Genomic DNA, 96,951 nt, shown 5'->3' on the forward strand with positions numbered 1-96,951 from the left:
GCGGTCAAATCCTTCACCTTCTCAAGCATGGACCCTCCACCACCCGCTGATTTGGTCAACCACCCGGTGGAGGGTGAAGACGGTATTTTCCGACTTGGGGCATCTGACGCGGATCCAGAAGTTCAACAGCTCGTGGGACACTGCACCTTTGCCAGCCCGGACGCTGATCTTTTGATCTCTCTACTGCCTGATCTGATCTTTGTCCGCGGTGAGGGTCGGTTGGCTGCGCTTACAGGGCTTGTTCGCGACGAGGCTCGCGCAAACAGGCCGGCGCGAGATGTTATCGTCGAGAACCTATTGCAAGTCCTACTGATCGAAGCCTTCCGCTCTGGCGCGGACCCGGCCCCGACTGCTGGCCTTTTGCATGGATTGGCAGACGTGCGGGTTGGCCCCAGTTTGCGAGCCATGCACGCGGCTCCGGCTCACAGTTGGACCGTTCAAGCGCTTGCAACCGAAGCTGGGCTGTCTCGATCTGCATTCTTCACACGATTTGAAGGGGTTATGGGAATGCCCCCAATGAGCTATTTGCAGAACTGGCGGATGACATTGGCAAAGCATATGCTTCGGGCGGGCGATCTCAGCATTGCCGAAATCTCTGCCCAGACAGGTTATGGGTCGTCCAGTGCCTTCAGCACTGCATTTTCCCGCTATGTAGGATGCCCTCCCGCGCGTTATTCGAAGACAATCGCAACACAATAGTCTTTCGTGGTTCCATAGTGGAGGACAGCGTTTTGGGACACTACCCTGCGATTGAATTAGCTTACTCCTTAGCGCGATACTCTTCCGGCATCACAAACACCTCGTCTGCACGGCCGTATCCACCGTCTTCAACCTCTTCGATCAGGACCATCGTGGTCGGGCGCACCACCTCTCCAAAGAAGCCGACCATCAGTTCTGTCGTTTTATGGATCAGGTCCTCTTTTTGATCTGTTGTTAGCGAGGCCTGCGGAAGTTAGTAGTAGGCAAATGGCATTGCGATTTCCTTTCGTGAGAAGATTTAGACGATTCCGCCATTGGCACGCAGTGTTTGACCACTGATCCAGCGGCCATCAGGTCCGACCAGAAGCGAAACCGCGGCTGCAATGTCTTCGGGCGTTCCGAGTCGACCAAATGGGTTCGTTTCTTTGATACTCTCAATCACCCCTTCGGGCTTTCCTGTGATAAAAAGGTCGGTCCCAACCGGCCCAGGCGCTACGGCATTCACGGTGATGTCACGTGAGCCCAGTTCTTTGGCCAGCACATGGGTCATCACTTCCACCGCAGCTTTTGTCGCCGCATAGACCCCGTATGCCGGCTGATAGAGCCCAACTACACTGGAGGACAGGCTAATGATCGCACCGCCTTCATTCATGCGGTTGGCAGCCTCGCGCATGCCGCGAAAGACACCGCCAATGTTGATGGCGCAGTGAGCCTCAAAGTCAGCATCAGATGTAGATGCAACTGCACTCAGGCGCATAATACCCGCGTTGTTGACCAGAACATCGACGGAGCCAAATTCCTGATCAGCCGCATCGAACAATCGTGGCATGCAAGATGCGTCGGAGATGTCACCCTGAACTGCGATTACTTGGCCGCCAGCTTTTTTGATAGCGTCTACAATCTCGTTCGCTCCAACCTCATCACTCGCGTAATTGGCAATGATTGCATGGCCATCCTGAGCCAGGCGGAGTGCGATAGCTGCACCAATCCCTTTGCTGGCGCCGGTTACAATAGCCGTTCGTTGTTCGTGTACGAGTCTTTCTCGATTGGGTAATAGAAATATTCGAGAAGGCCGCGCCTTGATAACGTCTGTATCGGTGTCTCGGGTCGCATTGTCTAGAATGGAACCGACACAACTCGTCGGCGGTAGCGAAAACAGTTCGAGAGACGTTTTGAATATGCAAACACGCCGACACGCGTGCTGATCTTCGGAGTTGAACGTATGGATATAGTTCGGTTTTCCGAGCGTCTTATGGGGATGAAAGACGAGGTTTGGCTGCGTCATGCCAATCCATGGTCGGTCTGGACTCGTGTGTTGACGCCACTGCCGCTCTTGGCTGTGGCAATCTGGAGCCGCGCCTGGGTGGGCGGCTGGGCATGGGGAGCCATGGCTTTCGTTCTCGTCTGGATCTGGTTGAACCCGCGCGTGTTTCCACAACCCAAAAACTTTGACAGCTGGTCGGCGCAAGGCGTGCTAGGTGAACGCGTGTGGCTGCGGCACCGCGACACGGTTTCAGTGCATCACAAGAGAATTGCCAAAGCACTGGCTGTAGGAAGCGGGTTGGGTCTCGTACCCTTCGCTTATGGGCTGTGGAAGTTTGATATCGGGTTGACGTGTCTTGGCATTGTTATGATCTCAGGCGGCAAAATGTGGTTTGTGGATCGAATGGTCTGGGTCTGGCGCGATTTCCAACGGGGCGGTGGGTCGTTGAGTGATCTTGAAACTGCGCGCTGAAGAATTGACCCCCGGAATAATCTGTAGCTGCCTGTTCCGGTCTGGGTTATATCGCACCCATCTTGCGGCGTAGATGCTGTGCGAACGCTGCCACGCGTCGAGGTTGGGCTCGGCTGGGTGGGAACATCATTTGTAGCGGCTTGGGAGGTGGGAGGAAGTCACCTAACAGGGCTACCAGCTTTCCGGTTCTGACATCTTCGCCAACATCCAGTTCCGATTTCAGCACAATGCCATGGCCTGCCAGAGCCCAACTGCGGATAAGCGAGCCATCATTTACAATTCGGTTTCCCTTGACTGGGATAAGCTGACGCTCAGCGCCTGCGCCGAACTCCCAAACGTTATCGAGCGAACCACCAAAACGCATTACCAGGCAGTTATGATTTGCGAGATCTTCGGGCCGTTCCGGTGCTCCATACGACGCCAGATAGATGGGTGCTGCGCAGACGAACCGCTGGTAGCTCCCGAGGTTACGTATTCGGAGCGCGCTGTCGGTGATGTCCCCAAACCGAACAGCCAGGTCAAAACCCTGACCTACGAGGTCGACATAGCCATCGGATAGCGACAGTTCTATGGACACAGCCGGGTTCTCTTCGGTGAATTCGGCGATTACATCAGAAACGACTCCACGACCTAAATCGATTGGCGCACTGACGCGGATCAGGCCAGAAAGGGTTTCGGCACCGTGGCGAATGCGGGTGTCGAGGTCTGTGACTTCACTGAGAACGCTCTTGGCGCCATCGACCAGAACCCGACCCTCTTCGGTCAGGCTGATTGAGCGTGTCGTTCGGTTGAACAATACCACACCGTAGTGTGTTTCCAGCGCAGCGAGCCGTTCGGAGACAGTTGTGCTCGACATCCCTGTCTCTCGGGCTGCTGCTACAAGGCTGCCTTTCTCGGCGATGGTCAGGAAGAGGCGAAGGTTGTCAAGAAGCATTAAACGGAAATTCCGGATTATATGTCCGATCCTACCCCGTTTATCCCGAAAAGATTGCGGCGTAAATCCAGCACATCGCTGAAATACACAAGGGACCTATTTCAATGGCCAAGCTGACAATCGTCGCCAACATCAAAGCCAACCCCGACAAGATTGACCTCGTAAAGGCCGAGCTCATCAAGCTCATCGACATAACCCGTGCCGAAGAGGGTTGCATTAACTATGACCTGCACCAGGACAACGACAACCCGGCTCATTTTGTGTTCTACGAAAATTGGGAAAGCCGAGAGCTTTGGCAAAGCCACATGGGTGCTCAGCACCTTGCGGCTTACCTGGAAGCAACAGAGGGCGCCGTTGCAGAGTTCACGTTGAATGAGATGACAGTCATCGGTTGATACAGAACCGGACAAAGGAGCACGTTATGAAAGCCGTGGGATACCGTGAGACAGGGTCGATTGATCGGGCGGATGCCTTAATCGACTTCGATACCGACAGACCGACGCCGAAGGGGCACGACTTGTTGATCAAGGTGCAGGCCGTGTCAGTGAACCCAGTCGATACGAAAATTCGTCAAAAACGAGCTCCTGCAGGTGCAGCACCAGATATTCTGGGGTGGGACGCAGTAGGGATCGTCGAAGCAGTTGGCGAAACGGTTGAGACTTTCAGTCCGGGAGATACAGTTTGGTATGCCGGGGCGATAAACAGACCGGGAACCAATGCTGAGTTTCATCTGGTTGATGAACGTATTGTCGGAGCCGCGCCAAAATCCATACCTGCAAAAGCAGCTGCGGCGATGCCGCTAACGACGCTTACTGCCTTTGAGATGCTGTTCGACCGCTTGCGAGTCCATGATGCCGTTCCCGGCGGGACAAATACGTTGCTGGTTATAGGTGGCGCAGGCGGTGTCGGGTCAATCACCATTCAATTGGCCCGGGCTCTCACTGAATTGACAGTGATAGCGACGGCGTCCCGACCCGAGACACAAGACTGGGTTCAAGAGCTTGGCGCACACCATGTCATAAACCATGCGGAACCTTTTGGCGCACAACTCGGGGCTCTCGGTATCGAAAGCGTGGATTTCATCTATTCAACGAGCCATTCCCAGCTTTATGCGTCTCAAGCCGGAGAGGTGATGACACCTCAAGGTCGGTTTGGGTTGATCGATGATCCTGAGACCTTTGACATCGCGCCATTCAAACCCAAATCGATCTCATTGCATTGGGAGTTCATGTACACTCGGTCGCTTTTTGGGACTGGAGATATGAACCGTCAAAGCGAAATCCTGAATCAGGTTGCCGGGTTGATAGACGATGGAAAGATCAGATCCACAGCAACCGATACACTTGGTACAATCAATGCTGCAAACTTAATGAAAGCGCATGCTATCCTCGAAAGCGGCAAGGCCAAAGGTAAGCTTGTGCTTGAGGGTTTTTAGATGAGAATTGAGCGGCTAGATCATGTGAACATCGTAACAACTAAGTTGTCTGAAATGGCTACTTGGTATGAAGAGGTCTTGGGTTTGAAACCTGGGGCCCGCCCTGATTTTCCGTTTCCCGGGGCTTGGTTGTATGCGGGTGATCACGCCGTGGTTCACCTTGTGGGTCACGAAGGCACGCCAAATGTCGGCTCCGAAGTGAGGCTTAAGCTCGAGCATTTTGCGCTCTCAGCCACGGGGCTGAGCGCATTCGAAGAAAAACTGATCTCGAGTCAAATCCAGTACCGCAAAACTGACGTCCCAGGGGCTCGAATGGTCCAAATCCATGTGGCCGATCCTGATGGAAATCATATTCATATTGACTTCGAGGAAGGCGAGTGAGTTGCTAACCAGCGAAATAGATGGAACGCAAAATCAAGCTCGCAACTTCTTGTCGATTAGGGATTGAGATCCTTGCCGGGTTGCTTCCTAGAACTACGCGGGTCAACATTTTAGGGAGGTGCAAACGTCGACTTGGAGATCAGCATGCCGGACCTCGAAACAAACAAGAAAAACGTCATCGCTTTCTACGAAATGATGTTCAACGAGTGTCGACCTGCCGAGGCCATAGCGACCTTTGTTGGTGAATCCTATACGCAGCACAACCCGCATGTTGGCGATGGCAAGCAAGCCTTTGTCGAGTACTTCGAGCGCATGGCCGCCGAATTCCCGGGAAAGCGTGTGGACATCAAACGTGCCTTTGCTGAAGACGATCACGTTATTCTGCATTGCCACCAAATCTGGCCCGATGGTCTCGAGTACGCAGGGATCGATATTTTTCGCCTGGATGCTGATGGTAAGGTTGTCGAGCACTGGGATGTTCTTCAGGAAATTCCAGCAAACAGCGCGAATGACAATGGCATGTTTTAACTTAACCGTTCTGACTACGGTGCATGGAACTTTGAAGACTCCTTTCGGCTGAGCCACGATAGTCAAAGGGCGTAAGTCTGATCCAAGAATCCCGCCGAAGCGTATCTATCAAGAACCTTTTAGAAAGGAGATAAATATGCTCTCGAAGAGTATTCTTGCCGCGACCCTTGGATTGCTTGCAGCTACTTCGCTTCAAGCTGGTGTACAAATTCGCTTCATAGAAGGCGCACCCAAGGACCGTTTTGTTCTGACAAATGTCGGAGCGTGCGAAGTAGATGCCTCGACCCTCAAAATCGACTTGTCGCAATCTGCCGGACGATTGATTTTCGACGTTACCGAAAAAGGTGCGGGCGTAGAGGTATTCCAACCTCTCGAATTCGTAGAGGGTGCGGATGCTCTGCGGCAAATTCCAGCGGTCGTGGACGGGCAAGATTCAATTGAACTTGAGATCGCCTCCCTTCCAGCCGGGGACAAACTCGCCTTTACCATCGATGTAGACGACACCATCGGGCAACGCGAAATCACCGTAACAGGGTCGGAGATCGAAGGCGCCACGGTGTCATATTCCGATGCGGATAAGACCAGTATTGCAACCTTCTCATCCGAAGCGCTTGTCAACGTGACGACCACGGGTTGCTGAAAGCAGTCCCGCAATGTCGAATTTGTTGATCCGCGTAGCATTTCTTGCGCTCATGTTGGGAGGCGGCATCCTGATCGGGACACTGACCGCACCTGGCGATTGGTATGCTCAGCTTTCTAAACCGGCTTTCAATCCACCAAATTGGATATTTGGCCCGGTCTGGACGGTTCTTTATGTGTTGATCGCCATTGCGGGTTGGCGCCAGTTCGAAGCAGACCGAAGCTCGACTGCCATGAAGCTGTGGTGGGCGCAGATGGGTCTGAACTTTTTGTGGTCCCCAACCTTTTTCGTACTGCAACTGCCGTGGTTTGCTCTTGTGATCATTGTCGCGTTGTTGGCTGTAATCGTCATGTTCATCGCTCGGGTCAGGAATTCAGATCGGGTTTCCGCACTAGCTTTCCTGCCGTACTTTGCGTGGGTCGCATTTGCCACGGCCTTGAACTTTTCTATCGCGATACTGAACTGAGAAAGAACGATATGCGTGGAAACTTCGCTGGGCTTGTTTCAAGTCTTTTTATCATCGGATCTACAATGGCACTGGCTAGTGAAAATCTTGCAGAAGACTTCTCCGAGTCTCCGGAGACGCGTTGGGACTACGTTGCCGACACCGTCATGGGAGGAGTTTCCTCAGGGCGGGTGCAGTTTAGTTCGGAAGGTAATGATGCATTCGCGCGGTTGACCGGAACCGTCAGCACAGAAAACAACGGCGGCTTCATCCAGTTCCGACGCAAGTTGCCGGACAGGCCAGATGCAAGTGTATCGGGCATCAAGCTATTGGTGCGGGGCAACGGCGAACAGTACTTTGTTCACCTCAGGACGCGTGGCACGGTGCTTCCGTGGCAATACTATCAGGCCGAGTTCGCAACTTCTGACAAATGGACCGAAGTCTCTTTACCTTTGTCAGGCTTCAAGGCTTCAGGTGCCATGTTGCGCGCTATTCCCGTTGCTGACGAAATCACCTCAGTTGGAGTTGTAGCCTACGGGCGCGATCACGAGGCCCGTGTAGATGTCAGCGAGATTGGTTTCTACTGAAAGTCTACCAAGAGAGGGCTGTGTTCTTCATATAGGTCTGCAACGCCGGTATTTCTTCTTCCGTCAGTTCCTGAACGCTGATGTGCTGTTTCTTCTTTTTAGATGCTGAACCTGTCTTTTCTGAGCGAACATTCAGAGTAGGCTGCTTTCTGAAGAGACAACTCGTCTGGCAGTCTTAAGTTAAAAATACTTAATCAAAGCAAAGTACTTTCGGCAAAAAACAACTCCCACATGACGCTTATCAAAGGGAGTGAGTATCATGAAGAGGATTGCAGCTTTGGGCCTTGTTGCCCTGACCCTATCATTTGTTGGCACTGGTGCGTTTGCGGAGTGCTACTTTGGGAACGATGCGGTAACCGGGGCAGAGACGATTATCTGTGAGACAGAGAGTGGCTTTTCTAGCTGGGGCACGATGATCGCTGAAGCTTGAGCGTTTCGGGCACAACACCAAACTTTCTGTGAGTTTGTGTAAATCAGATCGAACTCTGCAATTGGTAACACCAAAGCCGAGGAACACTCAGCGCCGGGAGTGGTGACGCGACAGACTCTTTGATAGTTGTTGCGCGACGCGGAACCTCGGGTTTCGCTGCGATTCAAGAAGCTGCGCCAATTCTTCACCTTGGTTTGCATCGCTGGAAGTTTCAACTCACGCAACATTGCGCCGATTCTTGGCGTTCTCCGTCTCTCTGACCAGGCAATGTGATGGCCTCTGTTGTTAGGAGATCAATCGTTCTTTGTATTGACCCGTCACGTCACTGCCCCACCTTTCTAACTCAGTTTTGGGAGCATCCTGAGTGTTTGTGAGGACCACCGCCTTATTGATTTTTGCTGTGTCGACCCCGGCCACGGCTTTGCAGCTTCGCGAAACAGGGCGTTATGAACTCAATCAACCCGCAAGTCTTGACTACGATCCGACCTTTTGTGGGTTGTGGATTGCGAACGAAGGACCCGAGGCCGTTCTCGTTACATTGCAAGGTGATGAGTTGCGCCGCATATCCAGCGATCTCTTCCGTATCAAAGCAATTGCTATCGAAGGGGATCACTTGTTGGTAGGCGACGGTCTTGGCAGCCTCCAACGTGTCACGAAGGAAGGAGCCACTTTAGGAGCACCCTTTGAACTTGAAGGTGGATTTGCGGATACCGAAGGGATCGCGATCAATGCCAAGGGGCAGATCGTGACCGTAGAAGATGACCCGGAACGGTTGTCTTGGTTCACTTCAGAGGGTGCTTTAACGGCGAGGTTGGATACCATGGAGCTGTCTCCCCCCTTAAGCGAGGCACAGGGCATCGCGATTGACCCACGCACCGGTCACATGTTGATCGTTGATGACTGGGAAGGGTCAAACAGCCTGTATGAGTTCACGGCAGATGGCCAATTGCTCGCCCAGCAAAGCTTGTTGGAGTTCGGAACCGACCCGGAAGGCATCGCCATTAGGCCGGGGTCCAACCAACTGTTCGTTGCATTCGACGGTGGCGCGAAGATCGTGACATTTGACTACACACCCACCTTGCCTGAAGAATCGCCGCCGCTGCCTCCGGGCGCGGATTGTATGATCTTTTGAGAATTTGGCTGCTTGCTTGGGGCGACGCAGGTTTCGGCTAGTTGCGCTCTTTGTCTAGAGTTTCACGTATGAGAGTCAAATTGGGTAAAGACCTATTGAACGGTTCGGGCCCGAGTTCGGACAAAACTGGAGCCAGGGCTTCCGACATCCGCTCCATACAAGCTTTCAAAAACTCCACGCCTTGCGGCGTTGATCGGGCAATTTTCGAACGCTTGTCCTTGGGGTTGGTCTCAAGAGTGATCAAGTTATGATTTTCAAGGCTGGCGAGCATATGCGTCATCGATGTCTTGGGCACCTGGAACGCGTTCGAGAGTTGCAGTGGAGTCTCTCCCTCGGGGCGCCGAACCAGATGGCCCAATATTCCAAATTGTGTCGCTGTCATTCTACCGGGAAGGAACGCTTCTAGCTGGGTCGAGATCAACTGATTGATGATCCCGACCTCGGTGAAGAACCGGTAGACTTCGTTGGTCGCATCTTCAGGCTTCATTCAGAATTCGTGTCTCCAGCGGCCAGCGGGGGGTGGCAATTGGCTCGGGACCATACCCCAAACGCAGCAACATTTGCACCGTGTGGCCCGGTGACGCAAGAAGCTCATGCGCCAGAGCGTATTCGTTGGCCATCTCAGGATATTCCTGAAGTGCCTGACTGACCGGATGAACGCCCAGTCCCATTTCGGTTGTCTTTAGGTAGAAACGCATCAATTGACGTCCGGCATCGAGTTGATCGCTTCGCGTATTTGTGGCTGTCGTGAGGACTGCGTATTGCGGCGTCGCGTCTAGCATGGCGAAGTAGCCTCGCATGTGTGACTGAGTGCCTGGGTGATCAACATTCATCAGAGTCTCATTGTCCAATAGACCGGTAAGTCGCAGTGTTTCCAGCATGGGATCGCGTAATTCAATCCCGTCTGGGTTGGCGTTGATTTCTGCTTTCCCGATCCGCATCAGGTCGACGGATTCTTTCAGCGTCTGCGGCGTTCGCATTTCGATTTCAAAAGCGCGTTTCGTAAGGTCTCGAACACGTGCCACTATATCCTCATCGGAAATCAGAGTGGCATAGTTTTCAAGGACCGACGATTCCGCCTTGGACAGCCGCTGTTCAGTGTACGGTTCTTTGTTGGAATGCCGTTTGAGGATTTGATCTGATAGTGGATCGGGTGCTCCGCCAGGAACAAACACTGCTTCTGCAATAGGTCCGTCATCCCCATCTGGCAGTAACTTGACCTCGGTATCAAACCCGAGAGCACCTGCTGCCAGAATCATCGTCTCAACAAATGCGCCGAGGCCAATATAGAGCTGGCGGTGGTAAGGATCGGTTTCCGGAAGCTCGCGATCTGTATCGCGGTGGATGCGCACCTTGTCTTGTCCAACCAACTCGACCAGCCAAGGTTGCAAATTGTGTGGATTGGGGGCGAGAATTGCGTAGGACAAAGCGGCTTTGCGAGGGTCGTCATACGGTTTTGGCGTCCACGGAGCCAGCGCGTCATGCGGCGTGCGTGTAGCGAGGAACCCAACCGCACCCGTTGGCGCCAAAATCGTGCCTCCGCCTAGAACTTTTAGAAAACGTCTTCTGTTTGGCATTTTGACTCTCCAATAGTACGATATCAAACTAAATAATACGAAATCGTACTACTTCAACCCCAGTCGATGCGGTGATTGGATGAGTGACTTGAAAAAAAGTAAATCAGAGCAGCCGGACGCAACCGTGGACTGCCGTGGGAGACAAGTATTCGGAGCGCCTTTAATGCCGAAAATAGGCAGTTATTTTAGCCGATTAACGACCGGACACGAGAAGATCAGAGGCTGGTGAGCCGATGCTTTTCGAGTATCCCGCAAAGCATAGCCTGTGCTTGCAGCCTGTGTTCTCGATGACGTTCACGGGCGACATCCGGTCGACTTTCACTAATCGCTTGGAAAACAACCCGGTGATCTTCATTGGATTTGACGGGCAGGGGCCTGATGAACAACGTCGTTGCGCGCGCGCGACGTACCTGGTCGCTCATCATGGCGACAATCGCTTCGACTCGTTTGTTGCCGCCCAACCGAACGAGCTCCTGGTGAAACAACTCGTCGGCCTCGGCCCAGGCTTCAAGGTCTTCGGCCTCGATGGCTTGGTCCATCTTTGCAATTGATCCAGCAAGGACCGCCAGTTCATCTTCTGAATAACCCGCTTCGGCAGCGCGCTGTGCTGCGAGACTCTCGAGTTCCGTCAGGATGTCGTAGATTTCACGCATATCATCTGATGAAACAGGCAGTATCCGCACACCTTTGCGGGGCCGCATTTCCAGCAACCCCTTACTTTCCAACATCAGCGCAGCTTCCCGAATCGGGGTGCGGGACATGCCAAGGGTCTCGGCGAGTTCCGACTCCAGATGGTCAGTCCCGGCTGCAAGTTCGCCAGACAGGATCATCTGTCGCAAATCCCTAACAGCGCGTTGCGTATTGGAAAGAGTTTTTGCGTCCTGATCCTTCACGGCGTCTCCAGGTTGATCTTTCGTCCCTCCGCAGCCGAGAGATAGATGCTTTCTTCGATGCGGATCACGTCCAAATAGTCTCGAGCCGTGTTCTCCAACGGCGTGCCTCTTAGAAGGCCTGAAACGACGTGACTTTGCAAGGCGTGGACGCAGTCTCCTCCAAATCCATCATGATCGCTTGGAGGTAGAATCTGCTGTCGCTCCTGTTTTCCAAAAAAACGGAGTTCTACTGAACCGTCGCCGTTAAGAACCAGTGATCCTTCCGATCCTTCGATGAGCGCTTCGCCCATGGTCTGACGCAGGTTTTCGGCGCTGTGGTCAAGGCATCTGTTGCCATCGAACAGAGCTTTCAAACCGTTGGGGTGGTCAAACAGGATGTAACCTGCGTCCTCGCCCGCGATAACGGGGTTAACTTGGCGCAAGTCCGCATAAACTGCGCTGGGCGCATCGAATAGAAACCGGAACGTGTCTACCCAGTGAACCGCTGTTTCATGAACCAGAAAACGTGGCATGTCCTGAAAGTACGGCTGCCGGTCAAGGTAGGCTCGTGGTCCCTGTCCGTCGCCCGGTCGAAGCCGGAAAGTCGCTTGTAGAGGTGTTCCAATTCGACCCTCGGTCATCGCCACCTTGATCGCACGATACCAGGGCTGAAAGCGAAAATTTTCATGCACGACAATAGTTGCGCCTACCGCCTCAGCCTCGGAGACGATCTTCTCCGCTTCATCCAGAGACAGGCAAAATGGCTTTTGGCAGATCAACCACTTGATACCAAACCGCAGTGCCGTTCGGATGGCGTCGACCTGCGCCACAGGTGGAAGGATGATGTCCACGAGATCTGGTTCTTCCGCCTCCAACATTCTTGACAGATCATCGTAAGCGGCCAATCCTGTTTCTTTCGCCTTGCTGATATCACGGTTGCAGGATGCAATCGGAACCGCTCCGGGCATTCGGGACCAGCTTTCGTAGTGGAACCTGCTGAAGTACCCCGCACCCACACACGCGACTCTGACGGTTTGGTGAGTATTCATGCCAAAAGTGCTTCCAATACCGATGAGGCTGCGTCCTGCGTTCCGGCGGTGCCACCTAGGTCGCGCGTCAGGTTCTGTCCGTTCGCAGTCACCTCTTCCACGGCTTCACGCAATCGTTCACCGTCGTTGGACAGGCCTGTGTGATCATGGATCAACCCCAACCATTCAAGCATCATTGCTGCGGACAGGATCATCGCAAAAGGGTTAGCAATACCCCGTCCCGCAATGTCCGGAGCGGAACCATGGCAGGGTTGGAAAACAGCGTGGTTCAACCCGATATCCGCTGATGGCGCCAGTCCAAGACCGCCCATGAGACCCGCACCAAGGTCGGAGAGGATATCTCCGAACATGTTCTCAGTCACCAAAACATCGAATTCCCAAGGCTTTTGGACCATCCATAGAGCGGTGGCATCAACATAGGCATGGTCAGCTTTCAAATCGGGATGGCGTGCGGCCTCCACGTCAAAGATAGATCTGAAGAATGCAAAGGCCCTGAAAACATTGGCTTTGTCGACACATGTAACCCGTCCTTGGCCGCGACCGGATGCCTTGCGGTTCTTGGCGAGTTCAAACGCGAAACGGAACAGTTTTTCGGACACCTCACGAGTGATCAGCAGAGTTTCTCGTGCTTCGTGTTCGGTAACTTCGCCAGCGCCTTGGGTGAAGAACAGTCCTTCTGTGCTTTCGCGTATCAAGACAAAGTCGATCTCTTTTCCGGGGGGCAGCGCCAAGGGGGTCATTTGTCCGCTGCTTACCTTTACTGGTCGTACACCAGCGAAAAGTCCCAGTTTCTTTCGCAGATCGATCTGCGGTGAAATCTCGGTTCCGTCAGGGTAACGAACATCCGGCAAGCCCATTGCAGACAGCAGAATTGCGTCCGCATTGCGTGCGGTTTCGAGTGATCCAGCCGGAAACGATTCTCCAGTTTTGGCGTAGTGGCCTGCGCCTGCCGGCGCGTCTGTAAACGCCAGCTCGTAGCTGGGATTGTTGCCCGAGAGCTGGCGCAGGATTTCAAGCGTAGGGGTCATAATTTCCGGGCCGATCCCGTCCCCGTGGAACACCGCAACATCGTACATCTTATTCATCTTGGCCCGTTTCCTTCCCGTTTCGCATTCATAGCGCGATAGCAGCTTCCACTACAGTACGTTGACAATGCATTCTTTAATGTATACGCAAATAAATGCAATAATAATCGCGAAGTTGTTTTGGGAGGACTTGGAAATGAAACAAAATCTAGGGCGGTTGGCGGCCGCAGCCGTGATGGCGACCGGGATTACAGGGGCAGCTGCTGCGCAGGATTATCCCTATCGTGATATCACCACAGCTGTGGTCTGGGGGGCCGGTGGTGGCACGGACACGATCAACCGAATGATCATGGCCGAGATGGAAAAACACCTTCCGGTCTCGATCAATGTGATCAATCAAACAGGTGGTGTCGCAGGCTCCAACGGTATGGTTTACGTGATGAACCAACCAGACGATGGCTATACATTGGTTGGTCTGTCAGAGTCTAACGTCACCGCTGCTGTGCAGGGTGGTTGGGATAAGAAATTTGATTTTTGGTATCCGTTCATTGTTGGTGGATCACCTGATCTGATCTCGGTCCCGGCGGACAGCCCTTACAATACGCTGGAAGAACTGGTCGACGCTGCGAAAGCTGCTCCTGGCACAATTCCTGCGGCGGCTTCCGGCGCAGGTTCGATCCATCACTTGAATCTTCTAGCCATCGAAAAAGGGTCCGGTGCAGAGTTCAAGTTTGTTCCATACAAAGGCTCAGCGCCCGGGCAGGAAGCAGCGATAGCGGGTGAAGTTGCGTTGGTTGTGACGTCACTGGCTGAACAGGCTCCGTTGATTGAAGGCGGTCAACTTAAACCGCTCGCGATGTTGACGCCCGAAGATGCGCAGATTGCAGGGGCAACAGTACCTTCTGCCTTTGGCATCTATGACGGTCTCGATCAGTATTTGCCGCTCAAACAGGCCATCGGGTTTGCAGTCCACAGTTCAGCCGGGGACGATGTAAAGGCCGCGCTTGGTGATGCCTTCGAGCAAGCTATTGCCTCCGACACCGTCGCCGAATGGGCCGCGGCAAACAATTACGATGTCGGTGGTCAACACGGTGAAGAAGCTCAAGAACTGTTTGCGAACCTCGAGGCTACTTTTGCCTATACCTTGCAAGACCTTGGCGCTGCCACAGTGGATCCGGCCTCGCTGGGTATCGCGCAGCCCTAATCCGATCAATTTTGAAAGGGCGCGCTTGATCGCGCCCTTTCCCTCAGGAGGCAGGCAATGGACAAACCTGACGAAACACTGGTCATGCGATCGCGCGACTTTTGGGCAGCAATTGTTCTTATAACAGTGTCCGTCTTTTTTCTTTGGAAGACGTCGGACATTCCACTTTGGGGCGAAAACCGCGCAGGTGTAAGTGGATCGGATTGGTACAACTCGGCTGCAATTGTACCGCTGTTCATCTTCGGTGGATTGCTTAGCTTGTCTTTCGTTTTGCTGGCTATTTCAATCCGCTCAGGTGGTGCCCAAAACGCGCTCACTGCTTTGGGGATCGGATGGGATAAGTCGGAAGCCTATCGAGCTTCAACAATAGGCCTGATCCTTCTTGCATACGTCGTGGGGCTCGTTCCCAGAGTAGACTTCATTCTGTGTTCTGGGTTGCTGATTACAGCTCTGACTTATGGCTACTACGGCGGCCATGCGCGGCGTGCTTTGGTTGCTTGTATCGCAGTTGTCTCTGCTGGGCTTTTTGCGTTTGCTGTTTTTCCCGCGCAGGCGGACTGGAACGCGCACGGTGATGATTGGTTTACACTGGCTCTATGGGTCTCGCTCACACTTGTGGTGTTGACCAAAGCGTCCTCTGAGCCCGTTTTGAGGTTCGTGCCACTAATCGCGATATTGGCCCCGTTCATTCTGGTTTGCGCGATGGCCTTTGTTTTCCGCCAGAACGTGCCCGCGCGCGGGGGGCTGATCTTCAAGCAAATCGAATACCACTACTACGTGACGCTTCGTCCGCTATGGAAAGATTGACCGGATGGACTTTATCCTTTCGCAACTGGCTGGATTTGGGGCCGCATTCGTGGGCCTGGCAGTAGACCCGCTGACCTATCTGTATTTGATCGCATCCGTGTTCTTGGGCATCACGTTCGGCGCATTGCCCGGCCTGACCGCAACGCTGGCAGTGACGATCCTGACGGGTTTCTTCGGCAACAAGATCCCATTGGACTATTCGCTCATCGCTTTGCTCGGGGCCTATGTCGGCGCGATTTACGGTGGCTCTTATCCGTCAATCCTGCTGAACATTCCGGGCACGGCGGCCAGTGCGGCGACGGCTATGGATGGATACCCTCTGGCCAAAGCGGGTCGAGGGGGCGAAGCACTAGGGCTGACCACAACGGCCAGTTTCATTGGTACAGTTATCGGGACCATCACGCTTTTGATCTTTGTCTGGGCGTTGCTTTTGGTTTCAAAAAACATCGCAAGCCCGGAGAAAGCACTGCTGGCCCTGTTCGGCATTCTGCTTTCTGGCACTTTGATGAGCGAAGACCTGGTGATTAAGGGATGGATCGCCGGTCTGATCGGGCTTGCGATGTCCATGGTGGGACTCGACCCTCTGTTGTCTGAGCCGCGCTATACCTTCGGCTGGTCTTACCTGATGAGCGGATTTCAGGTCGTGCCGGTTTTGATGGGGGCCTTTGCGATCCCCCAAATCATCGAGGGTTTGAGGCATGTTGAGGCTGGAAAAATTCTGGCCCTGAAAGGCCGTATTCTTCCAAACCTTCGATCTATTCGACGCTACCTGCCAACCATCGGCCGGTCAGGAGTGATTGGGACAGGGGTAGGAGCACTTCCCGGAGTTGGCGAAGATGTCGCCGGTTGGGTTAGCTACGGTGTCGGCAAGACCGTATCTGCCGAGGGCGACAAGTTTGGAAAAGGGTCATTGGAAGGTCTGCTGTGCTCTGAAACAGCAAACAACGCCTGCATTGGGGGCGCGCTAATCCCGCTTTTGGTGTTGGGCATTCCCGGTTCACCACCCGCCGCGGCTTTGATGGGGGCTTTCAAGATCAACAACGTGATCCCGGGGCCCACGATAGACCCCGAGATCATTCTGCGCGTGGTTGCAATACTTGTGTTGGCCTCCCTGACAATGTTCTTGATGGGCCTGTTCACTGCTCGGGTTTTCATCAGAATACTCGCCATTCCGCAGACTATCTTCTTGCCGGTTGTAATGGTTCTAACAACAATTGGGTCTTTCAGCGTCGGTGGTGGCATCAATGATCTTTACCTGATGCTTGGCGTCGGCGCCGTTGCCTATTTCATGAACCTGATGAAATACCCAATCGCGCCATTGGTTATCGGGGTTATTCTGGGCAGCCTGTTTGACGAAACCTTCCGCCGGTCGCTGTTCTTGTCAGATGGGGATCTTTCGGTCTTCTTTTCGCGGCCCGGCGCGGCCATTCTGCTGGTGCTCAACATTGGCCTGATCCTCAGCCAACTGCCCGTTGCGAAGCGCGCTTTCTCACGTCTGAAAGGACTTTCCGTCTGATGTTTGTGGTTACTGTCACCTTCACTCTCAAGCCCGGTACGAGAGACACCTTTTTGCCGCTGATGGTCGAAAACGCTTCGACCTCTTTGTGTGAAGAACCCGGATGCCAGCAGTTTGACGTTTGCCTCGGCGGCAATCCCGAGACAGTTTTTCTCTATGAGGTTTATGATGATAGCGTGGCGTTCTCCGCCCACCTGGAAAGCGCGCATTTCAAATCCTTCGATGCGGCTGTGGCTGATATGATCGCCACGAAGACAGTTCACCAGTATTTCGAGGTCATCCGATGAACGATTGGGAGATTCACGCCGTCAAGTATGCGGATCGCAATGCCCGCACTCGACGCGACAGCTTCATCTTGGATGACAATCACGACGCACCTCACGCGATGGACTATTTCGTTTGGGTATTGAAGCGCGGCAACGAAGTCATTCTGGTCGATACCGGCTACGACTCCGATGAGGCCGCCGCCCGTGGTCGTCCTATTGCGATGGACCCACGCGAGGCTCTGCGCCCCTTGGATATCACGCCGGAAGCGGTGACAGACATCATCGTGACCCATCTTCATTATGACCACGCGGGGGGGCTGCATATGTTCCCGAACGCGAAGTTGCATATGCAATCGGCGGAGATGGCCTTCGCCACAGGCCCCTGCATGTGCCACGACCATTTGCGTGCACCTTTCACGGCGGGCCATATTTGCGAGGTCGTAAAGCGTCTCTATTCAGGGAAGGTCGTGTTCTACGATGGAGAAGCCGAGATTATAGATGGGGTCACGGTGCACTGCATTGGTGGGCATTCGCGAGGGTTGCAATGCGTTCGCGTAAGGACGGAAGCCGGGTGGATGGTGCTCGCCTCTGACGCCTCGCATTACTATGAGAATTTCATGGCGCGCAAAGCCTTTCCCATCGTCGTCGACCTGCAGGACATGATGGATGGATTTAAGACGCTCGAGAGGTTGGCCTCGCATCCTCGACTTATCGTGCCCGGCCATGATCCACTTGTGCGTGAGGTTTTTCCTGTCGGAGCGGCACCGCATATCCATAGGCTGGATCCCGGGCCAACCAGGGACATCAAATTATGAAGATCGGCGTCATAGCGGACGACTTTACCGGTGCGAGCGATATTGCGAACACTCTGGCAAAGGGCGTTGAACCGGAAGACGGATTACAAACGGCGCAGTTTCCGGGTACTCCGACTGCCCCAGCCGACAAAGAGATCGAAGCGGGTGTGATCTCACTTAAAAGCCGCACTGCACCTGTCGAAGAAGCTGTTGCGGACAGCTTGCGGGCCCTGCGGTGGCTTAAGGATCAAGGATGCCAGCAGTTCATTTTTAAATATTGCTCGACATTCGATTCCACTAAAGAAGGGAACATCGGCCCCGTTGCGGAAGCGTTGGCCAATGAACTGAGTGCGCAAAAGGTGGTTTTCTGTCCGGCCTTTCCCACCACGGGGCGTACGGTTTTTCAGGGCCATCTTTTTGTGCTCGGCAAGCTGTTGAACGAGTCTGGGATGGAAAACCACCCTCTTACTCCGATGACGGATGCCAACATCAGGCGATGGTTGCATTATCAGACTGAAGAAGCGGTTGGGTTGGTGCCAATTGACACTGTGAAGCAAGGTTCAGAGGCAATTGCTGCTGCTTTGCAGAAGGCCGACGAACGATTTGTAATTGGCGATGCGATTTCGGATGAAGATTTGTTGGCCTGGGGCGAGGCTCTTAAAGACGCCAAGCTCATAACCGGGGGTTCGGGGATAGCACTGGGGCTCCCCAGAAACTTCTTGAGAGGGACTTCACCCAAAAGTGCTGGCAGTGTGTTCACTGGTATCGCAGGGCCTGCCGCGATCCTTGCGGGCTCTTGTTCAGGTGCGACCCGCGGGCAGATCGATGTTCATGCGGAATCCCATCCGACTTTCGCCATTGATGTTCCGGGTGTCATGTCCGGGGATGTGACCACGCAAATGCTTCTGGAATTTTTTGAAGCGCATTCGGGTCAGGCTCCGCTCGTGTATTCATCGGGAAGCCCGGATGATGTTCGCGCGATCCAAAGTCAATTCGGTCAGGAAGTTGTGGCGGAAAAACTGGACAATCTCTTTGCAGATGTAGCACGAGAACTTGCCGAAACGGGGTACAAGCGCATTGTGGTGGCAGGAGGAGAGACGTCGGGAGCTGTCGCCAAGGCTGTCTCTGAGGCACTGGGGTCTCCTGCCATGTCAATTGGTCCAGAGATCGACCCGGGCGTACCTGTCCTGAGCGTTGGGAAATCTGAACCCATAGTGCTGGCTTTGAAATCTGGAAACTTTGGCGCTCCGGATTTTTTCGCGAAGGCCCTCAGAATGATGGAGGCTGGAAAATGAGTTCTGAAGAATTGGCTTTACGACAGCAGATGTCGGAACTGTGTGCATCGCTGTTTGTGCGTGGCTTTTCCGTTGGCACTGCGGGTAATGTCTCTGCCCGTCTGCATGACGGCATCCTTATGACACCCACCAACTCGACTTTGGGCAATGTTGACCCTGAGCGAATTGCCAAGATTGATTTGGATGGCAACCACGTCTCCGGAGACAAGCCGACCAAGGAGGTCTTTCTGCACCAAGCCTTCTATGAGACGCGGCCGGAAGCTGGTGCAGTGGTGCATCTGCATTCGACCTGGGCGACCGCACTGTCGTGTCTGGAAGACACCGATCCCAATGACTGTATTCCACCGCTGACGCCGTATGTGGTCATGCGCGTTGGCACGGTCAAACTGGTTCCATACGTAAAGCCGGGCGACCCGAAGTCCGGTGATTTGATCCGCGAACTGGGCGGCAAGTATAGTGCGGTTCTGTTGGCCAATCACGGCCCCGTCGTTTCGGGAAAGGACCTCTTCTCAGCGGTTTGCGCGGCAGAAGAGTTGGAAGAAACAGCCAAGCTACTAGTGGCTTTGCGCGGCCTGCCAACCCGCCTTTTGGATGCTGAAAAAGTCGCAGAACTCAAAGAGACTTACGGAAGGATTTAATCGGACACCGATAGGGGGAGTCTGCAAACTTTTGGGCAAATCGTGCAAAATTATGAGCAAATACCACGCAAAGTTATGGGCAAGAACATCTGAATTTAATGATTGAAATCAATAGCAAAAGCGCAGCTTTATGCGCGTCCCTACAGTATTTTGTAGGGAAGCGCATAGTCCTTCGCACACCCCATAGTTTTGCGTACTTCGCCCATAGTTTTGCGCGCTTGGTTGAAACGGGGGATTGCGTTCTCTCGAGTTAGACAACCCGCAAACACAGATTTTTTGTGCCAAAGTAGCGGGCCGTTTTGCGTTCAGCTCTGTTAGAATGTCCGATACGCGCAGTAACCGGACTTTGCAAACCCGCTTGACGTCGGGCTTAAACGTCCTTGGGCATTTTCATTTGGGCTGCTGCTGGCCAATCGGGCTGAACCCAATAAACAGTTACATCGAACCCAAAGCACGTAGTTTATCCCGCTCGCGATGCGTTAACACTGAACATCATACTCACAATTTTTTGCAAAGAAGGCGCTGTGGCCTGCCGAATGCAGTATAATCTGGTTGTTTGAAACTAAGATGCTTGCCGGTGGTTCACATGACCGAGAATGATATTGCGGTTAAGCGCAGGTAGCTATTCAATCGTGCCTCTCACTATCTTCCAGAAAAGAATTCAGTTCGAATGCCATACTAAAGAACCGTTGCCTGACTTCTTTAGCGTAGGGATTTGCGCTTTCAATCGCTTCAAAAACCTCAGGCGCGTCATGTTGTACCATCGAGATAGCTTCTGAGATAAGGTCAAAACTCTTGGTCGTCATGCGAGACGGTAAAGGCCCCATATTTAGCAACACTTTAGCAATCAAATGGGTAATGCCTTGAACAGTAGCCGCATCCCTGTCGTGCTGGTCTGGTGTCGTCACAATGACGTGAAGGCCCAGGTGTTTTCGTAGAAAAGCCGCGACATGGGTATGGTGATGTCCACGTATTGGACAGACCGCAACCTTCAGACCTCTGATACCGTTGCGGGCGCTTTGCGGGCCGAACAATGGATGGGTTGCGACGATACTGACATATTCTGGAAGAAACCGATCCATAATCTCAGAGGGCTGAACTTTTACCGAACCAACATCAACTATGATCGCACCAGGGCGGCAGATTGGGGCAATGGACCTCACGACACTCTCAAAGCTTGAAACAGGTGAAGCGACAACAATAACGTCGCACTTCGCTACTTGACCAAGAGAAGCAATGGACACGCCGAGTTTCGACGCGTCTTCTCGCAGGTGTGGTGACGGATCATATGCAAGCATCTTGAATTTCTGGTTCAAGTGTTTGGCGATCAGCTGCCCGAATGCGCCGAAACCGATGATGCCGACGGATGCAGTGGCGTTTTCAACTCTAGAGTTTTTCATCTCATGACCTCAAAAAACTGCCGCCTGGCGAGAGATCATTTCGTGTCTAGACCGCTGTCAGGGCAGCGGAAAATTCACAGTGAAGTGTCCGCAGCTATGCAAGCTGAGGATAATAACCATTGGAAATGTCGAACGCTTTCATCATGTGTATCGAACTAATTCACCATACAGGTTGAAGTCAACCAATTGGATGGGAACAGCTCAAAGCTGATGGTGTCTGCTACAGCTACCGAACTTCGACTCGCCCAAGCCGCGCAAAAGTAGCGAATGCGAACACGTACCTGCAGAACTGTATTATACCAGTTGATTAATTAACTAAATGGTATAATGTGCCACCATGACAGGTGATGAACAACTCGATGCAGCTTTTTCAGCACTGGCCCACCCGACGAGGCGCGCAATTCTGGCCCGATTGGCCAAAGGCACAGCGACTGTGAACGAGCTTGCAGAACCCTTCGATGCGACCTTACCCGCGATTTCCAAACATATCCGGGTACTGGAGGCTGCTGGCTTGGTCTTACGTGGCAAGGATGCTCAGTTCCGCCCTTGTGCTTTGGACACAAAACCGCTGGAGGCCGTTGCAAGCTGGACCGACCAATACCGTTTCATCTGGGAAGCTCGGTTCGACGCAATGGACAGAATTCTGAATGGAATGAAGGAAACACCAGATGAATGACGAGAAGAAATGGGTAAAGATCGAGCGAGAATTTGACGCCCCGATTGGCACCATCTGGGACATGTGGACTGACCCGGCCCTGTTTAGTGCATGGTATGGACCCCGTGGCATGTCGGTTCCAGTAGCCGAAATGGACGTGGTTGTTGGCGGCACGCGTAAGGTTTGCATGGAAATGAAGTCGGCTGAGCGACCCATGAAAATGTGGTTCACAGGCGTGTACAAAGAAGTCACCCGACCGCATCGCCTCGTCTATACGGAGAGTATGTGTGATGAGGATGGCACCCTTATCACACCTCAGGCGATGGGCATGCCCGATGACTTTCCTGACATCACCGAGATCATTGTTGAACTCTCTGAAGCGAACGGGAAAACACTAATGACCATGGTTCATGTCGGCGTCGAAGAGGGCACAGCTGGCGCAGGCGGCTGGAACCAGGCCTTTGACAAGCTTGGCGAGTATCTTGCATCAAGAGAATTTGGCTGACAGATCGGAAACATGCGACAGCTTGCCATTCTGACATTCGTGACGCTCGATGGCGTGATGCAATCCCCCAGTATGCCAGAAGAAGATCCGTCGGAAGGATTTGAACACGGTGGCTGGGCCACGCCATTTGTCGGATAATCGCAAACGATGCTAGGGTCGGCTCCTAAAGGGGCGCTGTATGGAACGGAAACTGGTAGCCATACTTGCAGCGGACGTCGTCGGCTATTCTGGGATGATGTGTGATGATGAGGAAGGCACACTCGCGACACTCGCGACCTGTAGAACGATCATCGATGGTTGTATCGAAAGTGCAGGCGGGCGAATATTTGGCAGCGCTGGCGACAGCGTATTGGCAGAATTTCATAGCTCTGTTGCTGCTGTCCGCACCGCGCTGGAGATGCAGCACCGCCTGACCGCTCAGAATGCTGACTTGTCTGAAAACTCACGAATGGTCTTCCGGATTGGAGTTAATCTGGGCGATGTGGTCAGCGATGGAGACAATCTTCTCGGCGACGGCGTGAACGTCGCCTCTCGGCTCGAAGCGTTGGCGCCCCCTGGCGGTATTTGCATTTCCCGCCAAGTGGCCGAGCAAATCGCTGGAAAGCTGGATGAAGGTTTCGCTAGTGCGGGGCTGAAAGGTCTGAAAAACATTCCTACACCACTGGAGGTTTTTGTTTGGCCGGCTACGGCTGCCCGGTCCATTCGAATGCAACCGAAATACGTCCGCTGGGCAGCTGCAATTGCCTTGGGTGCAACACTTGCGATTGCGGCGTTTTGGTATAGCCATACATTGTCAAGCGCTTCCAAGCTTCCAACGGGCGCTCGGATCGCGCTGGTGCCATTCAAAAATCTCAGCGCTGAGCTCGGTGACACATATTTCAGCGATGGGCTGAGCCGGGATATCAATGCGTTGCTTGCCAGGTTTTCCAACCTTTTTGTCATCGCGCCCGAAGCCATGTTGGCCTTCCGTGACGACACAGGTTGCGAAGATCTGCGCAAAAAGCTTGGCGCAGACTTTATCCTGCGAGGCACGGTGCAGCGCTCGACTGATCAGCTTCGGGTTACGACTACTCTGACCGATGCAAAAAGCTGCCGTCAGCTAACATCACCTGGACCCTTCGATGTCGATTTGAATGCGGAACGATTGCTTGAAGTCCAGCTCGACATTGCCCGCAAGGTTGCGTCGGCCATCGGGTCCAGCGATGCACCATTATTTAAATCAGCCATCGCACAGGAGATCAGGAATAAGGCGCCAGACAGTCTTGATGCGTATGAATGTGTGTTCTTGTCGTTTTGGTTCTATCAAACATTCACCATCGAGGATCATCGAATTGCGCGCGACTGCCTGCTACGCACGGTTGAGGCGGAACCTGATTATTCACTGGCCTGGTCACGGCTCGCCTACAATTTTCTGGAATCTAAGAAGCGCCAATTGGATACGCAGCCGGACTGGTCGGAGCAGGCGCGGCGGGCCGCCAATAAGGCACTTGAGGCTGATCGGGAAAACCCGGATGCATATTACGCACTGGCGATCCACAGCCGTATGGTCGGGGAGAGCACAGATATCTTCCGAAATTACGCGCAACGCGCAATCGATCTCAATCCTAACGACTCCTGGATTCTCGCCGATTTGGGGATCTTTCTGGCATATTCGGGAGAATGGGAGGCTGGTGAAACCTGGATCACTCGGGCGCGGGAACTCAATCCTCAGCTTCATCCCGGTTATGGCAATGCCTTTCACCTGCATGCAATCGTGCGGGGCGACTACGATGAAGCATTGGCCGAAATAGCTGGTATGGGTGGTGCACGTCGCCCCATGAACATGGCATCCACCGCCGCAGCTTTGGCGTTAAATGGCGAACTGGACGCAGCGAGAAACCTGGTCAATGAACTAAGAAAAGAGTTTCCTGAAGCAATCAAAGACCCACTGGCCCCTTTCCGCGCACGTGACATGCCGAAAGACCTGATCGAAAAACTACGTGAAGGGCTCAATCTAGCAGGGCTGGTCGTTTGAGTCGCGTAGCTTCTGTCCAAGGGTCTTGAGCCATTGGTCTGTTTCAGGACAGGTCCGCTACTGGTTCTGTGTATTGATGACAGTTGGTAATGAGTCAAAACGACAAAGGGTGAGTGATGTGATATTAGGTATTCTTGAGGTCATCATGCAGGCGGCAACCCTACCAATGGGAGAGGCGCGTCATGATCATGCGGATATTTCAAGTCACAGCGAAAGAAGGCAAAGAGGAGGAGTTCGGTGACTTCTTCCACAACACGGCCATACCACTGATGCGGGGAACCGAAGGGATCGTGCAGGTTCTTCCCGGTGCGGCGCGGGCCGACAGTCCAAGAGAATTCAGTTTCGTTATGATCTGGAAAAACCTTGCCTCTCTCAAGGCGTTTGTTGGCGATGATTACCAATCGGCGCATGTGGATCCTTCGGAAGCCGAATTGGTCGAATCCAGATCAATCAAACATTACGATTTCGTGGAGTAACGCAAATGGCTGCCGAAGCAACACAGGAAGAACTCCAAGCGGGTCGTGGATACGAAGCTCTGTTTGTGCCAGCGCTATTTGCACCTTGGTGCGACCATTTGATTGGCGGCGCAAGAATACGCGAAGGTGCGCACGTTTTGGATGTTGCGTGTGGTACAGGCGTGTTGACGCGAGCAGCACGCGAGTGTTCTGGACATACTGGTCGCGTGGTCGGACTTGATCCTGCACCCGGCATGATTGCAGCGGCAAGAGAAGTTGAACCCAATATCGAGTGGGTTCTGGGCAGTGCCGAAGAGCTGCCCTTCGCGGATGACTCGTTTGATTGCGTGATCTCTCAATTTGGAATGATGTTTTTTCAGGACCTGCGGAAAGCGACACGCGAAATGTATCGGGTGACCAAACCGGGCGGCAGGTTGGGGGTGGCGATCTGGCACACTATCGACCAGAACCCTGCATATCGGGATATCGTCGCCGTGTTGGAGGAATATGTGTCGCCAGAGGCCGCAAATTCAGTGAGATTGCCTTTCAGTTTAGGCGCCCCCGACGAAGTCGCGACCATCTTGTCGCAAGCTGGATTTGAGGACATTGCCTTTGAATCCAAAAGCGAGCAGGCAACCTTTCCCAGCACCCGGACAATGGTGGAAGTTGAACTGCGGGGTTGGCTGCCGCTGTTTGACATACATCTCAGTGAAGAAAAAATCGCAGAAGTTCTGATCAAATCTGATGTGAAACTTTCGAAATACGCAACGCCAACCGGTAAAGCAGTTTTTCCGACGACGGCCTACATTATGACCGCCCGTAAACCGGAATAGGCAACGTATGTGATCTGTAGAAACTTGATCCAGATTTGGCGATCCGGCAGGTTTGGGTCTTTTCCGTCTCGAAAATCTACCCACTGAGTAATTCAGAGTGTGGCAGAAAGCGATATGAGAGATCATTTTCTTCCAGACGCAACCAAATGGCTGAGTGACCAAATTGACATTGATCAAGCTGTAACGCTTGCGATGAAGTAGGCTGGTTGCATCACGATGTTCAACCGAACTCCTGAGATAATAATGATAGCTCAGTCCTCGCCTTGGATGCGCCCGGCCGCAGTAATCGCCGCACTCTTTGGTCTCCTGACTACTTTTTCCGGGGGGATGGTGTTGTTTGGCGTTTCGACCGTGAAATCCGCAGCCGGGGACGCGGTGCCAATAGTGCTTTGGTTCAATTTCCTTGCGGGGTTCGTTTATGTTGTTGGTGCTGTCGCACTTTATAAATCCGCAGCTTGGGCGCGGCGAATTGCTTGGGCAATCGGCATTTGCACAGCTCTGGTGTTCTTGGTTTTGATAGCAATGGCGCTTGGCGGTACGCCCTTTGAATGGCGAACAGTTGGAGCAATGACTATACGCTCCGGATTCTGGCTGGCTATAGCAATCGCGCTTTCCAGGGGTGCATGAAATCAGCAACCTCAATTGTCTACCTTTCCGCGAAGATGCCGTTTTGCCTTGTGATATCCGATCTAAGCGCCAATTCGACGGCGCTATGCAGCTTCTAGACCCAGCCAAAGACCGCTAAGCTGTTCGCGATTGGAGGAAACGGGTTTGGCACGCCTTCTGAAATCCGAAACGGTTGATCATTCAGTTGAAGAACGGCTCGACGACAGACTTGCCCGTCGCAGTGAGGACAGTTTTGACGAAGCTGAACGAAACGGCCTCATGCTCGCCGCGAAGGTTCGAACTTTCGCGCTATGTATCGTTTTGGTCTGGGTGGCGGTCGACACGCAAAGTCGCGGGATTGGCTTTCTCTACGATGTGTCCCAAGTTGCTGTGTTCGCGGTTCTTGGCATCATGCAATTCTATTTCGCGAAATATAGCGCGCACGCCAGGGTGCTGAATTATGCCTTCGTGGCGGTGGACTGCGCATTGCTGGCCCTCATCTCCAGTATTCAGAACCCTTTTACCGAGCACGATATGCCACCTGCGATCCTGATGAATGGAAGCCAGTTTACCTATTTCTATTTGTTCCTGATGCAGGCTGCATTCAGCTTTCGTCCAAGTCTGGTTCTCTGGTGTGGTCTATGTATTGTTGCTGCGCGCACAGGAATGCTGGTTTGGTTTGTGAACCAGCCCGGGACCTTCACAAACCTTGATTTAACCGAGCGAACGATTGAGGATTTGTTGTTGGCTCGTTCTGATCCCAACTTCATTTTTCTTGGGTTTTGGGTGCAAGAAATACTCGTATGCTTGCTGGTAGCCGCAGGCCTTGCAGCATTGGTACGCCGGTCACGTTGGCTCGTCGAAAGCCGAATTCGCTCGGAAAGGTCACGCACCAATCTTGCTCGCTATTTCTCGCCAAACGTCGTGGATCGTCTCGCGAGTTCTGAAGATAATTTGGGAGAAGCACGTGAACAAGAAGTCGCAGTCATGTTCGTCGATATCATTGGTTTCACGACGATGTGCGAGAACGACACGCCTGGAGAGGTCGTTTCTTTCCTGCGGAGGTATCATGATCGTCTGGGTAAGGCAGTTTTTGAGAACGGCGGGACACTTGATAAGTATCTCGGCGACGGGCTTATGGCGACTTTCGGTACGCCGGAGCCTGGTGGGCAAGATGCCAGAGACGCGCTTCAATGCGCATTTGACATGCTAGATTCATTGGATGATTGGAACCGCGAAAGAAAGGCTGCGGGGCTTCCTCAGGTGCGGATTGGGATTGGTATCCACTACGGGCCTGTTGTTTCTGGTGACATCGGAAATCAACGTCGCCTCGAATACAGCGTTATTGGTGACACAGTGAATGTTGCAAGCAGGCTTGAGCAACTTACGAGAACGCTTGAATGCTCATTGGTGGTCAGCGCTTCCGTGATTCAGGCGATACATCCGACCGATGATTCTGGCAATTCCTTGGTTGAGCGGTTGGAGCCTGCCGGGGAGCATGCCTTGAGGGGCAGGCGTGGAAAGATAGGTGTCTGGGCCTATCCGCCAAAGACATCACGTCGAGTGGCCGACCTTATTCGATAAGATGGAACAACTCGACTGCACCCGTAATGCCGCGAATATTGTGGACACCGCACACAGAAAACAGTTCCGGTGCCGCTTCTGCGACGGCGGTTGTCGTCAGCACTCTGCGTCCCAATGATTTGGTTAAGCCTTCAATCCTACTCGCAACATTGACCGCGCTACCCAACACTGTGAAATCGAGCCTGCCGGGGCTGCCAATATCGCCGTAGCTAACCTGCCCGACATTGATGCCAATTCCGATGTCTAGTGTCGGTTTTCCCTGCTCAACGCGCCTTTTATCTAACGCGGCAAGACCGGTGAGCGCGTCTTGCGCAGCACGCACCGACTGACGGCATTGGTGGATGCGATCTCGGGGTGCCGCAATCGTAAAAACGGACAAAACTCCGTCGCCCATGAATTTGAGAACGTCCCCTCCGTTATCCTCAACAGCCTGAACGATCAGGTCAAAGTAGCCATCCAGCGCATCGAAAACGTCCTCCTCATCTGCGGTATCCGTCAACGCGGTAAAACCACGAAGGTCAGAGAACATCACGACAGCTTCTAGGGACGTGCGCTCACCTCGTTTAATCGTTCCGTTGTAAACGGCTTCGGATGGTCCATTGCCAAGATATGTACGAAGCAGACTCTGGGAAGACTTGCGCATGGTGATCGGTTCCATGGCCGAAGACAGGGCTGGCAACGCGACTTCGATCATCTCCAGATGTTGGTTCGAGAACCCATCCTTGGAACGTGTGACGAATGTACATCCGTGCAGTGATCCGTCCCCGTAGTATAGCAGTGTCGCATAATAATCCGTGCCACCAAGTTCAGCGAACTCAAGGTAAGATACGTGGTCCGTTTCCGGGTCGAGACCGCGCAGACTTTTGTGCAGTGGGCGCCTGTGCTCCAGAATGTAATCGAATGAACTGCCAACATAGCCATCTGTGAGCATACGAGCATGAGTCACATCGTAGCTTTCAGTTTCTTCAGGTGTCCAGACAACGCCCCACGCAATAAGCAAGGGGTTGGCGAACCGCTGGCCAATGTTGACACGCCATAGCGGTACACCTGCCTCGATTAGTGAAGTGCAGAAATGCGATACGATCCTACCCGGATCGTTCGAGCAGCGTCCGTCATTCATCATCCAGGCGGCAAGCTGAGCAATATGTTCCATCGTGGCAGAATAGTTTCCAAAAGATTCATAGCAAAGCCTCTTGACTTGAATGGCCTGAAGCAATCCCGTGTATGGCGCAGCCGAAAACTGATGATATCGTATCTGACATAGTGGTGGTCCAATTCCTTTAACTGGCCTTATCGCTATTGCGAGAGAAGCTAGTTTCCGTCAGGACATCGGATCTCAGTTCCTGCTCGTTAAGTCATCAATCGACCCACCATCACGCAGAAAGTCGCTCCAGATCCACGCCATTCGGTCAACAAACCATATCTTGCCACCAGAGATCACAACAATGCCAAGGCATGTGAATCCCAAGCCGTACGCCCAAAGGCCGTCTGCAAACGGCAAAAGACCCAATCCGCTGACATAGGCAAGTACTTTGGCCGCTCGTATATGATAAGCAGCAATTTTATCTCGGTGCTGCAGCCAGACACGCTCGCCCAATACACCTTGGGCTGACCAGCTCTCGAAGGTCTTAGGTCGGGAAAACGCACGCGGATTGATCCAGACCCAGACCAAAACCACGCCGACGGCAACCCATGCCCAACCACCAATCCACGCCCGACTCCAGATCGCCAGCGCCAAAAGGGGCAGCGGTGTCAGCACGCGGGTCCAGACCGACCAAGGGTTTGTATGCCGCAACCAAACCTCGTCTTTCATACCCATGAGGCGTTCGGAAAGTCGAACTATGTCCATCGGGTCACTCCAGAAACTGCAAACCCATTATTGAGATTGAATCCATCCGCTACTGATCACAACCGCTTTCAAGTCTCGTCCTTTGGCTAAGATCAGGCGCTCGCGTTTACATGGCGAGTATCCGGATCGATCCTGACAAGGCTTGAAAAACATATCTGGCCCGAACCTTGCTTGAGTGTATTCTTGTCACATTTTGGAGCTTTGGGGGGCTGAAGTGACTGATACAGCAGACTTTGAGATAATGGAACGCCAAGGATGGGCGGATCCGTCTATTGCTAAAGGGTATGCCGACGGCTTTGAAATGGCGACGCGCCTAGTTGCCAGAAAGCTTGCAGACGAAGTCGCTGCTGGGCCGAATTGCAAAGCTCTTGATCTGTGCACCGGACACGGTGTCGTAGCAGCAGAGCTTGTAGCCCGTGGCTCGGATGTAACCGGCTTGGATTTCTCTGAACCGATGATTGAGCTTGCCCAATCAGCTGTTCCGACCGCGCGGTTCGTTCAGGGTGATGCAATGGCAATGGAGTTTCCAGATGATACCTTTGATGCAGTCACAATCGGGTTCGGCGTCCCACATTTTCCAGACCCCGAACGCGGTCTGAAAGAAGTGACCAGAGTGCTGAAACCGGGTGGTAGAGTTGCCTTCTCGATTTGGCGTGGCAAAGGATCAGAAGGCGCGTTTGGCTGGCTGTTCGATGCTGTTGAACGTCTGGCTGACCCATCTATCTCACTGCCTTCGGGCCCGGATGCGCACATGCTCGTAGACGGCGGAATTGCCAAACCAATGGTCGAAAATGCAGGTTTCCACAATGTGCGGCTTATCGATGTTGCAAGTGAATTGTGCGTTTCAGATCCTCAGGTGCTTTTTGATGTTTTTGATGGGGGTGCAGTGCGTGCGGCATCACTCCTCAAGCGCCAGCCGAAAGAACGGCGTGATGCAATACGTGCGGATTTGGCAACGCTCGTTCAGGCGGAAGCAAACACAGACATTCGAGGTTACTTTGTGCCTGCCCCTTCAGTTGTTATCACAGCTCTGTCCAAAGGCTAAGCTGCTTCGCGGTAGATCGGTTTCGCCGGATAATACTTGGAGGGATCGTCCATTGACGCCGCATGGACGTAGATGCAGTCACTCATCCGTTCACTTCTGCGGGTTAGTGGCGATCCACAGTTCGGGCAAAATCCACTAAAGGTCAACCGTCCTGATCCTCCTGTCATTTCAAATGTTTTGAGTGCGTCACCAATTGAAAGAGAATTGGCTACAAGTGGCACAATCTCTGAATGCCCTGTTCCGGTGAGTTGCTGGCAATCGCGGCAGTGGCAGCGAAACATCGGAGCGTCTGAACGAAACCCAGAATATCGCACCAACCCACATTTGCAGCCTCCTTCGATCTTATCATCCATGTCCTCTCCTCCACCTGGAAAGGATAGAACGGCCAGCTCTTTGTGTCAGCTTGAACCTGCCGCTCCAAGGTAACGAGGGCCGGCTATAGGTCGGAACGGTACAGCCACGCTTGTTCAGAAACTCCGGCGGTTCGCGCCTAAATATGCGTAGCCGAAACCGCTAATGGAGAAAGCGTCCGAACGGGCAAGTAAACACCTCGGTTTTGCAGAAGATCTGATCATTGTTATTGTGGACGCAGAGTAATGTCGGTTTTCGAAGGGTGCAAAATGGCGCGGAAACTTCCAGACGAGGGTGACAAGAAATTTTTGGTTTATGCAGGTACAGGTACGGACCTGATCTTTAACCACGGTATCGAGCTCCCGGGATTTGCGTCGTTTCCCTTGCTGGAGAAGCCCTCCACCCGGGATGTTCTGGCCGGGCAAATGCAAGCGCTCGTGCAATTGGCTGGCGAATTGGGTGTTGGGTGTATTCTCGACGCGCCAACATGGATGGCAAATGCCGACCGTGCCGCACCTTTGGGCTATGATGCTGAACGTCTTCGTGAGGTAAACAAAGATGGTGTCGCACTGATGGAGGAGGTGCGCATGGCAGCTGGTCGAGATGACGTATTGGTTTCTGCCTGCGTTGGGCCAAGACGCGACCCCTATGCAGACATCCCACCCATGACAGTTGAACAGTCGCGCAATTACCACGGTGCGCAACTTGCTGTTCTGAAAGAAACCAGTGTTGATCTGGTGACCGCGTACACGTTCAACCGCCTAAGCGAGGCCGCTGGCTGTGTTCTGACTGCAAGAGATATTCGTTTACCGATCATTATGTCATTGGTAGTCGAAACTGATGGGTGCCTGGCTGATGGGACAAAACTTGTCGATGCCATAGACCAGATCGAAGCAGAAACAGACGGCGCGGCTCTGTTCTACATGGTCAACTGCTCGCACCCGACGCACTTTGCCGACGCGCTCAACGCGCATCCAAGGCTCAAAGGTGTTGTTGCCAATGCATCAAGTTGTTCGCACGCAGAACTGGATGAGGCAGATACATTGGACGAAGGAGATCCCGTGCAGCTTGGCAAAGAAATTGCGGATGTCATGCGGGAAAACCCGTCTATCAGGGTGTTTGGCGGTTGCTGCGGTACGGATATGCGACACCTGAGGGAAATGGCTTTGGAGGTAGATCGCAGATAGCGCTGCTATTTTACTAACGGCGGCGTATCACCGTATGTGTGAAGCTTGATGATAGACTTTACAGGGAAAAACAGTGATCCGTGAAGTAATTCCGATGAGATGCTGGCGAAGCGTCAAGACAGGTGTTTGACTTTGCTTTTATAGACCGTGGACCAAACGTGTTCTACCGTCTCCTTCACGCAACTCAATTTGAGAAGCTCAACTGACACCTGCAGGATGGAGACTGACGATGTTTGCTGCGAGGATGAATAGCTTTCGCACTCAAATGCAAGAAGCCGGAATCGACGTTGCTCTCATCACCGATGACGACAACGTCTATTATCTGACGGGCTATTATGACTACCTGCATATGGAGTTCGGGCGTCCAACCATCCTGGTTGTGCACAGGTCAGGTGAAAGCCTGTTGATCACGCCGACAATAGACCTGAATGCGGCACGTTCGGCCGCTCATGTTGACCGTATTTCGGCCTGGAATGACGGTATGGGCGAAGAGTGGCGGTCGGAGTTACCCAAAGCGGTCAAGACCGCAAAGCGCATTGGGATCGAGCTTGATCACATGCCACCAGTTGTGCGGGCATATCTGGATACGTTGGTCCCGGTGGAAAACCTAGTCAGCGCCACGCCGATACTGGCTGAGATGCGAATGATAAAATCCGCCCAGGAACTTCAATTGGCCCGGCATGCCGGGCAGGTGGCAAGCGCTATGATGAACGCCGGACGCGACGCGATTGCAGACGGAGTACCGGAGTTCGAAGTTGCGATTGCCACGTCCCAGGCCGGAACACGAAAGGCCGCAGGGCTTTTATTAGCGCATTACGATGACGCGGATATGTCGCCCAACACTCATTTTTTACAAATAATGGCGTCGGGCGACACCATCACCAAAACCCATCATCGCGCCTCAACCCGGATCATGAAACGAGGCGAACCGGTATTTTTGTGCTTTTGCGGCATGACCAATTTTCACCGCTTCAAACTGGGCTTTGACCGCACCTTTTGGATCGGCGAGTTGGATGACAAACAACAAGAGCATATCTATGAGGTTGCCGTGGCCAGTCAGGCTGCAGCACTTGCTGAACTGCGACCATGGGTGACCGCGGAAAGTGTCCATGCCGCCTATGCCGAGGTTATACAGGGGGCGGGTTTTGAATACCCGTTCCGGTGTGGCCGCGCGACTGGCTACAGTTTTTTGGAAAAGCCACAGTTGGTCACCGGCGACACGACAGTATTGCAGCCAGGGATGGTTTTCGCTGTTGATGGTTCAGTATCAGTCGATACATTTCGTGCGCAGGTCGGCGACAGTTTCATAATCACCGAAGATGGCTGGGAAGCAATAACAGAACATCCAAAGTCCTTGGATGCAGTTATCCTTTGACTTTCCAACCAACGCCGTCTTTTGAATGCATTTACACAGCGAATAGTCGAGATGGCGAGCCGGGCCTCAACATTTTGAAAATTTTGCTCCACGATCTCGCGATTACGTTGCATCTTTAGACATCCGCAACGCGAATGGGTGCGCGAAGTTGGAAGGACAATCGGCACCTTCGAAAGTGCAGTTTCAGAGGCAAATAAGCTACTTTGGGACCCGGCGATTGGAATGTATAGCTGGCAGTGCATTGGAGAAAAAGGCGTGGCGGAAAACTTACGTTAACAGCCATTGCTCGATTGGGGGGTAGAGGGAAAATGAGTGCCGATTCTGAAACCTACCAAGGAATCTGCTATTGCGGCGCATGTAGTGTTGCTACCGCCGGTGAACCGATGGTCATGGCTTATTGTCATTGCCACTCTTGCAGAAAATGGCATTCGGCGCCGGTTAATGCATGGTGTCTCTGGTCGGCAGACAATGTCTCGTTGTCAGGACCGACGGTTCAATCGGACAAGAATGATGAAAGCCATCGTGTTTCCTGTGGTAAATGCGGGGGTGCATTGGTGAATATCAAACCTGGTAAGGACATCGTTGCGGTCTACGCGATGTCGCTGCACGAATCCGGGTTGAGCTTTGAGCCAACCTTTCACATCTTCTATGGCGAGCGTGTTTTCGACATGGCCGACGGCCTGCCGAAGTGGAAGACGGTTCCGACATCGTTCGGAGGGGATGGTGTCGCTATGCCCGAACCGGACAAAACCGGTTGGATTTCCTTGAACACGCGAGCCCAAGGGTGAAGCGCAAACTTACCTCGATCTTGGCTGCCGACATTGTCGGCTTCTCGCGGCTTGTGGAAGCTGCCGAGGAAGCCACGCTGGCGCGTCAGAAAGAACTGCGCCTGTCCGTGTTCGACCCCGGCATCAAGCAGGCTGGGGGTAAGATCATCAAGTCGACAGGCGATGGATTTCTGGCCGAGTTTTCAAGCGTAGTGGAAGCGGTTCGCTTCGCGATAGCGGCGCAAGAAGCGGTTCGCGCAGACGAAGAATCCGTGCCTCAGAATCGGCAGATCGGTTACCGCATGGGCCTTCACATAGGCGATGTGATTGTTGACGATGGCGATATCTATGGCGACGGTGTGAATCTTGCAGCTCGCTTAGAAGGCGCTGCCCCGAAGGGCGGTATCTGCATCTCAGCTGCCGTCCGTGACAAGATCGTTGGTGTAATGGACGAGCTGTTCGCCGATGTCGGTGAGTTGGCGCTGAAAAACATCTCGCGCCCGATCCACGCCTTTGTCTGGCCCCCCGACCAAGGTGGTGCACTGAACAGTGCCACCACACCGTCCATCGGGGCTACATCCCAAAAACCAACGATAGCCCTCGCCGCCTTCGAAGCCCTTGGCAACAATGACGATGCCAAGATGTTGGCAGAGGCCTGCAATCACACGGTAGAGGCGGCGCTTGCCAATCTTACGGGGGTGAATCTGATCGCCCTCGATGCGGACCCGGATCATATCGCCACCGCAGTGTTTCAGGCGTCCGGCAACCAGGTCCGTACCACCCTAAAGCTACGCGAGACGAGCCCGTCAGCAACCTATCTGACCCAGCGGATGAACGGTGATCTTTCCGACCCCTTCTTGGCAGAAGATCTGTTGTCGGGCGAAATCGCGACAACGATCCGTTATGGAATTCTGCAACGAATTGCTGAGCGTGCAGCTGAGACAGAGACAAACGACCCCGAGGCAATGCTGAATCTTGCGGGGCACTACATGATGGGATCGCAGCCTGAAGAATGGGAGGCTGCGGGCCGTCTGTTGGACAGGATCCTGACACTCCAGCCACGCAATTTCATGGCTGTTGGGATGAAGGCGAACACGTTGATCGGCGAATTGGTATGGGGTTACCGTCCGATACGCCCGGAGGATATCGAAGCCTCCGACGCAGGGCTGAGCAAGGCGGTTTCGTTGAATGATCAAAGCGACTACGTGCACCTGATCCGGGGGATTTTTCACTACGGTATTACCGGCGATTTGGATGCGGCGGTGCGGTGTGTTGAACGTGGGTTCGAAATCAGTCCGCAGTTTGCCCAGGGGCATATGGTACTGGGCTGGATTCAGAATTTGATGGGCCAACCAGAGTTAGCGCTGAAGTCCATCAAAAAGGGCTCATTTTCTCTGGCCAAGAACCGGATATATCACCGTGTCCCACAAGCGTTGGCCCAGACATATCTGGTTATGGGCGATTTCGAGAATGCCATCGCCAATGCCAACCGGGCTCTACAAAACTCGCCGGGGTTGCCGGTCGCACAATTATATCTTGCCAGTGCGGCTGGTCAGGCTGGTTTACCTGATCAAGGAGAAAGGGCGCGGGACGCCCTATTGGCGTCCGATCCGGACTTCCGGATTAGCGGCGTGCGCAGGTTCCATTTTCAGGACCCCACACGTTGGGGCGCAATCCTGGATGGGCTTCGCGCGGTGGGGCTGCCCGAGTAAGCTCTCTCGGGAAATTCTGTGTTGAAGTGTGCTAACATCAATCCCCGAGGGGGACATTATGCACAACAAAGTAATGGCCGTTTTTGTTTTACTCGTGAGTTCAGGGCAGGCAATCGCCCTCGATTGTGGTGACAAAACAAACTCGTGCAAAATCGAAACCGGAGAATATCATATCGTCCTTCCGGACGATTGGCAGGGTGGACCTGCTGTGATGCACCTGCACGGTTATGGCGGTACAGGTGAGAAGATTGTAGGGAACATGGCGTTTGTTGAAGAATTCACCAAGCGAGGATACGCATTTATCGCGCCGACCGCGCTCCCTTGGTTGGATGGTAAACCCACCGACTGGTCTGTTCGAGACGGTTGGAACACCTACCCCCGCTCAGACGCAAGGTTTCTCCGTGAAGTTTTGGCCGACGCTGCCTTTCATGCAAACGTGAATGTGGGCCGGGTGTTGCTGACAGGGTTTTCCAGAGGCGGATCAATGGCCTTGGAAGTTGCTTGTCGTGCACCGGATTTGGCTCTTGGTTACGCGCCGGCCTCCGGTGGATTCTGGCTCCCGGCGACCGAAGATTGTCTAAAGCCGGTACACTTGCTCCATACCCACGGGTTTGCCGACAAAGTTGTTCCGCTTGAAGGTCGCGCAATACACAGCGAGGAGTTTGACGTTACCATCACGCAAGCAGATATCTGGCAAGGCCTGTCGGTATGGCGGCAAGAAAACAAATGCCCACCCAATGCTGCACATCGCGAAATGACCGAGGGTCTGTGGCGCAAACGCTGGAACTGCGAATACGGTAGTCTCGAAATCACTCTGCACGACGGAGGGCACGGTTACCCAAAAGGATGGAGCTCCATAGCGCTTGATTGATTTGAAAGTCTGGAAAACTGACGCACCATCAATTCCAATGAAATTTGGTTTTGCCACGGTGAGATTTAGAAGAGCTTGTGGGTCGCTCGGCTGGCCAAAAGGCACGTCTTCTAGATTTTAGTTAGAAACGCAGAGCGGATAGCCGTTTTCATGGCATCCAATGGCCCGGTTTCCTGTGAACCGGCTGCCGCCATCACTAGCTTCGAGGCGGGCGTTCTGCTGAAGCCAAGGGTCTCGCCCACTATTGACAGATCGGCATGAAGTGAGGAACGCCCCAGCAGACCAGCCGCGATCCCAGCTTCTACTGCCGCGATTACGCCAGAAACACTTTGGCTTGAATAGATGATGCGATATGGTTTCGAACGGCGCTCCAGAGAAGCGATTGCCGCATCGCGCCACCAGCAGGCGTGATCGAACAAGGCAACGGGCAAAACTTCTTCTGCGCGGAAATTCCGATGCGCGGATGAGACCCAGCATGTTGGATCTTCGTACAACAGTTCTTCATGTTTCCCTAGGCGTTCCACCTCATAGATTGCGAGGTCCAGAGATCCTTTATCGAGCGCGTCGGGAAATCCCGCACTGATAGCGCAGGTTACCTCCAGTTCGACTTGTGGATGGTGACGCGTAAACGCGGCAATAATCTGCGCCAGCTTAGCTCGGCCATGATCATCGGGAATGCCCACGCGCAGTTTTCCGGTCACGGCAGTTTGGGAAATGTCCCTCAATGCCACGTCGAGGCGGTTGGTCACGTCCTGAGCAACAGGCAATAGCCGATGACCTGTATCACTTAGGATAACTCCGCGCCCGTGCCGCATAAATACGGGTTGGCCGAGGATGGATTCGAGGCGTTTGATTTGAAGGCTTGTGGCAGATTGGGACCTATGGATGCGTGCGGCGCCATCCGTGACGCTGCCTGCTTCGGCGACGGCAACAAAGGTACGCAACAAATCGCTATCCAGATTTTCCATTCGAAACGCCAATATCAGTGATTAAAACTATTCGTTTCACACATGTCTGTTCATCTCCTATTTTTCAAGATCAAAGGAGTATCCTATGACCGATCAGACAATTGCCCGCCGGCAATCAGGTAAGGCCTACATGGTCTGGGGCGTGTGCCTATTGCTGCTGGTCAGCATCGGTTTCGTCTGGCCGGAGCACATTGCGGACGCCACCAGGTTTGTCCTCTGGGGCCTCGTTGTCGTTGCCCCGATAGTTATCCCGGGCATCGTTCTGGCGGCCTGGATCATCGCCAGCGGAGCAGACACCCACATTGCAGGCGTGTTCGAAGGCAGGACTCTTCGGACGGTGGTGGCCGCATCATTGATCGGGGCCATTACGCCAGTTTGTGGTGTCACCGTACTGCCATTGATGGCTGGGTTGTTGGCTGCTGGCGTGCCGCTTGCCCCGATCATGGCTTTTTGGTTGTCATCCCCGATCACAGACCCTGCGATGCTCGCAACGACGGCTGCCACTCTGGGATTGAGCTTTGCAATTGGCAAAACGTTCGCAGCATTCGGATTGGGTGTGTTCGGAGGGGCGGTTACCAGCTTGTTTGCCAAAGCACCTTGGGCATTGAACGCGCTTCGCAACAATGGTCTGGCACGCCAACTCAGCACGGCGCGATGTGGCAATGACCAAACCTTCGATCCATGGGTTTGGAGAACTCAAGCGCGTCGGCATTCATTCAGCAAACAATTCTGGGCGACGGCACGGCTTATCTTAATCTGCCTGATCCCTGCCTTTGCGGCCGAATACGCGTTGAATGCTGCTCTGACCCCAGGAATACTTGCGACTTACGTAGGCGAGGATCAATGGTGGGCCATACCCGCTGCGGTATTTGTTGGCGCCCCAGCCTATATCGATGGCTACGCCGCACTCCCTCTAACGCGCGGGCTGATTGACAACGGCATGTCTGAAGGTGCCGCCATGGCCTTTTTGGTTTCAGGTGGTGTGGTCAGTATCTGGGGCGCAATGGCCATCGCCCCAGTTCTCAAACTGAAGCCATTCTTGCTCTATCTTTTGCTTGCCATTTTGGGATCTCTCGCCGCGGGATGTGCTTTTGGGTGGATCGCCTGATCGCGCACGAGAACTTGAGCAGGCATCGGCAAAGCACAATTCAAATCCGTAATTCGGCCATAGAACCGTTGCCGAGGAAAACGAAGGCTTTTGGCTCGTTCGGCTAAATGGAATAGAATGCACGTCACGGCCTTCCGCAGAATTTGGGCTTCAGAAACTGGATTCCAGTTCCGCAATTTATCACAAGCGCGAACGGGCTTCGTCCTTCAGATGGGGGTTGAATTTTGCCGCCCAGAATGCACCTATGATTGAGAGATAGCCCTTCAAAGCTGAAGAAGGTGCGCGACAGCTGCCATCAATTGAGAGCGTTTTTCGAACCGCGCAAATTTATGGGCAAATCGTGCAAGCTTATGCGCAAATACCGCGCAGAATTATGGGCGAACACAGCCGAATTTCCTGAATGAATTCAATGACAGCAATGCAGCGTTATGAGAACACCTACATATTTTTGTAGGGAAGCGCAAAAAACTGCAATCGCCCCAAAAGATTGCATAGTTTGCTCAAAAACCTGCATGATTTCCCCTTGGGGTGGCGTTTTAAGTTTCTAGATCAGCCATGAGTTGTTTCGCGGATAATGCGCGGTGAACCTTGGTTGGATCAAGGACTTCGTTTTCGCTTACACACGATAACCAGCGCCACTATTTGTTTGAGGCAAGACAAACCCGCGCAATCCTGGTGTTCAAATTTTGCTTTCAGCCCGAAGCGGCATTCAGAGTTCATCTTTTCAGATTCCGATATGCCCAACAGAAATGCTCTCTTGCTCCAAGAGAACTACCGTTTAGTTCGAATTTGGGACTTCAGAAAGACTCTCGACGCCTACAGCGCAGCGAGCTCAGGGCGAAGATAGGCTTCAGGATAGGGCATTGGCCTAAAGGGCCCGTAAGGAACGACGCCATTCCAACTGCGCCCAAAATATCCTTGGCGGCAATGTATAAGGGACCCGGCATTCGCAATGCCGGGCAGCGCGTATACACGGCAAAGCCACCGCCACAAGTAGGGGTAATCTAGGATCCTCGCACCGTTGAGCTTCATCCGCACATAGTAGACGGGATCGTGACGGTAGAGCGTTGGGAACAGGCGCAGATCGGCTTCTGAGAAGTGAGCGCCCGTCAAAAATGGCCTGCCATCGGAGAGGAGCTTGTCCAACTGTTCGAGTGTCTCGAAGTAGGCGTCAAACGCTGTGGCATAGATCTTTTGATCGGACGAAAACCCGGCCTTGTAGGCGCCGTTGTTGATTGCCGTGTAGATCAAATCGTTCAGGTCGTGCAATTGCTGTCGCAGTTCGTCGTCGTCGGGGTAAAGCCTAACGCGCTCCGCTGCCGGGATGGTGCTGCCAAGAGCATCTGCTGCGACATCCAACATTCGGATAATTTCGGCGCTTTCGTTGTTCACGATGCGGCCGGTGATCTTGTCATACAGGATCGGAAGGGATTGCTCTTCGGAGCCTTCGGCACGGTAGATCTTTTTGGCAAGGCGCAGCCCTCTGCCAGTGCCAGTTTCCCCGGTGCACTCCGGCAAAGTCTCACCTGTGAGTGTCGCTATCCGGTCGGGCGCAAATTCCCACAGGTTCGACCCTTCTGGATCGTCATCACCGGTGCGGTTCGGAAAGGCCACATCCATCGTGACGCTGTTGTTCAGGCCCAGCACACTGCGCGCCAGCGTAACTCTGTGACACCACGGGCAATTCAGCGCCACGAACAGGTGATAGCGGCCGGGTGCTGCCGGAAACTCAGGATCGCCAATGGCAAGGCGAAAGCCGCTGACGCCGCGCACGAATTCACCCCGTGCGCGACGCTCATTTTTGGCAGCTTGGTCTTCTTCAGTAGATGTGTCGGTCATGACGTCAGAATCATCCTCTGAGCCGGTGATGCAAGATGATTGGCACGGCTAATTCTTCCTCATCACTCAAATGCCGTTTCAGGAACGCTTCAATCATCTCGCTTGTCGCATGAACCTTTCCGACTTCATCATAAGCCTGGGCCTCATCCAGGGCAGATAGCTTGATCACACGGTTCGCTGTCCGGGTGAAGTCATCAAGCACCTTATCCAGTTCGGAGTGGTCTTGTTCCAGTAGTTCAAGCCCCGCATCAAAGCGCGGGTCCGCAGCTGACAGTTCAGGGAAATAGCTGTGATCTTCCCAGCCATGATGACCATGCAGGTTCCCAACCAGATTGCCGCCGTAGTAGGACAGCCGCCCGGCATAGCCGTCCAAACCCATATCGTTGTTCAACAACCCTTCCGTATCCAGCCGAATGCGCTCTGCCACGCGGCGGAACATCTGATGCGCGCCCAGCCAGTGTCGGGTTTTTTCCTTGAACCCGGGATGAGCATCCCAGCTGTCGCGGGGGTAATGATTCAAGAGAAACCGCATCTCTTGGGGCATGTCGTCTTGGCGGACAGTGTATGTATCGAGCATCGGTCGTCTCCTTTCGAGGCATAGGTGGGAGGTCGGACCAGCCCTCACCAGTAGCGCAAGACGCACAGTGGCTATGCATCAGCGAACCCCCGCGAAGTGGATGCCATTCAGATCAGCGATCTCGCGTTTCTAGGTTGTGACGTCGCGTTGCGTGAAACCAGACAGGCTGTCATGGCCACAGGCCCGGGCGAGTACCTGCATTAATTCAAAAAAATGGCATCAAAGTATCGCGCGAGCTGTTCCGTGCCGAGCTGCACATCTAGCCGCTCGTGCAGCTCGTAGAAGCGATAGGGATCAACTGGTGGTTTTGACCGAACTAGACGTGTGGAGTCTGCCAGTGTTTCGCTGCAATGGCGGACATCGGCTCGCAGCCCAGCATGAGGCAAATGTGCTCTCCAGCTGATCCATGTAGTGACTGGTCGCAGCCCAAAGCATCCATTGGTCGTGGCTGTAAAGAACGCCAAGAGTACACTAAGGGCGCCAAAATCAGCGTGCTTTCTTGATCTTTATCTTGTCAAGTTTCGCTCTACTCTTGGTCGATTCTTCGGAGCGCGTGAGAGCTTTGGCTATGGCCTTCAAGCCCATCCCTTTTGACACTAGTAGGTGCAATTTTTGAATTTCCTCTTGTGTCCAAGCTTGACGGTGGCGCTCAAAACGTTCTGCCATGGTTTTCGTCTACCCTATCAATTTGCCTGATCTGTCATAAAGCACGGTCGTCGTGTTGACACCAGCTCAAGGGCAATCGCTAGTATTTTCGCGAAACAGCGGTGATGCAAAACGCGACAAATGACGGCACCTAGCCCATAGCAGTCATTCGTTCTTGAGCCGATATCAGATGCGGCTGCCAACCAAATCACCAAAGTCTCAGAAGAACGTCTCCAACGACGCCTTGAGTGATATCCAGCGTAGGAATAGCAAGCAAAAAATTCCCGCGATGCCCAAACTTAGTGAAACGACACGCGCCAACCGGAATGTGTGCATCTCGCCGGTCCACCATTCTCGCGAAAGGTAGTTGATGTAGTCGCCATGCGCGTTGAACATGGCATTTCGCATATCAGGCCTATAGCCTGTAACCACCGGCTTCTTGTTCCTGAATTTGTCGTGCACTTTCCAGAACAATGGCAATCTCGGTTTCCAATGATCGGAAAATACTTGTGCTTCCAATGCTGCAAGTTCATGGACGCTGTAGCGTTCTCCCACTCTGGCTGCAAACTCCATGTCTCCCTTGGCAAGCTCCAAGACATGTGGGCGAAAGGCCTTAAATATTAGGTTGGAAAACAGAAGGAGCAGACTGCCAAAGAAAACCAGCCTCATCTTTGCTACACCAGTTAGAAAAAACGGTGTTTCTGCGCCCGGCTCAACTCCAGCGATCACCCGAAATGAAGCGATTTCCGCAATTTGGTCGTTGAATAGGATCAGATAACCAATGATTGGCACCAATGCGACGACCCGCGTTAAGTCATTGTTGGCAACTCGTTCGACAGACTGCCATTGGGTGAACTTCCAATCCGAGTGAAACTTCATTGAATTGCGCTACTCCTATCAGAGCGTGGTCTATCAAGCACGCTAGAGGCCGTTCCCCTATTCGTTCTGAGAACGGTACTTCATTGAAAACTTGACGGAAAGCTGCTGGAACTGTCTATTTGAGACATAATATTCAATTTCAAGTTGTAGGGACATAGATGACTGAAAAGTTGCCAGATTACCTGGCTTAAGGCGAAGCTGCCCGTTTGTTCCCCGTTCTCTCAACCACGTCAAAGGAAGGCCGAACAACATCCATTGTGTTGGCCTGTATGGTTCAGATTGAAGAGCTGGGAGCCGCGTTGCAGCAATCAATAGGCCAGAAGCGTTGAAAACGGGCCCAAGTTCATGCTTTCACCGAGGTTGTGTTCAAGAACCAATCCAAGACAATCAAGGATCGGCCCGACGGATTGATCGTCCTGAAGGTTGGCACCCGCGAGTGGAAGGCTCTTGTCGAAACCAAAGTTGGGAACAACACCCTCGATGCGGAGCAAATTGAAAGATACCGTGCTCTTGCCAAAGAGAACGGCGTCGATTGCGTCATCACGATATCCAATCAATTCGCGACTACGCCGACCGCGCACCCTGTTGAGGAAGTCAGGAAGAGCAGGTCCAAGATTCCCGTTTATCACTGGTCATGGATGCATGTGGTCACGACTGCGGAGTTGCTGATCAGCAATGAGCAGGTCGAAGATAAGGACCAACTATTGTTGCTGAATGAGCTTCGACGCTTCCTCAATCACGAGAGCGCTGGCATCCAGGGCTTCCTTAGGATGCCCAAAGAATGGGGCGATCTCAACAAACTGGTGTCTTCAGGCGGTGTTATTCCGGCCCGGTCGCCAGAGGCGCAGATCGTAGTCGATGCTTGGCACCAGGAGACCCGAGACCTGTCGCTGATCTTGAGCCGATTGGTGGAAACATCCGTCAGTGAGAAACTGTCGCGCAAGCACATCAATGATCCGGCTCAGCGAAAAAAGGATGAGCTGCTGATGCTTCGCGAACACCACCAGCTCCAATGCACATTGGATGTTCCGGATACGGCCGCCCCTATCGAAGTCACCGCAGACCTGAAGCGGCGGTGCGTCGACGTTGGTATGACCATCCGAGCACCTGAAGATAAGAAATCGACAAAAGCCAGGCTGAATTGGCTTCTTCGGCAGATCAAGGTCGACAACATGGATGGGCTGTATATTCGCTTGCTTTGGCCTGGTGCCAGCGAGCCGACGCAGCACTTAGTCTCAGAACTCCGGGAAGACATTGATATCTGCCAAGAAGGCAAGGACCATCTGGTTACGCACGGCTTCCACGTTTTCTTGTCCAAGCGCCTCGGCGGGCGGTTCACACAACAGGCCAACTTCATATCCGACTTAGAAGAAGTCGTTCCTCTATTTTATGGCGAAGTGGGCGCAAATCTGTCCGTCTGGAAAAAGGCTGCGCCTAGGATCAAACATGACAAACCAACAGCTGAAGATGTATCGTTAGACGCTATTGCAGAGGATGCGGAAGATTTCGAAGGCTGAATTAAGCCACAGAAAAATTGCTCTAAGAGCGCCCTTATGTTCAAGAGGGACTCAGCACACCATCAGCCCAAACCAGACCTTCAGTTTGAGCCAACGACACCCTTGGGGGGGGCGCTTTCTGCAAGTGCTCGGTTTCAGTAGCCTGGAATTGAAAGCTGCCGTTGAACTATAGTGGCGCGCATTTGCATATGCTGCGAGTCGTAACTAGGGGTGCACTGCCCAGTAAGCGGACTTTGCAAATTTCGAAGAACGATCATTGCGAATCTTTGCCAAGACCATTTGGAGCAGCCGCTATGAGGAACTGGCTGGACACGCCATTGATCACTACTTGCTGTTCTGTCGTAATTTCGCGCCAGTTGCGGGTCGCTTTGATTGCAAAGTCAGGCGATGGTCACTGTCCCGAATTGGTTTTCGCGATACTGCAAAGCAGATCAACATGTCGATCCAACCAATCCTCGTCCAATGCCTCGTGACGTATGAGCTTGCGGAAGTAGGGGGCAGCAACTGCTAGTTCTATGAGCTGATCAACCGGAACGTCGGCGGTGATCTCACCGCGACCTACTGCGGCTGCAAATACTGCTTCAACACTCGCGAACCTGTCTTTCATGAATTCCGTTATCACTAGCCTTGCTTCCTCGTCGTTGGACGCAGCAGCGACCACCTGAGGCGCGATTTGGCCCCACGGTGTGTCATTCAAGGCTCCCATCAGTACTCCGAGTAACCAGCGCAGATCAGATCGTAGCGGGCCATCGGTTTTGGGCGGTATGTTTGGCGGTGTTGCGATGCGCCGGAATGCTGCATCACGCAGACTGCGCGCATCTGGCCAGTGCCTGTAAAGTGTACTGCGCGAAATGCCCGTTGCCTTTGAAACTGCGCCATGAGTTACGTGCAGCACGCCTTCATCCATCAGTATCCTTTGTGCCGCATCAAGCGCCGTCTGTCGTGTGGCGATCAGCCTAGGATCTTCTTTCAATCACCCCTCCTATTGAACATTTTGTTGCATAGTAGAACATTTTGTTCTAAAAGTCTGGTCGGTCAAAACCTAAATCCCACAAACACGTCTTGTCAAAACGGGAGCGTATCAATGTTCAAAGTGGCAGCAACCCCGCTGGCGGTACTCTTATCGATGGGCGCGACAGCGGCATTGTCCGAGAGTGGAACTTATGAGCTGGATCCTGGACACAGTCAGGTATTGTTCAGCTACAACCACATCGGGTTCTCAGAAACGTTTGGAATGTTCTCAGGTTTTAGCGGCGAGATCGAGTTCAACGAAGATGATCCGTCTGCGTCATCTGTCACAGTGTCTATGCCTGTAAAATCCATGATCACGGGCTGGGATGCACGTCTGCAACACTTCATGTCAGATGATTTTTTTCGCGCGAGCGATGGTGATGTGGTCACATTCGCCTCCACCAGCATTGAAGTCACCGGGGAAAATACCGCGAATATTTCTGGCGATCTGACCATGAATGGTATCACCAAACCCGTTGTTCTGGAAACGACGCTCAACAAGTCAGCGCCATACCCGTTTGGTGCAAAGGAGGGCACCCCGACCTTGGGACTGGCAGCGACGGCGATCATCGTGCGGTCTGAATTCGGACTTGGGGCGTTTGCACCTGCGGTGAGCGACGAGATAGAGCTCTTAATCAATATCGAAGCGTTAAAGGGTGAGTGAAGTGTACAAGGGCACCGATACGGTGCTCAGCACTCAATCTTTTTGATTGGCGGATGGTCAACACGATGAATGTACACATGAGAACATTGGCGGTTGCTGTGACGGTAGTAGCATTGATGTGCTCGATGGCATCCGCGCAAGAGCGCTCCTTGCCGGAGCGCACCTCGCCCCGTCCCGAAACGACAAGCGGCGTACCGCATACTCAGATTGGTGTCGAAATTAATGCCGATTTGGCCCAGCTATTGCTGGAGCGAGTTGCCCAATTCCCAGGGGTCACACTTGGCCCAACACGCATATCATTACCTGGCGCGATTGGCTTTCAGCTTAATCCTGACATGTTGTTGTCTCAACCGAACTCTATCGTCGGTGGGTTTGAGTTTGCGCATATGCATACTGATGGCAGCTTGCACGCTTCGCTGCACCCGGCAATGGCGCGGCGGGCAATTGAGGCCGGCTGGGCAGTAGCGCACCCTTGGGCCGATCAACGCCCCGGATGGAGCGGCTTTGTCATGATCTATACTCCAACCACACCAGAAGAGTTGGATGTCGTCATCGATCTGGTCGAAAGTTCGTACACCTTCATCACCGGCAACACCTTGGGTTAAACGCCCACCTGCTGACCTTGCCGTTGCTGACTAATACGCAGGTCAGTCAAAATTCAGTTTTACCGGAATTTCAGGTGATCCATGTTCCACTGTTCCAGCCGGGCATGATCCAGAGATGTGGCGCACCCAAAATGGGTGCAACTAGGATATATATGGCGAAACATCCTCGAAACTTGTCAAAACCTCCTACCCCCATTAGGTATTTGGTATGTTTCGCCTGGTCCTGTCGATATTTCTTGTTATTGCATTCTCTGGCGCATCCGCAGCGTCCGTGAAGCATGGCTTGACCCATGGATCGGATCATTCTGGTCATCATGCTCAAATGGCGGACGACGATCCGTTGGCTGATGCCGAGAAAGCTGCTGCGGATTGTTGCGACACCACCAGCGGCATGGGTTCAACATCCTGTTTTGGTGATCTTGTCGCCACGGCGGGGATTTCGCCGATTGCTCCATTGGTGATCTCAGTGGGTAGTGTGACGGGCGCTGGAGCCGATTTTTCGGGCCTCGCACTGGGTGTTCCCACCGGTCCTCCGAAAGCCTGAATGGCAACGGGCGCTCGCCCGCATTCCGTTCAGATTTCACATCAAAGGACCGACAGACATGATCACACGTCGTCACTTCACCACACTATCTGCAACTGCTCTCATCGCGACCGCTCTTCCCGTCCGTGCAGGCACCCCGATGCACGTGCTCAGCTCACCAGGTTGCGGATGTTGTCACGCATGGGCCGACTTGGCACGTGCACGTGGCTACGCCGTCACAGTTGAGGAACTGACTGACCCCGAGGCACAGAAGTCAGCGCGGGGTATCCCGCTGAATCTCGCATCTTGTCACACCATTGAAGCCGATGGTTATGTCTTTGAGGGCCATGTGCCGTTCAAAGCACTGGAAGCCGTGTTGAAGGATCGGCCTGACATCACAGGGCTTGCTGTTCCCGGCATGCCAATGGGCTCCCCTGGTATGGGCGACGATCCGTCCGCCCGTTACGACGTCATTGCATTTGGGGGCGAGGCTGCGGCCGGTACGGTGTACTACCGCGCGGGCACCGCGCAGCCGTTCGACACCTGATGCTAGGGCGCACAACACTCTTGGTCACCGGTGGGCTTGCGCTCGCCGGTTTCTCTGTAGCGTTCGTTTTGGCCCAAGCCTCTGAGCCGGTCGGTCTTTTAACACCTGATGACGCGGAAGTTGTCGCCGTTGGCCAAGATATATACGCGGACCAATGTGCTGCCTGCCACGGTGAGAACCTTGAAGGACAGCCAAACTGGCGGATACGCGGCGAGGATGGTTTGCTACCAGCACCGCCGCATGACGCCACAGGGCATACGTGGCACCACGATGATGAAACGCTTTTCACCCTGACCAAATTTGGCCTGGCCGGACTGATGGAAAATGTGCCCCCAACCGGTATGCCGACCTATGAAGGTGTGCTCAGCGATGACGAAATCATAGCGGTCCTATCTTTTATCAAGTCAACCTGGCCCTATGACCTTCGTGAGTACCACGACGAGTTGAATGCCCAATCCGAATAGAGGAAAACTCAGATGATCAAACAAACTCTTATCGGCTTGGTCGTAGCAATGGCTCCAATGCTTGCGGCCGCGCATTCAATGTCCGAAGCAACGACACCGACTGACGGTGCTACCGTCACGGAAGTGCCGGAGCTTTCCATGCGGTTCGATGATCCGATGCTCATCATCTCGGTCACGCTGACCTCACCCGATGGCGATGTCGAAATTGACCGCGAAACGGGTATGGACCCCGCCATAGAGTTCCGGGCTATGCCTTTGGAGGAGCTTGCACCCGGAAGCTACCGCTTCGACTGGCGCGGTATGGCTTCCGACGGTCACCCGATGCAGGGCAGCTTCTCTTTCACGGTCGCTGAGTGATCGGTCTGGCACCCATTGACGGTGTTGTTGTCTTGGCCATTTTGGCGAAAGCAATTGGCTACGGCGCGGCGCTGTTGGCGATGGGTGGCGTCCTGTTCATCGTTCTCTTTGCCACGCGCGCCGAGGCGTCCGTTTTGCGCCTTGCACGGTACCTTGCGGTCGGAGCTGCGATTGTCGGTCTTGCCATGCTTGCTCTACGTTTCGGCATCAGAGCGGCGCGGATATCTGGGATGGGCTTTGACGGTGCGACGGACCCAATAATGCTTGGCTTTGTTTGGGACAGTCCGCTTGGAGCCGCCGCGATTTGGCGAGGAGTGGGTGAACTCGCGATATTGGCAATCCTGCTCTCCCACGTCGGGCAGTGGTTCGCTTTGGCGGGCAGTCTTGCTGTAGCGATTTCCTTTGCCCAGGTGGGACACTCGCTTGGAGAGCCTAGGGCGATTCTCGCCGTCTTGCTGGTTCTTCATCTGCTGGCTGCCGCGTTTTGGGTCGGTGCTCTCCTGCCCTTACGCAAAGCGGCGCTCACTCCCACTGGGGCCGATCTACTGCACCACTTTGGCAGTGTCGCTGCTTATGGAGTTGCCGTCCTGATTGTTGCAGGCGCAGCGCTCGCGTGGCTGCTTTCGGACTCCGTAGCCGCCTTGTTTGGGACGGCATATGGATTGGGGCTTTTGGTCAAGGTCGTGATCGTTTCTGCCCTTTTTGGCCTCGCGGCGCTGAACAAGCTGAGATTTGTTCCGGCTCTCAGGGCTGAGAAGCGTGGCGCGGAAATTGCTCTCCGACGGTCGATTTCAATGGAGATGTTGGCTGTTGTCCTGATCCTGTTTGCAACGGCGACGCTAACCAGTGTGACGACACCTCCCATCAATCTCTGACGGCTTATAGTCCGAAGCCGGAACTGCAAATCTTTTTTACGTATGCCCGCTTAGGTCTGCGAACGGCCTGATGCATACACAGCAACGAAAGAAGACGACCAGGATACCAAGGGGCTCGGTTTCGCCGTTCGCTGCTTTTCGTATCAGTGACTAGAGGCAGCCCGAAGCAGACTTTCAAATCGGGGCTTTGCAATTCCACCTTTGCGGATATATCTTCGGGTAAAATGGAGCGATTTGCCGACACCAAAATGACGGTAATGCGCCGCAGCCCAGCCATCTGCGAAGCGCATGGGAATGTCCGGCTTACGCGCTTAGTGACCTGCTGCATGAGCATAGTTCGACACACGATCGATGGCGGGTTCGGGCTCTTACCGATATTCTATGCCAAGGCCGGTCAGTTGGTACTCAAGTCACACTGAAGCACCAAGATACATTCCCCTACATCGTCTTTTCTCATTGATCTGGTACTGGCTTCGACAGATAGAGAGGTCTGCGGTGGCTGTCTTCCTTCGCAAGTGGCGCATGTCAAAGCGCTGCCGGAGGATCTCCGCTGGCCTTTATTCACGGCTTACGCACCTGCCACAGGCCCTATCAGAGGACGTCATGCCCCTTTCACCTGACGGTCAAGACCGCGCTACTCGCGCCATTGACCCATTGCCAATACGCCTTATCAAGCGCGCTATACTGGTTCTTATCGGCCTGTTTTATTTCCTCTTCGTGGCCTTTGCCCCTCTTCTTTGCGTTCGGCGCAGAGGGTTTCGGGGTTGGTATTGGCGCCTGGTGAAACGGTCATGTTCACGCCTGCTGTGGCTCCTCAGCATCCGCGTCGAGATGTGTCCTGAGGAAAAGAATGCCCTCGCCGCCGACACCAACAGCATCATCGTGGTTAACCACCGTAGCCATCTCGATGGCTTCAGTCTCATGCACGTGGTGCCCGACACCAAATGGTTCACTTTCGCGGCGAAGTCAGAGTTCTGGAACAGCAAACTCCTGCGCACTGGTTTTGATGGAGCGGGTCTCGTCCCTATCAACCGGGACTCCGGCTCAACGGCCATGGATACGCTGATAAAGGCTGTCAAGGAAATGCCCGCCCGCTGTTCCATCGTGCTATTCCCAGAAGGCACCCGAGCCAAAACAGAATCGCTAGGGGACTTTAAAGCGGGTGCAGTCTTAGTCGCCCGAGAAACCGGTCGCACGATCACCCCTATTGTCATCCACGACAGCGATAGTCTACTTCCACGCGGCAAACATTTACCGCGCAGCGGGACGATCCGTGTGGAGGCATTGCCAGCATTCGCGTGCGATCCTGCCGCTAGCGTGGATGAGGATCTGACGCGATTGCGCAGGCAGATGATGGCTGTGTTTGAGCGGTGAAGTCTGTTTGACAGAAATATGCAGAAACCGAGTTTGTTGAGTTTCGGCTACGCGTAGCGGCAGATAACAGATTTGCGGAACAGTTTTACTTGTCGGTGGGGTTTCTCCAACGGGTATCGATATGCGAAGACCTAGTTAGTTCCCGTATTTCAGTATGCTCTTAGCCAGTCTTATCTATGGTTGGACTGCTTGGTATTATCACTGAACCCTCAGAAGAGAATGGACATTTGAGTGCCCTGAACTCGCTATTCATGCCGGAGGCAGAAAAAGCAGGGGAGACACGAATTTGCCAGATGCTGTACGACGTATGAGTGACCAAAAGCTAACACTAAGCCGCCATCAGACCACCAGCTTCGCCTGCGATATCGACTATGCAGTCATCGCCGGTCTGAATGCGATTTGCCGGGCTTTCTCCTCCGAGTTCCAATTTGGGTGAGGTTAACCAGAACGCGCATTGCCACGGCGTCATTTCACGTGGCAGGGCTTTCAACACTTTTTCCATCAAAGGAAGCGGGGTTCCATCCTCAGCAAACTGGAAAGATGGATAGGCGTTGGCCCCATTGTAAGGCAAAGAAAGTACCTTCCCGGTTCTTGTCCAGATGTCGGCTATGGCTCGCATTCGATGCGTAGAACCAAGGTCACTCAGATCTACAAAAAGACAGGCAACCTGCGCGCTGTTCAGCTTCTGCTTGGCCACACGAAGATGGACAGCACTGTCCGGTATCTCGGTGTTGAGCTAGAAGATGCGTTGGCTATCGCGGAAGCTATTGAAATTTAACATCGTCGGGCCGCTCTCACGGGCGGCCCAATGCGGACATTCACCCACTGATCGCCATGCTGCGGTGCGGTCCGCCAAACCCGCCATTCGCGGCGGCCGCGAAATCATGGCTGTAGCCAATTCACACATCGCGAAAAAAGCGCTATTTCGCTGCAGCTGCGCCAATGTCTGATCCTGGGACTTTGCAGAGCGGCCATTGGGTTTCTCGTTCACTACTTTTCCCAATGAGGTACCCAGTCTCCTTCCATGCGCAGTGACACTCCCGCGGCATCTTCCTCAAGCTTCACCACGTGCAGCTCACCCTTGTCGCCACCGTAAGTCTCACGCGCTTTCTCAAATTGCGCACAGACCAGACGAGTTGCTGGGGCCTGTGTTCCGGCATCATCACAGGCCTCGACAATGAGCCCCAGATCTTTTTGACACAGGTCCAACGTGAAAGATGGATCGTAGTGCCCGGCAAAGACCGAGGGGGCATCATGGTGCATGCACCAGCTTTCGCTAGCCCCTATTTTCAGGGCCTCCCATGCGCGGGACAATTCAACGCCGGACTTTACGGCCATGACCAGTGCTTCACCCATCGCTGTGGCGTGAATTGCCCAGAGTTGGTTGCTGGCCAGTTTGGTGATTGATCCGCTGCCGCTTTGTCCCATGTAATGCATCGGCCCCATGAGCTCCATTACAGGGCGGATGCGTTCGATGGTCTCCTCTCTGCCGCCTGCGAACTGTGGCATGTTGCCTGTACGGGCACCATCAACCGCTCCAGACACTGGCGCATCAACCGCCTGCGCGCCTTTGGCAGCAAGTTCGAGGCCAAGTTCCCGCGCAAGATTGGGCTGATTGGTCGTCATATCGACCCAGATCTGACCCTCCCCCATCGCTGAAAGAAGCCCGTTCTCACCGCGCACCACTTGTTCGATCTGCTTTGGGCCAAACACCATGGTAAAGACGATGTCGGCTCCTTTGGCGGCCATGGCAGGCGTGTCAGCCCAAGATGCTCCAAGTTCGAGATGCTGATTGGCGCGGTCAGGGTCCAGATCACAAACGGCCAGCTGATGGCCGCCCTTGATCAAGTTCAGGGCCGCAGCCCCACCCATCGTGCCAAGGCCGATAAAGCCAATGCGCATGTGGTCGTCTCCTAAGGTTGGTAACTATGCAGCGGCTAGGATTTCATCGGTCGATTGAACCGTACCAAATTCGCCGTGAAGGTTGGCAAGCGTGACTGAGTGAATTTGCTCGGCGGTATGGGTCACTCCATCTGGCCCCGTCGAGTTGTAGGCCCAAACTGCGTCAGACGCATAGACCATATCAAAACCAAGGCTGCTGGCCGAACGTGCAGCCGATTCCGCACAATGATTGGCGGTGGCACCACAGATGATCACCCGTTCAATACCCGCAGCTCGCAAATCCGACAGAAGTGTCGTTCCGCCAAACGCGCTGGAGACGTGCTTGATGATCACCTGCTCATCATTCTGAGGGGCTGCAAATGGCTGAACAGCAGCGCCTGGAACGTCTGGATGAAACGGATCATCCGCATCAGTGCCATGGTGATGGACATGGATGATCTTGTCGCCGGACCCGCGAAACTGTGACAGCAATCGTGCGATATTTTCGGAGGCTTCCGGGCACGATCGCTCGGCACCGGCGGCGTCTTCATGAGCGAGTGCCATTTGCACATCAATAACGAGAAGAGCAGTTTTCATTCGAGTTTTCCTTATTGTGCCTGTGTCATCGCGGCTTTGCGATCGCCAAGAATTTTTTCGACACGTTTGCCATAAATGCGCACATTGATGTCGTCGCTGATGACACGGCCCATCTGTTCATCATAGGTCATAATTGCCGTAATTCTGGGATGTGCGCCAAACACTTCGGTAACACCATGCAAGGAATATCCACCGCGAAACAACGTGAACGTTCCAGCCCTACGATCGAACTTTTGCGTATGCGACATGTCTCCGGCCAACAAACGGTCGACAGCGGCGCGGTCTTCGGTCTCGTCGGTGCGGGAATTTGGAAGGAAGGCAAAATCGCCACCACTTTCCGCAGCTTTCAAAAGCAACGTCACCGTGCATTCAGTCGTGTCGTAATGCCATGCGTGCCAACTGCCGGGGTATAGTGCGACAACATTCAATGCCTGGAATTCATCAGCGCAGCGATACAGCACAGGTTTCTTTTGTACTCGACGGACAAAATCAGTAAGAATTTCTGACTGATAAAGCTGCTGGATCAGCGTATCTGCGGGCAATTGGTCGTCGGCCAATTGGGTCGCAACATGGGTGTATTCGCGACGTCTGGGGTCATCAGCAGGCAGCGTAGGATCAACTGCACCCTGATAAATGTTCCGCTTGATGGTCAGAACCTCGGCTCCGGGCAAAAAGTTGGTCGTTTCGTCTTCGAGGGCGGCAAGAGCGTCAGGGCGGATGAACCCATCCAGATTGCACCAGCCATGCGTTTCCATATGGTCCTGACACACTTTAAGAAACTCCGCGCCTTCACCTGTTTCCAGATCAGCAATGGGGTAACGCGCTAGATCGACAAGGTTCAGGGCCATGTCTGCATCGGTTCCCAGATCGGTTTTTGACATCATGCTCTCCTCTGAATTCCAGTCCTTACAGGGCCGTTACGCTTTGGTAGTTCGGCTAATGTCGGAAGTTAAACGAAACTAATTGCCCTCAAGCACATAAATAACTTATGCAACGCGGATGAAGCAGAACCTCAACCTGAATTGGCTGCGCACATTTGATGCCGCCGCTCGCCATCTAAGCTTTACGGCCGCAAGCCATGAATTGGGCCTAACGCAAACAGCCGTCAGCCAACATATCAAGGCGCTAGAGACCAAGCTTGGGCAAAAACTATTCATCCGCCGCGCCAAAAGCCTGCAGCTTACGGACATCGGTCAAGCCTATTTGGTTTCGGTGCGTGATGCACTTGAACACATCGCGTTTTCAACAAGCGGGCTTTTCGGGCCTGAGTTAGACACAACCATCATTCTGCGCGCTTCGGCGGCGATGATCATCTGGCTCTCGCCGAAACTGTCTGCCTTCCAGGAGGCACATCCCAACATCGGGATCAAGCTAGTAACGTCGCTGTGGCAAAACGAGCTAGAAAAACACCCCGTAGACGTCGAGATTTTGTTGGCCGCGCAGAACCAATTTGACCCACACATGGTCAAGCTGTCGGACGAGCGGATCGTACCCGTTTGCGGGACGCAAACATCAACGAAGATCCAAAGGCTCGCAGATCTGACTAAGCTCGACGCGATTCACGTCTTGGGCTTTGACGACCATTGGGCGCGTTATCTTTCCGCCAATGGCCTGCCAACTGACAACATTTCCCCGCGAATTGTCGTCGATACCTCTGTAGCTGCCTGTGAAATAGCAGCATCCGAGAACGGATGTGCCATTATGTTTGAGCGGTTTGCACAGCAAGCCATCGCAACGGGTCGACCAATCAAAATTGTCGGTGATCCGGTCGCAAACGGTCAGTCACATTATGTCGTCCAACGAAATACCACCCCAAACGAGAAACGCGCATCAACAGCATTTTGTGAATGGGTGGCAACCTGCTTTTGAGGATTGCTTCGCAGCCACCAAGGTAAATCCATAAAGATTTTGGGACATCTCGAGAAGTGCCTTCAGGCAATCTGCCCGAGATAGCCGCAACTCCGGCACTGAAGGGTCGCGCTTTTTGACGGCAGGTTCAGCCCGATTGTGGGGAACTTCTCCGGGCGTTCGCTGGCGGCCTCATGCGCGTGCCAACAGCACAGGTTGGCATACCAGAAGCCGATACATTGAATTCAAGAAACGTTTCCACAGCGCCGACAACTTCTGCCCGCTTTAGCGCCTTCAATCGATCTTTCTCCAGCAACATATGCAAGGTGCGATCTATCATCAGCACGTCGAATTGGCCTTCGAGGCCCAGGCTGCATAAACGAGAACTTGGGGCGGCATCAAACCGCGACAGGTCCACCTAAACAAATGGCAGAGACCGAGCCATGACCCAGTCATGTTAAGCTGTGGCTGGCAGGAAAAGCTTCCCCCTTCGTGCCAATTCGCAAGAAACGGGTCGCCTATTCCGCGAGGCGCGAGATAACTTAGTGGTCGCAAGTTTACCGTTGGATACGCAAGACATGGCTCAAACTCCGATGATATCGATTGATCTGAAGGCTGCGATCATGTTGCTGCTGCTCGCTGCTGTGTGGGGCGGATCGTTCTTTTTCGCCGAAGTAGCGTTGTCGGAAGTTCCGCCCCTCACGATCACTCTTCACAGGGTTTTCTGGGCTGTTCCTCTGCTTGCCCTGATCGTCGGCCTGAAAGGATTGCGGTTTCCAACGTCTTTAAGAGTTTGGGGCGCTTTTCTTGTTATGGGGGCGCTCAACAACGCCATTCCCTTTTCGCTGATCTTTTGGGGGCAAACGCAGATCAACAGTGGGCTTGCCTCGATACTGAATGCGACGACCGCGATGTTTGCGGCTGTTGTAGCGGGTGTACTTCTCAAAGACGAACCCCTGACACCGAAGAAAATTGTGGGTGCCGCATTGGGTATCGCCGGGGTGGCCTTCATCATGGGGCCAAGCGCGTTGACGGAATTCAACCCCAGTAATCTGGCGCAGCTCGCAATCCTCGGCGCGACGCTGTCGTATGCCTTCGCCGGTGTCTGGGGACGGACTGCGCTGTCCGATCAACCCCCGCTGGTAAACGCGTTTGGCATGTTGGTTGGCAGCACAATTCTCATGATTCCGGTTGTCTATGTCGTCGATGGTCCCCCGAGTTTTGCGCTATCCCCAAGTGTTTGGGCTGCGCTGTTGGGTTTGGTGGTCCTCTCTACTGTGCTGGCCTATATTCTTTACTTTGCAATCCTGGCCCGGGCGGGCGCTGCAAATCTTCTTTTGGTCACCTTGCTGATCCCGCCTTTCGCAATTGCGCTTGGTGTGATGTTCCTGGGCGAGCGGATGGAGCCGGAAGCATGGATCGGATTTGGCATAATTGCTCTGGGTTTCGCGGTCACAGACGGGCGGTTGTTCTCGCGATTGCTACGTCGCAGGCCGCGCCATGTAAAATAATGAAACCGCGGACAAAACCCTTTCCCGAGTGAGGATTCCTGTCACAACTCGACCCGGTCCTGCGCGGGTCCAACGTGAGCCATCATGTCGGCACAGCGCTATCTTGCAGGCATTGCTCTGATCCGGACAGATGACGGCCTATCGACCAAGCTTAACATGCAGTAATACACCTGCATATCGGCAATCGATGACAGATACTCAACTCGATCTCATATTCAAAGCCCTTGCTGACAGCACGCGCCGTCGCATCATCGACCGTCTGAGCAAGCAACCGGTTCAGCCCTTGTTCGAGGTCTGCGCGTCATCGGTTGCCGAGGATGGCGTTGCATTGTCCCGTCAGACGGTTTCCCAGCACCTTGCTGTATTAGAGAAAGCTGGCTTGATCGAGACATCCTGGAAAGGGCGCACAAAAGCACATTCGTTGTCTATCGGCGATGATCATGTCGCGGCTGCTCTATGGATCAAAAAATACAAACAGAATGGAGAAAAACCATGAAAATCTATGTGACGAACGTCTTTGTCGATGACCAAGACAAAGCAGAGAAGTTCTACACTGATGTCCTCGGTTTCAAGGTGAAGAACAACATCCCCTAAGGTGCAAGTCGTTGGTTGACGGTTGCATCCAGCGAAGATCCAGACGGGCCGGAATTGCTCTTTGAGCCAAGTGAACATCCGGCTGTGAAGCCCTACAAGGACGCGCTGGTTGCCGATGGTATTCCCGCGCATTCCTTTCAGGTTGTGAACCTTGATGCGGAACGAAAAAGACTGGGCGAGCTGGACGTAGAGTTTGTTGTTGAGCCTATGGATGCAGGACCGGTTCGCATGGCGGTTTTCGATGACACGTGCGGCAATCTCATTCAACTGATCGAGATGACAGACACCGCTGCCGCGTGATCGCCGCGGTATTTCGACCCTGCCTACGCCTGGCTGGCCCCGGTATGGGCTTCACGACAAGCAAACCTCTTTTTCCAGGTCGCTGCTCGCTGCTCGTCGCGTTTTTCATATTCGGCTACAGCCTGGACGATATCGCGATCCGCCAGACCTTCCCGATCGTGCGCCAGATCTGCCATTCGCATCGTGAACCATGCCGTCATGCCACCTGGTGGCAGAGTGGAGAAGCGCGGGAAGGTGGGATCACCGTTTCCCGCCTGCCAGGTCTTGGGCAAAGCGGGATCAAGGATGAAGCCTCGTGCTATACCCACCGCATCCACATCCCCTGAAACGACGGCGGCCTCTGCTTCTTTGCGATGTTTGAACCCACCGGTGACCATGAGCGGCATCGCAGTCACCGCCCGTGCCGCCCGGGCAAATTCCAGAAAATACGGGCCGCTGGTCGCACGTTCGGAACTTGAGGGCGCGCCGGGGAAATAGGTTCCACCGCTGATGTCCAGCAGATCAACGCCCTTACCTTCAAGAGCTGCAACCACCCTGAGCGCGTCTTCTTCTGTCAGCCCGCCGGCAAGTTGGTCAGTGGCGTTCAATTTGACCGCCACTGTAAAATCAGACGGCACCGCTTCGCGGACGGCTTCAACTGTCTCGATCAAAAGGCGCATCCGCGCATGGATCTGACCGCCGTATTCATCCGTCCTGTGGTTGAAAAGTGGAGAGAGAAACTGGCTCAGTAGAAATCCGTGTGCGGCATGAACCTGAACACCACCAAATCCCAGTTCGGCCGCATAACGGGCTGTGCGGGCAAAACACTCTGGAATAGCCTTGATCTCAACCAGAGACATTGCTTCGCTATGGAAATCTGGAAAGTCTATGGCGCTCGGGCCCTTGGGAAGGCTGATCGGCCGATGCGCCAAAGCTCCGGCATGACCAAGCTGCAGCCAGAGCTGCGCACCGTTGGCCGATCCGCGCTGGGCAAGGTCACTGAAGGCCGCTGTGTCAGATTGACTATCGAGCACAAGATTACCTGGTTTTTCGGGGTAACGCGGATCACCCTGCACCTCACCGATGATCGACGCCGCCGTGCCACCAGCAGCCCAGCGTTCATAGAGACGCATCTGTGCAGCGGTCGGGTTGCCCCGGCCATCACCCAGTGAATCCGACATCGCCGATTTGATGATCCGGTTCTTCAACACACGCCCATTCGGCAGAGTGAGCGGTGAAAAGAGAGAGGTGTTCGAAGCGGAGGTCAAGGCAAATCCCCTTGGTTAATTGATCTACCTCTGAGATAACTTGGAATAGGTATGTTGATAATATGGTTTTTTGGATCAACATTTGATAGTTTTTGGCACAAATGACACAGAAAACCGAACTGGAAATATTGTTGGCTGTCGTTGACCACGGCAACTTTTCGGCTGCTGCCCGCGTGTTGGGATACACTCCATCGGCTGTCGGAAAGCGGGTGTATCAACTAGAGCAGAAGTTGCGGGTGCCGCTTCTTGTCCGCTCGACCCGGCGAATGACGTTGACCGAGGCGGGGCAGCGATATGTGGGGGAAGCAAGGGATATTCTTGCCCGTCTGACAGCCTTGGAAGAAGATATCGCCGATGACACCGGCAACCTGCGCGGCCCAATCCGCCTGACGAGTTCGGCGGCGCTTGGCCAGTTACATGTGGTCCCTTTGGTGATCGAATTCATGGAACTCAATCCGGAGGTCGAAATCGAATTGCTGCTGACAGACAAGATCGTCGACTTGGTAGGAGAGGGCTTCGATATCGCGGTCCGCAGCGGCGTCTTGCCAGATTCATCCCTTGTTTTGCGAAAGCTGACGAACAATAGGCGGGTTCCCTGCGCCGCGCCAGCCTATCTCGAACAGCATGGTGTTCCTCAGCGGCCAGTGGACCTCACCACGCACAAATGTCTGCGCCTCGGTCAGGAAAAGCAGCTTTCGGATTGGGGATTCATACGAACAACGGGGGGCGTATCGAGGCTTGGGCCAGGATTCTCCTGCAACAGTCTCGACGCGCTTCACGCAGCGTGCCGCGCTGGGCGCGGCATAGCATGGCTACCGGAGTTTCTCATCTCTCATGACTTGAAAACAGGGCGATTGCACTCGGTTTTGCCCGATCACACGGAGCCGAGTGCAGGTGGTGGGATCTTCATTTTACGCCCGGAAATGCCTTACCTGCCGCGACGCGTTCGGGCCTTATCCGACTATCTCGCTGATCGTTTCACTGAAAAGGCCACCGGGAGTTTCGCTTGACACCTAGGAATGATCTGCGGGCCGCGCAAAAGCCCAATTGCGTGGATTGCAAACCACTCCGGAGGCTTTGATCGTGTCGTTTATGCAGAGGCAATACCGGCCAGAAGACAGTTAGTCGCTTCTTTGGCATGACCGTCGGATTCATCCTTCTTTGGTCGTCTGTTGCCCAGCAAAGCACCGTTTCGAAATACCAGCAGCCTTACCGTTGCCCAGAGCCTAAGCCAGATCTTTGAACATATAGGTTGTGGGCTCCAACCGGTTTTCGAACGGGTTGCGGCAATAGTTTGGAATCTCTCCGGCGATCTGAAACCCAAGGCTTTGATACAAATTCTGCGATGGGTCGGAGCTGCGGGTGTCCAGCAACAGCAGCGTTCGCCCCAGCTGCGCCGCGCGTGTTTCCAACGCGTTCATCAATGCGCGTCCCAGACCTTTGCGCCTGGCATCGGGGTGAACCAACAGCTTGGCCACGTCCGCCCGGTGGGGCTGATTTGGCATGACAGCGGGTATCAGTTGCACCGTGCCCACAACCCGCTGCGCATCACGGGCAACGAACAAATCCACCGCGCCAGAGCTCAAATCCGGCCGAATGCGATCCGCCCAGTATTGCCGGGCCTGTTCCGGTGAAAACGGCAGGATAAACCCAATGCTGGCCCCGGCATGCACGCATCTGTGCAGAATGTCGGTCAGATCCTCCAGCGCCGCGCCAAATTCGACCCCTGTCAGGCGCGCAATCATATCAGCACCAGCAGGTACCGTGCACCGCGGGTGGGCGGGGTTTCAAACCGGGTTGGGCCAGACAAGTGATAGCGCAGGCAATCGCCACCACTCAGGTCATGGGCAACGTCATCCACGGTCAGGGTCAAAGCACCGTCCAGCAGGATCAGATGATGTTCCTGCCCCGGCTTCGGCGGCGTCTCGTAAGAGATCACGGTGCCCGGTGGCAGATGCCCTTCCATCACCTCGCCGCTTAACCCCGTTGCCGGGGGTGAGACGGACCGACGCGTAAATCCGGTTTCGGGATCGCTCCATTCCGGTTGCCGTTCAAACGGGACACGAGGGTCAAAGCTGTCTTCGACCATCATCAAAAGGCGTGACATCGGCAAGCCGTACGCAGCGCATAATCGCCCCAGCGTTTCTGCGGTTGGGCTGACATCACCCTTCTCCATTCTGGACAGGGTGGCGCGGCTAATGCTGCTGTGTTCGGCCAGTTGGTCCAGGGACCACCCGCGACCTTGCCGCAGCTCGCTCAGCCGGTTGGCGAGTCGGTTTGCGAGATCATCTAACACAGTTCAAATATGGAAAAAGGTTTCATATACGGAAATATCGCTTAAAAATAAATGATACACAAGAAGAAAAGGCGCAGAATGCTCTGCGCCCTTTCAACTACTCAATTGATCTTGGGTGGATTACTTCCAGCCAACCTCGTTAAAAGTTTTCTGCGCCGCAGGGATGTTTTTGGCCACATCTGACAGGTCTACGTCATCTGCCTTGAACTCTCCCAGAGCTTTGACGGAGTCCGCGAGGGCGACGTTTTCAACCGCCGGAAACTCGTCATTGCCACCCGAAAAATACTGCTGTGCCGAGTCGCTAGCCAGGTATTCGAGAAACAGGATCGCGTTGTCCTTGTTCGGAGCGTTGGCCGCGACACCGGCGCCGGACAGGTTCATGTGGGCACCATAGCTGTCCTGATTGGGAAAGACCCAGCCGATCGCGTCGATATCTGCAGACACACCTTTGACGTCTTTACGGATGGCGCGGGCGTAGTAATAGGTGTTCGATACGGCAATGTCGCACTCGCCCGACACGATGCCGCGCAGCTGGTCGGTGTCACCGCCCTGTGGGTCACGGGCCATATTCGCCACGACGCCCTCGGCCCATGCTTTGGCCGCCTCTGGTCCTTCATGGGTGATTATCGAGGCCAGCAAAGTCTGGTTGTACGTGTTGCTGGACGACCGGATGCAAACCAGCCCCTCGTATTCAGGCTTGGCCAGATCGGCATAAGTGGCCGGAGGGTTGGCTACGTTTTCCTTGTCGAAAAAGATGATGCGCCCGCGCTGGGAAAACCCGAACCATTGGTTGTCGCTGTCCTGCAGGTTGGCGGGAATGCGGTCTTCCAGAACGGCGCTGTCAACGGTTTGCAGAATGCCCGCGTTTTTGGCCCGCTCCAAACGAGAGGTGTCGACGGTCAGAAGAATGTCAGCTGGTGAGTTCGCGCCCTCGGCCTCCATCCGGGCAATCAGCTCGTCGGCTTTGCCTTCGATACGGTTGATGGTGATCCCTGTGGCCTCTTCGAAATCAGAGTACAGGCGCTCGTCGGTGTCGTAGTGGCGCGACGAATACAGGTTCAGCTCGCCTTCGGCAGCGGCGGAAGTTGCGATCAGGGCCGTCAAGGCGGCAGCAACGCAGGTAGAGGATTTCAGCATCATATGTTCCAACATTGAAAATCGTGGTCGGCTTAACCCGACTGATTTGGTCAATTAAACAATTCTGGGAGGGATGCAAGTAAAACTGACAAATTTAGTCGGTTAAGTGGTCACTGGTGTGACACCATACGCGAAACGACTGACATGGCAAGGCTAGGGACTGAAGCGAATGTCGGCTTTGCGGAGTGGTTTCAACTGATCACCGCAACACTTTCAGCAAATTTTTCAGCTGGTGTTTGGTATTGCAAGGTCTTCCGCGGCCGTTCGTTGAGCTGTCTGGCGATGGCACTGAGTTTTGCCTGAGAGTGCACCGATAAATCGGTTCCACGCGGTAGATATTGGCGAAGAAGGCGGTTGGTATTTTCATTGGAACCGCGTTGCCAGGGTGAATGTGGATCGCAGAAATAGACCTCAGCATCAGTTGCCATGGTCAATCGTGGATGGTCCGCGAGTTCCTTTCCACGATCCCAAGTCAGGGATTTATAGAGCTCCTTCGGCAGGCGCTTTGAGTGTTTGATCAGCCCCGAGATTACGCTCCCGGTGTCCTTATTGGCGACCTTGATCAACATGACATAGCGAGATTGACGTTCAACCAGAGTGGCGACATAGCTGTTTTTGGAGCCACCGATCAGGTCGCCTTCCCAATGCCCAGGAACGGCGCGATCCTCAACGCAGGTAAGTCGTTCGCTGATCGAGACGGTATCTTTGACCTGTCCCAGACCCTTGCGCTTGAGGCTGGCATGCCGTGATCGACGCACCGTGCGCCTGGCGCGCAGATGATCCAGCAACTCTTTCTTCAGCACCCCGCGCGCCTGGATGTACAGGCTTCGATAAATCGTCTCATGCGACACCTGTTTTTGCGCCTCTCCCGGAAAGTTGCGTTTGAGCCAGCCCGCAATCTGTTCGGGCGACCATTTGCGGCGCAGCTTTGCGGATACTGCGCGGGCCAACACCGGGTGGCAAGCAAGCTTGCATGCTTTGGGTCGCAGAGCGCGATCCCAGGCCGCCTGTTCCGAAGCTGCCGCCCGATAGGCAACGTGGCCGCCATTGCGCCGGACCTCACGGCTGATCGTCGAAGGCGCGCGGCCCAATTGAAACGCAATGGACCGCAAAGACCTGCCTGTACTGAGCCCACGCGATATCTCTTCTCGTTCGCCAAGGACCAGAGCCCGTTTGTTCCGCGTCAAATCCGGCGGACGGATGCCGCCAGTCGGGGAGATGACGGAAAACACAGACGAGGACTGTCGATCAAACACTCGACCGATAGAACTCATCGACTCCCCGCGCTGCCAACGATCCCAAATCTCAGCACGCTGCGCGGCGTCATAGTAAATGCGACGACGGTACTTCATGGCAAACACTCCATCTTTGCTCAAAGATTAAAGTGCTGCGTCCACCTGTTGAGAGCACCGGACGAAGAGTATTTTTGATAGACCTCAAAACCTGCGCTCGCAACGTGCCACATTGCGGGCGGTGATTGGCCTGTTCTAAGGAGCGTCAAGCCGCTGACGACCGACACAGACAACTCGCGCGGATCGGAATGTCCGCACGTGCCGCGGCTTGATCAAGAAGCAGTTTGACATGTGGGAGTTCAACGGTCTCGCCTCTGCGTTGGAGACATTCGTGAAGGCCATGTAGACCCCACACATTGCGGGGATTCTGGCTTGGCCGCGGGAGCTTGCCATCGAGTCCCAGGTCGGCGCGGTATACTGCTTCAGCCTCGTTATGTTCGCCAGCCTCAATCAGCAACGCACCCAGCGCATGGCGCGTTGGTTGAGGCCAAGACCATGGTTCTTCATATTCTAATCCATCGTCCAATTTGACTGCCTTGCGAAGGTGATCGAGACCGGATTTCAGATTGCCGGCTTTGAACTTAACTTCACCTTTCATCATCTCTTCTGCTATGGCGAGAACATCGCGTGCCTTATTGTTAAATAGCATTCGACTATCCGGCACTTCGGCATAGGCGGCAGTGAAATTACCCATTTCGGACTGCGCCTCTTCGTGACGCCCGAGATTGGCGAGAGCAATAGCCTTGGCATAGTAGATGAGTGCGTTGGTGGTTACGTAGAGCTCCTTATCCTCTGGTTGTGGAAGTTCGAGAATCTCAGCCCACATTCCGAACCGGATATAGACATGAGGTGCCGCCGCCACGAAGGTCTCGAATATGTCAGGGTAAGAGCGCACCACCTCGTCTGGCACTTCATCGCGCAGGCGGGTAACCGATTCCACGGCAGCAGCCTTTTGACCAAGGAACATCGCGCCGTAAAAAGCAAAGTGCAGATTGTGAATGCGGTAAAGAGCGTAGAAATTCGCCGCCCCAGCATATTCCTTGAACGCCTCATCCACCTTGGCCGCAGCGAGGTTGCGGTAAAGCACGTTCTGATACTCACCGCAGAGAACGTCGATATGTGTGGCCATATGAACTAGGTGACCAGCATCGGGCACAAGATCTGTAAGCTTGTCGCCATGACGTAACGCCTTTTCTGGGTGCGGCGACATTTCCATCAGGTGTATATACATATGCAACAAACCCGGATGATCCCACGCACCTGGGAGTTGGTCAAAGGCTCGTTCGAGAACTGACATGGCCTCGAGGGTCGAAGCTTCGGGGTTTGGAATTCCGTTGCTAAAATCCCAGAGCTGCCATGGCGTCCGGTTCATCATCGCTTCTGCGTAGATGCATGCAATGTCCAGATCGTCCTTGTTGGCCTCGTAGACGGGTTTCATCACCTCCGCAAACCCATCGTTGAAGGGTTGATAATCCTCGATTGCTGGATCTGTAGGATAGCGCGAAGCCAATGCCTCAATTAATGAACGCTCCGTTGGCTTGGCGTTTTCAATTGCGAGCCCGGCTTTGAGTGCTGCGTGAGCCTTTGCCAGCGCAGGCGCCTTCTCATCGGGAGTGAATACCTCCCAAGGTTTATTGTAATTCGGACCAATGGCGTAGGCTATACCCCAATAGGCCAGCGCGCAGTTGGGATCGGCTTCGACAGCCTTCTCAAAGCAGACGATTGCCTCATCGTGATTGTAAGCGAACACCCAAACAAGGCCTCGATCAAACCATGTCTGTGCTGCAGGCACAGTACTTACAGGGCGGCTGTAACATCCCAAATCAAAGTAACCGGTCACAAGAAATACCCCCTCTTGAAAAGCGCACCCTAACACGATTCGCCGAACATTGATCGAATGCTCTAAATTTGAAACTGAAGTGCCGCCAAAAGTCGGCCTTGTCCCGTTTTGTGTGAATTTACTGGCATTTCGTTATTTCAGTCGCGGTGAATGTATCTTTTGACGGGCCGTGCCGCAGCGCTCCGAACTCGTAATCAAGCTCGGCTTTGGGCCGCGCCTGACTCCGAATTAACCGTGTTCCAAGCAATGACGCGCCATAGGCCGCGTCGGCGTTGAACCTATGTCCGCGATCTTCGTTTTTGTGATTATGTGCATGGCTTCAGTCTTTTTCTTTGAGCCAATGAAGTTAGTGCTGCGCCAGGCATTCGATGCCGCCGTTCTGTTCATTTTGGTTACAACTCTGATTGCGCTTCATTGGCAGAAGCTGGATCATGCCGCCATTTCAGCGGTGCAACCGGCACAGAAGCTGAAGGCGTCGGAACAGGTGTGGCGGTACGAAGCTGCAGCGCTGGCATTTTGGCGCGATTTCATGAGAATATCAAAAACGCCTCCGTGGTGCCGATCGCACGCCACAGCCCGCGTTTCTTACCGCGGATCATGATTACGACTTCGTCCATGTGCCACTTGTCGTTCGTTTGAGGTCGATCCCGCCGGGTGCAATCTGCAAAATGCCGAGCAATACGATGGACCCACAGCCGCATCGTTTTTGAGTGACAATCACGCGTCGCGCAGCCAAAAAGTCTCCAACATCAGCCGTACTCAGCGCGAAACGGGGGTGCGCCGAGACGAGCCAGGCAATGATCTCACATGGAAACCGGAATCCCTACAGGCGCGGCATGTTGGTCGGAGTGTTCATGGCCCGCAGATAGCCCGGTCAAGTCCGGCGAACAATTTGGCAATAACCGCTGGACAGGTGCGTCAATACGAAGGCTAAACCCAACCTTTCCGGAAATTTGCAACATAACCCACATCGACTGCCTGCTCGCCAGCTTTCTGTTCCTTGATCGATTGGGTGATTTGTTCGTTAGTGAATCTCGTCTTCATTTGCCCGTCCTTTGGTAGGGTGGGCTCTACAAAAGATGGAGGAGACACAGGAACTCAGGTCAGCTGGAATACAGGTATACTGCGCTTTCAACCCTGTCGCGGAAGCAAGGAGGTGAGAATGAAGTCCTTTACACTCCCCATAAGCTTGCGCATCGGCACTTCTGATAGCACGCTACGATAAGCGCTGCCTTCCAGAACCTCGATTATTATCTGTGACGCTTGTTCCGGGTCGGGGACTGCACGAAAATCTTTGTCATCAATTCCCCTTTTCACAACAGCGGTAAGCGCGTCGGTCAACTCGGCGCGGTTTTCGACAAATAGTTGCGCAATGTCTGGTTGACGGATTGCTTCACTGGAGATTTCCAGAGTGAGAATGACATTTTCCGGCGCGGCCAAGTACTTTGAGTAAGCGCGAATGAACTTATCCAACACTTTTGGAGTGGGCGACCGCATAGCTAGAATCTTTAGAAAAGGGTCCATTTCCTTTCGTTCCAACATCGCAATTTCGACCAGCACATCGTGCTTGCCGGGAAAATGGTTGTAGAGATTTCCAAGGCTAACCTGCGCCCGGTTTGCAATGTCCCGCACGCCGGTCTGGTGATAGCCGCGCTCAAGAAAGCACATTACGGCCGCCTCAAGTATCTGATTCCGGCGCTGTGCCGAAGCTTTGTCCCGCTTGGACGCAGGTTTCTTTTCAGTTTCAGTCATTTTCAGTTTCACTATTGAACGAACGATCGTTCATAGTATATGACAATCAATCAACCGCCACAAGGCGTGTGTTAATAGATACTGAGAGGATGGTTGCGGAGTGGAAGCTAATCCCGATAAAGTTGCGCATAGACCTGCGCGCCCATGGGTGTGGATCGGGCTCTCGCTATTGGTCTTGATGGTAGTCGTCGTCCTGCTGTTCGGCGAAGAAGACACGATTGACGTGCAGGCATCGCAAACCGCGCCTTCCCCCCCTATAGTCTCAGTGGTCAAGGTCAGTGCGGCACCCGCAACGACCCAGTTGTCTGCCTATGCCGAGGTTAACCCGCTTTGGGATGCCGAATTAAGGTCAGCTATTTCCGGGCGAATTATCGCAGTCCACGACGCCGCCCTTGCCGGCGCAAAAGTGGTTGATGGAGACCCTCTATTTTCAATCGAAAAGGCCCCTTACGAAAGCGCGGTCGCCGCCGCTGAAATGGAATTGGAAGAGGCCAAGCTTGCGTTACTGCGCGCGCAGAACAATGTGACGGTGGCCCGCAGGCAGTTCGAAAGAGATGGCACTGAACCGCCAACAGAACTGGCATTGCGACTACCCCAACTAATAATTGCGGAAAAATCAGTGGCCGCGGCTCGCTCGAGGTTGAGCGCAGCGCAAAGTGAGTTATCGGATACTGATGTAATTGCGCCATTTTCGGGCTTTGTGACTCGCCGCTTTGCCAGCTTGGGCCAAACGGTGGCTCCGGGAGACGCATTGGTTCACATTTCGGACAATCGCCAGTTTGAACTGGTCGCAGAGTTCAGTCAGGATGACTGGTCGCTGTTGAAGCACCCGATTTCCAACACCTACGCGAAGTTGCTGCATCGCAACGGTGAGCCATTGGGACAGGCGCGCGTGCGCCACGGAGGCGGTTTTCTGGATCAAGACACGCGACAAGTGCGCGTCTTTCTCGATATCACCAAACCGGATGAACGAATACTCGCCGGTGACTTTCTTCAGGTTCAGATCACAGGTCGCACGATCGCCGATACCTTCACTTTGCCGGAAAGTGCGCTGACACGCGCGGGCCATGTCTGGCTGGTTGGCGATGACGATCAGCTGCAGCGCGTAACACCAGAGATTTTGTTCCGCAGCGAGGGCACAATCACAGTCCTCGCGCCAGAAGCGGTGGGCACTTGGCGGGTTGCAAAGACCCCACTGGCTTCTTTTCTGCCGGGTCAGCGGGTGACATCGCAATTGGATGAGGGCTGAGCCATGCATGTGCTGACATCCTGGTTCATACGCAACCCCGTCGCCGCCAACCTTATGATGGCATTGATCCTTTTTCTTGGGGTGCAAACGCTACTGAATATCCGCATCGAGGGTTTCCCCCGTATTCCGCCGGAAAGCGTTACAATTGTGATCGAATACCCCGACGCGACAGCAGAGCAGGTGGACGAGCTTGTCACTCAGAAGGTCGAACAAGCCCTTGAGGGGCTGGAGGGCGTGCGCAGTGTCACATCACAATCAGAAAACGAATTCAGCACTGTCACCGTGCGGCGGGCGGGCGGAGAGAAGCTGCAGGCGGTTTTGGACCGGGTTCGCATTCGGATCGACGGATTAACCGATCTTCCGGACACGGCCCGCCGCCCTGTCATCGAAGCGTCTGGCTTTGACTTTCCTGCACTGTATCTGAACCTTTACGGGCAAACAGACCCGGCCACATTGCAGACGTTGGCACAACGGCTCAAAGAAGAGTTGTTGGCACAACCAGAGCTCTCGCGTTTGCAAATCTGGGGGTTGATCCCGCGTGAAATGCGGATCGAGATCGACCCGGTGCGGTTGCGCTATTATGGCCTGACAGTTTCGGATGTCACGCGCGCCATTGACCAGAACTCGCTCTCGTTTCAGGCCGGACGCCTTCGCACCGAAGGCGGCACCATTTTTCTGCGCGCCGACAACCGAGCAAAATATCGCCCGGAATACGCGTTGCTACCAATCATTGAACGCAGTGATGGCTCTTTTGTCTCGCTCGGGGATATCGCGACCATCGAAGACGGGTTTCAGGACGGTGAATATCTGTTTCGCCTGAACGGCCATCCGACGGTTGGTATGGAAGTTCTGGTCGGGCAGAAAGAAAACCTGTTGGAAATCAGCGATGTAGTACGCAGCACCGTTGAAGAATTCAGTCGTCAGTTGCCAGGTGCAATTCAAGTCGACGTCTGGGGTGATAGCTCCGGATACATCGCTGACCGCCTCGCCCTTTTACGGTCGAACGGAGTGCAGGGGCTGATACTTGTAACGCTTATGCTGTCCCTGTTCCTGAACGTGCGATTGGCCTTTTGGGTTGCAATGGGCATTCCGGTTTCAGTCATGGGCGCGATCGCGGTCTCAGGCTCAAAATGGGTGGATTATTCACTGAACGATGTCACCACGTTTGGCCTGATCATCGCGTTGGGGATCTTGGTCGATGACGCCGTTGTCGTTGGTGAGAGTGTTTTTGAAGAGCGTCAGAAAGGCAAGGACGCCATCAAGGATACAGAACGCGGCGTGAAACGCGTAGCGGTCGCAACTGTATTTGGCGTGCTGACTACAATCGCCGCTTTCTTTCCGATGCTATTGATCGACAACCCGTTGGGTAAGGTACTAGCCGGATTTTCGGGCGTCGTAATCCTGACACTGATCTTCTCGCTCATCGAAAGCAAATTCATCCTGCCAGCCCATCTGGCGCACGTTCCAATGGGACCTGGGCGCCGCTATCTGCTAACCCGGCTTTGGGGCCAGGTGCAGGATGCCGCTCAAGGGGGGCTGTATTGGGTTCGGGATCGCATCTACCAGCCAATGCTTGTCGCTGCAGTACGCCAGCGCTACGCCGTGTTGATCCTGTTCATTGCCGCGGCGACCCTGGGGCTTGGACTGATGTACAAAGGCAAGGTCAGAACCGTGTTCTTCCCCGAAGTCCCGGGACAGATCATCACGATGAATGTTGAAATGGATGCTCGTGCGCCCTTTTCGCTGACACGCGCCAATGTAGACAGAATTGAGAGCGCACTGAACGACCTGAACACCGAACTTGCCGACGATGCGGGCATGAGCACTCTGCCCGTTCGGTCTGTGTTCACCATTATCAGCGGTGCTGGCGAGGCGCAAATCTATGCCGAAATGATCCCGGTAGGCGAACGCCCAAATGTGCCGATCCTGAGAGTCGTGCGCGACTGGCGAGATCGGGTGGGCGATGTTGAAGGGGCAACTGAATTGGAATTCACCGGATCAGAGGCGCTCGCCGGTGGCTTTCGTATTCGCTTGATGTCCAAGGATGAAGATTTGCTTGAACAGGCCAGTGCCGAGATAAAAACATTTCTGTCAAAGATTGAAGGTGTGACGAACGTTCGGGATGGTCTTGTCGGAGGTCAGCCTGAGCTGAAACTGCGACTGCGCCCGGACGCGCGGAACCTTGGGTTCAACTCGGAAACCCTTGCCACTCAGATCGGATACGGATTTGGCGGCGCAGAGGTGACAAAGGTCAGGCGCGAAGGGTCCGAAATAAAGGTCGTTGTCCAGAACGCGCGTGAAGACAGCGATACACTGGCTGATCTGATGCAGACACAATTGCGCAGCGCGTCGGGTGCCTGGGTGCCGTTGGAGACCGTTGCCGAAATCGAAGGCTCCTATGCATCAGGTGTCGTCAACCGTCGGGACAGCAAACGCATGAACATTGTTGCCGCTTCCATCGATCGCACGCTTGTCGCCCCTGAAGAGGTCGGACAGGCCGTGTTTGAGACTTTGGTTCCTGAGCTGCGCGCAAAATACCCCAGCGTGACCGTCCTGGCCGCAGGCGAGCTGGAGGAAATGTCTGATATCAGTGGCGGCTTGAAGCGCGCCCTGCTTTTGGCCGCGGTTTTGATCTATGTACTGATGGCCGTGCCATTGAAAAGCTACTGGCAACCCTTTGTCATTCTGGCGATCGTCCCCTTTGGCTTTGTCGCAGCCGCTGTTGGTCATCTGATCATGGGTGTTTCGCTCTCTCTGTTTTCCTTTTTTGGTATGCTTGCACTGACCGGTGTCATCGTGAACGACAGCCTTGTTATGATCACCCGTTACAATCAGGCGCGCGACGAAGGTCAACCTGTCGACGCTGCATTGCACTCGGCTGGAGTCGGGCGGTTTAAGGCAATTTTCCTCACCACCGCAACCACCGTAATCGGCCTGCTACCTTTACTGACCGAGACATCAGAGCAAGCCCAGTACCTGATCCCAGCCGCAATCTCTTTGGCCTACGGTGAGCTTTTTGGCACTGCTCTGATGCTGGTGTTAGTCCCTGCGCTGATTGCTATCGCCGAAGACGTTATCGGCCTCTTCAAAACCACTCCCCTGCACCCTGCCGCCCAAGGGACATCAGTATGATCAGAACGCTCATACACTCTGCATTTGCTACCTTGGCACTGACAATGCCTGCTGTAGCTGACGGTCTTAATGTGACCGTCGTTGGTATCCGGAATTCCAAAGGAAATATCGTGATCCTCATTTTTGATGATGCGCGCGCCTTTGACAACTTCGACGTCTGGAGTGCCGTCGACTATGTTCAGATCCCGTCAAGGAAAGGCAATGTCCGTCACGAGTTTGAGAACCTAACCAAGGGTCCTTACGCGGTTCTGTTGTTCCACGACGAAAACAGCGACGAAGACCTGAACATGACGGCGACGAAACTGTTGGAGGGCGTTGGTTCGACAGGAGCTCCAAATCCTCAGGATGAACCTGATTTCAATGCCGCTTCGGTCTGGCCAGGTGATGTTAGTGTTCGGATCCACTATGATCAGTAACCCGCTATGCTGACGGATCGAGACTTAACGGTTGGCACGCTTTTGAGTGTGTTTCGCTGGCGTGTCGGACTTACGTGGGCACTGATCCTGTCTGAAACTGCTCTCACTGTTTTGATCCCGCTGTTCATCGGCTTTGCTATCGACGGGTTGCTGACCGAAGTATTTCAACCCTTCTTCTATCTGGGGGCACTTTTGATCGCCCTCATACTGATCGGCGTAATCCGTCGAATCTATGACACTCGGGTTTATGGGAACATCCGTGTTGAGTTGGGTAAGGCGCTTGCATTTCGCTTTTCAAACTTACCGATATCGTCACTGAACGCCCGGATCGGAATGGGCCGCGAATTGGCAGATTTCATGGAAGAAACACTGCCTTCGGCAATCGCCGGAGTTGTACAGTTTGTTGCCTCGGGTATCCTGTTATTCTACTTTTCTCCTACGCTAGCCCTTTCGGCCTGTGTAGTGCTCTTTGGAATGATATCCGTCTATACGCTGTTTCATTCAACATTCTGGCGCTGGAACAGGGCGCTGAACGAGCAGGTAGAGCAGCAAGTTCGCATATTGGAACAACGCAGCGACCGACCTACACACGTACACTTTAACAGACTGCGCCAGTTCGAAGTAAAACTCTCGGATACAGAAGCCGTTCTTTACGGTACGATCTTTGTTCTGCTGATCGGTCTGGTTCTGTTCAACCTTTGGTTTGCGACGCAACACCTGAGTGTGACGCCGGGGGCCATCTTTTCGATTGTCAGCTATTCTTGGGAGTTTGCCGAAGCCGCGCTGGCACTGCCGGTGACCTTACAATCATGGTCGCGCCTGTCTGAAATCACGACTCGCCTGGACCGCTCTAATGGGACAGCTCAACCGAGGACCTAGAGGCCCTGATGCCGATCGCTGAGGTCTAATTGCTAAACGCGGGTGGATGGCAGGATCACAGATGTCTCTTGCCGATATTACTTACGGTACACAGCTGTTTGCTACTTTACTGTCCAGCTTGATCGACCCGATTTACCGAACCTGCGGGCTTACTATGACCGCTTGCACACGCCCCGGCTTACGCCGAGCGCGTGATAGTACATAAGCAACTTGAATTCCGACGTCCGGACTGCATCAAGCGCTACACACGAGCTGTACAGAGGTTCAAAGCCTTCGCTTCAGCAGAGGCCACGCCGGCAGGCAGAGACGTCGCGTACATGATCCGTTTAGGCCAACACACGCCCGAGATCGGTCCCTTCAATCAATTCGCTAAGCTGACCGCCCAGCTCCGATGTGATCGCTGAAACACCGCAGCGCACTCCAAACATTTCAGCACAACCCAACCGCCTCCAACAACAAATTGGGACTGCCATCATCAAATTTGAGTATCGCACAGGCGTTCTGGCTTGTTCACACGGGTCCAGGTGGAGTCTTCTCCCAGATGGTCCTTGCCGATGCTCGCACGAGTGGCCAATGACGCCGTTTCAAAAATCGGAACACTGCCGGTTAGCGCGGACGACACTACCAGATTGATCGCCTCATTCACACTGGATCCATGATAAGCGCGCGCCGCAAGCTGATTGGGGGATTTCACGGAAAAGATCAGATTGACCGACTGCCCCATCTCGGGATCGTACAAGTACCCAGTATGCGTGTCGGGTTCTTTGTCAGCAGGGGCGAGATCGGTGACGATGGTGCTGTTGCAGATCTTTTGTCCCCAGTTGAGGATACCGGGGTTCAGAGTATCCAGTGCATTTGAGTTTCCCTCAAAAGTGACGAGCCTGCCGCAGAGTTTATTGGACTGCCCCATACAGGGTTCAATAAAGACGATGCTGGCCTTGTCATCCAGGCGCCAGTACCCCTCAAGAGGGCTGAGGGTTCGCGTCACGATTTCAGCGTCCTGGTTTTGCGACGTGCAGGCGCTCACCATGATCGCGGCAATTGTTACGTGAAGCCCCTTTACCAAAGAAGGGCATTTCGCGCCGGCAACCTTAATGTTCATTTCTGTGTCTCTCTCTTTCACAATACTCTTTCAAGACAGATAGTTGCCACAGATTGGGATGCCGCCCAGACGGTATGGAGATTGTGTGGAGAGTTTTTACGGCAGACGGAGAACCATTTCGTGTCGAATTTAAATCTCGGCCTGCTCAGCAACTCCTCCAGCCCTGTGCAAAGGCAGCTTCAATGCCAGTTCCGCACCTGTGCAGGTTTGATTGTTTTGCGCAATCACATCTCCACCATGTGCCCTTGCAATTGCCCGCACCACCGACAGGCCCAGCCCGGTGCCTCCCGCTGCGCGGTTGCGGGACGAATCAGCACGCCACCAGCGGTCAAAGATTTTTTCGCTGTCAGCAGGGTCGATGCCCGGACCATGGTCGACAACTCTGAGATAGGCGAACGTGTCATCCGCATGAATTACAACCTTGATGTATTGACCGCTAGCTGCGTATCGCATCGCATTGTCAATCAACGCCGTCAGGGCCTGTCGCAGACGAACCGGATCAGCTTGCAGGAAAACAGGTACGAATGAGGTCTCCAGCTTCATTTCGAGCCGATCCAGATCTGGACGCATGGTGGTGATCACCCGTTTAACCTCCTCAACCAGGTCGATTTCAATGACCTGCGGTACTAACTGCCCCGCACTCAGCCGGGAAAGGAGGTCAAGTTCGTCAACAATCCGGGATAATGTGTCAACCTGGGCGATAAGCCCGTCGGTCATGTCTTTTGAGGGTGTGAAGACACCATCCCCAAGCCCTTGAAGGCGGCCGCGCAGGATCGTCAGCGGTGTGCGCAATTCATGCGCGATGGCAGCCGCGGAATCATTGGCTTCGCGTTCAGCCTGTTCCAGCCCCTTTGTCATAACGCGAAACCCGCTCAGCAAATCCTCGGTTTCCAGGACACCACCCGCACTGTCCGGAATCTCCAGCGTTAGATTACCGCCAGCAATTTCAAGCGCAGCACGGGTCACAGTTTCGATTGGAGCGCTCAGCCTTCTTGCCGCGAGAAGGCCGATAACAACCGATGAAAGCACGGCTAGTGCGATCAGCGCGATAAGGGCAGCCAGTTCTGCCAGCGCATATTCCCCTCCGCCCCAGTATAGCGAAAACGCGGCAATCAGCGTGGTCAGAGCATCAGGTGATACCGACTCGTTGTTGATCAAAGCATCTAGCGTCGTCCGGTGTGCAGCGCTGAGGTTTGCTAGCCAGAGGTCCTGCAAAAACAGATAAAAGGCAGCCATGCCAATGATAAAGACACCAAGCACGGTAAGAGCCATGAAGATCATCGACAGCGACAATTGTGTGCGGAGCTTCCACCGACGCCGTGTCATGTCAGCGCCTCAAGCCGATAGCCGACACCCCGAACCGTCGCCAGAAATCCTGTGATACCTTCGACTTCGAGCTTGCGGCGTGCATTCGAAACATGGCTGTCAATTGTGCGCTCCAAAACTTCACCTTCGGGCATACAGGCATCAACCAACTCAGCTCGGGAAAATGCCCGCTGCGGCGAGCGGGCCATATGTGCCACGATGGCGTATTCTGTCTGGGTCAGCGGGATTGGTATTCGCCCGCCAGCCCTGGTGACGAAGGCAGCATGCGCGTTGTGATCAATCATCAGGGCACCAACTGAGACAGGGCGCACGTTTGGTTGTGCATTCGGTCCGGTCCGCCGCAATACAGCTTTGACCCGCTCAACCACTTCCAGCGCATTGAACGGTTTGACCACATAATCATCCGCTCCAAGACGCAACGCCGATACTTTCTCGAGGTCATCGGCCATAGCGGTTACCATGATCACCGGCGTATCCGAGGTCTGTCGGATGATCCGTAATACATCAACGCCATCCCGTTTCGGCATCTTGACATCCAGGAGAACGAGTGAGGGTTTGAAATGCTGGAAATGCGCCAAAGCCAACTCACCGTCAGCGGCGGTGACTGTGCGAAATCCGGCGCGCTCAAGGTAGGTTTTGATGATCTCTGAGATTTCACGTTCATCCTCGGCAACGAGAATCAGATCATTACTCATAGTCAGTGTCCTTTTTTCGGCACATTAAACCGACCTTGTCTAATCCTGAATCAGAGAACGTGGAGGTTTGATGGATGCGGCTGGGATGCTCTCCACAAAATCTGGATCATTTCTTCGTTCGGTCTGGATCAGTTTGACCCATCTCCAATCCAGATGTGACTGGGTTGGCTGATGAATATACCTCGGCCAAATTGGTAAGGCAGGCGCAAAGGAGAGACCCTATGCCGACGATACTTTATTCCCTTCGGGCAATAGGCGCTTGCATAATTGTTTGCCTCTCTGCCCTCTTGTCCGCGTGTTCCGACACAGCTGCGCCCGAGCGGTTGGATTTTCAGCACTCTGGCAATTTTCTTGCTGGTCGGCTGCTTTTGCCCGAAACACCGGGGCCGCACCCGGCGGTTCTCTTTGTACATGGGGATGGGGCTGTTCCCTGGGATGCGTTCGGCTACTATGCGCCTTTCATGCAGGCTCTGAACAAGGCCGGTTTTGCGGTTTATTCCTGGGACAAGCCCGGCGTTGGTGACTCATCTGGAAATTGGTTGAAACAGTCGATGCAAGACCGCGCAGATGAGTTAGCAGCCGCCGCTAAAATGTTGCAGCGTGATTCCAGGGTCCGACAGAACGACATAGGGCTGATGGGGTTTAGCCAGGCGGGATGGGTCATGCCACGGGCAATCGCGGACCAGGCTGACTATTCCTTTATGATTGCTGTATCCGGTGCAATCAACTGGATTGAACAATCAGAATACATGACCCGTAACAGAATGCGTCTGGAGGGAGCCTCTGAAGTTGAGGTGCTAACTGCTCTGAACTTCGATCGCCAGTTGGTTGAGCTTATGCGCAAAGGTGCTGGTTATGCGACCTACAAAACCTTTATGTCCGGGGCCCCTGCCTGTTGCCGCGACCTGATGTCAGAAGATAGATGGACCTTCGTCAAACGTAATTTTCAGAGCGATGCTCGGGAAGATCTGAAGAAGGTGGATGTACCTGTTCTTGCACTGTTCGGAGACAAAGACCTGAACGTGGATTTCGCGCAAAGTGCCAGTGTCTATCACAAGATCCTCTCTCAAACGCCGGGCTCAAACCGCGTCATCATACTGCCAGATGCCGATCATTCGCTTCTTCCAACAGAAAAAGAGCGCCTTGTAACCGCTGGCCCTGCTTTCATACGCAGGCTGCTTGCAATCGAACTGTACGGCGCGGATGCTTTTGCTGCAGACGCGGTGGATGTTTCCGCGACATGGGCGTCCAATATTATTGACCCGGCTCCGTAATTTTGACCCAGGCAAGGGCTTCACAAAACACGGTCTACAGCTTCACAGGGGTCCGCTTGATCATCGCAAAGTAGTTTCGGGTTTTCTCTTAAGACGTGGCGATGAGACGGAATGGCTGCCTTAGATACGACAGGCAGTCATTCAATCAATATCCCCACGATCGTCAATGTGGAAATCTATGCAGCAGAACCATTGAGACCCCGCAACAGAACCGGCTTGCATTCGCACTGGCGACCTTTTTTAGGACATTGGCATTTCACGCAGGTGCTGCTCAGCATCCATACCAAAACTCACGTTCAATCGTTCTGTTCAAGCAAGACGCTAGATTCAACCAATTGAGCGGCGACATTCAAATTGCAAGGAACCAAACTGTGAGGTGCCCCAAGTTTCCTAGACACCTGCCAGTTTTAGTTTGAGCTGTCTTTCCTCGAAATCAACGGGCGACGGCATGCCGTTGTTTGTGTGCTTTCGTTTCGGGTTGTAGAACATCTCAATGTCATCGAACACGTCCTGTCTTGCATCATCGCGCGTTGGATATGTACGCCGCATAGTCCGTTCCCGTTTCAATAGCTGGAAGAATCCTTCGGAAACTTCGTTGTCGTGACAGTTTCCGCGTCGGCTCATACTGGGTTCCAGACCGTGCTGACGCAGGAACGCCTGCCACTCACGGCTGGTAAATTGAGAACCTTGATCGGAATGCACTGTGACCCTGTCAGTTGGCTTGCGCCGCCAGACGGCCATCAACAGGGCCTGAAGCGCGAGGTCAGTTGTCATACGAGATTGCGTAGAAACAGCCATCTGCCGCTTCGAAAGCAAGAACGGACGATGCAGGGGTTCGATCTCTGGGAGGTCTGCAGTGGTTCGTGGCACCGATTCGACCGTTCGGAACTGCTTTTGTGTCCCTGCACGTCGTCGCTCCGCCTTGACAATCCGGTGTCACTGTCTCGGAGCGTTTGACGCCCGGAAGGCGGCCGCTCGAGCAGCATGAAATCAGAGCATCGCGAGTTGTCTTCACTAAGGCGACTAACGTGACATCACCGTGCTCGGGGTTTGCTTGGCAGCCTTCCAAAAGTAACTTGGCTGCTCAGGGATCGCGGCCATACCGCATCGCGATCATGTTCGAGCGCCTGAAGGGCTGGAGAAGTGTCACAACCCGATTGAACGCTGTCCCAAAGTCTTCCTGTTCGCAACCGCATTCGCTGCAATCGTCACCTACTGGTTACGAATCCTGTGCCTGGGATTTGTGAGCATCGAATAAGCATTCAAGGAATAAATTCAGTCGTCGCCCTTTGGATCTGCTCTTTCTCACTATCGCGGACATTTTCGAGACAAAACTTGCAGGCTTACAGTCAATTTTCCGGACTTTGCCTGCGTCCAGAAATGGTGTTGCGGTATGGCTCGGCAGGAAGCCGAGGTATCGTCCCGACAAAACAAGAAGCGCGAGAGCTTCTTCGTTTTGAACAAACGCAGATTTGCGTAGCTTGAGTTTCTGATGCACAGCCATGTTTGGTGAGTTGAAACTGAGCCCCGCAAACGAATACTTCCGAAGTTCAGCTACGGTAAATTCTGTTTTCTGGCGATCAAAAAGTTCGTGACTTCGACCACAAAACAGATGCATTTCTTCAGTGTAAAGGTCGGTGTAACTCAACATTGGTGATTGGCGATGCAGGGGCACTATGCCCAGGTTGAACTTGCCGTTGATGACGCCTTCCTCAATTATGTTCGGCGGCTCCATTGAAATGTCGAGCGTGACACCTGGTGCTTTGTCGCGAAACATCTGTATCGCACCAAAGACATTGGCCTCGGGGTTTGATGAAGCGTGATCGAAGAATGCGATCTTCAGCTTGCCGGTTAAATCTGCACGTGCTTCGTCAATCTGTTCCTGAAACCGATCGATGGATATAAACAGATCTTCCGAAGACTTCAGAACTTGCTCGCCGTCTGACGTTACCGAGAACCCGGCCGGACCGCGATGGCAAAGCTTAATGCCCACGCGAGTCTCTAAGTCGGAGATATGTTTACTGATCGTTGATCGGCCGATGTTCAGTTCAAATTCGGCTGCGGTGAACCCGCCGCAAGCAACAACTGTTTTAAATACGTCCAGCAACCTGATGTCGACATCCGTAACCCGATTTATCGCAATTTTTTTGGCCATACAAAAGTTTCCTATTTATCGACCTTTAATTCAACAAGTTTGTATTAACGACCCGGTTAAGCCTTTCTATAGTCCGCGCAATGACCGCCCGCGAAAAAAGGACCATTGCGGTACATTTCTGCTAAGATCGTGACAATAAAAAAGGGAGAAAGAGCTTATGAATATGATAAAATCATTATCCGCAGCAGCGGCAGCCGCATCCGTAGCCGTGCTGACACTTGCCGCCCCGGCCTCTGCAAAGAACTTCAAAATTGCGGTTGGCGACAGCGGCGGCAGCAGCCAGGAAGCCACCGGTCTAGGCTTTGTCAAAGCACTTGAAGAGCTTTCTGGCGGCAAGCATACCGCCACCCTTTTCTTGAACGGACAGCTGGGTTCGGAACAGGATACCGTAAACGAGGCGGCCATCGGCACGCTGGATATGTCGCTGTTGGCAATCAACAACATCACACCATTCTCGCCAACCGTTGGTGTGTTCACACTGCCTTACGTCATTCTGAGCCTGGAAGATGCAGAAAAGCTGACCCAGGGCCCTATCGGCCAGGAATTGACCGAAAACACAATCAACGACGCTGGTGTACGCATCATCGCTTGGACCTACACCGGCTTCCGGGTTCTGACCAACTCAAAGAAACCGGTAAAATCAGTTGCAGATCTTGAAGGGCTTGTCATTCGCGTTCCCAAGAACGAAATTATGATCGACACCTATAAGGCCTGGGGCATTAGCCCAACACCGATGGCCTGGTCCGAAACCTTTGCGGGATTGCAGACCAAAGTGGTCGATGGGCAGGATAACCCTTATACTACCATCAACGCGATGAAGTTCTACGAAGTGCAAAAGTACGTCACGAACATTCGCTACATCTTCTCGATCGAGCCACTGATCATTTCCGAGCAGGTATTCCAGGAACTTTCCCCTGAAGACCAGGAAATCGTTCTGGAAGCCGGCAAGGCGGCGACCGCTGCATCTGCACAGTTTCTGCGTGACAAGGAAGCAGAAATCAAACAGATTCTTCTTGATAAGGGCATGCAGATTGATGATCCGGAAAACAACGAGCAAGAGTTCATTGATCTTGCGACGGCAGCAGTATGGCCGAAGTTTTACGAGAGCATCGGTGGCGTTGAAAAGCTGAACGCTGTTTTGGTCGAGATCGGTCGCGACCCCGTCTCGGAATAATCCTACCATAATATATGTCGGAGAGCGCCTTTCGGCGCTCTCCCAACAAAGGTGAGGGACCAATGACAAAGTTCTGGGGAATTCTCAACAACATAGAAAGCTACATTTGCCGCACATTACTCGCGGTTTTTGTTTGCCTCTTGTTCCTGCAAGTCATCGTGCGAACCCTGTTCAACTTCTCATTTTCATGGGTAGAGGAGCTTTCGGTTTACATGTTCGTTTGGTTCGTTTTCTTTGGCGCAAGCTACGCAGCCAAAATGAACGCGCATAACCGGGTCACCTTCCAGTTCAAGTTCCTGCCTCCGCGCGCGATCAAGTACATTGAGGCATTTGCAGACCTGTTCTGGCTGTTTTTCAATGTCTACTTCATCTATCTGGCCATCGATTTCATCTTTAACAAAATGAACAGATTCCAATCTTCACAGACGTTGGGTTTTCATCTCAGCTGGGTCTATATCGTTTTACCTATAGCATTCACGCTGATGACCATTCGGATTCTTCAGGTGAACTATAAGAAGATCATTCTGGACGAAGATCTCGTCGACCCCGATGCCATCGACCTTGAAGAAGTGCGCGCTGAAACTGGCGCGGACCCGATCGACATCGACTCAATTACTCAAGATCAGGAGAAGAACTGATGGGATCCGAAATCGTACTCATCTTGTTTGGAGCGTTCCTGCTACTGCTGTTTATCGGTGCCCCGATCACAGTTGCACTGGGCGTCTCAACGCTTCTCACCTTTATTTACCTGGATGAGAACCCGATCAAGTTTGTCCAGATAGCCTTCACTTCAGTCGGTTCGTTTCCTTTGATGGCACTGCCCGCATTTATTCTGGCAGGCGCGTTGATGGAGGCTTCGGGATTATCCAGACGGCTCATCAATGTGGCTGAAAGTTTCGCAGGTCCCTTCACCGGAGGCATGTCTGCTGCCACAGTTTTCGCCTGCCTTTTCTTCGGCGCTATATCGGGGTCCGGTCCGGCAACGACGGCCGCGGTTGGCATGCTGATGATCCCGGCAATGATAGAACGGGGCTACGGCCGCAGTTATTCATCCGCCATAACAGCATCTTCGGGTGGATTGGGCATTGTGATCCCTCCGTCAATCCCACTGATCATCTTCGGCATTGCCGCCCTTGGCATGCCAGCCCCCCCAGACGCGGTTGCGGAACACGGCCAGTTCCAAACTGTGTCGATTCCGAAACTGTTTATCGCTGGTTTCATGCCTGCTTTCCTTATCGCAGGCAGCCTGCTGGTGATGAACTATATTCTCGCCAGAAAGAATGGCTACAAAGGCTCGGCAGAAGGCTGGTCAGCAAGAGAAATTTGGTGCGAAATGTACCGTGGTTTCTGGGCACTTATGGCGCCTGTCGTAATTTTGGGAGGCATCTATTCAGGTTTCTTCACACCAACCGAGGCCGCCATTGTAGCGATCTTTTATACATTGGTCGTTGGTGCGTTCATCTACCGCGAACTGACATGGGAAAAGTTGTTCACGTCGCTAGAGACGACCACATGGTTGACTGGGCGAGTACTGCTGATCATGTTCACCGCGACGGTTTTTGGGCGCCTTTTAGTGGAAAACCAGATCCCGGCGGTGATTGCTGATGGTATGCTGTCTATCACAGACAACATCTATGTCATTTGGACACTGGTGATATTCTTCTTGCTCTTCGTGGGTATGTTCATGGAGACACTGGCGACTATCCTTATCTTGGTGCCGGTAATGTTGCCTGTCGCATACAGCATGGGGATCGACCCGATCCACTTTGGCGTTGTCATGGTCTGTACACTTGGTATCGGTTTTCAGACTCCGCCATTGGGTGAAAACCTGTTTATCGCATCGGGTATATCGAACATTTCGATAGAACGGATTTCCGTCGCCGCCTTACCTTTCGCGTTCATCAACACAGTTGCGATCTTTATCATCGCGTTCTTCCCTGAAATAGCACTGTGGCTGCCGCGCGTGATGGGTTACTGACCCACCGAACAGAAAGGATTTTCGAATGCTACCTGAAATCAATGACATTCTGTTCGCGACGGATTTGTCCAAGAACTCGGATAATGCGCTGAGATACGCTTTATCTACGGCGCGTGCCTATGGCGCGGGGGTTCACGTCCTTCATGTGACTGAACCCTTGTCCCAGGATGCAATCGTCACACTTCAGATGTTTCTGCAAGATGACGAATCCCGGAAAAAAGCCATTGGCGATCGGCACGCATCAGTAAAGGAAATGCTCAGGAAAAATCAGCAGGATTTTGTGCAATTGCTGCCCGAAAGCGAAAAACAAGACTACTCTGTAGTGAAATCGGTTGAGCTGGTTGACGGGCATTCCGCAGAAATGATCCTACAGAGGGCTTCTGAATTGAACTGCCAGTTGATCGTCATGGGAACGCACGAGCAGGGTACCGGCCATACCTTTATCGGAACTGTGGTCAAACGGGTATTACGACGCTCTTCCATACCTACGCTGATCATTCCCAACACGGCATAACTGAAATCCTGCCCTGTGGAAATTCACAGCGGTTCGTTACTGCCATAGGTTCTACGCTAGGGTCACGACCCATTGATTTCCGTTGAGCGGCGTGATTCACCGCTCGAAACGGAGTGGTGACATGTTTGATCTTTACTGGTTGAGCGACGCACAGATGGCGTGTCTTGAACCCGATTTTCCAAAGCCCCACGGCAAGCCGTGTCGATGATCGACGCGTTCTGAGTGGGATTATATTCATTAGTAGCAATAGCTTGCGTAGGCGTGATGTGCCCAAGGAATACGGCCCACATAAGACGCTGTGCATCCGGTGGAAGCGCTGGAGCGACAAGGGCTTTTTGCCCAGATGATGGTCGGGTTGGCGGTTCGTCATGGCGAAGAGAAAACCGTGATGATTGACGCCACATATCTGAAAGCGCACCGAACGGCGACCAGTATGGGCGTGAAAAAGGGGGCGCGGTCGCCTGATTGGCCGGACCAAGGGCGGTATGAACACCAAACTTTACGCCATCTGTGACAGCCAGACCCGCCCATTGAACCTGTTCGTCACTGCTGGCCAAGTCAGCGACTACATCGGAGCACAGGCATTGCCGAGCAGTCTTCCAAACGTCGACTGGTTGCTTGGGGATCGTGGCTATGACGCTGACTGGCTCAGAGAAACGCTGAAAGACAAAGGGATACGCCCCTGCATCCCGGGTCGCAAGCAGCGCAAGGTAACCGTCAAGTACGACAAGCGCCGCTACAAACGCAGAAATCGTATCGAGATCATGATCGGCAGGCTCAAGGATTGGAGACGCGTCGCGACACGTTACGATCGCTGCCCAAAGGTATTCCTCTCCGCAGTCACTCTCGCAGCAATCGTAATCTATTGGTTGTGAGTCCTGACACTAAGCCGTCGTAGGCGGACGCTTAGGGCATATGGGGTCACGGCGTATGAATGTTTGTCTATCTTCGTCAATTCACCAACCGGTTTCGACAAAGTTGCCACCACCTTCTCTCAATTTTCCGGACAAGTAGAGTGACGGCGCAATACCGCTTTGCGTGTTAAACGAAAACGCCCCTCCATATAGAAGTGAGCCGTTTTCGTTTTGGTAGGCGTATCCAAGTTGTAAGCTGATGTCATCGGTCGGGTAGTGAGACACCATCGTCCGAACAAAGAAATCGTTGTCGATCACATCCCCACCTGTAACACCTGCGATGGCATCTATAGGCATTCGTCCAAGATGAAGCGCGCCCTCGACTCCGCCTTGATAGAAGTCTGCGTTCAGCCCATTTCCAAGATTTACGTAACCTGCAACAATGCCAAGCAGATCCTTTGACGGATCACGCCAAGAGAAATGGAACCCGGTCCCAAGAATATCAACGTTGTCGGAGTTGCTACTGTTGAGTCTTACAGCAACCCCGTCCAGTTGGAGCCCGTATTGGTAACCCAGCGGTACCGCGAAAGACCCCGTTGCACCGTAGGCATCGCCGTCTCCGAAAAGCCCGCCGAATAACAGTTCGCCATTTGCCCCGTCAACTGCGGGCTGGGTGTTTGATGGGGCTTCCACCTCCTGAGCGCTGGCGGCAGTTGAGATCATGACTGCAAGAGAAAACGCTCCAATCAGAACATAAGCACAAAACCAATGTTGCCTCTTCGAAGTGCGTTGTCGAATTTGCCTAAACCCGCCCCAATTGTTACCAAGACTCAGGCTAATAGGCATTGTTCCCTAATTCAGTTTATTCTTTGTTGGCCAGAACTTTGATGGGTCCTGTTGCACGGATCAAACGAAAGAACCATTGTCGTGCTTCTCATGGCCCCCGTTTACACTTTAACTTTGTTCAGATTTGCGGTGTCTCCCAAAGCAGACGGTAGCAAAGCTGCGCGAACGGCCGCGGAAGACCTTGCAATACCAAACACCAGCTGAAAAATTTGCTGAAAGTGTTGCGGTGATCAGTTGAAACCACTGCTCAAAGCCGACATTGCCATAAGGCACCCCAAACAAAAAAACCGCGCTGGCAAGCGCGGTTCTTTCAAATCTATAAGTGCAGTTCTCAGCCCTGGCGAGCTTTGAACTTGCGCTGCGTCTTGTTGATCACATAGACGCGGCCTTTGCGACGCACAATACGGCAATCACGGTGCCGGTTCTTGAGCGAGCGGAGCGAGTTCTTGACCTTCATGGTCTGTCTCCAATCTGCGGCGCCTTCATCAAGGACGTGGCCAGCGCCTGGGTTTGCGGGTGCCCCGGGTCAGACCCGAAACAGTGATACGATGGTGGGCGGTACAAGGATCGAACTTGTGACCCCTTCGATGTCAACGAAGTGCTCTACCGCTGAGCTAACCGCCCACGAACCTTTGCAAGACCTGCCCCAAAACGAAATGGGGCGCGGATACCCGCGCCGGTAGCGGGGTCTATAAAAGGAGTCGCAAACGGGTTCAAGGGGTTTGGTTGAACTATTTTCCGGTCTATGTTCAGTCCGAACAAGGAGACGTCATGCTCAACGCGCCCTATGATTTGGATATGCCTGCCAAGCGCACGTCTTGTGTGGTCTTTTCCTCGCCTCATAGCGGTCGGAACTATCCTGAATCAATGCTCAACCGCACTGTCTTGAACCAGAATGTGATTCGATCTTCGGAAGATGCGTTTGTCGACCAGTTGTTTTCGGCGGCCGCAGACTATGGCGCGCCGATGATCGCGGCGACGGTGCCGCGTGCCTATCTGGACCTGAACCGCAGTGCCGAGGAACTGGATCCGGCGTTGATTCAGGGTGCACGCCGTCATGGGCACAATCCGCGCGTTGCCTCCGGGCTGGGTGTGATTCCCCGAGTGGTCGCCAATGGGCGCGCAATCTATCGTGGCAAGCTGACAATGGACGAGGCGCGCCTGCGCATCGACACCTGCTGGCGTCCCTACCATGCGCGCATCAAATCCTTGCTGGCCGAATCTCATGAGGCGTTTGGACAGGCGGTATTGGTCGATTGTCATTCGATGCCGCATGAGGCGGTTGCGATGGCCAGTACCGCCAAATCCAAACGGCCCGAGGTTGTGCTGGGCGACAGGTTCGGCGCATCTGCTTCGGCCAAGGTGGTCGATCGGATCGAAGCGGCTTTTGTCGCGGCCGGCCTGAACGTTGCGCGCAATGCGCCTTTTGCCGGGGCCTACGTGACCCAGACCTATGGCCGCCCCAGCCGCCACCAGCACGCGGTTCAGGTCGAGATTGACCGATCTCTCTATATGGATGAGGCCCGGATCGAACCAAATGAGAACTTCGCTGCGTTTCAGGAGATTCTGCGCGAGATCATCCAGGACATTGCCCGCGTCGGCGAGGAGCCGTTGCGACTGGCGGCCGAATAGACTCAGCGCAGGGCGCGACCTTTTACAATCGCATCGGTGCCGAATCTGCGCCGGATTTCATCTGTTGCACGTTCGGCCTGTGAGCGGCGCGCGGCCCCTGGGTCCAGCAGATCGCCAGAGATATCTGCCTGATCCTCGGAACACAGATCAGACAAGCCACAGCCCAGCAGACGATAGGGCCCTTGATCGCCCACCTGATCGAACAAGCCCCGCGCGGTGCGATAAATCCGGTCGGCGATCTGTGTGGCGTCGCGCAGCGACACGCGGCGGGTGATAACCTTGTGATCGGCTTTTTTCAGCTTTAGCGTCACCACCCGTCCGGCCAGCTCTTTGGCCTTGGCACGGTCAGCGACCTTTTCGGCCATACGCCACAAATGCCCGTCCAGAATATCCAGACTGGCCGTGTCCTCGAAAAACGTGGTCTCATTGCTGATCGACTTCATCGGCTCATGGGCCGAGACACGCCGTTTGTCTTGCCCGCGCGCCAGATGCCAAAGCCTGTATCCCATTGATCCGAACCGAGCTGTCAGTGCTTCTTGATCCCAGCGCAGCAGGTCCGAGAATATCCGGATCCCCGCACGGTCCAGCGATTCCTGTGCGGCAGGTCCGATACCCCAGATCAATCGCACCGGCTTGTCATGTAGAAATTCGGCGGTTTCTTCCTTGCCAATAACCGAGAACCCGCGCGGTTTGTCCAGGTCCGAGGCCACCTTGGCCAGAAACTTGTTATGCGACAAACCGATTGAGCCGGTGACGCCCAACTCGTCCTTTATCCGCTTCACCAGCCGTGCCAGCATCACCGCGGGCGGTGCGCCATGCAGGCGTTGGGTTCCGGACAGATCCATGAACGCTTCGTCCAGGGACAAGGGTTCAACAATGGGTGTCATCTCGTCCATCATCTTGCGAATCTCGCGCGAGACCTCGGCATAGACCGACATGCGCGGCTTTAGCACCACCGCGTCGGGGCAAAGCTGCAAAGCCTTGAACATCGGCATGGCAGAACGCACGCCACGAATGCGGGCGACATAGCAGGCGGTCGACACCACGCCGCGTTTTCCACCACCGATGATAAGCGGCTTGTCGGCCAACTCGGGGTTGTCGCGCTTTTCGACCGAGGCGTAGAAGGCATCGCAATCCATATGGGCGATGGACAGATCAAACAATTCCGCATGCCTTTTGATCCGCGGGCTGCCGCAGGACGGGCAACGGGGTTCCTGTTCCACTATCGTCAGGCAATCGCGGCATAAGGCGGGCATGTGGCTCATCTCTCTTTTGCGCATTGGCGCGTCTGAGGAATTGTCTGAAATCTACCTTGTCTGCACACAAAGAGAAAGCTGCCCCTGGGCTTTAGCAACGCAAAGGCTGCGCTGTGTCCGACGTCGAAGCTGCTGGTAATCGTGAACTGCGCTAACTGCTTATAAGACAACCCGCTCGAAACAGGAGGGCTGCGCAGGGATGGGAATGTCTGACAAGAAGACCCCCCGCAAGTGGGCGGGGGGAGGTGACGGACCTCAGGAAGAGATGGTCCGCGGGGAGTATCACGGGTTTAGAATCGCCCAAAACCATGGATTTCGATAGGAACTAGATCACACAAGCTAAACTCGTGTTTTGCATGTGTGTTTTGAGGCACAGGGGCAATTTGGCGCGGCTTTGGAAGAAAGTGACGCAAGGTCAACTGGTTGGCGGTGGATTTCAGCCCAAATCCACAGAATTTCTCAGGCCTCGATTAGGACCCTGCCAAAGAATTTAACTCGGCAAGAACCGCCTCAGCGGCTGCCTTTGGGTCCTCTGCCTGATAGATCGGGCGGCCGACAACGATGTGATCGGCCCCGTCGGCAATTGCGCTGGCCGGGGTGGCCACGCGTTTCTGATCGCCCAGGGCTGCCCCTGCAGGACGCACGCCGGGGGTGACAATCAGGCGACCTTCGGCCTGGGGCAGGGCGCGGATCAGCGCGGCCTCTTGCGGACTGGCGATGACGCCATCGGCGCCAGCCTCCAGTGCTTTAGCTGCGCGTTCGACCACCAGATCCTGTACGTCGCCCTGTTTCAGCAGACTGGCATCCAGATCGTCGCGGTTCAGTGAAGTCAGGATAGTGACGGCCAGGATTTTCAGGTCTTTTCCTGCGGCACCCTCTTTTGCCGCGCGCACTACGTGTGGGTCGCCATGCACGGTCAGGAAATCCAGATCGAACTGCGCCAGCCCGCGGACCGCATTTTCGACGGTGTTGCCGATGTCGAACAGTTTCATGTCCAGAAAGATGCGTTTGCCGTGTTCTTGTTTCAGCTCATTGGCCAGAGCCAACCCGCCTCCGGTCAGCATACCCAGTCCGATCTTGTAGAAGGACACAGCGTCCCCTAACCGCTGGGCCATTTCCAGGCCTTTCAGGGCGTTCGGAACGTCAAGGGCTACGATCAGGCGATCATCGGACATGGCTGCGGCTCCTTTTTGGCAAACGTCTGCGTCCTAGCGGGTTCGGGCGCTTGTGTCCATGCGAGATGGTCGGGTGACCAGAGACATTTGCCATCGCCCAGATTGTGCTATGGTTCGGATCATTCAAAAACAGATTGGAAAAGGTGGGACAATGAAACATCTGATCGGTATTGGCCTTATTGTGACATTGGGCGCATGTCAGGACATGCCTTTGGAAAACGAGGCCTCGGATATGGTCATCAAGTCACCCACCAATGACAATCTGCGGCTGGTTGGCGGGTACCGCTCGACTGATGACGACTGCCAGCTTACCGGCGAAACCGCGTTTACAATCGATTTTCTGGACGATGCGGCCGATCTGGTCTCGTGCCCGACGGGTAGCGATGCAGCGCAATCCCTTGTGGATATGTACGGTGCGCGGCAAGTTGCGGAAACCGGCGGGTACAGTGTTTATACCGTGCCGCGTCGCTGAGCCTGAATTTCCGGTTTAGCCTCTTGAACAAACGCAAATATTTCCCAAATTGAATGTGAGGCCCAGACCGATGCGTGCCGCCAGGCGGGCGCAGCAGACCTAGGGCGCTTGGAAAAAGGAGAGAGCTATGGACTTGAACAAGTTCACCGAGCGGGCACGGGGATTCGTGCAGGCAGCCCAAACTATTGCACTGCGCGAGGGGCACCAGAGATTGGCCCCCGAACATATACTGAAAGCATTAATGGATGACGATCAGGGGCTGGCCAGCAACCTGATCACCCGCGCGGGTGGCGCGCCGAGCCGGGTGGTTGAGGCGCTGGATGCGACAATGGCCAAGATTCCGAAAGTCAGTGGTGACGCAAGCCAGGTCTATATGGATGGTCAGACCGCCAAAGTTCTGGATGAGGCCGGCAAGATCGCCAGCAAAGCAGGCGACAGTTTTGTCCCGGTTGAGCGTGTGCTAATGGCGCTGTGCATGGTGAAATCCAAGGCCAAGGACGCCTTGGATGCTGGTGCTGTATCTGCGCAAAAACTGAACGAAGCGATCAACGATATCCGCAAGGGTCGCACTGCTGACACCGCGTCAGCGGAAGAGGGTTATGACGCGCTCAAGAAATACGCGCGCGACCTGACCGAGGCGGCAGCCGAGGGCAAGATCGACCCGATCATCGGGCGGGATGAGGAAATCCGCCGCTCGATGCAGGTTCTGTCGCGCCGCACCAAGAACAATCCGGTCCTGATCGGTGAGCCCGGCGTCGGTAAAACCGCAATCGCCGAAGGCATGGCCCTGCGCATCATCAACGGTGACGTGCCGGAATCTCTAAAGGATAAAAAACTGCTCGCGCTCGACATGGGTGCGCTGATTGCCGGCGCGAAATACCGCGGTGAGTTCGAAGAACGCCTCAAGGCTGTTCTGACCGAGGTCACTGAGGCCGCCGGTGAAATCATCCTGTTCATCGATGAGATGCACACGCTGGTGGGCGCGGGAAAATCTGATGGCGCGATGGATGCGGCCAACCTGATCAAGCCTGCGCTTGCTCGGGGGGAACTGCATTGTATTGGCGCGACCACGTTGGATGAGTATCGCAAATACGTGGAAAAAGACGCGGCCCTTGCGCGTCGGTTCCAGCCGGTTTTGGTGGCTGAACCCACGGTTGAGGACACGATCAGCATCCTGCGTGGCATCAAGGAAAAATACGAATTGCACCACGGTGTGCGCATCTCGGATTCGGCGCTGGTGTCGGCGGCGACCCTGTCGCATCGCTATATCACCGACCGGTTCCTGCCCGACAAAGCCATCGACCTTGTCGATGAGGCCGCGTCGCGCTTGCGGATGGAGGTGGATTCAAAACCCGAAGAGCTGGATCAGCTGGACCGTCAGATCCTGCAGTTGCAGATCGAGGAAGAGGCGCTGAAGCTTGAGGATGACGCTGCCTCCAAGGACCGCCTGGACACCTTGCAAAAGGATCTGGCCGATCTGCAGGAGAAATCCGCCGAGATGACGGCACAATGGCAGGCCGAACGCGACAAGCTGGCCGGAGCCCGCGATCTGAAAGAACAGCTGGACAAGGCGCGCGCTGATCTTGAGATCGCAAAGCGCGAAGGTAACCTGGCCAAGGCCGGAGAGCTGTCTTACGGCGTCATCCCCGAGCTTGAGAAGCAGTTGACCGAGGCAGAGAATGCCGAAAGCAGCCAGATGATGGCCGAGGAAACTGTGCGCCCGGAACAGATCGCATCGGTTGTCGAGCGTTGGACCGGTATCCCAACCTCGAAAATGCTGGAAGGTGAGCGTGAAAAGCTGCTGCGGATGGAAGATGATCTGCACGGGCGTGTCATCGGTCAGGATGCTGCGGTCACTGCTGTATCCAATGCTGTGCGCCGTGCGCGCGCTGGTCTGAACGACGAAGGGCGTCCGCTGGGGTCGTTCCTGTTCCTGGGGCCGACCGGCGTGGGTAAAACCGAGCTGACCAAGGCGGTGGCGAACTTCCTGTTCGACGACGACAACGCGATGGTGCGCATCGACATGTCCGAGTTCATGGAAAAACACGCGGTTGCTCGTTTGATCGGTGCCCCTCCGGGCTATGTCGGCTATGACGAAGGTGGTGTGCTGACCGAGGCCGTGCGGCGCCGGCCCTATCAGGTCGTGCTGTTTGATGAGGTTGAAAAGGCGCATCCGGATGTGTTCAACGTTTTGTTGCAGGTTCTCGATGACGGGGTTCTGACCGATGGCCAGGGCCGCACCGTGGATTTCAAGCAAACGCTGATCATCCTGACGTCGAACCTCGGGTCTCAGGCGCTGAGCCAGTTGCCCGAAGGGGCCGACAGCGCGCAGGCGCGGCGGGATGTGATGGATGCGGTCCGGGCGCATTTCCGGCCGGAATTCCTGAACCGTCTGGATGAGACGATCATCTTTGACCGGCTCAAGCGCGGCGATATGGACGGAATCGTCGATATCCAGATGGCGCGTCTGCAAAAACGTCTGGCCGCCCGCAAGATCGAGCTGGTGATGGACGACGGTGCCAAGGAATGGCTGGCCAACGAAGGCTATGACCCGGTCTTTGGGGCCCGTCCGCTGAAACGGGTGATCCAGCGCGCCTTGCAGAACCCGCTGGCCGAGGCTTTGCTTGCCGGTGAGATCATGGATGGCGACACCGTTCCGGTCACTGCCGGGGCCGATGGCTTGATCATCGGTGATCGGTTGGGGACGTCAGAACGCCCCCGCCCGGATGATGCCGTGGTGCATTAACCTGATACTAAACGGAGAAAGACCCGCCATAACGGCCGGTCTTTTGCCAACGGAATGGCCTAACAGTTGCTGTTCAGGATTGTTGGTGGGCGGTGTGTGTCTTGAAACTCAAAAGTGAAGCGCAAAGACATGCCCCCAGCGCCGCCAGCGGTAACCCGCCCCAGTACATGTCGCCTGGATCAACAATCGTACCGTAAACACCCAATCCTCCGACACATAGAGCAAACCCCCAAATCAATATCGAAGGCAAAACGCCGATGCTTCTTTTGCGTACAAGTGAATAGAGCAGAAACAATGAAGCCAGCAACGGCGTCAGACCTACAAATATCCCGATTGCACCCGTAGCGAGATGGTAGAAGCTTGGCTTGCCTGTGACCATGCAATCGAACATTTGGCAAAGTCCGAATGCTCCGAATAATAAAAGCACATACAGGGAAAGCAAAACTGCCGGGATCAGGAATAAGAAAAAGAATAAAACTCTCAAATTCGAAACGCCTTCGTTACAGTTCTGAACAAATAGCCATTTTTGATTGGTCAAGAAAGACCCGCCACAACGGCGGGTCTTTCTTGTAAGGCAATGCACTCAGACCATCGCAAAAATCCGCGCTGGACCGCCGGTACCACCGGCATGTTTGGGTGCGCCGATCACCAGTGTCGCCCCTGCGGCAGGGACACGGTCCAGCCCGGCGAGGTTTTCGATCCCAAACCGACCCGTGGGCAGCCAGGCGTAATGGGTGGCGAAATTAGCCGAAATACCGTGATCCAGCGACAGCGTATCTGATGCGATCGAGCGAGCTCCGGTGTCTTCGATCAGCATCTGGGCGGCCTCGACATGAAAACCGGGATAATGCTGTGCCTGACCGTCAAAGCCGCGATAGGCGTCGCTGTCCACTTTGGCTGCCCAGCCGGAATAAAGCGCAACGCAGGCACCGTCCGGAATATCGCCATTGGCAGACATCCAAGCCTTCAGATCATCGGGGGTCAGCAGGGTGTCGGCATCCTCGGCGGCGCGGGCTGCAATGTCGACAACACAAAGCGGGGCAACCAGATCCGAGACCGGGATCTCATCCACTGACGCGCCATCCGCCGAGAAATGTAACGGCGCATCGATATGTGTGCCGGTGTGTTCGTTCACAGTCAGGCGCTGCAGGTTGAACCCGTGCTCACCGAAATTGAACAGTTGTTCCGAGGCATATCCGGGTTCGCCAAAATAGGTTGGAAAATCAGGGCTGATCGTATGGGTCATATCCTCGACCTTGCCGTGGCCCGCAGCCATCGCCATCGGCGCAGAGACCCCCGTTGCAGCGACCGCAACGCCTGAGGCTGCGGCGGCTTTGAAGAATCCGCGTCTTGATAGCATACGGTCCTTGACCGAGTTCATCACACAGATGTCACACATTTGCATTCTCCTTTGTTGCTGTTTTTGCTGGCGGGACAGGGTATCCATCCGGTCAACGACTTACCTAACATAGTGTGCAGCCTGCCTTTTTCCCGCAGGGGTTGTAAAGGTCGCAGGGCCGAGGGATGGCGTTATCCGCCGACGCTCGTCAACTCAGTTTGAAAATGTCATGAGGTGTCAGGTCAGGTCGCGCCCTAGTGATTGCCCTGCTCGCGGCTTTTGCGCAATGCGCGCAAATCTTCAGCGTTCATCAGCGGCCCCGATTGTGACGTGGCTTTTGATGTGTTGCGTGGATCAGGCTGCACGGCTGCGGGATGCGCCGGAGCAGTGTCTCGCAGGCGCAGATACACCAGAACTCCGCCTGCGCATTGCACGCTCAGCGCCCAAAAGCCGATCACTATGTACAATGCAATCACCGCGATTACAGGCCAAATGGCACGCCACGGGGCGGTGCCCTCAATCATCTCTGCCAATTCGATCAGACCATCGGCGATCACCGTGCCGAAACTGCTGAACGCCAGAGCCAGTGAGATAACGGTGTAGATGACCGCTATTCCCACATAGCTGAGCAGGACTAACGCAAACAAATACCAGAACGATTCCCCGAAATGCCGGAAAGGCGTATAGGCCCGGTCATCCGGATCGCGCCCCAGCGAAGCCGAGGCGATGGGCACCAGGATACTGGCCCGGATCGCACAGATCGCAACAACGGCGACGATAGAGAGCCCGCTTAAAGACGCGCCAAAGGAACCGTTCAGCAAATCGGCAACCCCTTCTCCAGTCAGGTCAGTGACATCGGGCATAACGGTAATTGCCAACAGACCTGTGGTCGGTACAAGAAGCACCGCAACAGCCAGGGCCTCGGTTGCGCCATAGACGATAGACGGCAGGATCAGTTTCTTGTATCCGGCGCTGGGCATGATCTGCTGGGACGCAAAGCCAAACCGGGTCCCGACCATCACTGGAATGATGCCGGACGACGCACTGATCGCAATCATGAGAATGACAGAGGCGGCCGGAATGATCAGCCCGATCACAAAGCCCAGAAGCCCCCCCAGAAACCCATAAAGGAACAGGCCGATCACAAGGACCGGAAACACCATCACATAACGCCACAGGATGGAAAGGGATAAGGGAATAGCTTGTATAGCGAGCACGGTTTCAAACTCTGATCAACTAATGGGTGTGTCCCGCATACCCAAAAGACGTGGACGCCGCCAGTTCCCGAGCTGTCAGATTTTCCGGGTTGTTGCTGCGATGATTCACCCCGGACCGGTTTGCCTGGAACCCGATACGTTACAATCCCGTCTCTCAATCGTTACGCGTGTTTCCTTGGTGACGTGCTATTAGCGACTTATCTCATACCCGAGGTTAATAGCTACGGAGACCCAGATGGCGCATCGCTGGACCAACACATTGACACATGCCGACGTCACGCCACAGGCGGCGTTTTTTAACCGGCGCCAGATCATGGCCGGGCTGGCAGGTGTCGGGCTGGCGGGAATGGCACGGGGGGCTGCGGCGCAAGAGGCGCTTGAGCCAAACTCCTGGGAAGAGATCACGTCGTACAACAATTATTATGAGTTTGGGACCCGCAAGGAGGATCCGGCAAAATACGCCCATACGCTGGTGACCGAGCCCTGGAGCGTAAAGATTGATGGTCTGGTCGACAAACCAGGCGAGTATGACTTTCAGGACATCATGTCCGAGATGACGGTCGAAGAGCGAATCTATCGCTTTCGTTGTGTCGAGGCCTGGTCGATGGTGATCCCGTGGAACGGGTTCGAACTGGCCGACCTTCTGAACATGGCGGGCGTGCAGGACGGGGCCAAGTATGTGGCCTTTGAAACCGCGTACCGTCCCGACGAAATGCCCGGTGTTCAGTATCCAGTGCTGGACTGGCCCTATCGCGAAGGCTTGCGGTTGGATGAGGCCATGCACCCGTTAACCATCATGGCCACAGGCATTTACGACCGTCCGATTCCAAATCAGAACGGCGCGCCCTTGCGTCTGGTGGTGCCGTGGAAATACGGGTTCAAATCGATCAAATCGATTGTCCGTGTCACGGTGACGGATGTCGAACCTCCGACCAGCTGGAACGTGGCAGGGCCGCGCGAATATGGATTTTACAGCAATGTGAACCCCAACGTGGATCATCCCCGCTGGTCACAGGCGACCGAGCGCCCGATCGGTGGCGGCCTGTTTGCCAAACGGATTCCGACGTTGATGTTCAATGGCTATGAACAAGAGGTCGCCGGGCTGTACGAAGGCATGGATCTGGCGAAAAACTACTAGGAACATGCAGGCTTTGAACCAGATATTGCGCCGTATCCCCGTCTGGGCGGTGTATCTGCTGGGTGCGATTCCAGCGCCTTGGTTGTTCTACCAAGGTTTGACCGGCAGTCTGGGTGTGGATCCGATCGAAGCGTTGGAGCACCGGTATGGCGAATTGGCGCTGCAGCTATTGATCGTGGTGCTGGCGATATCCCCCTTGCGGCGGTTTCTTGGGCTGAACCTAATAAAGTTCCGCCGGGCGCTTGGGGTGCTCACCTTTGTCTATGTCTCTCTGCATCTTCTTGTCTGGCTGATTCTGGACGTACAGGTGCCGTCCCAAATCTGGGCGGATATTCTCAAGCGGCCCTATATCTCAGTCGGCATGGCGGGTTTTGTTCTATTGCTGCCGCTGGCGGTGACATCGAACAACCTGTCAGTCCGGCAATTGGGCCCACGCTGGCGCAGCCTGCAGCGACTTGTGTATCCTGCGGCTGTTTTGGGTGGGTTGCATTATGTCATGCAGGCCAAGGGCTTTCAGATCGAACCTTTGGTCTATCTGTCTGTGATTGTCGGTCTGCTGCTGCTGCGGGTTCCGTTTCCAAGCCTGCTGAATCGGTTTCGACAGGTTGATTCTGCCTGACTCGGGGGTGAGTCTGTCGGGAACCCGGTTTGCGCGTGATGATTCAGACCCCGTAAAGCCGCGCGCACGGGCATCTCTATGGAAAGAGGTGTCTTAAGTTGTTGTTTAATAAGTGCAAAAATACAATCTGCGGTTTTTCGCAGGTTTCTGTACTTTTCTGCTTGCGGTCTTATGCGGTTAAACTTAGAACCCCCTTCACCGGCGCTGCTGAGGTGGTGCTGACGGGTCGGAGAGACGGCCGGACGGACCGGAGAGACGGTTGGACGCCTGGGAGAGACTGGGGGCATCTTAGGGAATGGATTAGGCGGGCGCGCTGA

Annotated in this window: 97 protein-coding genes, 1 tRNA gene and 6 pseudogenes (1 of these 104 only partly in view); 64 read left to right on the top strand and 40 right to left on the bottom strand. The window is 54.1% G+C overall.

The window, feature by feature from the left end; translation table 11 throughout:
* Positions 1–699, top strand: the 3' portion of a protein-coding gene (locus RUM8411_RS15375; RefSeq protein WP_085823606.1) for an AraC family transcriptional regulator. Its footprint begins 207 nt before the window's first position; the window shows 699 of its 906 coding nt (coding positions 208–906); its start codon lies beyond the left edge, outside the window; its stop codon occupies positions 697–699.
* A 61-nt stretch (positions 700–760) separates the two neighbouring features.
* Here RUM8411_RS15375 and RUM8411_RS22860 read toward each other — a convergent pair.
* Together RUM8411_RS22860 and RUM8411_RS15385 are read right to left on the bottom strand one after the other, a co-directional pair.
* Positions 761–934: pseudogene (locus RUM8411_RS22860) on the bottom strand (tautomerase family protein); the annotation flags it as partial.
* 63 nt (positions 935–997) lie between these two features.
* The gene (locus tag RUM8411_RS15385) at positions 998–1,984 is read right to left on the bottom strand and encodes an SDR family oxidoreductase (RefSeq protein ID WP_085823607.1); all 987 of its coding nucleotides are present in this window, start codon (positions 1,982–1,984) and stop codon (positions 998–1,000) included.
* Between RUM8411_RS15385 and RUM8411_RS15390 the strand changes: the two genes are divergently transcribed.
* On the top strand, positions 1,958–2,434 hold the full coding sequence (locus RUM8411_RS15390; RefSeq protein WP_306372866.1) for a DUF6653 family protein: 477 nt from the start codon (positions 1,958–1,960) through the stop codon (positions 2,432–2,434). The two genes, RUM8411_RS15385 and RUM8411_RS15390, sit on opposite strands and share 27 nt — an antisense overlap.
* Before the next feature lie 46 nt (positions 2,435–2,480).
* On the opposite strand, the gene RUM8411_RS15395 is transcribed toward RUM8411_RS15390, so the two are convergent.
* Positions 2,481–3,368, bottom strand: coding sequence for a LysR family transcriptional regulator (locus tag RUM8411_RS15395; RefSeq protein ID WP_085823609.1), 888 nt, complete (start codon positions 3,366–3,368; stop codon positions 2,481–2,483).
* A gap of 104 nt (positions 3,369–3,472) precedes the next feature.
* Between RUM8411_RS15395 and RUM8411_RS15400 the strand changes: the two genes are divergently transcribed.
* From RUM8411_RS15400 to RUM8411_RS15435, 9 genes are all read left to right on the top strand, one after another.
* The gene (locus tag RUM8411_RS15400; RefSeq protein WP_085823610.1) at positions 3,473–3,763 is read left to right on the top strand and encodes a putative quinol monooxygenase; all 291 of its coding nucleotides are present in this window, start codon (positions 3,473–3,475) and stop codon (positions 3,761–3,763) included.
* 26 nt (positions 3,764–3,789) lie between these two features.
* Positions 3,790–4,803 carry a zinc-binding alcohol dehydrogenase family protein gene (locus RUM8411_RS15405; protein ID WP_085823611.1) on the top strand — a complete coding sequence of 338 codons (1,014 nt, stop codon included), beginning with the start codon at positions 3,790–3,792 and terminating at the stop codon, positions 4,801–4,803.
* A complete protein-coding gene (locus RUM8411_RS15410; RefSeq protein WP_085823612.1) occupies positions 4,804–5,184 on the top strand; it encodes a VOC family protein in 381 nt (126 codons plus the stop codon).
* Positions 5,185–5,328: 144 nt separating this feature from the next.
* Positions 5,329–5,712 (top strand): nuclear transport factor 2 family protein, encoded by a 384-nt coding sequence (locus RUM8411_RS15415; protein WP_085823613.1) that lies wholly within the window; start codon positions 5,329–5,331, stop codon positions 5,710–5,712.
* A gap of 136 nt (positions 5,713–5,848) precedes the next feature.
* Positions 5,849–6,352 carry a hypothetical protein gene (locus tag RUM8411_RS15420; RefSeq protein WP_085823614.1) on the top strand — a complete coding sequence of 168 codons (504 nt, stop codon included), beginning with the start codon at positions 5,849–5,851 and terminating at the stop codon, positions 6,350–6,352.
* 13 nt (positions 6,353–6,365) lie between these two features.
* Entirely contained in the window at positions 6,366–6,818 is a 453-nt protein-coding gene (locus RUM8411_RS15425) for a TspO/MBR family protein (protein WP_085823615.1), read from the top strand.
* Between the two features lie 65 nt (positions 6,819–6,883).
* Positions 6,884–7,384, top strand: coding sequence for a CIA30 family protein (locus RUM8411_RS15430; protein WP_234995255.1), 501 nt, complete (start codon positions 6,884–6,886; stop codon positions 7,382–7,384).
* 259 nt (positions 7,385–7,643) lie between these two features.
* A complete protein-coding gene (locus RUM8411_RS22740) occupies positions 7,644–7,814 on the top strand; it encodes a hypothetical protein (protein WP_159453907.1) in 171 nt (56 codons plus the stop codon).
* 370 nt (positions 7,815–8,184) lie between these two features.
* Entirely contained in the window at positions 8,185–8,946 is a 762-nt protein-coding gene (locus RUM8411_RS15435; RefSeq protein WP_085823698.1) for an SdiA-regulated/phytase-like domain-containing protein, read from the top strand.
* 37 nt (positions 8,947–8,983) lie between these two features.
* Here RUM8411_RS15435 and RUM8411_RS15440 read toward each other — a convergent pair whose 3' ends face one another.
* From RUM8411_RS15440 to RUM8411_RS15460, 5 genes are all read right to left on the bottom strand, one after another.
* Entirely contained in the window at positions 8,984–9,433 is a 450-nt protein-coding gene (locus RUM8411_RS15440) for a MarR family winged helix-turn-helix transcriptional regulator (protein WP_085823617.1), read from the bottom strand.
* Positions 9,423–10,523, bottom strand: a complete 1,101-nt coding sequence (locus RUM8411_RS15445; RefSeq protein ID WP_085823618.1) for an Acg family FMN-binding oxidoreductase — start codon at positions 10,521–10,523, stop codon at positions 9,423–9,425. The genes RUM8411_RS15440 and RUM8411_RS15445 overlap by 11 nt, the downstream gene beginning before the upstream one ends.
* Before the next feature lie 215 nt (positions 10,524–10,738).
* On the bottom strand, positions 10,739–11,416 hold the full coding sequence (locus RUM8411_RS15450) for a GntR family transcriptional regulator (RefSeq protein ID WP_143534918.1): 678 nt from the start codon (positions 11,414–11,416) through the stop codon (positions 10,739–10,741).
* Complete coding sequence (locus RUM8411_RS15455) at positions 11,413–12,444, bottom strand: Gfo/Idh/MocA family protein (protein ID WP_085823619.1); 1,032 nt, start codon at positions 12,442–12,444, stop codon at positions 11,413–11,415. Before RUM8411_RS15455 ends, RUM8411_RS15450 begins: the two co-directional genes overlap by 4 nt.
* Complete coding sequence (locus RUM8411_RS15460; RefSeq protein WP_085823620.1) at positions 12,441–13,529, bottom strand: isocitrate/isopropylmalate dehydrogenase family protein; 1,089 nt, start codon at positions 13,527–13,529, stop codon at positions 12,441–12,443. The genes RUM8411_RS15455 and RUM8411_RS15460 overlap by 4 nt, the downstream gene beginning before the upstream one ends.
* 136 nt (positions 13,530–13,665) lie before the next feature.
* Here RUM8411_RS15460 and RUM8411_RS15465 point away from each other — a divergent pair, with 136 nt between their 5' ends.
* Genes RUM8411_RS15465 through otnC form a run of 7 tightly spaced genes read left to right on the top strand, consistent with a single transcriptional unit; the run spans position 13,666 to position 19,989 of the window.
* On the top strand, positions 13,666–14,673 hold the full coding sequence (locus RUM8411_RS15465) for a Bug family tripartite tricarboxylate transporter substrate binding protein (RefSeq protein ID WP_085823621.1): 1,008 nt from the start codon (positions 13,666–13,668) through the stop codon (positions 14,671–14,673).
* Positions 14,674–14,730: 57 nt separating this feature from the next.
* Complete coding sequence (locus tag RUM8411_RS15470; protein WP_085823622.1) at positions 14,731–15,480, top strand: hypothetical protein; 750 nt, start codon at positions 14,731–14,733, stop codon at positions 15,478–15,480.
* Between the two features lie 4 nt (positions 15,481–15,484).
* Positions 15,485–16,996, top strand: a complete 1,512-nt coding sequence (locus RUM8411_RS15475; protein ID WP_085823623.1) for a tripartite tricarboxylate transporter permease — start codon at positions 15,485–15,487, stop codon at positions 16,994–16,996.
* The gene (locus tag RUM8411_RS15480) at positions 16,996–17,283 is read left to right on the top strand and encodes a putative quinol monooxygenase (RefSeq protein WP_085823624.1); all 288 of its coding nucleotides are present in this window, start codon (positions 16,996–16,998) and stop codon (positions 17,281–17,283) included. The genes RUM8411_RS15475 and RUM8411_RS15480 overlap by 1 nt, the downstream gene beginning before the upstream one ends.
* On the top strand, positions 17,280–18,077 hold the full coding sequence (locus RUM8411_RS15485; protein ID WP_085823625.1) for an N-acyl homoserine lactonase family protein: 798 nt from the start codon (positions 17,280–17,282) through the stop codon (positions 18,075–18,077). Before RUM8411_RS15480 ends, RUM8411_RS15485 begins: the two co-directional genes overlap by 4 nt.
* The gene (gene otnK, locus RUM8411_RS15490; RefSeq protein WP_085823626.1) at positions 18,074–19,351 is read left to right on the top strand and encodes a 3-oxo-tetronate kinase; all 1,278 of its coding nucleotides are present in this window, start codon (positions 18,074–18,076) and stop codon (positions 19,349–19,351) included. The genes RUM8411_RS15485 and otnK overlap by 4 nt, the downstream gene beginning before the upstream one ends.
* Positions 19,348–19,989, top strand: coding sequence for a 3-oxo-tetronate 4-phosphate decarboxylase (otnC, locus tag RUM8411_RS15495; protein ID WP_085823627.1), 642 nt, complete (start codon positions 19,348–19,350; stop codon positions 19,987–19,989). Before otnK ends, otnC begins: the two co-directional genes overlap by 4 nt.
* Positions 19,990–20,615: 626 nt before the next feature.
* Here the strand turns inward: otnC and RUM8411_RS15500 are convergent.
* Complete coding sequence (locus tag RUM8411_RS15500; RefSeq protein WP_085823628.1) at positions 20,616–21,389, bottom strand: prephenate dehydrogenase; 774 nt, start codon at positions 21,387–21,389, stop codon at positions 20,616–20,618.
* 337 nt (positions 21,390–21,726) lie between these two features.
* Here RUM8411_RS15500 and RUM8411_RS15505 point away from each other — a divergent pair, with 337 nt between their 5' ends.
* The 7 genes from RUM8411_RS15505 to RUM8411_RS15540 all read left to right on the top strand — a co-directional run bounded on the left by RUM8411_RS15505 (position 21,727) and on the right by RUM8411_RS15540 (position 28,041).
* Positions 21,727–22,065 carry an ArsR/SmtB family transcription factor gene (locus RUM8411_RS15505; protein WP_085823629.1) on the top strand — a complete coding sequence of 113 codons (339 nt, stop codon included), beginning with the start codon at positions 21,727–21,729 and terminating at the stop codon, positions 22,063–22,065.
* Positions 22,058–22,549 (top strand): SRPBCC family protein, encoded by a 492-nt coding sequence (locus tag RUM8411_RS15510; protein WP_085823630.1) that lies wholly within the window; start codon positions 22,058–22,060, stop codon positions 22,547–22,549. The genes RUM8411_RS15505 and RUM8411_RS15510 overlap by 8 nt, the downstream gene beginning before the upstream one ends.
* A 12-nt stretch (positions 22,550–22,561) precedes the next feature.
* Positions 22,562–22,687: a hypothetical protein gene (locus tag RUM8411_RS23160; protein ID WP_268808360.1), complete on the top strand. Its 126-nt coding sequence runs from the start codon at positions 22,562–22,564 to the stop codon at positions 22,685–22,687.
* Positions 22,688–22,727: 40 nt separating this feature from the next.
* Positions 22,728–24,563, top strand: coding sequence for an adenylate/guanylate cyclase domain-containing protein (locus RUM8411_RS15520; protein WP_085823631.1), 1,836 nt, complete (start codon positions 22,728–22,730; stop codon positions 24,561–24,563).
* Positions 24,564–24,745: 182 nt separating this feature from the next.
* Positions 24,746–25,039 carry a putative quinol monooxygenase gene (locus RUM8411_RS15525; RefSeq protein ID WP_085823632.1) on the top strand — a complete coding sequence of 98 codons (294 nt, stop codon included), beginning with the start codon at positions 24,746–24,748 and terminating at the stop codon, positions 25,037–25,039.
* A gap of 5 nt (positions 25,040–25,044) precedes the next feature.
* Entirely contained in the window at positions 25,045–25,851 is an 807-nt protein-coding gene (locus RUM8411_RS15530) for a methyltransferase domain-containing protein (RefSeq protein ID WP_085823633.1), read from the top strand.
* Between the two features lie 771 nt (positions 25,852–26,622).
* Positions 26,623–28,041 (top strand): adenylate/guanylate cyclase domain-containing protein, encoded by a 1,419-nt coding sequence (locus RUM8411_RS15540; protein ID WP_085823635.1) that lies wholly within the window; start codon positions 26,623–26,625, stop codon positions 28,039–28,041.
* Here RUM8411_RS15540 and RUM8411_RS15545 read toward each other — a convergent pair.
* Together RUM8411_RS15545 and RUM8411_RS15550 are read right to left on the bottom strand one after the other, a co-directional pair.
* Positions 28,031–29,194: an adenylate/guanylate cyclase domain-containing protein gene (locus RUM8411_RS15545; protein ID WP_085823636.1), complete on the bottom strand. Its 1,164-nt coding sequence runs from the start codon at positions 29,192–29,194 to the stop codon at positions 28,031–28,033. The genes RUM8411_RS15540 and RUM8411_RS15545 overlap by 11 nt on opposite strands.
* Before the next feature lie 183 nt (positions 29,195–29,377).
* Positions 29,378–29,890, bottom strand: coding sequence for a DUF6653 family protein (locus RUM8411_RS15550; RefSeq protein ID WP_085823637.1), 513 nt, complete (start codon positions 29,888–29,890; stop codon positions 29,378–29,380).
* A gap of 214 nt (positions 29,891–30,104) precedes the next feature.
* Between RUM8411_RS15550 and RUM8411_RS15555 the strand changes: the two genes are divergently transcribed.
* Complete coding sequence (locus RUM8411_RS15555) at positions 30,105–30,935, top strand: class I SAM-dependent methyltransferase (protein WP_234995256.1); 831 nt, start codon at positions 30,105–30,107, stop codon at positions 30,933–30,935.
* Here the strand turns inward: RUM8411_RS15555 and RUM8411_RS15560 are convergent.
* On the bottom strand, positions 30,932–31,288 hold the full coding sequence (locus RUM8411_RS15560; RefSeq protein WP_085823639.1) for a GFA family protein: 357 nt from the start codon (positions 31,286–31,288) through the stop codon (positions 30,932–30,934). The two genes, RUM8411_RS15555 and RUM8411_RS15560, sit on opposite strands and share 4 nt — an antisense overlap.
* 267 nt (positions 31,289–31,555) lie before the next feature.
* Here RUM8411_RS15560 and RUM8411_RS15565 point away from each other — a divergent pair, with 267 nt between their 5' ends.
* The 5 genes from RUM8411_RS15565 (at position 31,556) to RUM8411_RS15585 (ending at position 37,198) form a co-directional block, all read left to right on the top strand.
* Positions 31,556–32,473 (top strand): homocysteine S-methyltransferase family protein, encoded by a 918-nt coding sequence (locus RUM8411_RS15565; RefSeq protein WP_234995257.1) that lies wholly within the window; start codon positions 31,556–31,558, stop codon positions 32,471–32,473.
* Between the two features lie 229 nt (positions 32,474–32,702).
* The gene (locus tag RUM8411_RS15570; protein WP_085823641.1) at positions 32,703–33,848 is read left to right on the top strand and encodes a M24 family metallopeptidase; all 1,146 of its coding nucleotides are present in this window, start codon (positions 32,703–32,705) and stop codon (positions 33,846–33,848) included.
* 308 nt (positions 33,849–34,156) lie between these two features.
* Positions 34,157–34,636 carry a GFA family protein gene (locus RUM8411_RS15575; RefSeq protein ID WP_085823700.1) on the top strand — a complete coding sequence of 160 codons (480 nt, stop codon included), beginning with the start codon at positions 34,157–34,159 and terminating at the stop codon, positions 34,634–34,636.
* Positions 34,633–36,327 carry an adenylate/guanylate cyclase domain-containing protein gene (locus tag RUM8411_RS15580; RefSeq protein WP_159453908.1) on the top strand — a complete coding sequence of 565 codons (1,695 nt, stop codon included), beginning with the start codon at positions 34,633–34,635 and terminating at the stop codon, positions 36,325–36,327. The genes RUM8411_RS15575 and RUM8411_RS15580 overlap by 4 nt, the downstream gene beginning before the upstream one ends.
* Positions 36,328–36,385: 58 nt before the next feature.
* Positions 36,386–37,198, top strand: coding sequence for a CE1 family esterase (locus tag RUM8411_RS15585; RefSeq protein ID WP_085823643.1), 813 nt, complete (start codon positions 36,386–36,388; stop codon positions 37,196–37,198).
* A 110-nt stretch (positions 37,199–37,308) separates the two neighbouring features.
* Here the strand turns inward: RUM8411_RS15585 and RUM8411_RS15590 are convergent, their stop codons facing one another.
* The gene (locus RUM8411_RS15590; protein ID WP_085823644.1) at positions 37,309–38,166 is read right to left on the bottom strand and encodes a LysR substrate-binding domain-containing protein; all 858 of its coding nucleotides are present in this window, start codon (positions 38,164–38,166) and stop codon (positions 37,309–37,311) included.
* Between the two features lie 85 nt (positions 38,167–38,251).
* Here RUM8411_RS15590 and RUM8411_RS15595 point away from each other — a divergent pair, with 85 nt between their 5' ends.
* Positions 38,252–39,274, top strand: coding sequence for a permease (locus RUM8411_RS15595; RefSeq protein ID WP_085823645.1), 1,023 nt, complete (start codon positions 38,252–38,254; stop codon positions 39,272–39,274).
* A gap of 816 nt (positions 39,275–40,090) precedes the next feature.
* Here RUM8411_RS15595 and RUM8411_RS15600 read toward each other — a convergent pair.
* The 3 genes from RUM8411_RS15600 to RUM8411_RS15615 all read right to left on the bottom strand — a co-directional run bounded on the left by RUM8411_RS15600 (position 40,091) and on the right by RUM8411_RS15615 (position 43,214).
* A complete protein-coding gene (locus RUM8411_RS15600; RefSeq protein ID WP_085823646.1) occupies positions 40,091–41,113 on the bottom strand; it encodes a glutathione S-transferase C-terminal domain-containing protein in 1,023 nt (340 codons plus the stop codon).
* Between the two features lie 10 nt (positions 41,114–41,123).
* Positions 41,124–41,690 (bottom strand): hemerythrin domain-containing protein, encoded by a 567-nt coding sequence (locus RUM8411_RS15605; RefSeq protein WP_085823647.1) that lies wholly within the window; start codon positions 41,688–41,690, stop codon positions 41,124–41,126.
* A gap of 864 nt (positions 41,691–42,554) precedes the next feature.
* Entirely contained in the window at positions 42,555–43,214 is a 660-nt protein-coding gene (locus RUM8411_RS15615; protein ID WP_234995258.1) for a hypothetical protein, read from the bottom strand.
* A gap of 407 nt (positions 43,215–43,621) precedes the next feature.
* Between RUM8411_RS15615 and RUM8411_RS15620 the strand changes: the two genes are divergently transcribed.
* Entirely contained in the window at positions 43,622–44,731 is a 1,110-nt protein-coding gene (locus RUM8411_RS15620; protein ID WP_234995259.1) for a hypothetical protein, read from the top strand.
* Between the two features lie 391 nt (positions 44,732–45,122).
* Here the strand turns inward: RUM8411_RS15620 and RUM8411_RS15625 are convergent, their stop codons facing one another.
* Positions 45,123–45,704 (bottom strand): TetR/AcrR family transcriptional regulator, encoded by a 582-nt coding sequence (locus RUM8411_RS15625; protein WP_085823648.1) that lies wholly within the window; start codon positions 45,702–45,704, stop codon positions 45,123–45,125.
* Between the two features lie 111 nt (positions 45,705–45,815).
* Between RUM8411_RS15625 and RUM8411_RS15630 the strand changes: the two genes are divergently transcribed.
* From RUM8411_RS15630 to RUM8411_RS23070, 9 genes and pseudogenes are all read left to right on the top strand, one after another.
* Positions 45,816–46,406, top strand: coding sequence for a YceI family protein (locus RUM8411_RS15630; RefSeq protein WP_085823649.1), 591 nt, complete (start codon positions 45,816–45,818; stop codon positions 46,404–46,406).
* Positions 46,407–46,483: 77 nt separating this feature from the next.
* A complete protein-coding gene (locus RUM8411_RS15635) occupies positions 46,484–47,011 on the top strand; it encodes a luciferase domain-containing protein (RefSeq protein ID WP_234995260.1) in 528 nt (175 codons plus the stop codon).
* Positions 47,012–47,219: 208 nt separating this feature from the next.
* Positions 47,220–47,555, top strand: a complete 336-nt coding sequence (locus RUM8411_RS15640) for a hypothetical protein (RefSeq protein WP_085823651.1) — start codon at positions 47,220–47,222, stop codon at positions 47,553–47,555.
* Between the two features lie 58 nt (positions 47,556–47,613).
* Positions 47,614–48,081 (top strand): DUF411 domain-containing protein, encoded by a 468-nt coding sequence (locus tag RUM8411_RS15645; RefSeq protein ID WP_085823652.1) that lies wholly within the window; start codon positions 47,614–47,616, stop codon positions 48,079–48,081.
* Positions 48,081–48,545 (top strand): c-type cytochrome, encoded by a 465-nt coding sequence (locus RUM8411_RS15650; protein ID WP_085823653.1) that lies wholly within the window; start codon positions 48,081–48,083, stop codon positions 48,543–48,545. The genes RUM8411_RS15645 and RUM8411_RS15650 overlap by 1 nt, the downstream gene beginning before the upstream one ends.
* A gap of 12 nt (positions 48,546–48,557) precedes the next feature.
* Positions 48,558–48,902 carry a copper resistance CopC family protein gene (locus RUM8411_RS15655; protein ID WP_234995261.1) on the top strand — a complete coding sequence of 115 codons (345 nt, stop codon included), beginning with the start codon at positions 48,558–48,560 and terminating at the stop codon, positions 48,900–48,902.
* Positions 48,899–49,777 carry a CopD family protein gene (locus RUM8411_RS15660; protein WP_085823654.1) on the top strand — a complete coding sequence of 293 codons (879 nt, stop codon included), beginning with the start codon at positions 48,899–48,901 and terminating at the stop codon, positions 49,775–49,777. The genes RUM8411_RS15655 and RUM8411_RS15660 overlap by 4 nt, the downstream gene beginning before the upstream one ends.
* Positions 49,778–50,380: 603 nt before the next feature.
* Positions 50,381–51,151, top strand: coding sequence for a lysophospholipid acyltransferase family protein (locus RUM8411_RS15665; RefSeq protein WP_159453909.1), 771 nt, complete (start codon positions 50,381–50,383; stop codon positions 51,149–51,151).
* A gap of 607 nt (positions 51,152–51,758) precedes the next feature.
* Positions 51,759–51,929, top strand: a pseudogene (locus RUM8411_RS23070) (tyrosine-type recombinase/integrase); the annotation flags it as partial.
* Positions 51,930–52,141: 212 nt separating this feature from the next.
* Here the strand turns inward: RUM8411_RS23070 and RUM8411_RS15675 are convergent.
* The 3 genes from RUM8411_RS15675 to RUM8411_RS15685 are packed head-to-tail and all read right to left on the bottom strand — an operon-like array spanning position 52,142 to position 54,510.
* Positions 52,142–53,053: an NAD(P)-dependent oxidoreductase gene (locus RUM8411_RS15675; RefSeq protein ID WP_085823656.1), complete on the bottom strand. Its 912-nt coding sequence runs from the start codon at positions 53,051–53,053 to the stop codon at positions 52,142–52,144.
* 24 nt (positions 53,054–53,077) lie between these two features.
* Positions 53,078–53,629, bottom strand: coding sequence for an isochorismatase family protein (locus tag RUM8411_RS15680; RefSeq protein ID WP_085823657.1), 552 nt, complete (start codon positions 53,627–53,629; stop codon positions 53,078–53,080).
* A gap of 11 nt (positions 53,630–53,640) precedes the next feature.
* The gene (locus tag RUM8411_RS15685) at positions 53,641–54,510 is read right to left on the bottom strand and encodes a HalD/BesD family halogenase (RefSeq protein WP_085823658.1); all 870 of its coding nucleotides are present in this window, start codon (positions 54,508–54,510) and stop codon (positions 53,641–53,643) included.
* Positions 54,511–54,628: 118 nt separating this feature from the next.
* Between RUM8411_RS15685 and RUM8411_RS15690 the strand changes: the two genes are divergently transcribed.
* The 4 genes and pseudogenes from RUM8411_RS15690 to RUM8411_RS15705 all read left to right on the top strand — a co-directional run bounded on the left by RUM8411_RS15690 (position 54,629) and on the right by RUM8411_RS15705 (position 57,882).
* Positions 54,629–55,498, top strand: coding sequence for a LysR family transcriptional regulator (locus RUM8411_RS15690; protein ID WP_085823659.1), 870 nt, complete (start codon positions 54,629–54,631; stop codon positions 55,496–55,498).
* A gap of 557 nt (positions 55,499–56,055) precedes the next feature.
* Entirely contained in the window at positions 56,056–56,988 is a 933-nt protein-coding gene (locus RUM8411_RS15695) for a DMT family transporter (RefSeq protein ID WP_234995262.1), read from the top strand.
* Between the two features lie 187 nt (positions 56,989–57,175).
* Positions 57,176–57,484, top strand: coding sequence for an ArsR/SmtB family transcription factor (locus RUM8411_RS15700; RefSeq protein WP_085823660.1), 309 nt, complete (start codon positions 57,176–57,178; stop codon positions 57,482–57,484).
* Positions 57,481–57,882 (top strand): annotated as a pseudogene (locus RUM8411_RS15705) (VOC family protein). Before RUM8411_RS15700 ends, RUM8411_RS15705 begins: the two are co-directional and overlap by 4 nt.
* 23 nt (positions 57,883–57,905) lie before the next feature.
* On the opposite strand, the gene RUM8411_RS15710 reads toward RUM8411_RS15705, so the two are convergent.
* Positions 57,906–59,129 (bottom strand): NADH:flavin oxidoreductase/NADH oxidase family protein, encoded by a 1,224-nt coding sequence (locus tag RUM8411_RS15710; RefSeq protein WP_085823661.1) that lies wholly within the window; start codon positions 59,127–59,129, stop codon positions 57,906–57,908.
* A gap of 101 nt (positions 59,130–59,230) precedes the next feature.
* Here RUM8411_RS15710 and RUM8411_RS15715 point away from each other — a divergent pair, with 101 nt between their 5' ends.
* The gene (locus RUM8411_RS15715) at positions 59,231–60,139 is read left to right on the top strand and encodes a LysR family transcriptional regulator (RefSeq protein ID WP_085823662.1); all 909 of its coding nucleotides are present in this window, start codon (positions 59,231–59,233) and stop codon (positions 60,137–60,139) included.
* A 216-nt stretch (positions 60,140–60,355) separates the two neighbouring features.
* Here the strand turns inward: RUM8411_RS15715 and RUM8411_RS15720 are convergent, their stop codons facing one another.
* The 5 genes from RUM8411_RS15720 to RUM8411_RS15740 all read right to left on the bottom strand — a co-directional run bounded on the left by RUM8411_RS15720 (position 60,356) and on the right by RUM8411_RS15740 (position 65,694).
* Positions 60,356–60,874 carry a GNAT family N-acetyltransferase gene (locus RUM8411_RS15720; protein WP_085823663.1) on the bottom strand — a complete coding sequence of 173 codons (519 nt, stop codon included), beginning with the start codon at positions 60,872–60,874 and terminating at the stop codon, positions 60,356–60,358.
* Positions 60,871–61,425, bottom strand: coding sequence for a helix-turn-helix domain-containing protein (locus RUM8411_RS15725; RefSeq protein WP_085823664.1), 555 nt, complete (start codon positions 61,423–61,425; stop codon positions 60,871–60,873). Before RUM8411_RS15725 ends, RUM8411_RS15720 begins: the two co-directional genes overlap by 4 nt.
* 120 nt (positions 61,426–61,545) lie before the next feature.
* Positions 61,546–62,562, bottom strand: a complete 1,017-nt coding sequence (locus RUM8411_RS15730; protein ID WP_085823665.1) for an extracellular solute-binding protein — start codon at positions 62,560–62,562, stop codon at positions 61,546–61,548.
* Positions 62,563–62,753: 191 nt separating this feature from the next.
* The gene (locus tag RUM8411_RS15735) at positions 62,754–63,914 is read right to left on the bottom strand and encodes an IS30 family transposase (protein WP_085823703.1); all 1,161 of its coding nucleotides are present in this window, start codon (positions 63,912–63,914) and stop codon (positions 62,754–62,756) included.
* Between the two features lie 145 nt (positions 63,915–64,059).
* Positions 64,060–65,694, bottom strand: coding sequence for a tetratricopeptide repeat protein (locus RUM8411_RS15740; RefSeq protein WP_085823666.1), 1,635 nt, complete (start codon positions 65,692–65,694; stop codon positions 64,060–64,062).
* A 280-nt stretch (positions 65,695–65,974) separates the two neighbouring features.
* Here RUM8411_RS15740 and RUM8411_RS23265 point away from each other — a divergent pair, with 280 nt between their 5' ends.
* Positions 65,975–66,295, top strand: coding sequence for a hypothetical protein (locus RUM8411_RS23265; RefSeq protein WP_085823667.1), 321 nt, complete (start codon positions 65,975–65,977; stop codon positions 66,293–66,295).
* A 530-nt stretch (positions 66,296–66,825) separates the two neighbouring features.
* Here the strand turns inward: RUM8411_RS23265 and RUM8411_RS15750 are convergent.
* On the bottom strand, positions 66,826–67,446 hold the full coding sequence (locus RUM8411_RS15750) for a TetR/AcrR family transcriptional regulator (protein WP_085823668.1): 621 nt from the start codon (positions 67,444–67,446) through the stop codon (positions 66,826–66,828).
* Positions 67,447–67,624: 178 nt separating this feature from the next.
* On the opposite strand from RUM8411_RS15750, the gene RUM8411_RS15755 reads away from it, so the two are divergent.
* Genes RUM8411_RS15755 through RUM8411_RS15770 form a run of 4 tightly spaced genes read left to right on the top strand, consistent with a single transcriptional unit; the run spans position 67,625 to position 73,122 of the window.
* Complete coding sequence (locus RUM8411_RS15755; protein WP_085823704.1) at positions 67,625–68,695, top strand: efflux RND transporter periplasmic adaptor subunit; 1,071 nt, start codon at positions 67,625–67,627, stop codon at positions 68,693–68,695.
* Between the two features lie 3 nt (positions 68,696–68,698).
* Positions 68,699–71,827 carry an efflux RND transporter permease subunit gene (locus tag RUM8411_RS15760; RefSeq protein ID WP_085823669.1) on the top strand — a complete coding sequence of 1,043 codons (3,129 nt, stop codon included), beginning with the start codon at positions 68,699–68,701 and terminating at the stop codon, positions 71,825–71,827.
* A complete protein-coding gene (locus RUM8411_RS15765) occupies positions 71,824–72,243 on the top strand; it encodes a DUF2141 domain-containing protein (protein ID WP_085823670.1) in 420 nt (139 codons plus the stop codon). The genes RUM8411_RS15760 and RUM8411_RS15765 overlap by 4 nt, the downstream gene beginning before the upstream one ends.
* A 6-nt stretch (positions 72,244–72,249) precedes the next feature.
* Positions 72,250–73,122: an ABC transporter six-transmembrane domain-containing protein gene (locus tag RUM8411_RS15770; RefSeq protein ID WP_085823671.1), complete on the top strand. Its 873-nt coding sequence runs from the start codon at positions 72,250–72,252 to the stop codon at positions 73,120–73,122.
* A 475-nt stretch (positions 73,123–73,597) separates the two neighbouring features.
* Here RUM8411_RS15770 and RUM8411_RS15775 read toward each other — a convergent pair whose 3' ends face one another.
* The 3 genes from RUM8411_RS15775 to RUM8411_RS15785 all read right to left on the bottom strand — a co-directional run bounded on the left by RUM8411_RS15775 (position 73,598) and on the right by RUM8411_RS15785 (position 76,245).
* Positions 73,598–74,224, bottom strand: a complete 627-nt coding sequence (locus RUM8411_RS15775; RefSeq protein ID WP_085823672.1) for a DUF2147 domain-containing protein — start codon at positions 74,222–74,224, stop codon at positions 73,598–73,600.
* Positions 74,225–74,353: 129 nt separating this feature from the next.
* Positions 74,354–75,550: a sensor histidine kinase gene (locus RUM8411_RS15780; RefSeq protein WP_085823673.1), complete on the bottom strand. Its 1,197-nt coding sequence runs from the start codon at positions 75,548–75,550 to the stop codon at positions 74,354–74,356.
* Positions 75,547–76,245 carry a response regulator gene (locus RUM8411_RS15785; RefSeq protein ID WP_085823674.1) on the bottom strand — a complete coding sequence of 233 codons (699 nt, stop codon included), beginning with the start codon at positions 76,243–76,245 and terminating at the stop codon, positions 75,547–75,549. Before RUM8411_RS15785 ends, RUM8411_RS15780 begins: the two co-directional genes overlap by 4 nt.
* Before the next feature lie 221 nt (positions 76,246–76,466).
* Between RUM8411_RS15785 and RUM8411_RS15790 the strand changes: the two genes are divergently transcribed.
* Positions 76,467–77,519, top strand: a complete 1,053-nt coding sequence (locus RUM8411_RS15790; protein ID WP_085823675.1) for an alpha/beta hydrolase family protein — start codon at positions 76,467–76,469, stop codon at positions 77,517–77,519.
* 390 nt (positions 77,520–77,909) lie between these two features.
* Here the strand turns inward: RUM8411_RS15790 and RUM8411_RS15795 are convergent.
* Positions 77,910–78,335: pseudogene (locus RUM8411_RS15795) on the bottom strand (DDE-type integrase/transposase/recombinase); the annotation flags it as partial.
* Here RUM8411_RS15795 and RUM8411_RS23295 point away from each other — a divergent pair.
* Positions 78,309–78,507, top strand: a pseudogene (locus RUM8411_RS23295) (IS6 family transposase); the annotation flags it as partial. The pseudogenes RUM8411_RS15795 and RUM8411_RS23295 overlap by 27 nt on opposite strands.
* 231 nt (positions 78,508–78,738) lie before the next feature.
* Here RUM8411_RS23295 and RUM8411_RS15800 read toward each other — a convergent pair.
* The gene (locus tag RUM8411_RS15800; RefSeq protein ID WP_085823676.1) at positions 78,739–79,674 is read right to left on the bottom strand and encodes a LysR family transcriptional regulator; all 936 of its coding nucleotides are present in this window, start codon (positions 79,672–79,674) and stop codon (positions 78,739–78,741) included.
* 157 nt (positions 79,675–79,831) lie between these two features.
* Between RUM8411_RS15800 and RUM8411_RS15805 the strand changes: the two genes are divergently transcribed.
* The 5 genes and pseudogenes from RUM8411_RS15805 (at position 79,832) to RUM8411_RS15825 (ending at position 84,215) form a co-directional block, all read left to right on the top strand.
* Entirely contained in the window at positions 79,832–80,848 is a 1,017-nt protein-coding gene (locus RUM8411_RS15805) for a TRAP transporter substrate-binding protein (RefSeq protein ID WP_085823677.1), read from the top strand.
* A gap of 62 nt (positions 80,849–80,910) precedes the next feature.
* The gene (locus RUM8411_RS15810) at positions 80,911–81,486 is read left to right on the top strand and encodes a TRAP transporter small permease (RefSeq protein WP_085823678.1); all 576 of its coding nucleotides are present in this window, start codon (positions 80,911–80,913) and stop codon (positions 81,484–81,486) included.
* Positions 81,486–82,826, top strand: coding sequence for a TRAP transporter large permease (locus RUM8411_RS15815; protein ID WP_085823679.1), 1,341 nt, complete (start codon positions 81,486–81,488; stop codon positions 82,824–82,826). The genes RUM8411_RS15810 and RUM8411_RS15815 overlap by 1 nt, the downstream gene beginning before the upstream one ends.
* Before the next feature lie 25 nt (positions 82,827–82,851).
* The gene (locus RUM8411_RS15820) at positions 82,852–83,340 is read left to right on the top strand and encodes a universal stress protein (protein WP_085823680.1); all 489 of its coding nucleotides are present in this window, start codon (positions 82,852–82,854) and stop codon (positions 83,338–83,340) included.
* Between the two features lie 121 nt (positions 83,341–83,461).
* A pseudogene (locus tag RUM8411_RS15825) lies at positions 83,462–84,215 on the top strand (IS5 family transposase).
* Positions 84,216–84,296: 81 nt separating this feature from the next.
* On the opposite strand, the gene RUM8411_RS15830 reads toward RUM8411_RS15825, so the two are convergent.
* The 3 genes from RUM8411_RS15830 to RUM8411_RS15840 form a co-directional block, all read right to left on the bottom strand.
* Complete coding sequence (locus tag RUM8411_RS15830; protein ID WP_159453910.1) at positions 84,297–85,040, bottom strand: hypothetical protein; 744 nt, start codon at positions 85,038–85,040, stop codon at positions 84,297–84,299.
* Between the two features lie 331 nt (positions 85,041–85,371).
* A complete protein-coding gene (gene ykgO / locus RUM8411_RS15835; protein ID WP_008755722.1) occupies positions 85,372–85,497 on the bottom strand; it encodes a type B 50S ribosomal protein L36 in 126 nt (41 codons plus the stop codon).
* A gap of 92 nt (positions 85,498–85,589) precedes the next feature.
* Positions 85,590–85,664 (bottom strand) — tRNA-Val (locus RUM8411_RS15840).
* A gap of 147 nt (positions 85,665–85,811) precedes the next feature.
* Between RUM8411_RS15840 and RUM8411_RS15845 the strand changes: the two genes are divergently transcribed.
* Positions 85,812–86,672 carry an N-formylglutamate amidohydrolase gene (locus RUM8411_RS15845; RefSeq protein WP_085823682.1) on the top strand — a complete coding sequence of 287 codons (861 nt, stop codon included), beginning with the start codon at positions 85,812–85,814 and terminating at the stop codon, positions 86,670–86,672.
* Between the two features lie 2 nt (positions 86,673–86,674).
* Here RUM8411_RS15845 and RUM8411_RS15850 read toward each other — a convergent pair whose 3' ends face one another.
* Both RUM8411_RS15850 and pyrF read right to left on the bottom strand, forming a co-directional pair.
* The gene (locus tag RUM8411_RS15850) at positions 86,675–87,928 is read right to left on the bottom strand and encodes a DNA polymerase IV (protein ID WP_085823705.1); all 1,254 of its coding nucleotides are present in this window, start codon (positions 87,926–87,928) and stop codon (positions 86,675–86,677) included.
* A 470-nt stretch (positions 87,929–88,398) separates the two neighbouring features.
* On the bottom strand, positions 88,399–89,103 hold the full coding sequence (pyrF, locus tag RUM8411_RS15855) for an orotidine-5'-phosphate decarboxylase (RefSeq protein WP_085823683.1): 705 nt from the start codon (positions 89,101–89,103) through the stop codon (positions 88,399–88,401).
* A 151-nt stretch (positions 89,104–89,254) separates the two neighbouring features.
* On the opposite strand from pyrF, the gene RUM8411_RS15860 reads away from it, so the two are divergent.
* Together RUM8411_RS15860 and clpB are read left to right on the top strand one after the other, a co-directional pair.
* The gene (locus RUM8411_RS15860) at positions 89,255–89,575 is read left to right on the top strand and encodes a hypothetical protein (RefSeq protein ID WP_085823706.1); all 321 of its coding nucleotides are present in this window, start codon (positions 89,255–89,257) and stop codon (positions 89,573–89,575) included.
* 127 nt (positions 89,576–89,702) lie between these two features.
* Positions 89,703–92,321, top strand: coding sequence for an ATP-dependent chaperone ClpB (gene clpB, locus RUM8411_RS15865; protein ID WP_085823684.1), 2,619 nt, complete (start codon positions 89,703–89,705; stop codon positions 92,319–92,321).
* 73 nt (positions 92,322–92,394) lie between these two features.
* Here clpB and RUM8411_RS22565 read toward each other — a convergent pair whose 3' ends face one another.
* The 3 genes from RUM8411_RS22565 to RUM8411_RS15875 form a co-directional block, all read right to left on the bottom strand.
* Positions 92,395–92,859: a hypothetical protein gene (locus RUM8411_RS22565; RefSeq protein ID WP_143534919.1), complete on the bottom strand. Its 465-nt coding sequence runs from the start codon at positions 92,857–92,859 to the stop codon at positions 92,395–92,397.
* Positions 92,860–92,904: 45 nt separating this feature from the next.
* Entirely contained in the window at positions 92,905–93,720 is an 816-nt protein-coding gene (locus RUM8411_RS15870; protein ID WP_085823685.1) for a cyclase family protein, read from the bottom strand.
* A 194-nt stretch (positions 93,721–93,914) separates the two neighbouring features.
* On the bottom strand, positions 93,915–94,877 hold the full coding sequence (locus tag RUM8411_RS15875; RefSeq protein WP_143534920.1) for a hypothetical protein: 963 nt from the start codon (positions 94,875–94,877) through the stop codon (positions 93,915–93,917).
* Between the two features lie 235 nt (positions 94,878–95,112).
* On the opposite strand from RUM8411_RS15875, the gene msrP reads away from it, so the two are divergent.
* Positions 95,113–96,015 carry a protein-methionine-sulfoxide reductase catalytic subunit MsrP gene (msrP, locus tag RUM8411_RS15880; RefSeq protein WP_085823687.1) on the top strand — a complete coding sequence of 301 codons (903 nt, stop codon included), beginning with the start codon at positions 95,113–95,115 and terminating at the stop codon, positions 96,013–96,015.
* 4 nt (positions 96,016–96,019) lie between these two features.
* Positions 96,020–96,634, top strand: a complete 615-nt coding sequence (gene msrQ, locus RUM8411_RS15885; protein WP_085823688.1) for a protein-methionine-sulfoxide reductase heme-binding subunit MsrQ — start codon at positions 96,020–96,022, stop codon at positions 96,632–96,634.
* Positions 96,635–96,951: the final 317 nt, after the last annotated feature.

It is taken from the genome of Ruegeria meonggei, assembly GCF_900172215.1.
GTDB classification, from domain to species: Bacteria; Pseudomonadota; Alphaproteobacteria; order Rhodobacterales; family Rhodobacteraceae; genus Ruegeria; species Ruegeria meonggei.

Bases quoted from the DNA above. Each gene is read 5' to 3' on its own strand.
- RUM8411_RS15645 (WP_085823652.1), top strand. From the start codon at position 47,614: ATGATCACACGTCGTCACTTCACCACACTATCTGCAACTGCTCTCATC.
- RUM8411_RS15440 (WP_085823617.1), bottom strand. From the start codon at position 9,433: ATGAAGCCTGAAGATGCGACCAACGAAGTCTACCGGTTCTTCACCGAG.
- RUM8411_RS15700 (WP_085823660.1), top strand. From the start codon at position 57,176: ATGACAGATACTCAACTCGATCTCATATTCAAAGCCCTTGCTGACAGC.
- RUM8411_RS15575 (WP_085823700.1), top strand. From the start codon at position 34,157: ATGAGTGCCGATTCTGAAACCTACCAAGGAATCTGCTATTGCGGCGCA.
- RUM8411_RS15480 (WP_085823624.1), top strand. From the start codon at position 16,996: ATGTTTGTGGTTACTGTCACCTTCACTCTCAAGCCCGGTACGAGAGAC.
- RUM8411_RS15595 (WP_085823645.1), top strand. From the start codon at position 38,252: ATGACCGATCAGACAATTGCCCGCCGGCAATCAGGTAAGGCCTACATG.
- RUM8411_RS15805 (WP_085823677.1), top strand. From the start codon at position 79,832: ATGAATATGATAAAATCATTATCCGCAGCAGCGGCAGCCGCATCCGTA.
- RUM8411_RS15650 (WP_085823653.1), top strand. From the start codon at position 48,081: ATGCTAGGGCGCACAACACTCTTGGTCACCGGTGGGCTTGCGCTCGCC.
- RUM8411_RS15455 (WP_085823619.1), bottom strand. From the start codon at position 12,444: ATGAATACTCACCAAACCGTCAGAGTCGCGTGTGTGGGTGCGGGGTAC.
- RUM8411_RS15410 (WP_085823612.1), top strand. From the start codon at position 4,804: ATGAGAATTGAGCGGCTAGATCATGTGAACATCGTAACAACTAAGTTG.
- RUM8411_RS15695 (WP_234995262.1), top strand. From the start codon at position 56,056: ATGGCTCAAACTCCGATGATATCGATTGATCTGAAGGCTGCGATCATG.
- RUM8411_RS15750 (WP_085823668.1), bottom strand. From the start codon at position 67,446: ATGACTGAAACTGAAAAGAAACCTGCGTCCAAGCGGGACAAAGCTTCG.
- otnK (WP_085823626.1), top strand. From the start codon at position 18,074: ATGAAGATCGGCGTCATAGCGGACGACTTTACCGGTGCGAGCGATATT.
- RUM8411_RS15860 (WP_085823706.1), top strand. From the start codon at position 89,255: ATGAAACATCTGATCGGTATTGGCCTTATTGTGACATTGGGCGCATGT.
- RUM8411_RS15715 (WP_085823662.1), top strand. From the start codon at position 59,231: ATGACACAGAAAACCGAACTGGAAATATTGTTGGCTGTCGTTGACCAC.
- RUM8411_RS15790 (WP_085823675.1), top strand. From the start codon at position 76,467: ATGCCGACGATACTTTATTCCCTTCGGGCAATAGGCGCTTGCATAATT.
- RUM8411_RS22740 (WP_159453907.1), top strand. From the start codon at position 7,644: ATGAAGAGGATTGCAGCTTTGGGCCTTGTTGCCCTGACCCTATCATTT.
- RUM8411_RS15430 (WP_234995255.1), top strand. From the start codon at position 6,884: ATGGCACTGGCTAGTGAAAATCTTGCAGAAGACTTCTCCGAGTCTCCG.
- RUM8411_RS15605 (WP_085823647.1), bottom strand. From the start codon at position 41,690: ATGCTCGATACATACACTGTCCGCCAAGACGACATGCCCCAAGAGATG.
- RUM8411_RS15520 (WP_085823631.1), top strand. From the start codon at position 22,728: ATGGAACGGAAACTGGTAGCCATACTTGCAGCGGACGTCGTCGGCTAT.
- RUM8411_RS15570 (WP_085823641.1), top strand. From the start codon at position 32,703: ATGTTTGCTGCGAGGATGAATAGCTTTCGCACTCAAATGCAAGAAGCC.
- RUM8411_RS15845 (WP_085823682.1), top strand. From the start codon at position 85,812: ATGCTCAACGCGCCCTATGATTTGGATATGCCTGCCAAGCGCACGTCT.
- RUM8411_RS15755 (WP_085823704.1), top strand. From the start codon at position 67,625: ATGGTAGTCGTCGTCCTGCTGTTCGGCGAAGAAGACACGATTGACGTG.
- RUM8411_RS15685 (WP_085823658.1), bottom strand. From the start codon at position 54,510: ATGTCAAAAACCGATCTGGGAACCGATGCAGACATGGCCCTGAACCTT.
- RUM8411_RS15800 (WP_085823676.1), bottom strand. From the start codon at position 79,674: ATGGCCAAAAAAATTGCGATAAATCGGGTTACGGATGTCGACATCAGG.
- RUM8411_RS15420 (WP_085823614.1), top strand. From the start codon at position 5,849: ATGCTCTCGAAGAGTATTCTTGCCGCGACCCTTGGATTGCTTGCAGCT.
- otnC (WP_085823627.1), top strand. From the start codon at position 19,348: ATGAGTTCTGAAGAATTGGCTTTACGACAGCAGATGTCGGAACTGTGT.
- RUM8411_RS15525 (WP_085823632.1), top strand. From the start codon at position 24,746: ATGATCATGCGGATATTTCAAGTCACAGCGAAAGAAGGCAAAGAGGAG.
- RUM8411_RS15630 (WP_085823649.1), top strand. From the start codon at position 45,816: ATGTTCAAAGTGGCAGCAACCCCGCTGGCGGTACTCTTATCGATGGGC.
- msrQ (WP_085823688.1), top strand. From the start codon at position 96,020: ATGCAGGCTTTGAACCAGATATTGCGCCGTATCCCCGTCTGGGCGGTG.
- RUM8411_RS15635 (WP_234995260.1), top strand. From the start codon at position 46,484: ATGAGAACATTGGCGGTTGCTGTGACGGTAGTAGCATTGATGTGCTCG.
- RUM8411_RS15820 (WP_085823680.1), top strand. From the start codon at position 82,852: ATGCTACCTGAAATCAATGACATTCTGTTCGCGACGGATTTGTCCAAG.
- RUM8411_RS15665 (WP_159453909.1), top strand. From the start codon at position 50,381: ATGCCCCTTTCACCTGACGGTCAAGACCGCGCTACTCGCGCCATTGAC.
- RUM8411_RS15560 (WP_085823639.1), bottom strand. From the start codon at position 31,288: ATGGATGATAAGATCGAAGGAGGCTGCAAATGTGGGTTGGTGCGATAT.
- RUM8411_RS15470 (WP_085823622.1), top strand. From the start codon at position 14,731: ATGGACAAACCTGACGAAACACTGGTCATGCGATCGCGCGACTTTTGG.
- ykgO (WP_008755722.1), bottom strand. From the start codon at position 85,497: ATGAAGGTCAAGAACTCGCTCCGCTCGCTCAAGAACCGGCACCGTGAT.
- RUM8411_RS15735 (WP_085823703.1), bottom strand. From the start codon at position 63,914: ATGAAGTACCGTCGTCGCATTTACTATGACGCCGCGCAGCGTGCTGAG.
- RUM8411_RS15485 (WP_085823625.1), top strand. From the start codon at position 17,280: ATGAACGATTGGGAGATTCACGCCGTCAAGTATGCGGATCGCAATGCC.
- RUM8411_RS15545 (WP_085823636.1), bottom strand. From the start codon at position 29,194: ATGGAACATATTGCTCAGCTTGCCGCCTGGATGATGAATGACGGACGC.
- RUM8411_RS15510 (WP_085823630.1), top strand. From the start codon at position 22,058: ATGAATGACGAGAAGAAATGGGTAAAGATCGAGCGAGAATTTGACGCC.
- RUM8411_RS15505 (WP_085823629.1), top strand. From the start codon at position 21,727: ATGACAGGTGATGAACAACTCGATGCAGCTTTTTCAGCACTGGCCCAC.
- RUM8411_RS15785 (WP_085823674.1), bottom strand. From the start codon at position 76,245: ATGAGTAATGATCTGATTCTCGTTGCCGAGGATGAACGTGAAATCTCA.
- RUM8411_RS15390 (WP_306372866.1), top strand. From the start codon at position 1,958: ATGAAAGACGAGGTTTGGCTGCGTCATGCCAATCCATGGTCGGTCTGG.
- RUM8411_RS15415 (WP_085823613.1), top strand. From the start codon at position 5,329: ATGCCGGACCTCGAAACAAACAAGAAAAACGTCATCGCTTTCTACGAA.
- RUM8411_RS15615 (WP_234995258.1), bottom strand. From the start codon at position 43,214: ATGAAGTTTCACTCGGATTGGAAGTTCACCCAATGGCAGTCTGTCGAA.
- RUM8411_RS15475 (WP_085823623.1), top strand. From the start codon at position 15,485: ATGGACTTTATCCTTTCGCAACTGGCTGGATTTGGGGCCGCATTCGTG.
- RUM8411_RS15810 (WP_085823678.1), top strand. From the start codon at position 80,911: ATGACAAAGTTCTGGGGAATTCTCAACAACATAGAAAGCTACATTTGC.
- RUM8411_RS15850 (WP_085823705.1), bottom strand. From the start codon at position 87,928: ATGCCCGCCTTATGCCGCGATTGCCTGACGATAGTGGAACAGGAACCC.
- RUM8411_RS15760 (WP_085823669.1), top strand. From the start codon at position 68,699: ATGCATGTGCTGACATCCTGGTTCATACGCAACCCCGTCGCCGCCAAC.
- RUM8411_RS15765 (WP_085823670.1), top strand. From the start codon at position 71,824: ATGATCAGAACGCTCATACACTCTGCATTTGCTACCTTGGCACTGACA.
- RUM8411_RS15395 (WP_085823609.1), bottom strand. From the start codon at position 3,368: ATGCTTCTTGACAACCTTCGCCTCTTCCTGACCATCGCCGAGAAAGGC.
- RUM8411_RS15425 (WP_085823615.1), top strand. From the start codon at position 6,366: ATGTCGAATTTGTTGATCCGCGTAGCATTTCTTGCGCTCATGTTGGGA.
- RUM8411_RS15770 (WP_085823671.1), top strand. From the start codon at position 72,250: ATGCTGACGGATCGAGACTTAACGGTTGGCACGCTTTTGAGTGTGTTT.
- RUM8411_RS15550 (WP_085823637.1), bottom strand. From the start codon at position 29,890: ATGGACATAGTTCGACTTTCCGAACGCCTCATGGGTATGAAAGACGAG.
- RUM8411_RS23160 (WP_268808360.1), top strand. From the start codon at position 22,562: ATGCGACAGCTTGCCATTCTGACATTCGTGACGCTCGATGGCGTGATG.
- RUM8411_RS15385 (WP_085823607.1), bottom strand. From the start codon at position 1,984: ATGACGCAGCCAAACCTCGTCTTTCATCCCCATAAGACGCTCGGAAAA.
- RUM8411_RS15400 (WP_085823610.1), top strand. From the start codon at position 3,473: ATGGCCAAGCTGACAATCGTCGCCAACATCAAAGCCAACCCCGACAAG.
- pyrF (WP_085823683.1), bottom strand. From the start codon at position 89,103: ATGTCCGATGATCGCCTGATCGTAGCCCTTGACGTTCCGAACGCCCTG.
- RUM8411_RS15780 (WP_085823673.1), bottom strand. From the start codon at position 75,550: ATGACACGGCGTCGGTGGAAGCTCCGCACACAATTGTCGCTGTCGATG.
- RUM8411_RS15640 (WP_085823651.1), top strand. From the start codon at position 47,220: ATGTTTCGCCTGGTCCTGTCGATATTTCTTGTTATTGCATTCTCTGGC.
- RUM8411_RS15465 (WP_085823621.1), top strand. From the start codon at position 13,666: ATGAAACAAAATCTAGGGCGGTTGGCGGCCGCAGCCGTGATGGCGACC.
- RUM8411_RS15590 (WP_085823644.1), bottom strand. From the start codon at position 38,166: ATGGAAAATCTGGATAGCGATTTGTTGCGTACCTTTGTTGCCGTCGCC.
- RUM8411_RS15460 (WP_085823620.1), bottom strand. From the start codon at position 13,529: ATGAATAAGATGTACGATGTTGCGGTGTTCCACGGGGACGGGATCGGC.
- RUM8411_RS15655 (WP_234995261.1), top strand. From the start codon at position 48,558: ATGATCAAACAAACTCTTATCGGCTTGGTCGTAGCAATGGCTCCAATG.
- RUM8411_RS15405 (WP_085823611.1), top strand. From the start codon at position 3,790: ATGAAAGCCGTGGGATACCGTGAGACAGGGTCGATTGATCGGGCGGAT.
- msrP (WP_085823687.1), top strand. From the start codon at position 95,113: ATGGCGCATCGCTGGACCAACACATTGACACATGCCGACGTCACGCCA.
- RUM8411_RS15775 (WP_085823672.1), bottom strand. From the start codon at position 74,224: ATGAACATTAAGGTTGCCGGCGCGAAATGCCCTTCTTTGGTAAAGGGG.
- RUM8411_RS15730 (WP_085823665.1), bottom strand. From the start codon at position 62,562: ATGCTGAAATCCTCTACCTGCGTTGCTGCCGCCTTGACGGCCCTGATC.
- clpB (WP_085823684.1), top strand. From the start codon at position 89,703: ATGGACTTGAACAAGTTCACCGAGCGGGCACGGGGATTCGTGCAGGCA.
- RUM8411_RS23265 (WP_085823667.1), top strand. From the start codon at position 65,975: ATGTCCGCGATCTTCGTTTTTGTGATTATGTGCATGGCTTCAGTCTTT.
- RUM8411_RS15870 (WP_085823685.1), bottom strand. From the start codon at position 93,720: ATGTGTGACATCTGTGTGATGAACTCGGTCAAGGACCGTATGCTATCA.
- RUM8411_RS15530 (WP_085823633.1), top strand. From the start codon at position 25,045: ATGGCTGCCGAAGCAACACAGGAAGAACTCCAAGCGGGTCGTGGATAC.
- RUM8411_RS15445 (WP_085823618.1), bottom strand. From the start codon at position 10,523: ATGCCAAACAGAAGACGTTTTCTAAAAGTTCTAGGCGGAGGCACGATT.
- RUM8411_RS15675 (WP_085823656.1), bottom strand. From the start codon at position 53,053: ATGCGCATTGGCTTTATCGGCCTTGGCACGATGGGTGGGGCTGCGGCC.
- RUM8411_RS15585 (WP_085823643.1), top strand. From the start codon at position 36,386: ATGCACAACAAAGTAATGGCCGTTTTTGTTTTACTCGTGAGTTCAGGG.
- RUM8411_RS15815 (WP_085823679.1), top strand. From the start codon at position 81,486: ATGGGATCCGAAATCGTACTCATCTTGTTTGGAGCGTTCCTGCTACTG.
- RUM8411_RS15565 (WP_234995257.1), top strand. From the start codon at position 31,556: ATGGCGCGGAAACTTCCAGACGAGGGTGACAAGAAATTTTTGGTTTAT.
- RUM8411_RS15500 (WP_085823628.1), bottom strand. From the start codon at position 21,389: ATGAAAAACTCTAGAGTTGAAAACGCCACTGCATCCGTCGGCATCATC.
- RUM8411_RS15830 (WP_159453910.1), bottom strand. From the start codon at position 85,040: ATGCCTATTAGCCTGAGTCTTGGTAACAATTGGGGCGGGTTTAGGCAA.
- RUM8411_RS15720 (WP_085823663.1), bottom strand. From the start codon at position 60,874: ATGATTGCGCGCCTGACAGGGGTCGAATTTGGCGCGGCGCTGGAGGAT.
- RUM8411_RS15600 (WP_085823646.1), bottom strand. From the start codon at position 41,113: ATGACCGACACATCTACTGAAGAAGACCAAGCTGCCAAAAATGAGCGT.
- RUM8411_RS15680 (WP_085823657.1), bottom strand. From the start codon at position 53,629: ATGAAAACTGCTCTTCTCGTTATTGATGTGCAAATGGCACTCGCTCAT.
- RUM8411_RS15690 (WP_085823659.1), top strand. From the start codon at position 54,629: ATGAAGCAGAACCTCAACCTGAATTGGCTGCGCACATTTGATGCCGCC.